The organism is Bradyrhizobium sp. P3_C3, assembly GCF_056402655.1.
In genome coordinates this window covers 1-109479 of the sequence record NZ_JBFUGY010000001.1, presented here as the reverse complement: position 1 = coordinate 109479, position 109479 = coordinate 1, and the positions used below count along the sequence as shown (strand labels likewise).

Below are 109479 nucleotides of genomic sequence, written 5' to 3'. Positions count from 1 at the left end.
TGCCCAAACCCGGCGCGGTCTAAGAGGCCGTTGCCCGTCCTTAAGGCCATGATCGTGCCGCGGCCCGCCGGACGTCGGTTCTCCCAGTTTCCATCGAGTGATCCCGCCCCCTCGAAATGCCGTTTATCGCAACGGTGTCAACGATTTGCGGAAGCGAGCTATAACGCCCTGTCCCCGGTCATCGAGGACGTGCCCGCGCGGTCGATCGCGGCGATCGATACCGCCTCCCGACCTCCCAGCGGCAATTGTCTGGCGAGAACTCGGCTGTCGGATCGCTGCGAACGAGCAAATGCCTCCGCGACGGTTTCGGGTGAACGTCGTGGTAAAAAACCCCGAATGATTTCCAGCGACGGCAAACCTGGCCGCGCGCTTGGAGCGCAAGCCACATGGCGAACATGGGTGAGCGCCGCCTGCGCGGGCTACGCCGGATCATTACGCCGCATCCCGCATGTCGGTAGTCGGCTCAACACGATTGCCGATGCGATCGGGCAGCGCATCGAGTTCCGGCGTGCTGCCGCCGCAACAGCGGATCAGCGCTTCTTTGGTGTGGCAGAAGGATCGCGAGTGCCATTGCTCGCCCTGCCTGCGCTGCACGATCCATGGATGCCAGCGTAACAGACGACCACGCGGGTCTTCCCGTCGCTCAGATGCCGACGACGCGGGGGTAGTCGTTGGATGTCTCGCTGAGCCCGGCTTTTCGCCCGCCGTGGCCTATCACGTGGGATTTCTCGGGCGGGGGTTGTTCGGGGAGCCCAGCCGCTTCCGATTGATCACCAGCGTCCGTAGGGGCGGGAATAGCCATCATCAACTCCGCTTCGTTCAGGGGCGGGCGACGTAGCCCCGACCTATGGCCACGTCGCCCGACGTGACGGTCTCGACACCCGGTGCCGCCGTCGCGTTGGTTGGGCGGAGCAGAAGGAGCCACCGCTCCGCCCGGACAAGACAGCAAGCGCCAGCGAGCCGCCCTGTCTGCGCCGTGCATGCCGGTGAGGAAGCAGGCAGCGAGCCCACCGGCTGCACGATTGGTGTTCATCGGCGCAACAGCCACGAAAGCCCCGGCGATGTTTCCGGCGATGCGTCTGGGCGTGGTGCCGTGATCAGCCGCAGACCAAGCAGCGCGAGCGGTCTGATGTCGCCGCGATGCTCGATCGGCAGACATTGCGCCTGCGCCGTCCAGACCAGCGCACACTCATCACGCTCGACCGCAAGCAGATCGGCCATCACCTCTGCTTCGGCCTTCTGACGCGCTTCGTGCGTCAATGCGGCCTTGTCGTCGGCTTCGGTACTGATCTCGCGGTCGAGCGCGGCGATCAGCGCATCCCGATGCAGCCACGCGACCAGCGCGAGCGCGTCGGCTGTTTCGGTGAAGGCCAGTGAACGACGCTCCGCGTGAACCTCCGATGTGAGGCTCTGCGTCTGGAAATCCACCGACCCATCAAGCTCGACCAACCGGCTGACCGATGGCGTTCCACGCTGCGCCAATGCCTCGATCTGTTCGCGCATGCGCTGCTTGCAGAAGGCGCTCGGGTAAGGCGCGGACGCGATCCGATGCAGGTCGGCGCGCAACTCGCGAACGCGCCGGCGCAAGCGTTCGATGCCCGACAAAACATCCTCGCCCTTGTTCAGCTTCGGCGTCTCAGTCTCGATCTCCTCGAGCGTGGTGCCGTGCGGCTTCCCATCTCGCAGCCAGCTCTCGCAGGCAGCCAGCGCGGCGGATGCTGCATGCCATGCCGCCGTCCGCACCTCCCGCAATTCTGTCAGTCGCTTCAAATCGGCAGTCATCTTTTCGAGATGCTTGATTGCGGATTTGACGCGCGGATCATCCGGCTTGAGGTTGAAGCCAAAATCTTGCGGGTGATCGGTCAGCCGCTTCAATTCATTCGCGGCTTCGATCTTCCTCGTGCTCGCTTCGCGAATAGTCTCGAACTCTGGAATGAGCCGATGCGCATCGGCGGCACGCTGGCGCAGCAGCCGCAGCCGTTCGGCAGCAGCGGGCGGCAGCCACTCGATCACGTCGAGTTGCGACGGGAGGTACACCCCAGCAGAAAACGGTTGCGGGTTTGCGGGTCCGGGTTCGAAGCTCATGTGTCGCCTCCATGATGATGATCGGAGACACGGTGGCGCAGGCCGTTGGCAAAAAATACCGGGGTCGGCTCGATGGCGGGATCAAGTTGCTCTGGCGTGCCGAGCCGCTTCAGCCCCGCTCTCGCTCGCTCGCCCGCAACACCTCGCGGACGAGCCTCTCGCCCGGCAGACGATCCCTGGACTTCAAGATCATCCAGAAAAATTCCCTGATGGCGCCTCGATGTCGATGGGGACAAAGCGCCTCATCGCAATCGCGATCACGTTGCCAAGCGGTTGCGCGATACAGACTGAGCTTGGTGACCAGATCGGCTGCTGCTGAATTGTCGCTCACGCCAATGTAAAACCGATCCGCAGCCGCGATCAGATATCGATCGCGCTCGTCTCGGGACAGCATTTCGGCGGGTGTGGGATGCCCGCGACCAACCGGAAACGCGCCTGCCAATGTTGATGGTCGAACCGGCTTCATCGTCGCGTGTCCAACGGTTCGAAGCGTCCTCCCGGCACCGCTGTCTGCAATGCCGTCGTCGCCGCTCGTTCCAGTGCTTGAAGCGGAAGGTCCGCGCACTCGCAGCAGATACCGCACACGGATGCGGCTGGCGGCTTCGGCGGCACGACTGGCACGCTCAATAACAGCCAGCCGACACGCTGCCGCTCCCAGATCAGCCCACTGCACGCGATGCAGGACCGCATCCGGCGCGGCAGAGCATCCAGCCAAGAGCGGGCGGCGTTCTTTAGGATCGGCACGTCGAGCGGCTGATCGACATCGACGAGATAGGTCAGCAGCGCGCCGGATGTTTCCCGGCGGTAGCGGGCCAGCTCCGATCTGCGAGCGTGACGGTTCACGGCGATGCCCTCCAGGCGATAGGCGATCTGTTTCATCCAGTTGTTCTCAAATCAAAGCTCGCCAGCCTATCGGGCGGCAGCGTTGCGATTTGCGCCCGCTGTTCAGCGAACCGTTTACGCGCGTCCGCATCGGGATGGGTCTGAATGTGATGATCGAGGCATTCGACAATCAGTGCGACAGTCATGGTGATGTCGATCTTTCGCGGCGGAATGACGCCAAGATAGACGTACCATTGCGTAAGCGCAGTTTGCGTCAGGCACGCGGGATCGACCAGCGGCGCACCGCCATCCCGCAAAAAATCCCGGTACTTCACCAGCCGCTTTTGAGGCTCCAGCCGCACCGTCAAACGGGCTTTGCCGCCGAAAATCAGATCGCCATCCTTCCTGTTGAGATCACCGACCTCCATCCTGTGCATGTGCGCCACATCGGCGGCTGTCATGACGTTCGACTGCTGCCGCGTCAGCCAAACCACCGGCAGACCGCCCGACATGAAATCGTCGTCGTTCGGCTTCAGTCCCTCCGCCGCAATCCGGAGAACGGTGCCGGGATGGGTGAAATGGTACAGGTTCATGTTCGCGCTCCTCTCGCTGTTGTCATTGCCTGCTGATCCCGCGCGCCTGACTATCGAGGGTCGGTGGTTCTGAACACCTCCTCCCCTAGGGAGGAGGAGGTGTGTTCAGACCTCCCTCCGAACACCCTTTTGAACAGTTCTGAACAGGCGGTCTGAACATGTTCAGAGGCATTAGCATCTCGATTTGATGGAGTTTTCTCATTGCACCGCCTCCCGTGTTCAGATGTGTTCAGGGTCTGAACATCGGGTGTTCAGATTGGGGGTGTTCTGAAGAAGGGTGTTCAGAGCCTTTTCCCCCTTCTTGGTGAGGTCGATACGGCCCGGCTCCCCAGTGACCAGCTTGTCCTTTTCCAGCTCCTTGAAGGCTCGTTTGACCGCGACGTGATGCGGCTTGCCGTCGCGCAGCTTCCAGCCAAGGTGCCGCGCCAGATCAATCTGTGACGCCTTCCGGTTGGCCGCGTCGCGCAGCGCGACCAGGAGTTCGTCCTGACGGCTCCGCGCCGCTTGGACAATGTCGGCGTGGCCCCGTTCGCTCAGCGGCGATGCTACGACGGTCGGGATCAGCCGCCCTTTGCTGTCCTTCAACTGCTCGTGGGTGACGGTGCGCGTCGTGAAGTGCATCGGCGCGAAGTCAGGCCCTCGGTACTTGCCCTGCCAATGCAGCTCGACCACGCCTGACGCGGTGCGGGCTGCCGTCAAATTGCCGTCCACCTCGTTGAGGAAGGCACCGCCACCGCGCGGGATAAGGTTTTCGTCGCTGGCGTTCTTGACAGGATGGCAGGCTACGATGACGCACGGCTCGCCGAGCATCGTGGTGAGCGGACGCAAGGTGCGCCTCGCATAGTCACCGAACTGCGTGTTGGAGTTTTCATCGTCGCCCTCGAAGTACGCGGCGGCGGTGTCCACGATGATCAGGTTGACGGGGCCGATCTGCTTGATCTCGGTCCGGATACGGTCCTGCATCTCCGAAATCTTGAACACGCCGGGGATGAAGTGAACGTCGAGGGTCTCCAGATCGAAGCCCATCTGCTGCGCTAAGGCGATCCAGCGCATCCGCACGTCGTCGGCGTTCTCGCCAGCGAGGTACACCACGCGGCCCTTCTCAACGTCGCGGTCAACGATCTTTTTGCCCTCCGCAACGTGCGCAGCGATCAACAACAGGATCGCGGTCTTGCCTGCTCCGGTTTTGCCGGTGATGCTGTAGAGAAAGCGCCGCTGCAACAGACCGAAGATGACGTAGTCGGGCGGCACGAAGCCCTGGACAAATCCCGCACTCGACAAGATCAGCCGCCGGTCGCTCCAGCTTGCGGGCCTCGACGGCGCGGCGCGCACCTCATTGCTGCGTACTTGCTCGCGCAGAATATCATTGGCGTCGCGCGGCTTCATGTGAACGCTCCCGCTGACGGCAGAACCTCGGCGAAGATGCCGTGAGCTGTGAGCCGTCCGGCAGACGACCTGAAGGTTCATGTTGCCGCTCGGCCGACGCCATCTGTAATTTCGTCAAATGGGAGCTTGACAGCGTTTACCTCCATTTGCAATGGTTACCGATGGGTACTCGTCATGGCGACACTTAGTCAGTTGGTGGCAGGCATAGCCGCTGTGGAAGGGATCGATGCGGAGCGCGTCGGCGCTATCGCACGAGCTATTCGTGAACACGGCCTCATCAGGACTTCAGGGCGAGGAACCTCGGCCGCGCAAATGTCGGCACCAGACGCGGCGAACTTGTTGATCGCCGCTAACATGGCCGATACGGCGCGCACCGCGCCTGCCGCTGTTACACAATACCGAGCGCTTAGAGCGAAGCGAAATAAGCAAACGAGCGAGTTCGGCAGCGAACTCGAGGAGATGATTTCAGCGGCCAAGCAGGACTGCTTGGCCGACTATATTACGAAGATGGTCGGACTTCTGGGCACACGCGGCCACGTTCTCGGTAGAAAGCGTTTCCTCAACGAGACGTACGGGATCTCGATTGAATTCGAGAAGCCTATTCCTAGCGTGATTGTCGGAATTTCGGTTTTGAACTTCATCCACTCGGACGCCATCTCGTTCGGTGAACATCCGGGGCAGTCATCCGCCGAGGCGCGTGGTGATCGCAGGGAAAGAACAAGGATCACCCAGCGAACAATTCAAGCTGTCGCCAATGTTCTTCGCATGTAGGAGTGAGGCATGAAGGTGCAGGATAACGATTGCATCGCTGACGACTTGCTCGAAGGGGCAGAAGAAATCGCACGCTTTATATTTGGCTCCCCGAGCAAACGACGGCGCGTCTACCATCTTGCTGCACATTCAGGCATGCCGCTATTTCGGCTGGGTGAAGTTATCTGTGGCCGCCGGAGTACGTTGCTCGCCTGGATAGCCGAACAAGAGAAGGCGACGCGACCGAGGAGTTCGCGATGACCGCAGCGAAGCAAGCCGAACGCGCGAAGGCTGCCGCTGCCGCTGAGGGGCCGGGAAACGGCCCACCAGGGCGGCCCCAGAGGCGGGGGCGGGGTGATTTGCCCAGCGAGGGCGCGGCCCAGGCGGGGGCCTGAGGTCGCCGGGTCCAAGGGTCTGAAATGGTTGCGGTTTTTCGAGTTTTTTAAGCGTCGTCCTGGGCGGGGTTCCCGCGTAAATTGGGGGTGCGTTCGTGGGCAGGAAATTGGCGGATGGTCTGTCATACCCACCGCGCGCCATGCGGGCCGAACAGGCTGCGGCCTATCTGTCGATTTCGACCCGGTTTTTCTATGAACTGGTCGATGCCGAGAAGATGCCGCCCCCAGTGAAGCTGGGAACGGCTTCACTCTGGGATCGTCGTGAACTGGATGCTGCCTTCGATAATTTGAAGGACGAGCCGGGGAGCGAGAGTTCTTTGCTGCGACGCCTGCGCGAACTGGAGCAAGCACATGTTGCAAAGGGTCGAAGTCCAAAGGACTGACTATCTCTACCGAAAGGTCGCCAAGGGGCGGCCTTATTTGTATTTCCGTTTCCCGAAGGAGTTTGGTGTCAAGCTGGTCTCGCTGCCGGTCGATGAAGCCAGCAAGGCGTTTCAGCACCAGTACGACCTCTGCCGCGCCAAGCTGCGCAAGTTGGAAGCCGACCGGGACAAGGTGAAGCCCGCGCCGCGCGTGAAGCTCGCCCGTTCGCTGCCCGGCACCATCGGCAAGGCGATTGAGACCTATCGCGTGTCGGACAGCTTCACGGGGCTCAAGCCGGGCACGCAGACGATCTACATCGGGCGGCTGGACAAGCTGAAAGCGCAATTCGGCAATGAGCCGCTGCGGGAGGTGAACCGCGATGCCGCCGAGCGGATGGCCAGCGAGATGGACTACCTTGCGCGTCTCGACCGGGTTAAGGCGAAGTACGGCAGTGAGATTGACGGCGACGCCGCCCAGCGGCTCATGAACAAGGCGAGCCCGCAGATGTGGGACCTGTACATCACGCTGCTCTCCAACATCTGGAAGGCGGCGCGCGCGGCCGACCCGGACAACGTGATCTTCGGTATCCGCAAGCTGCCTAGCCCCACCTTGGAGATTGATCAGAAGCACAAGGACACTCACTGCCAGCCGCACCTGCGCTGGCCCGACGATCTGATCGAGCGCTTTGACGAGACGGCCCCCGATTACCTCGTGCTGGCCCGGATGGTGCTGCACTTCACCAGCCAGCGCGGCGGCGACGCCGTGCGGATGAAGTGGGAGCATTACGACGGCAAGGGCGTCAAGGTGTGGCCGGAAAAGACCACCAGGAAGGGCATGGTGCTGGAGCCCGCCTACCACCTGCTACCGGACGTGCTGATCGAGGCGCTCGACAAGGCGAAGGAGGAGACCGCCACGTCGGACTACATCCTCGTCAGCTCCGAGGGTCGGAAGTGGGCGACCCGGCGGTCGATGAGCCAAGCGATCAAGGCGCATCTGGTCATGATTGGGGCCCGCATGCCGAAGCAGAAGAAGGGCTATACCGCCCATGGCCTGCGCCACACCGGGGCCTCTGAGGTCGCCGCGCTTCCGGGCGCTAACTCCAAGGGCGTGCAGACCATCACCGGCCACAAGTCCCTACGCCAGCCGGAACGCTACATGGAGCAAGCCGACAAGGCCCGGATCAATGAGGCGATGGTCGAGGCGTGGAACGCCGACATCGCGCGCCGTCAGGCCGAGCGTGCTGCTCGCCGCAAGGCCGCCATCAAGCTGGTGAAGCGCTGAGAACAGACCAAAAACAGGCCGAGAACGACCCCGTGGGAAACCGCCCCCAAGAAGTGGGAAACCCAGTGGGAAATCATTCAATACATTCGATTAGTCCTTTACGAGAGGTTTACGACGGGGCCTTAGGGTGGGGCCAGCGTTCCCAGGGCCCCTTCAGATGCCGACCCCGATAAGCTCGATCGTTCCCGTCAGTGCCGCCAGCCCTGTGGCTGATGCGGCGACGCCCGATCTTGTGCTCCAGGCCGGCAGCGTCGTGGACGCAAGGGTCGTCAGCGTGATGGCCGACAATCTGGTGCGGATCGCGATCGCCAATCTGTCGATGGATGTGATGTCCGAGGTGTCGCTGACACCGGGGCAAAATCTCCAGCTCGCAGTGTCGCAGAACGACGGCAACATCAGGCTCGCCATCATGAACGAGGCAGGCGAGGCGACGGCCGATCAGATCACGCTGACGCCGCGGGCGGTGTCACTCGTGGACAGCCCGTCGCTGGCGCCATCTGCGACCACCGCACGCAACACGCTGACGCCGTTGGAGCAGGTCGCCGTCACCGTGGCTTCGGCCGAGGCGGCGACAAAACAGGGCAGTCAGGCGCCGCTGTTCGCCAATCTCGCCTCCGTCGTCACCGGCAGCGATCTGCCGGCGGGACTGAAGCAGGCGGTGCTGGACGTGCTGGCGCAGCAGACGCCGCTCAACACCGCCCTCGACGGCGGTGATATCGAATCCGCCTTCCAGAAGTCCGGTCTGTTTCTCGAGGCGTCATTGGCCGCAGGCGCAACGCCGTCCTCCGGCACAATGCCGGACCTGAAGGCCGCGCTGCTGGTGCTGCGCCAGACATTGGCCACGCTCGAGACCGCCGCGCCACAGGCGCAAGGCGCCGCGATCGCTACGGCGGGGACACCGCAGGTCGCCGCCGTGCCGGGTCAGGCTGCATCGCCGTCGACCGAGCTCGATATGGCCCAACAGCCGCAGATGCCGCGCAGCGCCAATCTCGCAGCCGCCGTGCTCGCCGATATCGCCGGCGGCGCTCCGCAGGCCGCGATGCCGCGAACCATGTCCGCCGGCCTTGCCGCGGCCCTCCTTCAAGAGGTCACGCAAAACCTGCCGCGCCTGATCGGCAACGTGCCGGGCTCCAACAAGGCCGTGCCCGACGGCCATCTCTTCGAGGCCGCGGCGCGCGCGACACCGCCGCCGTTCCGCGGCGCGCTGCCGGCGCCGCAGGCGATCGCCTCGCCATCGCTCGCGCCGGATACGCCGCTCTCCGCAACGGTGCACCGTCTGCTCAACGACACCGATGCCGCGATCGCGCGGCAGACCTTGCTGCAAGTCGCTTCGCTGCCCGATCGCACAGATGCCTCCGGCCATCGCATCGACCCGGCCGTGCCGCAATGGAATTTCGAGATTCCCTTTGCGACCCCGCAGGGCACCGCGATGGCGCAGTTCGAGATCTCGCGCGACGGCGGCAACGAGTCCTCTGATCCCGCCAAGCGCGCCTGGCGCGCGCGCTTCACGCTCAATGTCGAGCCGGCCGGCCCCGTGCATGCGCTGATCACGCTCAACGGCGACAAGACTTTTGTGCGGATGTGGGCGGAGCGGCCCGCGACCGCGCAGCAGCTCCGCGCCGGCATCGGCGAGCTGAATCAAGCCCTGACGAGAGCCGAGCTCAAGCCCGGTGACATCCTGGTGCGCGACGGCGCGCCGCCGCAGCCGGCGCCGGCCCGCGCCGGCCACTTCCTGGATCGCGCCACATGAGCGATCCATCCAAGCTCGCAATTGCGCTGCACTACGAGAAGGGCAGCAACGCGCCCGTCGTCGTTGCCAAGGGCAAGGGCACGATCGGCGAAAAGATCGTCGAGATCGCCAAGGCCAACGACATCCCGATCGAGGAGAACGAGATCTTGGCCGGCGCGCTGTCCAAGGTCGAGCTCGGCGAGGAGATTCCGCCAGATCTCTACAAGGCCGTCGCCGAAGTGCTGGTGTTCGTGCTGCGGCTGTCGGGCCGGGGGCGGTAGAGCATGATCCGGAAAAGTGTGCAGCGGTTTTCCGACAAGATCATGCTCAAGAAATAACCTGTCATCGTTTCACCACGATAGCGGCTGCATGGTCGCGGCCATCTTCATTGCTCAACGGATACTGCTCGTGCTCACCCGCCGTTCCACCCTCGGCCTTCTCGCCGCAGCTGCCACCATGCCGCAGCGCGCGTTCAGCCACGTCGCGCCGCCGCGCAACGAGATTCGCGACAGCCTCGCAAAGCGCTTCACCGATCTTGGCACGGCAGGCACCTTCGTCGGCTACAAGGTCGAGGACTATCTGATCGTCGCGAGCGACAAGGACCGTTCGGGCGAAGCGACGCTGCCGGCCTCGACCTTCAAGATTCCGAACTCGCTGATTGCGCTCGAGACCGGCGTCGTCACCGATCCCGACAAGGACGTGTTCCCCTGGGACGGCGTGAAGCGGCCGATCGAGGCCTGGAACAAGGACCACACGATGCGCAGCGCTATCGCGGTCAGCGCCGTGCCGGTCTATCAGGAGATCGCGCGCCGGATCGGGCAAGAGCGGATGCAAAAGTATGTCGACATGTTCGACTACGGCAATCGCGATATCGGCGGCGGCATCGACCAGTTCTGGCTCACCGGGAATTTGCGCATCGACCCGGTCGAGCAGATCGATTTCGTCGACCGGCTGCGCCGCCGCGCGCTGCCGATCAGCAAGCGCAGCCAGGATCTCGTCGCCGATATCCTGCCGGTGACCAAGGTCGGCGACAGCGTCATCCGCGCCAAATCCGGCTTGCTCGGCGCCGAGCGCGGCGAGCCGTCGCTCGGCTGGATGGTCGGCTGGACCGAGAAGGGTGAGGCGCACACCGTGTTCGCGCTCAACATGGATTGCAAGGAGCCGCGTCTCGTCGGCGAGCGTATGCCGTTGACGCAAGCCTGCCTTGCCGAGATCGGCGCGATCTAGCTGGCGCGTACGAACCTGCTAGCATCCTTCCGACCAAACAAAAGAAAAGGTCGGGAGGATAAAATGAATTCAACGCCACTCTGGCTGTCGTCGCTCACGTTGGCCGCCGCCGGCGGATGGCTTGCCGCGACGATGTTTGCCGCACCCGCCACCAGCAAGGAGCCGCGCTTTCCGCAGCTCACCATGGACCAGCTCGACGCCAAGCAGAAGCCGCTCGGCGAGCAGATCATGAAGGTGTCGAGCGTCGGCATCGGCGGGCCCTACAATCCGATGATCCGCAGCCCGGTGCTCGGCCAGCGACTGTTCGACCTGTTCTACTATCTGCGCTGGGAAACCTCGGTCCCGACCAAGCTGAATGAGTTCGCGATCCTGATCATCGGGCGGCAGTGGCGCTCGCAGGTGGAATGGTTCGCGCACGCGCCGCTGGCGGCCAAGGCGGGCCTGTCGGCGGATATCATCGCGGAGCTGAAGGCCAACAAGCGGCCGTCGAAAATGGCCGATGACGAGGCCGTGGTCTACGACTTCGTCACCGAGATCACCACGACCAAGAAAGTTTCCGACGAGACCTACACGCGGGCGAAGAAGGTGTTTAGCGATCAGCAGATCGTCGATCTCACCGCGGTTGCCGGCAATTACGTGATGGTCGCGATGCTGCTGGCGATGGCCGAAGAGACGGTGCCGCCGGACAAGCAGGAGCCGTTCAAGCCGGGCGAGCCGTAGCGGTTTTTGTTGCGGCCATCCTTCGAGACGCCCGCTGCGCGGGCTCCTCAGAGCCTGACCGAAAAAGGTGAGCGGTTTTGGCGGGCTTGTGATTCCTTCGGATTTGCAAAGATTCGAGGGAGGACACCATGCCGTGGACCAAAGCCGCTCGTATCCAGTATCAGCGCAGTGGACTGCGTTACACAAGTGATCTGACCGATGCAGAGTGGGCGTTGATCGCCCGGAAGATGCCGCCGCGACGGCGATTGGGCCGGCCGCGGGAGGTCAATCTGCGCGAGATCGTGCAGGCGATCTTCTATATTCTGTCGAGCGGCTGCCAATGGCGCGCCTTGCCGAAGGAGTTCCCGCCATACTCGACGGTGCAGGGCTATTTTTACGCCTGGCGCGACACGGGTAGATGGCAGGAGATCGTCGAAGCTATGGTTCGGAAGGCGCGCCGGAAATTGGGACGAAAGCCCAAACCGACAGCTGCCGTCATCGATAGCCAGACCGCCTCAACGACAGAGGCCGGCGGGCCACGCGGATTCGACGCCGGCAAACGCCTCTATGGACGCAAGCGCCATATCGTGACCGACACCAACGGTCTCTTGCTGGCTGCGTATGTTCATCCCGCCAACATTCAGGATGTCCATGGGGCCGTTCCCCTGTTGGAGGGCTTGCGAGGCCGCTTCCCGAGACTTGAACATGTCTTTGCCGATCGGATTTATCGCGGCAAACAGCTCGTCAACGCACTCTCAGACTGCGGGCCGTGGACGATCGAGATCGTCGAGCGACCGCTCGGGGTCAAAGGCTTCCAGCTCCTTCCCAGGCGTTGGGTCGTCGAGCGTACCTTTGCATGGTTCGGCCGATGTCGGCGCCTCGCCAAAGACTTCGAAGGTTCTGCCGCCACTGAACTTGCCTGGCTGCTCGCCGCCCACCTGAGGCTCCTAACTCGCCGCCTGGCTAGATCCTGAAGACGCGTACCCTTTTTGAGTCAGGCTCTCAGGATGAGGACCTGTATCGTGGCGAGATATCAGACCCTCATGGTGAGGAGCCCGCGAAAGCGGGCGTCTCGAACCATGAAGGCCCGCCTGCTTCTCACCCCAACTTGAACAGCGCTTGCAAAAATTCCTCCACCGCCTTGCGCGACTCGGCGGCGGTCGTGGGGTTGCCGCCGACATGTGGGTTGAGCTCGACGCAGGAATCCTTGTAGGTGAACGGCGCGTTGGTATCGCCGTTCATCAGCACGCCGCCGTCGCTTTCCTTGATACGGCAGTTGCGCACGGTCTGCGCGTTGGCCGACACCGCAACGGCGCTGACGCCGAGCAGGCCGCTGTCGAAGCCGTGCGCGCTGTCGGGGTATTCGGTCAGCACCACATCGCGCCCGGCCGTCTTGAGCCGTCCGACGAACGCCTTGCAGCTCGTCACGGGATTGTAGTCGTCGGGCGTGCCATGGAAGATGCGGATCGGGCGTGCGGCGACGTCGCCGTCGCTTTGATACGTCGTCGAGCAATCCGGATAGAAGGGAATGTAAGCCGCGAACTGCACGCCGGACTTGTTCCAGAGCTTGTTGAAGCGATCGAGGCTCGCATAGAGCGTCGCCTGTCCGCCGCGCGAGAAGCCCATCAGCACGATGCGGTCAGGATCGACGCGGGGATGCTTCGCAAGAATCTCCAGTGAGCGGTAGATGTCGACGATCAGGTTGAGCCGGCCGAGCAGGGCCTGGTTCGGCCCCACCACCGTCAGCCCGCGGCCGGTAAAACCGTCGATCACGAAGGTCGAGATGCCCATGGCGTTGAAAGCGTGCACCCAGGCCTCGGTCGTGGCGCCGACGCCGCTCGAGCCGTGCATCAGCACCACGACGGGAAGCTTGCCGGTGCCCTGGGCGACGCGGAATTCGCCAGCGACCGTCACCGGCTTGCCGGCCGCCGCATCGCCGCTGAGGAATTGCTGGTCGGAGAGGGTGAGCGAGGGGATCGGGTAGATCTCGGCGCGGGTGGCGACTTCCTTCGGCAGGGATTGCGCGTTGGCGCCAATGCCGGCGAGCAGTGTTGAAATGCAGAGCGCCATAGCGACGCGGAATGCCGTCGGCATCGTGATCCTCCCCCATGATTTTCATGGAGTAGAACAACCGGTCTGCGCACTGTCAATTTGATGCGCGACGACCTCAGGCCTTATCCGCCTTCTTCGCCATCAGCGCCTGGTCGATCGCAAAGCCGCCGATCTCGCTCATCGCTTCCGAGATCACGTCGCCCTTGCGGGCAAAACCCGCGGAGAGGACATCGAACTGCGTCCGTGCCAGACGCAGCACCTCGAGCGGCACCGAGACCGCGGTCTCGTTGAAGCTGTCGACGGAGGCGCGCAAGCCGTCGAGCTCGGTGGTGAGCTTGCCGATATGGCTTTCCGCATCCTGCATCAGGCCGAGCAGCTTGCCGCGTTCGGCGTCGAACGCGGCGCGCTCGGCCGCCGCGGCCGCGGTCACCTCGGCGAGCTGGGTCCCCAGCGCCGCGATCTGGCTGACCATGGCGCTTGAGCCGAGCGCGGTCGCCTCGCGCAGGTCTACAAGGCGCTTGTTCTCTTCCTGTTGCTCGTGAAACAGCCGTTCGGCCGACATCGCCCGTTGCTTGAGCGATTCGATCAGCGCGGCCGCGCGCAGCAGCATATCGCCGTTGCGCCCCGACACCATGCTGGCCATCCGCCGCAGGAAGTCGGTGGTTTCGGACGATGAGTTCGGCGGCAGAGGGACGACCGTGGCGGACATGAGGGATGCTTGCAGCCAGACGTGGTGACCGCCGCCGTACCGACTGGGCTCACGCAACATTCGGCGCCTGATCGTAAAGGGGAGCAAGCCTGAATCGGCCGGCCCGGTCAACCGGTGGGGGCCGACAAAAAGGCGGCAATCCCCTCAGGCGTCTTTCTGGCGGCCGATCCGCCCGAGATGGGTGAAGCCGAACCCGGCCGAATATTTCAGCCCATAGCCGAGCGCCCGATCGATGCCGATATGGGCGAGCCAGATCAAGGCGATGGACAGCGTGAGCGGCGAGGCGAAGCCGAAGCCCAGCGTCAGCAGCGTCACCGGCGCCATGTAGCTGTGGGCGGCATTGTAGACCAGCGCCCCGAATCTGGCGTCGGCCAGGTACGCCAGGAAGCTCAGATCGGGGACGAAGAAGAGCAGGGCGAACACCAGCCACGAGCCGCCCCAGGAGGCGTAGAGCATCACCATGCCCGTGAACAGGGTCAGGCCTTCCAGCCGCAGCAGGATCTTGACGCCGCCGGTCGCCGCGCCGGTCTCGGCCGTTGCTTCATTCATCGTCGTCTCCCAGGCAAAACTCTGTAATTCCTTGCGCTTTCCCGCTGCGGCAAGGCAGCCCTGCGGCGCCGAAAGCGTCTTCCCGGCCCGCAAAATGCCGTGTTAGAACCCCCGGCAATCGCATTTAGGCTAAGAACTGGCGGGAGCAAATGAAGAATATCCTGGACGCCCTTGAAGATCGTCGCGCCGGCGCAAAGCTCGGCGGCGGGGAGAAGCGCATCGAGGCGCAGCACGCCCGCGGCAAGCTGACCGCGCGCGAGCGCATCGAGCTCCTGCTCGACAAGGGATCGTTCGAGGAGTTCGACATGTTCGTCGAGCACCGCTCCACCGAGTTCGGCATGGAGAAGAACAAGATCCCCGGCGACGGCGTCGTCACCGGTTGGGGCACCGTCAACGGCCGCAAGACGTTTGTGTTCGCCAAGGACTTTACGGTGTTCGGCGGCTCGCTGTCGGAGACCCACGCGCTGAAGATCACCAAGTTGCAGGACATGGCGATGAAGGCGAGGGCGCCCATCATCGGCCTCTATGACGCGGGCGGCGCCCGCATCCAGGAAGGTGTTGCGGCGCTCGCCGGCTATTCCTATGTGTTCCGCCGCAACGTGCTCGCCTCGGGCGTGATACCGCAGATCTCCGTCATCATGGGCCCCTGCGCCGGCGGCGACGTCTATTCGCCGGCGATGACCGACTTCATCTTCATGGTGAAGAACACGAGCTACATGTTCGTCACCGGCCCCGACGTGGTGAAGACCGTCACCAACGAGGTCGTCACGGCCGAAGAGCTCGGCGGCGCCTCGGTGCACGCCACGCGCTCCTCGATCGCCGACGGCGCCTTCGAGAACGACGTCGAGACGCTCTTGCAGATGCGTCGCCTGATCGACTTCCTGCCGTCCAACAACACCGACGGTGTGCCGGAATGGCCGAGCTTTGACGACATCGGCCGGGTCGACATGTCCTTGGACACGCTGATCCCCGACAATCCGAACAAGCCCTACGACATGAAGGAGCTGATCCTGAAGGTCGTGGACGAGGGCGATTTCTTCGAGATCGCGGATGCCTTCGCCAAGAACATCGTCACGGGCTTTGGCCGCATCGCGGGCCGCACCGTCGGCTTCGTCGCCAACCAGCCGATGGTGCTGGCCGGCGTGCTCGACTCCGACGCCTCGCGCAAGGCCGCGCGCTTCGTCCGTTTCTGCGATGCCTTCAACATCCCGATCGTCACCTTCGTCGACGTGCCGGGCTTCCTGCCGGGCACCGCGCAGGAATATGGCGGCCTGATCAAGCACGGCGCAAAACTGCTGTTCGCCTATTCGCAGTGCACCGTGCCGCTGGTCACCATCATCACCCGCAAGGCCTACGGCGGCGCCTTCGACGTCATGGCTTCCAAGGAGATCGGCGCCGACATGAACTACGCCTGGCCGACCGCCCAGATCGCGGTGATGGGCGCCAAGGGCGCGGTCGAGATCATCTTCCGCAGTGACATCGGCGACCCCGACAAGATCGCCGCGCGCACCAAGGAATACGAAGACCGCTTCCTGTCCCCCTTCATCGCGGCCGAGCGCGGCTACATCGACGACGTCATCATGCCGCACTCGACGCGCAAGCGGATCACCCGTGCGCTGGCAATGCTGAAGGACAAGAAGGTGGAAACGCCGGCGAAGAAGCACGACAATTTGCCGTTGTGAGGCCTCGTAGCCCGGATGGAGCGTAGCGAAATCCGGGTCTTGCCTTAGTCCCGCATGTCGCTGCGCTCGTGCGGACGACTGGTTTCTTCTGATTTGGCATCTCGATCCAAATGACCGAAGACGATCTGACCGACGAGATTTCCGACATCGAAGACCGGATCGAGGCGTTGGCCGAGATCGCCGAGCGATGCCGGAAGTACATTCTGGCATCCAAGATCGCGATTGGCGGCGGCGGCGCGCTGTTGTTGATCACGATCCTTGGGTTGTTCGGGACAGGTCTGACCGCGGCGCTCGGATCGATCGCCCTGGTGCTGGGCGGCATCGTGTCGCTCGGTTCGAACATCAGCACGTTGCAGCAAACCGAGAGCGCCATCGGTGCTGCCGAGGCGCTTCGCGCGCAACTGATCGGCAGGATCGATCTTCGCGTGGTTGAGGACACGCCGCTGAAGTTGGTGTGAGGCGAAATTCGTAGGGTGGGTTAGCCCCGCGACTGCGCGAAGCGCAGTTCGCGCGGCGTAGCCCACCATCTTTGTTGAAACATGCGCTAGCGGATTACGCCTGCGCTAATCCGCCCTGCGTTTGACATCCGCCGCAGCGAAATGCGCCATCTGGTCGGCGTGGGCTTTTGCGAACGCTGGACGGCCTGTGGCGCGCGCAACGTAGGCGCGGCAAGCCGGGTGTTCCGACAGGCCGTCGAACTTATCGACGACGCGCAGCACGTCCGACATCAGGATGTCGGCGACGGAGAAGGAGCCTGCTAGCCATTCGCGGCCGGCCAGCACCGTCTCCATGTGCTTGAGGCGGAGCTTGAGGAAGTCGTCGACGAACTTCACGGCACGTGAGCCATCGTCACTGCCGGTGAATTTGAACATCGTCCAGGGGAGGGCCGGCATCTCCACCGAATTGAGCGCCGCGAACACCCATTCGACCGTATCGCTGCGGCCGCACGGATCGGTAGGCATCAGCTTCGCACTTAGTTCACCCAGATGCAGCAGGATTGCGCCGCTCTCGAAGATCGAGAGGTTGCCGTCGGTCAGCCACGGCACCTGGCCGAACGGCTGGTGCGCGAAATGCGTAGCGTCCCGCGGGCCGAACGGCTCGCTCGCGACGCGATAGGGCAATGCGGCCTCTTCGAGCGCCCAGCGCACGCGAAGGTCGCGCACGAAACCGCGCGGCATCTCGGGAACCCAGTCGAAGGTGGTGAGGGTGAGGTTGGCCATGCGGTGTCTCCGTGCTGTCTGGGCATAGGACGGATGAGGGGCGGGCGTTCCGACAGCGTGAGACTTTTTTTCTCCGCGGGCAGCGACCGTAGGGTGGGCAAAGGCGCGCTTGCGCCGTGCCCACCATCTTTTGGCCGACGATAGAAGTGGTGGGCATGCTCCGCTTTGGCCACCCTACGGGGCCACTGGGCTTCGCTCACTGCCCAAGCTTCGCCAGCTTGCCTTGCTTCGCGGCCTCAACCGCGCGCTCCGCATCCTCCGGCAACAGAATCCGCTCCGCCACCTGCCGCGCCGCCTCGCGCCGCACCGCGGCCACATACGCCCCGTCATCCGCATATCGTTCCGCGATCGACAGCCTGGGATCGTGCACTTCCTTCCGCGCGGCTTCCGTCGGTGCGAACGGCACGACCGCGCCTTGCAGCGGATAGAGCGCCGTCGGCCCAAAGCCCTGCGCGCGCGGATTCCATGCGGTGTAGGTCGCGCGCGGCACCGCGAGCGCAAGCTGGCGGATACCTGCGATGGCCATGCCGTCATTGTCCGCCTTCGGCACGAACACGGGATAGCGGCCGATCTCCTTGGGCGGCAGCACGCTCTGGTCGGAGAAGGCGGCCAGCGTATGGATGCCGGCATAGGGCAGGCCGGGGATATCCATCGGCACCGCGCCCTGTGCTGATACAAGTGTGCCGTGAGCGCGCATGGGGACGCGACTTGCGGGCGGTTTGATGCCGTCGCTGATCCAGGCGTTGAGGTCTGTGAGGAGGGCGCGCATAGGCCCGCCCGCATGCATAGGGTTTTGCGGCAGCGACATCGCCGGCACGCCCTTGCGCATCACGTCGGCGGCTTCCGCGAAATGTGGCGTGCCTGCGATCATGTAGGCGCGGACGTTGTCGGGGAGGTCGAGGTGGTTGCCGGCGAGGCCGGTGACGAGCAGCGATGCGTGCGAGGCCCACCATTCGTGCTCGCTGTCGGTCTGCATCACCTTCGGGCACGTCGCCGAGAGCGAACAGCGGCGCAGCAGGCCGTCGGTCTTGCCGGAATAGGGATCGCTCAGGCTCGCATAGGTGAAGGGGAAGAGATCAGCCTGCCACGCCGGATCCTGCGGATGGCGCGGGTTGCGGCCGGGCTGGCCGAAGCGGACGTTCGTCGCCATCCGCCGCGTGCCCGCGACATGCGGCATCAGGCCGTCGAACACCGTGCGGCCCTGGAGGTCCTCGTTGAAGCCGAGATAGAGGAAGTCGCGCAGGAAGCGGCCGGATTGCGACACGCCGAAGCCGATGGCGCGGCTGACGGAGGGATGCAGGCCGTTCAGCAGTGGGTTCGCCTGCGTCTCGTCGTGGCGGAGGAAGCTGACGACGTCGCGCACGGCGGCATAGCCCATGCCGAGCGGCACAGGATCGCGCGCGGTGTAGGTGATCTCGTAGAGCGCGCCGGCATCAAAACCATCGGGCCGGGTGATCTCCACCGTCACGGGATCGACGAGCTTTGCGAGGAGGCCGGAAGGCGCCTGCCGCGCATCGGCCCAGGCGGCGCGCACGGAGACCTTGAGGTCGGCGGCGTCGGTCGCCGGCCAGGTCAGCGTCGCACGCGCGGGATTGGTCGTGTTGTCGAAGACCACCTCTTCGCGCGCAGGCCCGGTGACGGTCTTCAGCACCGGCGCCGTCATCGCCATCTGGCCGGGCTTGGAGGGGATGTCGCCCTGCCAGCCGACCCAGACCATCGTAAAGCCCTGGCGATGCAGGAAGCCGATGCCGGCGTCCTCGGCCTTGTCGGCATTGTTGGCGCCGGGCTGCGCGGAATCGTCGAACAATTGCGGCGCCAGCTTGCGGCCGCGATTGGGCACCTCGAGCAGCAGCGTGCCGTTGCCGTGAGTGGGATCGGTGGGCCGCAGGATGACGACGTCGGCGGTGGCTGCCACCTTGCCGTCGGAGCTACGCGGCGCGAGCGCGAGGTCAGTGATGACGGCGTTGCGATCGTCGGACGGGTTGAGCGCGAAGGTCGCGCGCGCGGTGATGCGCTCATAGGTGCCGACATCGCCAAAGCTGCGCCCGGCAAAGGCGGGCTCGCGCGCGAGGATGTCGAAGCGGACGATTTCGGCGAGCGAGGCCGTGGGCCACAGGCAGGTGATCGCAACGAGGCCCGTGATGATCCTGCGCATGGCCATTCCTTCCCCCATCGGCGCGATCCGAATGTTCCGTCGCGCGGGCTTTTTGTTGCCGCGACTATAACCGTCTATGCTGCGGCCAAACAACAGGAGGAAACACATGCCTGCTGCCTACTTCGTCGTTCGCGCGACCGTCACCGACGCCAGCAAGCGCGCCGCCTTCGACACATGGTACGAGACCGCGCATGTGCCCGACGCGGTGAAGGCGTTCGGCGTAGCTAAGGCCTGGCGGTTCTGGAGCCTGGACGATCCCTCGCTGCATCAGGCCATGTATCAGTTCGATGACGAGGCCAAGCTGGCTGCGATGCTGAGGGGCGATGCGTTGAAGCTGCTCGTCGCCGATTTCAATCGCGGCTGGCCCGACGTGAAGCGCACGCGCGAGACGCTGGTGCTCGCGCAGGAGTTTGGAGCGTAGCCGTAGCCCGCTTGTCCCTGACACCCATGTCATGAACCTGAAGATGCGATTCAGCTTTCGTTCATGTCGTGACCGCGACACTCCCTCTGCATCACTTGCTCGATAGCCTAGAGGACATGTCATGGAGCGTCGGAACTTTTTGAAACTTGCATTCGGCGTCGCGGCTGGAGCCGCGACGTTGACCGCGAGCGCACAAGCTGCGCCGTTGGCGCCGCAGCCGCTCGGCGATCCCGCGCGCGCGCCGCAAGGCAATCCCGACGCTCGTCCCGCCGTCACCACCAGTGAGGAGACCGCGCAGCTCAAGCCCGAGCAGGTGCATTGGCATGGTCACCACCGCCATTGGGGCTGGCGCCGCCGCCACTGGGGTTGGCATCGCCGGCGCTGGCACCGCCATCACTGGTAAGCTCGGCACACGCCAGGCCTTGAACGGGGATCGCGATTGCGGTCCCCGTTTTGATTCGGAGCCGGCGGATGCGACGCCAGGCGTTCAAAACGAAAATGGCCGCGCAGGCTTTCGCCGCGCGGCCACTTCGTAACGCGAAAAGACGAGATCAGATCGGGCGGCAGCGGCCACCCCACCAACGGAAGCCGTACGGGCAGACGCGGGCGCGGGGCACGACGACGACCGGCGGGGCAACCACCACCGGGCCGGGCCGCACAACGACCGCACCGCGCATCGGGCGGCAGCCGCCATAGGCGCCGCGGTACCAGCCGGGGCCGCAGCCGCCGGCGGCGCTGGCCGCTTCGCTGAAACCGACGACCGCGCTGGCGAGCATGACGGCGGCAAACAGGTATTTCATGAGATCTTCCTCTTGTCCTTGGGCAGGTTTTTGGAGCGCTTGCGGCGCACAATGAATCAAAAGACACGATTCGACACGTTAAATTTGGGGACGTGCCGACACGTCGCGATCCAAACCTGCCAATCATGACCTGAATGCGGCATGAACATTCTCCGCATACGGCTTCTGGCGACAGCAATTGCGCTGGAGCGCCGTCCCGATGGAATCGGAACGGGGCTCCAGGTTCTTAATGCTGATGCGTTTTCTTGACGCGAACCGCTATCCACTTCGCTCGAAAGCGCTCTAGCGGCCAAGAAAGCCCAGCACCAATTCCTTGTACTTCTCCGGCGCCTCCAGGAAGACGAGGTGGCCAGTGTCCGGGATCACCTCGGCCCGTGCGTTCGGCATCTTGGCCGCAAGCGCTTTCGCGAGCTCGGCGTTCTGGCCCATTTTCGCGCGCAATGCCTCCGGCGCGTTCGGTCGGCCCGGCGCGTTGTGATCGTCGGCGCCCATGATGAACAGCGTCGGCTCGGTGATCAACGCGACCTCGTGCGCGACCGGCTCGCGATAGATCATCTGGCCGGAGCTGACGTAGGCGCGCAGCCAGCGCGGATAGTCCGGGCTGCCCTTGATGTTGTAGCGGGCGTCGACGAACGGCGTGATCGCGTCGGGCGGCAGCTTGATCGCGTAATTGGTCTGGAGCTGCTTGCGATAGCCGTCGGGTGTGAGCTTGTCCTCGCTCTCGATGATCTTCTCGGTCGGCGTTGGCGGCACATAGAGACGGTAGTCTTCCAGCCCGATCGGTGCGGTCAGCACGAGATGGGCGACGCGGTCCGGATAGGCGCGGGCGATGCGCACGCCCAGCATGCCGCCGAGCGAATGCGCGACGACCTCGGCTTTGTCGATCTTGAGATGATCGAGCAGCGCAATGGTGTTGCGCGCCAGCGTGTCGAAGTGCAATTCGCCGGTCGGCTTCGAAGATTTGCCGAAGCCGATCTGGTCCGGCACCACGACGCGGAAGCCTGCCTCGCTCAGCATCTTGATGACGGGCGCCCAGTAGCTCGACGGAAAATTGCGCCCGTGCAGCAGCACGACGGTGCGGCCGTTCGGCCGCTCGGGCGCAACGTCCATATAGGCCATGCTGAGCTGCTCGCCGTCATTGATGACAGGCAGCAGATGCACGGGATACGGATAGGCAAAGCCTTCGAGCGCGATGCCGTAGGGCTCGCGCGGGGTAGTGTCGGCGGCGTGGGCGGACGTGAACGGGGAAGCGAGGAGGGCTGCGGCAAGCGCGGCCGGGAGGATGCGGTTCATGAAGATCTCGTAATTGGAGCCGTCATTCCGGGGCGCGTCGAAGATGCGAACCCGGAATCTGGAAGTTCCAGGTTCGATGCTTTGCATCGCCCTGGAACGACACTGCGCTTAAAGCGATGGATGGCCCGGTCAAGCCCGGCCATGACGGAAGCCGTGGTTCACACGCAAACGTGCGATCTCACGCACCTGGCGTGATCAATCCTTCCCGGTCCCGAACAGCGTCGCAAACTGCTTCTCGCCGGTGCGGGTGAAGTTCACCACGCGGCTGCCGGGCGTGGCGTCGCGCGCGGCCCATTTCAGCTCGGCGAACCGCTGCATCATGGCGGCGCCCAGCGTGCCGGCGAGATGATGGCGCCGCTCGCTCCAGTCCAGGCAGGCCTTGCACACCGGACGGCGCGGATGGGTGAGCATGTCGGGCGAGATCTGCAAATGCTTTGCGAGGAAGCGCTCGCCCTCGGCCGTCAGCTCGATGTCCTGCTTCTTCTGCCTGACCAGGTTTCGCGTGCGTAGACTGTCGAGCATCTGCACGCCGAGATCGCCGGCGAGGTGGTCGTAGCAGATCCGAGCGCGCCGCAGCGCCGGATCCTTCGGCCCCGTGCGCACGCGCATGTGGCCGGTCCGCGCGGCAAGTCCCGCAAGGCCTTCGAGCACGCCGGCGACGTCGTCGTCGGTGAGGCGGTAGTAGCGGTGGCGGCCCTGCTTCTCCGGCTCGATCAGCCCGCCGGCCTCGAGCTTGGCCAGATGCGAGCTCGCGGTCTGCGGCGTGATGCCTGCCTCCTGCGCGAGCTCGCTCGCAGTGAGCGCGCGGCCGTTCATCAGCGCGGTGAGCATGTTGGCGCGGGCGGGGTCGCCGACCAGCGAGGCAATCATGGCGATGTCAGGACCTGATTTCATGCTTCGATGGTAGCCGAAGCATTGAAGTGGAGCAAGGACGTAGTCTGTCTTTGCGAACACGTCATTGCCAGCGAAGCGAAGCAATCCAGTTGCTTCAGCGGCGACGGTGTTGCTTGCGCTTGCCGCAATGAAAAATCAGGGAGCCCACCATGTCCGTCACCGTCTTCATCCGCTACCAGCTCGATCCCTTTAAGCGCGCGCAGTTCGAGGAGTACTCAAAGCACTGGCTCACCATCATCCCGAAATGCGGCGGCGACCTGATCGGCTATTTCATGCCGCATGAGGGCACCAACAACATCGCGTTTGCGCTGATTACCTTCGAGAGTCTGGCCGCCTATGAGGCCTATCGCGCCCGGCTGCGGCAGGACGCAGACGGCATGGCCAACTTCCATTTCGCCGAGGAGAACAAATTCATCCTCGCGGAAGAGCGCACCTTCCTGCGCAAGGTGGTATTGTAGACCGCCAACGCAAAGGAGACGCCCATGATTGCCGTGATTTTCGAAGTCTGGCCCAAGCCGGAACATCGCCAGGACTACTTCGACCTCGCGGCCGACCTGAAGCCGATCCTGCAAACCATCGATGGCTTCATCTCGGTCGAGCGCTTTGAAAGCCTGACCGAGAAGGGCAAGATCCTGTCGGTGTCGTTCTGGCGGGACGAGGCAGCAGTCCAGGCCTGGCGCAATACGATGGAGCACCGGCGCACGCAGGCGAAGGGCAGGGCGAAGATCTTTGCTGATTATCACCTGCGCATCGCCAGCGTCATCCGCGACTACGGCATGAATGATCGCGAGCAGGCGCCGAAGGACAGCCGCGCCGTGCACGACGCGCACTAGCATTTGCGGGCGCGCACTGGCGCTGCCCAGTGCGCGCGCTTATGTCTGCGCGGCCAACAAGGGAGAGAAACATGCATGTGACAACCGCTGACAAGCGCACGACGTTCAAGACGATGCACGAGAGCGGCTGCTTCATCCTGCCCAATCCGGTCGACGTCGGCAGCGCCAAGGCGTTGCAGCATCTCGGTTTCAAGGCACTGGCCTCATCGAGCGCGGGCTTTGCCTGGACCATCGGCAAGGCCGACAACCACGTCACGGTCGATGACGTCTGTCAGCATCTGGCAGCATTGTGCTCGGCCGTCGACATCCCCGTGAATGCGGATTTCGAGGGCGGCTTTGCCGTCGAGCCGGACAAGGTGGCGGACAACGTCGAGCGCGGTGTGCGCACCGGCGTCGCCGGCCTATCGATCGAGGATTCCACCGGCGACAAGGACAAGCCGCTCTACGAGCGCGCGCTGGCGGTCGAGCGCATCAAGGCCTCGCGCAAGGCGATCGGCGACAGCGGCACGCTGCTGGTCGGCCGCTGCGAGGCGTATTTGTGGGGCGTGACCGACCTCAAGCTCGTCATCGACCGGCTCACGGCCTATGCGGACGCAGGCGCCGATTGCCTCTACGCGCCGGGCCTGAAGACGCGCGAGGACATCGCCGCCGTGGTGAAGGCTGTCGCACCAAAGCCGTTCAACCTGCTGATCGGCGCGTCCGGCCTGTCCTTGCAGGAGGCCGCCGACCTCGGCGTGCGCCGCATCAGCGTCGGCGGCTCGCTCGCCCGCGCTGCCTGGGGCGGCTTCATGCGCGCCGCGAAGGAGATGGCGGAGAAGGGGACCTTTACGGAGCTCGGCACCGGCTATTCCGGCGGCGAACTCAACAAGATGTTCAGCTAAACGAAAAGCGGCGGGATGTGAGGTCCCGCCGCTTTTTCATCCTCTCGGTGTCATGCCCCGCGCAAGCGGGGCATCCAGTACGCCGCGGCCTCTCGATTCAATCTCCGCCGCTGGTGGAATACTGGGTCGCCCGGTCAAGCCGGGCGACGACAGCTGTTGTCGTTACTTCGCGCCCTCGGACGGGGCGGCCGGATCAGGCGCCGCCGGCTTGCTCGGGGCAGCACCCGTGGTCACGCCGGGTCCCGTGTTGTTGCGCGGCGTCACATCGCGCATGCCGGGAGGCGCGGCCGGATTCGCAGGCGGAGCCTGCTGGGCGGTCTGCGTTGCCGGCGTGTTGCTGGCCTGGTTGCCGGTGCTCGTGTTGTTCAGTCCGTAGAACACGGCACCCAGTACCAAGGCGATCGCCACTGCGAACAAGGCTACCTTGCCGCTGGAGGCGGGGCCTTCGCCAAGCTCGGGATCGACCTGAAGCTCGGCATCCCGTCGCGCCGCACGGACATACTCATCATCGGCGAGATTCGGGCGATACGGATCGTTGGGAAAACGGTCGTCAGCCATCGATTTTGTCTCCTCGATTATTGCGGCTGGACAACCCCTAGATGCGAGATTCTGTTCCGCCCTCCTTAGTGCTTTCGTCGCATGTTGCCCTTGCGCGAGGAATCGGGAACCTGTTCATTTTGGAACCGTGCGCGTCGGTTCCATGGATGGGGAAGGGAACAAGGCGATGTGGAGCTTGCCGCCGAGCGATAGCGTGCTGCATCTGTTGTCGCTGGTCGCGGTCGCAGCGCAAGGCATGACCGCCGCGCTCGCCGCCGGCCGCCGGAGCATGGACTGGCTCGGCGTCTGCTTCCTCGGCTGTATCACCGCGCTCGGCGGCGGCACCTTGCGCGATCTCTTCCTCGGGCACTATCCGCTCGCCTGGGTCGCTCATCCCATCTATCTCGCGCTGGCCGGCGGCGCGGCCTTCCTCACCATCCTGATCGCGCGGCTCGTGCACCGGCTGAAGGTGGCCTTCATCGTGCTCGATGCCATCGGTCTCGTCGTCTTCACCATGGCCGGCTGCGACATCGCCTGGCAGACGAATGCCGCGCTGCCGATCGTCATCGTCTCCGGCATGGTGACCGGCTGCGCGGGCGGGGTGCTGCGCGATGTGCTCTGCAACGACGTGCCGCTGCTGTTCCGCTCCGAGCTCTACGCGACCGTTTCGGTGGCGACCGGCCTGTTCTACGCCACCGCCTTCGGCCTCAATCTCAATGCGGAGCTCTGGACGATCTTGACGTTTGTCCTCGGCGTCAGCTTCCGCCTGCTCGCGGTGCGCTACAAATGGGAGATGCCGAAATTCGTGTTCACGGAAGGCGAGGAGCGGTAGGCGCTCTTTCGTTCACTGTTCCATCTACGTCGTCATTGCGAGCGCAGCGAAGCAATCCAGCATCTTTCCGCGGAGGGACTCTGGATTGCTTCGCTGCGCTCGCAATGACGGAGAGGAGGCAGCAAGAACTACGGCTTTCCCTTCCGCGCCTTCGCCACCTGCGCCGTGGTCACCAGCGGCGCGGCGTTGCCCCAGGAATTGCGGATGTAGTTCGTCACTGCGGCGATCTCTTCGTCGGACAATTGCTTGGCATAGCCCGGCATCTCGCCGCTGTTGGGCGCGCGTGGCGTCGTCACGGTGTGGGCGCCGTCGAGGATGATGCGCAAGCTGGAGGACGGATTGACCGATTGCAGAAGCGCGTTGCCGGGCAGCGGCGGATAGATGCGCGGCGCGCCGGAGCCGTCGGCTTCATGGCAGGCGATGCAAAGTTTTGCGTAGACGGCCTGACCGGCCTTCATCTCGGCCTCGTCGGGCGGCGTCACGATCGTCTCGCGCCGCGACTGCGGCAGGCTCTTCAGATATTCCGCGATGGCGCGCACATCGGCATCGCTCATCTTCGAGGTCGAGCCGACGACCACCTCGGCCATCAGCCCGCCAGCATGGCTTTTGGCGTTGCGGCCGCTCTGGAGATATTCCGTGATGTCCTCGACGCTCCACGACTTCAGCCCGGTGCGCGCGGCGCCATCGAGCCTTGGTGCGTACCAGCCGCCGACCTCGTTGCCCGACAGCGCCTGCGCAGTTTTGTCCGCGCCGAAATAGTTCTTCGGCGTGTGGCAGGCGCCGCAATGGCCGAGCCCGGTGACGAGATAGCCGCCCCTGTTCCACGCCGCGCTCTGGCTCTGGTCCGGCTCGAACAGGGCGGGCTTGAAATACATCGCGTTCCAGACCCGCATCAAGCCGCGATGGCCGAACGGCCAGCGCAGCTCCGGCGGCTTGTTGCGGCTTGCGACGGGCGCCAGCGTTCCGAGATAGGCCCGGATCGCCAGCGTGTCGTCCTTCGTCATCTTCGTGAAATAGGGATAGGGGAAGGCCGGGTAATAGTTCGAGCCGTCGGGCGCGACGCCGGTGCGCACCGCGCGGGTGAAATCGGCGTCGGTCCAGGCGCCGATCCCGGCGTCGCGGTCCGGCGTCAGGTTCGGCGCGTAGATCGCGCCGAAGGGCGTATCGATGCGCTTTCCGCCCGCGAATGGCTTTGCCGGATCGGTGGTGTGGCAGCCCGCGCAGTCGCCGGCCTCGACCAGCGCCTTGCCATAGGCGATCAGCTCCGGCGATGGCTCGGCGGCGCGGGCCGCGCTCGCAACTGCACTGCACAATGCGACAACAGCCAGAATCATTCGCATCGAAAGCTTCCCCTGCGACCAATCGCCCGGATAGGAGCCTCACGTCGTTTCGCGTCGGTGGGGGTATGGTGACACAAATTGAAAATGCTTGATGCCTTTGCAGCCACGAAATTGCGATTATTACCCGGCGCTTCCTTTGGTCCAGATTTGTGATGCGGAGCGTTAAATATCCGACATAGAGTGGCGGAGTTGGTCGGCGCGCCCTAGCTAAAAACAACGGGCAGGCAACGGCTTAAGTGGCCAAACGCTCAAAAGGGGCGGAAGAGGACAAGAATGGGTATCAACCAGGGTCCGATCAGTCTCGACCAGAAATACACCCAGGAAACCGGACACGTCTTCACCACGGGCATCCAGGCCCTGGTCCGGTTGCCGATGGCCCAGATCCGGCGCGACCGCGCCAACGGCCTCAACACTGCGGGCTTCATCTCAGGCTACCGCGGCTCGCCGCTCGGCGGCTATGACCAGCAGCTCTTTGCGGCGCGAAAACATCTCGAGCAGTACAACATCAAGTTCCAGCCCGGCGTGAACGAGGATCTGGCGGCGACCGCGGTGTGGGGCTCGCAGCAGCTCAACCTCTCGCCCGGAGCCAAATATGATGGCGTCGTCGGCATCTGGTACGGCAAGGGCCCCGGCGTCGATCGCTGCGGCGACGTGTTCCGCCACGGCAATGCCGCCGGCTCGGCCAAGAACGGCGGCGTGCTGTGTCTGGCCGGCGACGACCACGGTGCAAAATCCTCGACCGTTCCGCATCAGTCAGACCACGCCTTCATGTCGGCGCTGATGCCTTATCTCTATCCGTCCAGCATCCACGAGATGATCGAGATGGGCCTGCTCGGCATCGCGATGTCGCGCTATTCGGGCTGCTGGGTCGGCATGAAGGTGATCACGGAGACGGTGGAGACCACCGCCGAGATCGACCTCACCGACGAGATGAAGCCGTTCATCATCCCGCCCGATTTCGAGCTGCCGCCCGGTGGCCTCAATCTGCGCTGGCCCGACGACCGCTTCGAGCAGGACCGCCGCCTCCAGGACTACAAGGGCTTTGCCGCGATCGCCTTTGCGCGCGCCAACAAGGTCAACCGCGTCACCATGGATTCGCCGAACGCCCGCTTCGGCATCATGGCGTCGGGCAAGAGCTACGAGGACGTCCGCCAGGCGCTGCGCGAGCTCGGGATCACCGAGGAGGTCGCCGCCAAGATCGGGCTTCGCCTCTACAAGATCGGCATGCCCTGGCCGCTGGAGCCGGAAGGCGTACGCCAGTTCGCGGTCGGGCTCGAAGAGATCTTCATCATCGAGGAACGGCGCGAGATCGTTGAGAACCAGGTCAAGCAGGAGCTGTTCAACTGGCGCGACGATGTCCGCCCCCGCATCGTCGGCAAGATGGACGAGCACGACAAGCGCTTCCTGACCTTCGCCGCCGAACTCAGCGTCGCCTCGCTTGCGACCTCGCTCACCGAGCGGCTTCTCCGACTCAATCTCAACCCTGAAATCGCGGAGATGCTCCGCGCCAAGGCCGACTGGTTCAACGGCCGCCAGGCGAGCCAGATGCAGGCGACAGCGCCTGTTTCTCGCGTCCCGTATTTCTGCTCCGGCTGTCCCCACAACACGTCCACCAAGGTCCCCGAAGGCAGCCGTGCGCTCGCCGGCATCGGCTGTCACTTCATGGCGCTGTGGATGGATCGCTCGACTGAGACGTTCACGCATATGGGCGGCGAGGGCGTGCCGTGGGTCGGCATCGCGCCCTTCACCAACGAGAACCACATCTTCGCCAATCTCGGCGACGGCACCTACTTCCACTCCGGCCTTCTCGCCATCCGGCAGGCGGTCGCCTCCAAGACCAACATCACCTACAAGATCCTCTACAACGATGCCGTCGCGATGACGGGTGGCCAGCGCCATGACGGCGATCTCTCGCCGCAGCAGATCACGTTCCAGCTCCACGCCGAAGGCATCCGCGAGATCTACCTGGTCTCGGAGGCGCCCGACACCTATCCTGCCGACACCATCGCGCCCGGCGTGAAGCTGTATCACCGCGACGAACTCGACAACGTCATGAAGATGTGCCGCGAGTACAAGGGCACCTCGGCGATCGTCTTCGTGCAGACCTGCGCGGCCGAAAAGCGGCGCCGCCGCAAGCGCGGCCTGATGGAGGATCCGGCGCGCCGCGTCATGATCAACCCGGCGGTCTGCGAAGGCTGCGGCGATTGCTCGGTGCAGTCGAACTGCATCTCGGTCGAGCCCCTGGAGACCGAGTTCGGCCGCAAGCGCGCCATCAACCAGTCGTCCTGCAACAAGGACTATTCCTGTGTGAAGGGCTTCTGCCCGTCCTTCGTCACCGTCGACGGCGGCAAGCCGCGCCATCGTGCGCCGGCCGATCTCGGTGACATCGGCGAGCTGCCGGAGCCCGCGTCTCGGCCGACGGTGGACAAGCCCTATAACATCGCCGTCGGCGGTGTCGGCGGCACCGGTGTCCTCACGATCGGTGCGCTGCTCGGCATGGCCGCTCATATCGAGGGCAAGGCCTCGATGATCCTCGACATGTCGGGCCTGGCGCAGAAGGGCGGGGCGGTGCTCAGCCACGTCCGCCTGTCCGATCATCCGGCCGAGGTGACCTGCTCGCGCATCGTCACTGGTACGGCAGATCTCGTGCTCGCCGCCGACGAGGTGGTCGCAGTCGCCAAGGACACGATCTCGCTTTGCGACACCAGCCGGACCCGCGGCATCATCAACAGCCACGTCATTCCGACCGCCGACTTCGTCCTCAACCGCGATTTCAACTTCCAGACCCGCAAGCTGAATGGCTTGCTGGAGACGGCGCTGCACAAGGACTCGGTGTTCTTCGATTTCACCAAGCCGGCCGAGCAGCTGCTTGGCGACAGCATCGCCACCAACATGATGATGATGGGATATGCCTATCAGAAAGGCCTGTTCCCGCTGTCAGCAGAATCGATCGAGCAGGCGATCGAGGTCAACGGCGTCGCGATCAAGATGAACAAGGAGGCCTTCCGCCTCGGCCGCCTCGCGGTCGCCGATCCCCAGCGCCTCGCCGACATGTTGAAGGGGACGGACGAGGTGGTTGCGCCGAAGACGCTCGATGCAATGACGCTGGATGAGGTCGTCGCGCATCGCGCCAAGCACCTGACCGCCTACCAGAGCGGCCGCCTCGCAAGACGCTATCGCAAGCTGGTCGATCAGGTTCGCGATGCCGCCAAGCAGGGCGGTTATGACGATGCGCTGCCGCGCGTGGTCGCGGTGAACTACGCCAAGCTGCTGGCCTACAAGGACGAATACGAGGTTGCGCGGCTCTACACCGACGGCGCTTTCGAGCAGCAGCTCCGCGACCAGTTCGAGGGCGACTTCAAGTTCAACTTCAATCTGGCCCCGCCGATCCTCAGCAGTGGTGTCGACGCGCTGGGACGCCCGAAGAAGCGCGCCTTCGGCCCGTGGATGCTGAAGGCATTCAGGGTGCTCGCGAAATTCAAGTTCCTGCGCGGCACCCCGCTCGACATTTTCGGCCGCAGCGCAGACCGCAAGCTCGAGCGCGATCTGATCGTGGGCTACGAGAAGGACGTCGCCACCGTGATCGGCCTGCTGTCGCCGGTCACGGTCGACACCGCGGTCGAGCTGCTATCGCTGCCCGACCGCATCCGCGGCTACGGCCTGGTCAAGGAGAAGGCCGTCGCGGACGCGAAAGCCCGCTACGCCCAGCTCGCGGCCGACCTCGCGAGCCCGCCGCCCGCGCCGAGGCAGATCGCAGCGGAGTAGGGCGGTCTCGACGCGAACGCAATGCGTAGGGTGGGGCAGCCCTGCAGATGCGCGAAGCGCATCTGCTCGGCGTAACCCACCACTTCTCCGTCCACGTGGAAAGCAAAGAGGTGGGTTACGCCTTCGGCTAACCCACCCTACGATTTCCTCTTTGAAATCAACCAGCGTCCTACTGTGTATGGGGTTGTTTTCGTAAAAAAAGAAAATCCCTTGCGCCGTCGGGCAAAACACCTTTAGGATTTTGGTCGTCGCGTTCGTCATTGCGAGCGCAGCGAAGCAATCCAGAAGTGCATCCGCGGAAAGACTCCTGGATTGCTTCGCTGCGCTCGCAATTCCGACTTGGAGGCAGACGAGGTTAGCCCCCACTTGCGCCAACGCGCTGCCCTCTCGCCCGACGGAATATTTCCGCGCTTGCCAAGCTGGCCCCCGCGGTTCAGAAAAACGGAGCAAGAAGAAACGCGAGCGCGGAGACCTGACGTTTTGACCATCAAGGGCAAGGCCTACATTGCCGGGATCTACGAACACCCGACCCGGCATGCGCCGGACAAATCCACCGCCCAGCTCCATGCCGAGGTCGCCAAGGGCGCGATCGAGGATGCCGGGATCAGCAAGGACGACGTCGACGGCTATTTCTGCGCGGGCGACGCCCCCGGCGGCGCATGGCCGATGGTCGATTATCTCGGCCTGAACACCAAAAAACTCCGCCACGTCGATTCCACCGAGACCGGCGGCTGTTCCTACATCATCCATCTCGGCCACGCCGCTGAAGCCATCGCGGCCGGCAAGTGCTCGATCGCGCTGATCACGCTCGCGGGCAAACCGCGCACCGGTGTGATGCCGCCGCGCGCAGCCGGCGCGGAAGCCGATTTCGAGTCCGCTTACGGTGCGACCACGCACAATGCCTATGGCATGTGTGCCATGCGCCACATGCACGACTATGGCACCACCAGCGAGCAGCTCGCCTGGATCAAGGTCGCGGCCTCGCATCACGCGCAATACAATCCGCATGCAATGCTCAAGGATGTCGTCACCGTCGAGGACGTCCTGAACTCGCCGATGATCTCCGATCCGCTGCATCGCATGGATTGCTGCGTCGTCTCCGACGGCGGCGGCGCGCTGATTGTCACGACGCCCGAGATCGCCAAGAGCCTGAAGAAGCCGTTGGTCAAGCTGATCGGCCACGGCGAGGCGATGAAGGGCCCGCGCGGCGGCAAGGATCTCGACCTCACTTACTCCGCCGGAATCTGGTCCGGCCCGCGTGCGTTCGAGGAAGCCGGCATCACGCCGAAGGACATCAAATACGCCTCGATCTATGACAGCTTCACCATCACCGTCTTGATGCAGCTCGAAGACCTCGGCTTCTGCAAGAAGGGCGAGGGCGGCAAGTTCGTCGCCGACGGCAATCTGATCTCGGGTGTCGGCAAGCTGCCGTTCAACACCGACGGCGGCGGCCTGTGCAGCAACCATCCCGTCAATCGCGGCGGCATGACCAAGATCATCGAGGCCGTCAGGCAGCTGCGCGGCGAGGCGCATCCGAAGGTGCAGGTCAAGAATTGCGATCTCGCCATCGCCCACGGCACCGGCGGCCTTCTGGGCGTTCGCCACGCCGCTTCGACTGCCATTCTGGAGCGCGTGTGATGAGCGAAGCGAAAAAGTATCCGGCACCGGTGACCAATCCGGAGACCGCGGCGTTCTGGGACGCGGCCAAGCAGGGCAAGTTCATGATCAAGCGCTGCACCGCCTGCGGCGAAGCGCATTACTTCCCGCGCTCGATCTGCCCGTTCTGCTATTCGGACAAGACGGTGTGGGAGGAGAGTTCGGGTGAGGCCACGATCTACACCTGGAGCCTGATGCGCAAATCGCCGACCGGCCCCTATGCCATCGCCTATGTCACGCTGAAGGAAGGGCCGTCGCTTCAGACCAACATCGTCGATTGCGATCTCGAGAAGCTGAAGATCGGCCAAAAGGTGAAAGTGGTGTTCAAGCCGACGGATGGCGCGCCATTGCCGTTCTTCACGCCGGCGTAGTTGCTTTCTTCCTTCTCCCCTTGTGGGAGAAGGTGGCGCGAAGCGCCGGATGAGGGGTATCGCTCCGCAGAAAGACTTTCGATGCGGAGCTAACCCCTCACCCGAACGAGTTTGCCGCACGGCTCTCGCGGCCCTCTCCCACAAGGGGAGAGGGCACATTAACGAGCGCCGTTGCTCGCTGAGACGAATGCCGGGAGGAAACCAGAAAAATGTCCGCCAGATACGAAGAACTCAAAGGCCTGAAAAACATCGGCCAGAAATACGCCTATGGCGATCGCGAGGTCATGCTCTACGCCTATGGCATCGGCCTCGGCGCCGATCCGATGGATGAGAAGGAGCTCGCCTTCGTCAACGAGGGCACGCTGACGCCGCGGCCGCTCAAGGTGGTGCCGACCTTTGCGTCCGTCGCGGCCTGGGGTTCGGGGCCCGGCGAGATGAACCTCAACCGCGTCATGGTGGTCGACGGCGAGCGCGACATCACCTTCCACCAGCCGCTGCCGGTCGCTGCGAACATCACCGCCGATTCCTCCGTTGTCGAGGTCTACGACAAAGGCAAGGACAAGGGCGTCGTCATCGCGCACCAGACCGTGCTCAAGAACGAGAAGGGCGAGAAGCTGGCAACGCTGGTCGCCTCGCGCTTCGCCCGCGGTGACGGCGGCTTTGGCGGGCCGAACCTGACCCAGCCCGATCCGCACAAGATTCCGTCGCGCGCACCCGATAAGACCATCGACATCGTCACGCGCCCCGACCAGGCGCTGGTCTATCGCCTCTGCGGCGACCGCAACCCGCTGCACTCGGATCCCGAGTTCGCCAAGAAGGCCGGCTTCCCGCGCCCGATCCTGCACGGCATGTGCACCTACGGCATCACCTGCCGCGGCGTGCTCCAGACCTATGCCGACTACGACGCGTCGGCCTTCCGTCAGCACGTCGCGCGGTTCTCATCGCCGGTTTATCCCGGCGAGACCGTGACCATGGACCTCTGGAAGGACGGCAACACGATCTCGTTCGAGGCCAAAGTGAAGTCGCGCGGCGTCACCGTGATCAAGAACGGCAAGACGGTGCTGGGTTAGGGCGGTCTCGTGCCCCGGACTCAGCGCAGCGCTCCTTAGCGGTGCGCTGCAGAGCCGGGGCCCAGAGCGAACCCAACAAAGAGCTGGGTCCCGGCTCTGCGACGCAGCGTTTCACGCTGCATCGAGTCCGGGACACGAAAAACAAAAACAGGGAGAGGCCACCATGGGACTACTCGACGGCAAGGTTGCGCTGATCACCGGCGCGGGCGGGGGGCTCGGTGAGGCCTACGCAAAACTGTTCGCGCGGGAAGGGGCGTCCGTCGTCGTCAACGATCTCGGCGGTCCCCGTGACGGCTCCGGGGCCGACAAGTCGATGGCGCAGCTCGTGGTGGATGCGATCAAGGCCGAGGGCGGCAAGGCGGTCGCCAACGGCGCCGACATCTCCACCATGGAGGGCGGCCAGTCGGTGTTCGACGACGCCATCAAGCATTTCGGCCGCGCCGATATCCTCGTCAACAATGCCGGCATCCTGCGAGACCAGACCTTTTCCAAGGCCTCCGAGTCCGACTGGGACAAGGTGATCAAGGTGCATCTGAAGGGCACCTTTTGTTGCACCATGCCGGTGTTTCGCTGGATGCGGGAAAACGGCGGCGGCGTCATCGTCAACACCTCCTCGACATCAGGGCTGATCGGCAATTTCGGTCAGACCAACTACGGCGCGGCCAAGGGCGGCATCTGGGGCCTGTCCAACGTGCTGGCGATCGAGGGCCGGAAGTACAACATCCGGATCTGGACGCTGGCGCCGGGCGCGCTGACCCGCATGACCGCAGACCTGCCCCGCTATAAGGAGAACCCCGGTGCGGCGCTGGGGCCGGACGGCATCGCGCCGGCCGTGCTATACATGGTCAGCGACTTGTCCGGCGACCAGACCGGCAAGGTGCTGGGTGTGTCCGGGCCCCGCGGCGTGCGCGAAATGCGGATGATGGAAATGGAAGGCTGGAAACCGCCGCACTCGGGCTGGAACGCCCAGGACATCGCCGATCACGCCAAGGAGATCTTCTTCTCCGAGGAGCAGATCAAGATGGGGGCGCGGAGGTTTTAGCCACACTGTCATTCCGGGCGCGACGAGGTCGCGATCCCGGAATGACGACAGACGATAGGACAAGAGACCCGATGAAACTCACCGCCGACGCCAAGGGCACCTTCGCAATCGCGCCGACACCGTTCCACGATGACGGCCGGATCGACGAGCGCTCGATCGACCGCCTGACCGATTTCTACGAGGAGGTCGGCTGCGACGGCGTCACGGTGCTGGGCATCCTCGGCGAGGCGCCGAAGCTCGATGCCGCGGAGGCCGAGCAGGTGGCGGTGCGCTTCGTCAAGCGCGCCAAGAAGATGCAGGTGATCGTCGGCGTCTCCGCGCCGGGCTTTGCCACCATGCGCTCGCTGGCGAAGGCCTCGATGGATGCCGGCGCGGCTGGCGTGATGATCGCGCCGCCGCCGTCGCTCCGTACCGACGACCAGATCGTCGGCTACTATAAGCAGGCGGCGGAGGCGATCGGGCCCGATGTGCCCTGGGTGCTGCAGGACTATCCGCTGACGCTCTCGGTGATCTTCACCCCCGCCGTGATCCGCAAGATCGTCACCGACAATCCGAATTGCGTGATGCTCAAGCACGAGGACTGGCCGGGCCTCGAAAAGATCTCGACGCTGCGCAGCTTCCAGAAGGACGGCTCGCTCCGTTCGCTCTCGATCCTCTGCGGCAATGGCGGACTCTTTTTGGACTTCGAGATGGAGCGCGGCGCCGACGGCGCCATGACCGGCTATGCTTTCCCGGAGCTCCTGATCGACGTCGTGCGCCTCTCGAAGGAGGGCAAGCGCGACGCTGCGCATGATCTGTTCGATGCGCATCTGCCGCTGATCCGCTACGAGCAGCAGCCGGGCGCAGGTCTGGCGGTGCGCAAGCACGTGCTGCAGAAGCGCGGCATCATCGCTTCCAGCGCCCAGCGCAAGCCGGGCGCGACCATCACGCCGGCGGCGAAGGCGGAGGTCGATTACCTCCTGTCGCGCGTCGCCCGCGTCGACAAGCGCGCCAATCTTGGCCCGCAATCCAGCGCCGCAGGTTAGTTGAATGCCCGAGACATCAGCATCACGCCCGGCTTCGACCATCCTTCTGCTCCGTGACGGCGCAAAGGTCGACGGCAAGAGCCGCGACGAAATCGAAGTGTTCATGATGGTCCGCCATCATCAGATCGAGTTCAACTCGGGCGCGCTGGTGTTTCCCGGCGGCAGTGTCGATGCCGGCGACAACGAGATCGTCGCCCGTGCTGACCTCTATTCGGGCGGCGAAGCCTTAAGTGAATCGGATCGCGGTTTTCGGATCGCCGCGATCCGCGAGACCTTTGAGGAGAGCGGTATCCTGCTGGCGCGGGCGAAGGATTCGGGGACGCCGATCGATGCCATGCGCGCCGGCGAGATCGCCGACAAGCATCGCGTCGCCCTCAACGAGCACAAGATCAGCTTCCTGAGTATCCTCGCCGACAACGGCCTCCAGCTCGCGCTGGATACGCTCGTGCCCTACGCGCACTGGATCACGCCAGAGGGCATGCCGAAGCGGTTCGACACCTGGTTCTTCCTCGCGGCCGCACCGCCCGATCAGCTCGGCGCCCATGACGGCCGGGAGTCCACCGACTCGATCTGGGTGTCGCCGCGCGAGGCGGTGGAGGGCGGCGAGAGCGGCCGCTTCAAGCTGCCGTTCCCGACCACGCGCAACCTGATCCGGCTCGCCAAGCAGGGTAGCGTGGGCGCCGCGCTGGAGCATGCCCGCGGCATGTCGGTCGTCACGGTGATGCCGGTCATGACCAAGACCGAAACCGGCCGCCAACTTCGCATTCCCCGCGAAGCCGGCTATGACGGCGAGGTGTTCGAGGTCGGGGCGGTCGGCTAGGATACTTCGATACCAAACGAAGTATTGGCGGCCACGGACGCGCTAGGTTCTGTCCATCGCGAATGGACGGACGTTCAAAATGGATCAGGGACAGGACACCAACATCGCCGTCGAGCTGGCGCTGCTGGTCGCGCTCGCAACGCTCTGGGGCGGCTCCTACACCTTCATCAAGCTCGGCGTCGCCACCATTCTGCCGCTCACGCTGATCGCGGCGCGCACCACGATCGCCGGTCTGCTGCTGCTCGTCGTCATGTGGGCACGCGGCATCAGGATGCCCATGGATGCCGCGACCTGGCAGCGCTTCGCGTTCCAGGCCGTGCTCAACAGCGTCATCCCCTGGACGCTGATCGCCTGGGGCGAGCGTCATGTCGACGCGTCGCTCGCGACCATCCTCAACTCGGCCGGGCCGATCTTCACCTTCCTGCTCACGGCCGTCGTCACGCGCCACGAGGTGACGACGCCGCGAAAACTGTTCGGCGTGGTCGCCGGCATGGCGGGCATCCTGCTGATCGTCGGCGTCGACGCCTTCCACGACGTCGGCAGCGGCCTCGTCGCGGAGGCCGCCATCGTCGCCGCCACCATCTGCTACGCTTGCGCCGCGATCTTCGGCCGCAGCTTTAAAGGTCTCGATCCGATGGCACCGGCCGCCGGCTCGCTGCTGGCGGGCGCGGCGGCGCTGATCCCGGCCTCGCTGATCGTCGAACAGCCCTGGACGCTGTCGCCCTCGCTGAGTTCCGTGCTGGCGCTGCTCGCGCTGGCGACCTTCTCGACCGCGGCGGCGTTCGCGATCTACTTCCGCCTGATCCAGACGCTGGGCTCGGTCGGCACCACCGCGCAGGCCTATCTGCGCGTGCCCATCGGGGTCGCCATCAGCGTCGCCTTCCTCGGCGAAACCCTGAGCCGGACCGTCTGGATCGGGCTTGCCTGCGTCGTCTTCGGCGTCGCCGCCATGACGATCCCGGCCCGGCGGCCGGTCAGCGTCAAAACGTCATAATCAGGTGGGGAGAAGGGCGGCGGACTCGCGATATTAAGGATATTCGGCAGCGCGAGGCATGTTCCCCCGGGGCCGCAAACCATCGTATATTGGGCCTCCAATAGCCCGGTCCTCAAAAGCCCCAATGTCCGCCGAATTGACGCCGACCCCTGAGAAAAAGCGAACATTCTCGCTCTCCATCGGCCAGCTCACCTTCGGCAGCTTCCTCCTGGTGCTGGCGGTGATCATCGTCACCTCGACCGCGAGCGTGATCGCGATCCGGCACATCGATACGACCTTCGCCGAGTTGCAGCGGCTCCAGAGCGTCGGCGACCTCGCCGAGGACATCGACCGCCGCATGAACGAGCTGCGGCTCGCCGCGCGCGACTTCGTCACCGATCCCGGCGCCGGCACCCAGTTCAAGCAGGTCGGCGAGGCGGCCTCGACACTGAACGACATCCTGAGGAAGACCCGCATCGAGCTCGCGCCCGAGCAGCAGGACATGATCGACGGGGTCACCGAGCGCCTTGCGACCTATCGCAATGGCCTCGAGCGGATCTCGACCCTGATCGACCGCCGCGCCCAGCTGCTCGCCGGGCTGCCGCCGCTGCGCGACCGGTTCGACGTGGCCGTCGGAGCCGCGGCGGACCGCGAGCTCGCCTCCCGCCTGTCGGAATCGCAGAGCCGGATCGCACTCGGGCTGCTCGCGCGCAACCCGTCCGCCGCCGAGCAGGCCGCACAGGGGATGCGGGCGATGGACATCGCGGACGCCAGGCTGAAGACGGCCGTGAACGACTATGCCGAGGCCATCATCGCGGTGGCGGTCCGGGAGCGGCAGATCGCCGATATCGACCGCGAGGTGCTGGGCACCGAGGGCCGCCTGATCGGCCGCGTCACGGAACTCCTGCGCGAGGTCAGCGCCCGGCGCGGCCACGTGCTGTCGCGCGATTTCGCCCGCACGCTGACGGAGGCGCGGTGGCAGAGCATCGTGTTCGGCACCATCGGCGTCTTGATCGGCATTCTCGCGGCCGGCTTCGTGGTGCGGCGGACCGTCCGGCCGCTTGCGAAGATCGCGAGATCCATCCGCGCGCTCGCAGCGGGCGAGAAGGACACCTCGATCCCGTCGGCCGACCTCGACAACGAGATCGGCGACATCGCGCGCGCGGCCGAAGTGTTCCGCCGCGCACTGGAGGAGGCCGACACGGCGCGCGAGGCGGCGGTGCGGGCGCTCACCGAGCAGCGCCTCGCCGAAGAGAGCTACCGTAAACTGTTCGAGGGCTCGGTCGACGGCATCTATGTCACGACGCCGGCCGGCGATCTCCTCAACGCCAATCCGGCGCTGGCGCGGATGATGGGCTATGACAGCCCGCAGCAGCTCATCGACAGCATCAACGACATCGCCCACACCATCTACGTCCACCCCGAGGCGCGCGCCGAATATCAGCGGCTGATGGCGCGCGACGGCATCGTGCGCGAGTTCGAGTACCAGGTGCGCCAGCGCAGCGGCAACATCCTGTGGCTGTCCGACAGCGCCACGGGCGTGCGGGACGAGGCGGGCAACATCGTCCGCTACGAGGGCACGCTGCGCGACATCACCGACCAGAAGCGGGCGGAAGACGCCATCGCCGAAGGACGGCGCCTGCTCCAGCAGGTCATCGACACCGTGCCCGCGGTCATCAACGTCAAGGACCGCGAGCTGCGCTACGTGCTGATGAACCGCTACATGGCCGGCATCTTCGGCATCGAGCCCGCCGATGCGCTCGGCCGCACCACCGCGGATCTGATGTCGCGCTACGGCGCAGCCAAGACCGACGAGAACGACAAGCGGGTGCTCAGGCTTCGAAAAGGTCTCGGCTTCTACGAAGAGGAATACAAGGATTCCTCCGGCAACATGCGGCAATGGCTGGTCAACAAGTTGCCGCTGCTCGATGCCGACGGCGAGATCGAGCGGATCGTTACCGTGGCGCTCGACATCGGCGAGCGCAAGCGCGGCGAGCAGGAGATGCGCAAAGCCAAGGAATCCGCCGAGACCGCGTTGCGAAACCTGCGCGAGACCCAGGCCTCGCTGATCGAGGCGGAGAAGCTCGCCGCGCTCGGACGGCTCGTCGCCGGCGTCGCCCACGAGGTCAACAATCCCGTCGGTATCAGCCTCACGGTCGCATCCGCGCTGGAGCGCAAGACCGCGATGTTCACCTCCGAAGTCGAGCGCGGCGAGCTCCGTCGCTCCACGCTCAACGACTTCCTCAACACCAGCCGCGATGCGTCCTCGCAGCTCGTCTCCAACCTGAACCGCGCGGCCGAGCTGATCCAGTCGTTCAAGCAGGTCGCGGCCGACCGCAACTACTCGGACCAGCGCAGCTTCGATCTCGGCGACCTCACCGAGCAGGTGGTGATGAGCCTGCGGCCGGGCTTGCGCAAACACAATCTGACGCTCAACGTCGAGTGCCAGCCGAGCCTGACCATGAACAGCTATCCCGGCCCGTATGGCCAGGTGCTGACCAATCTGTTTCTCAATTCGGTGGCGCACGCCTTCCCGGACGGCCGGCCGGGGATCATCGACATCCAGGTGCGCGAGTCCGGCAAGGACAATGTCGAGATCATTTTCTCGGACAATGGCTGCGGCATGTCGCTCGACGTCCGCCGGCGCGCCTTCGATCCGTTCTTCACCACGCGGCGCGACCAGGGCGGCACCGGCCTCGGACTGCACATCGTCTACAGCATCGTCACCAATCGCCTCGGCGGGCGGCTCGATCTTGATTCCGAGCCGGGCGAGGGGACACGCATCCAGATCATCCTGCCGCGCACCGCGCCGCTCGAGCAGGCTGCGGAATAGTCCCGCGCCTAATCAGCTTCCGCGAGCTTGTGCAGCGTGGCGCCGAAAATCAGGCTGGCCTTGCCGACGAGCGCTGTGCCCGTCATCTCGGCGCGGGTGTCCGTGTAGGTCCCGCTGACGCCGATGCCGACCGGGGCAGGGCCGCCGAACAGCGGATTGTCATCGCCCCGCGGCGAAGTGTGCCGTTGCACCAGCACCTCGCCTTTGAAGGTGTGGTCGTCCTTCACGACGTAGCTGCCGGTGTAATAGAGGTACGCATCGCCGCCAAGAATCTTGCCGTCGCGAAAAAGAATCACGCCGCTGCCCTTGCCGACTCGACCATCGAGCAGGTTCACGTGAATCGAATAGAGGCCGTTCTTCATCACGTCCCACAGGCCGGCCGCCATCGCCCAACGGCGTAACCGGTAGAGCTTTTATGCCAAAGCGCGTTCCCGCGCGCAACGCGGCAGTTTGCCGGGCTGCGGTGCGATCTTGCCGCCGCCAGCCGTAGTTGTCCCGGCTTGTCTATGACACCACCATGACTGTCTGATCATGACGCGAGGCCAGTCGTTGCGAATCAAGTTGGCCCGCGAAATGCATAACCATTGTTGCACTGGCCGCGGGGTGCTGGAGCAAGACAAACGTGAGCAACTGGATCGATTCCGGCGGCGATGAGCCGCGTCTGTACAGTGTGCGTCCCACGATTTGCGAAACACAACGGCCGACTGGCGGCGCGCCACGCTGGCGAAGCATGGTGAGCCTCACTTGCACCCTGGCCTTGATCGCGCTCGCAGTCCCCTCGGGGCATGCGCGCGACCGCGGCCAGTTCGTCAACACCAATGCCGAATTGAAGGCGTGGTTCGACGGCCTGCGCAGCGGCAAGGGGCCTTGCTGTTCCGATGCCGACGGCTCGGCGCTCTCGGACACTGACTGGGAGAGCAAGGACGGACATTATCGTGTCCGCATCCCGCGCCTGGGCCACGTGCTCGACGGCCAGCAGCAGGAGCTCGTCTGGGTTGACGTGCCCGAGGAGGCCGTCATCTCGGAGCCGAACCGGGTCGGCCGCACCATGGTGTGGCCGATCTACGGCTACATGGGCGTCGCCATCCGCTGCTTTATGCCTGGCAGCATGAGTTAGCCGGGCGAGCGCACGCCCGGCCTCTCGTCGACCTCAGATGCGGCGCCGCGTCAGGTGTATTTCTTGTCGCGCTCGAGCAGCTCGATGGAGATGCCTTCCGGGCCGCGGATGAAGCAGATGCGCACGCCGGGCCGGATCGTGGTCGGCTCGCGCGTGAAGGTGACGCCCTTGGCCTTGATCTCGGCCGCGACGGCGTCGATGTCCTTCACGGTGAGACCGAAATGGTCGAGGCCCTGATGCGGGTGCGGCGGCGGCGGGTTGACGGCGTTGTCGCCCTCGAGTGATGCGATGAAGATCTTTGCGCCGCCGAGATTCACGTCGATCCGTCCCGGTGCGCGCACGACCTCGCCGCCGAGGATGTCCCGCAGCCAGGCCGCTGTGGCCTCCGGGTCGGGACTGCGCAGATGGACGTGATCCCAAGTGACGACGACTGGCATTTCATGTTCTCCCAACGGGGTCTTCGATGTTGCAGCGCATGTTAGCGGCCCCGGCTGGTGATCGCCACCGTCCTTGCCGACTCGGCCTGAGCGCGGGAACCTTAGTTCGTCTCCCGGATTAAGGTAAACAGTGGCCGAGTCCGTCGTCGAACGAACTCCGGCCGCGGTCGGTGATACAGCCATGAACGCCAGGTTTGACCGGATCGGGTGGGGACGTTTCGCCGGGAGCGGCGAGCGCCTGGCGCGAGCCGTGACGATCGCGAGCGTCTCGTTCGGGCGAAGCCTGCTCTGGCTACTGGCGGCGATCATCGTCGGCTGCGGGGTGTGGATGCTGCTGCCGCTCTCCAGGGGCAACAGCACCGAGCCGGTGAAGTCTGACGTGGCAACGGTCGAACCGGCACCTCCGGGCAGTACGGCGGCGGCGGTCTCGCCGATTTCCGAAGCTCAGGCGTCAGCCGCGGCAGAACTCGATCGCCTCAAAATCTCATCGCAGACCTGGCGCCGTGGCGGGCTCGGCTCGAAGGCGTTGGTAACGTTCACGCTGCGAAACGACAATGACTATGCCGTTAAGGATCTGGAGATCGTCTGCGCGTTCACGCGGCGCGATGGCAGTCATCTCACCGACCGCAGCCGCGTGCTTGCCGACACGGTAACGATGAAGAGCCGCAAGACCTTTGCGCGTATCGCTGTCGGCTTCATCAACGTTAACGCCGATCAGGCGAAGTGTTCGCTGGTCGCAGCACGGCGCGCGTAACGCCCGGCAGTTCCCGGTAGCGGAAAAGTTACTGTCCGCAGCCCTTGGCCAAAAAACTTGGCGTTGCCATTTGAACCAAGGGCCGGGTGCAGGAACCAATTAGAGTATCGCCGGTTTAAGGCGAAGAGCCCACGCGGGGATGCGGGGGGCGGAGCGTGGCCGATGCCCATTTTCAGGTACTTCGTTTTCGTCGGTGGAGCGTTGCTCGCACTGTTGTTCGCGGCGGATTACGTTCTGCCATCGCAACCGGTCGCACGGGCCATCGTCACCGCAAGCAACGATCAGCCCTTGATCCGGATCCGGTCGGATCGCCACTTGCCTGAGCGTGTCGTGCTCGACACCAGCCAGCCGACGATTGCCGCACCCGCAGTGAAGACCGCTGCGGTCGTTGCGCCTCAGCCGCCGGTGCAGGAGGCCGCTTCGCCGGAGCTGGCCGAGATGTCGGCCAAGGCCCGGGTGCGCGAGACCTTCGCCCAGTTTACGCCGGCCCCGAAGGCCAATGCCGCTGCGGCCAGGAAGACCGAGGCCAAGCCGCAAGTTCAGGCGCAGGCTCAGCTCCCTCAGGTCCAGGCTCAGCCCAAGCGCAAGGTCGCCAGGGCGCACCCGGCGCCGTATCAGGGCCGGCCGATGATGCTGGTCGCCCAGCAGCCCCATTTCGGTCTCTTCAATACGACTTGGTGAGGGCGCCTCCGACCCGTCTCGAAACGAGACGGGGAGGGCTTTTTATTGGTCAATCTCTCTGCTAATTCGAACCCATCCGAACGCCGTCCGGTGCGCTGGCTTGCCAGCCGCGGTCAGGCGCTTCTCGGTTGCGGCCCAATACCCGGGCCGGGGCGCTCGTAGCTCAGCTGGATAGAGCATCGGATTTCGATTCCGAGGGTCGGGAGTTCGAATCTCTCCGAGCGCGCCACTTGCCAGGCCGGAGCCTTGAGGCCCGGCCGGCCCAATTCGCGGGTCCCCTTACTTGCCCTGGATCTTCAGCCCATTGGGGCCGACATTGATCTGCAGGCCGTCGGGCTGCTTTTTCGCCTGGTAGAGGTTGTAGCCGAGCACGGCTGCCGTGACGACCAGTGCGCCGATGATCAGAAACAACAGATTGCGGCTGATGGACATTCATTTCCCTGAACCACTTGGTTGACGGTGAGAAAAACCCCGCGTGTGGGTTGCGCGGGGTGTTTCAGTGCGCCCCGGGGCGGGCCGCGGCACATTGCTCGGACTTGCTAACGTGGTTCGAAGGAGCAGGTTCCCTGGCGGCCCGGCGCCGTGGGCCCAAGCAACATCACCACCGCTAAACCCGTGATCTCAGCTTGCGGAACGGCAGGTGTGGCGGGCCCGTGCCAGCGTGTCGGAGGGCGCCTCGTGGAAGGTCGCGCGGTAGGCCGCGGCAAACTCGCCGAGGTGATGAAATCCCTGGGCGCGTGCGCACGTGGCGACCGTCGCGCCGCCGCCCTTGAGCAGCCGCGAGCGTGTGGCCCACAGCCGCTTCAGGCGGATGTATTGATGCAGGCTCATGCCGCGCACCTTGCTCACCGCGCCGCCGAGCGTTCGGACCGAAACGCCCAACTCGCCGGCGAGATTGGCCGTATAGATCGGAGCGGTCGGATAGGCCGAGACGTAATCGTCGATCTGTTGCACGAGCCTGGCCGATCGCGCGCCTGCATTCGGGGCGGTGCGATCAGACGACTGGTCGATTTGAAACAGGTCGTCGAGGGCGAGCAACAGGCCCTCCTGGAGATGCGCGGCGACCTCGGTGGTTTCGAACATGTGCGGCTCTACGGACGCGGTCCGCAGGATGTCGAGAACAAGCTGACGCGCGTAGAGATGCGCCACGGGGTCCGCGATGCGAACCCACAATGTATCGGCGCGATCGAACCAGCCGCGATCCCTGAGCGCGGGGGAAAACATGATCAGCGCGTGGTAGTTGGTCTGATGCTCGACGAAATGACAATGATGATTGCCGCGCAAGGCGATGAAAACGCGCGAGTCGAGTTCGATCCCGCTCGAGCTGGCGCGCAGATCGTCGGTCATCGGCAGGATCACCATGCCGCCCGGTGCGCGATAGGCGGTATCGAGAATCCGCGCAAACGACCTCGCCACGATGATCCGGCACCCCGGCAGGTTCACGATCGCACGCGCCGCAGCGAAGTTGGCGACGTCGAGCGGAATGCTGCGGGCGTCTTCCATCGACTCGGCCGGTCGAAACGCGTCGACATCGGAAAACCGGATCAACTGGAGCGCGGAGGAGGGGGCGAGAGCGTCGAAGAACATGCTTCTGGCCGAATGCTGAAATGTGACAATTAAATGAAAATCGATACATCGCAATCAATGGCGAAACAGGATGATTCAGTAAACCGGATTCCGGGCCGTAGTATTGCGGACATCATGCCACGCGGCGCGGCGGGTCGATGTCACCGTCAACGGTCCCGGTTCATCGGTTGGCCTGAGGCGAGGTCGATGAAATGGAGACGCGTGCAGGCGGGACAGGCGAAGGACTCGAAGCTCCGCCCCTCGAGCCGCCGCCCCTCAAGCCTCCGCTCGTCAAGGCTCCGCTCGTCAGGCCTTGGCTGCCTCTCGAGATGCGTCTGCACATTCATGCCCGTCTGAGGGCATCGGAAAACAATGAAATCCGCCATCGACGCAGAATGACGGCACATCGAATTTCATCTTTGATCTAGATCAGTTTTGGAATCGCTCCACGCAAGCCGCGAGCACGCGAATGGACACAACGCGCGATCTCGCAAAAGCGAAGGGGCCCGAGAGGGCCCCTTTGGAAATCACCAGCGGCGATAGCGTGGTCCGTAATAGCGAGGCCCATAGGCGCGCGGCCCATACCCATAATATCGGGGCCCGTAATACGGCCGCGGGCCGTAATACCCATCATAGTTCGGGCGCCAGAAACAGCGTCCCCAGGCGTCGCAGACCATGCGGACCTGCTCGACGTCGGAGACCTGCGGCGTCGCAGGTGCGGGCGCGATGGGCATGGCGGACGCCGCCGGTGATGCCATGATGGCACCGAACAGGGATGCGGCGACGAGGCCAGTCTTGAGATTCATGATGTCTTCCTCTGCTTACGCAATACAGGATATCGAAGTTGTTCTGATCAAATTGTGGCGGAACCGAAATGTAATGCTGATGAACAAATCTTCAGCAAAGCTCGCCGCAGACCTGACCTTTCGCTTCGCAAGACTATCCCAGGTTCGCGCGCGTGACCAATGCTGCGCTTGCACTGGCGCTGCCTGGCAGGACATTGCGTTCATCTTTGATCCTGCGCAATTCGCCGGCACGACTTCATCCCTAGTCTTGCCGTAGCCAGCGCTTCGAGGAATTCGAAGAGCAGGCTCGCGAGATTGCCTGGAGCTGTGCAATGGACAAGATGAGAATAGACAAGGGTGACTGGCTGATCGTGTGCGACGGGCGCAAGGCGCTCATTTTGGAAAACCTCGGCGACGAGATGTTTCCGAACCTCCACACCCGGGAGGTGCACGAGCAGCCCAATCCCTCGACCAGTGCGCAAGGGACCGATGCGCCGGGCCGGCTGAACGCCGCCGTCGGCGGCGCGCGCAGCTCGGTCGAGCAGACCGATTGGCACGATGAGGCGGAGCGTGCCTTCCTGCGGAGCCTGGCCGGCCGGCTCGATGCCGCCGTCAGCGCGGGCGAGACCTCGGCCCTGACCATGGTGGCCTCACCACGCGCGCTCGGTATGATCCGCGCCGATTATTCGGTCGTGGTGCGCAAGGCGCTTCAGGGCGAGGTCGGCAAGGACCTCGTCAAGCTGCCGGTCTACGAGATCGAGAAGCAATTGCTGCTGTCGGGCGCCGCCAAATAGCGGCCCCCGCAGAGGACGCGCCAGCGCCCCTCAGAAGCAGGGGTGCCGGCGGCCGTCCTGGCCGATATAGGTGGCCGAGCTCTGGTAGCAGCGGTTGTTCGACGGGCCGTCGTAGAAGGCGAAGGTGCCGGGGGTAACGCCGGGCCCGTAATTGTGCAGATAGCTGATCGGGTAGGGCAGCGGGTTGGTGTAGTGGCGGTGGTACCGGTGATGTCCCCGCGCCTCGGCAAGGCTGGGGGCGAGGATTGCGGCCGACAGGGCAGCAACCGCGGCTACAAGCTTCAACGTGCTCATCTCGATTCTCCGGAACCCGCGCGAATAGGTCAGGTGTTTATAGCCATTTCGAGCCGCCGGGACACCCGTCCGGCACCCCGAAATCGGGGCCAATCCCGCCGATTCCCGGGTGGGTGTGACAGAATTGCCCGGAGCAGGGTCGAAGGCTGCCCATTTTTGGCCTTTTCGGGATGCTTAACGAATTCCCCACACAAGTATGGCCAAAGAGAATTCGCTTAAGAATCCTGTTGCCGGCCCTTTGGGGGTCCTTCGAGGCCGGTCCATTCCTGAAGGCTTTCGCCGTCACGCACCATGCGCATCACGCTTTTGAGCCTGCTGTTGCTCTCCGTCGCCGCCGCCACGCCGGCGCGCGCCGAGCTGCACATCACCCGTGACCACGGCGGCTACGTCGAGGAGTACAAGGCCAAGTACAAGCGCGTCCGCGAGAAGGGCGAGCGCGTCATCATCGACGGCATCTGCAACTCGGCCTGCACCCTGGTGCTCGGCATGGTGCCGATGAACAAGATCTGCGTGACGCCGCGCGCCAGCCTCGGCTTCCATCAGGCCTATTACGACAAGGCCTTCACCTTCGGCATCAAGGTCACCAGCGCGGAGGGGACGTCCGACCTGATGTCCTATTACCCCAACACGGTGAAGGACTGGATCCGCCGCAATGGCGGGCTCACCACCGACATGAAGAAGATCAAGAACGGTGTCGAGCTCTGGAAGATCATCGACCCCTGTCCGGAAGAATGGTGAGCGGCTGAGCTGCGCTCCCGCTGTCCGTCGCAGCGCAGCATCGCTCGTTCGGAAATTCGCGTTGCCGCATAGGCCCCGGTCGGGCAATGAGGGCGGCAATGAACCATAATCAAGAAGCCCCGACCGCCCGCGCCGCACCGATCCTGTTCGTCGTGCTCTGGAGCACCGGATTCATCGGCACCAAATACATCATCAACAACGCCGATCCCTTGACCTATCTCGCCATTCGCATGGCGATCGTGGTCGGCCTGATGGCGATCATCGCAGCAATCGCACGACCGAAATGGCCGGACCGTGTCGACGTCGCGCATAGCGCCGTTGCCGGCATTCTCGTCCACGGCTTCTATCTCGGCGGCACGGCCATTGCGATCGCGCATTCGATCCCGGCCGGACTCTCGGCGTTGATTCCGGGCCTTCAGCCGATCCTGACCTCGACCATCGCCAACCGCTGGCTCGGCGAACGCGTGACGCCGGTGCAATGGGCGGGGCTGGTGCTTGGCCTCGGCGGTGTAGCGCTGATCCTGCACGGCCGTCCGATGACCGGCGAGGCGGGGCTCGGCTGGCTCGCCTCGGTGGTGTCGCTGATCAGCATCACGCTCGGCACGCTCTATCAGCGCCGCTACTGCAACCACATCGACTGGCGCGCCGGCAATCTCGTGCAATATATCGCCGTCACCGTCTTCTTCACGGTCGGCGCCTTCCTGTTCGAGGACCGCGTGGTGCACTGGACGCGGGAGTTCGTGCTCGCGCTTGCCTGGCTCGCCGTGGCGCTCTCGATCGGATCGATCGGGCTGTTGTACTGGCTGATCCGCCACGCAGCTGCGACCTCGGTTGCGAGCCTGTTCTACCTGGTGCCCGCCGTCACGGCGCTGATGGCCTATCTGCTGTTCGGGGAGAAGCTCGATGCGCTGGCGATTGCCGGCATGGCGATGTGCGCAGCAGCGGTGTTCGTGGTCAATCGGCGTTTCTAGGCAGGCAGGCCAGTACGTCGGAATACATCCCTGACGTGCGGCGCGCGCTCGTGCTAGGCTGGACTGATTTCAGCTTCCCTTTGGCAAGGTGATTTCCATGAAAAAAGCACGGCGTGCACTGCTCGGCAGGTCCTTGAGGCCGGTCCGGATTGCCTGCATCAACTACGCCGAGGAGATGATGAGCGAGCGGATGATGGGGAGGCTCACGGCGGCGCTCCAGAAATGCTACGACGAGCATTTCCTGCCGGTCTGGGGCTATCCCATCGATCTCGACGTCACCCGCAACCCGAAGCCGACGGACTGGCAGCTGCTCTATTTTGACGACGCCACCCACAAGAACTTCCTCGGGCGGCACGAGCTGACGCACCGCGGCCAGCCGATCTCAAAGATCTTTCTGAAGGCACTCGGCGAGGACGATCCGGTCAGCCTGGCGGCCTCGCACGAACTGTTCGAGATGGTGCTCGATCCCATGGCCAATCTGTGGGCCGACAAGACTCGGCACACCCAATATGCCTACGAGGTCTGCGACGCCGTGGAAGAGGAGTCTTTTCTCGTCAACGGCTTTCCGATGTCGAACTTCGTCTATCCGTCCTGGTTCGAACCGTTCGAGCATCCCCGCGGTACCAAGTTCGACCATATGGGGTCGCTCAAGGCGCCGTTCTCGATGACGGAAGGCGGCTATGTCATCAAGAAGGTCAACGGCCGGAAGGTGATCAAGCAGTTCGGCTCATCCGAGAAGCGGAGGCGCTTCGCCAAGGAGGACCGGCGCGGCCATCGCAGCGAATTTCGTGATCCGCAAGGCGAGCATCACCCGGGCCGGCGCGCAGCCAAGCGGCGAGGGTAGGGGCGGGAGAAGTCTCCGGGCGCGCCCGTACCCGGAGACCTGCTCGAGCCCAGCGATCAGCGCTTGGCCTTCTTTTTCGACTTGGCTGCCTTCTTCGCGGACTTCCTGGTGGCCTTCTTTGCAGCCTTCTTGGCCGCTTTCTTCGACGACTTCTTTGCAGCCTTCTTCGAAGCTTTCTTCGCAGATTTCTTGGATGCCTTCTTGGTCGCCTTCTTGGCTTTCTTCTTGGAAGCCTTCTTCGGCGCTACTTTCTTCGCGACCTTCTTGGCGGCTTTCCTGACCTTCTTGACGGCGGTGACTGCGGCTTCGCTGGTTGCTTCCACGGCGGTGGTGATCGTGTCCAGCGCCTGTTCGGTGATCGGCTTCTCGTCGTCCATATCGTCCCCCACGGTTTGTATGGAGCGATGACGATAGCGGGTTTCAAAATCGAGTCAAAGCAGCGCTCAACCTTTGCGGATCTTTGCGTAGGCTGCGAGCGCGCGCTCACGCCCCTTCGCGTGATCGACGATCGGCTGCGGATAGGTCTTGCCGAGCGTGACGCCCGCGCTCGCAAGCTCGATCGGTGATGCCTGCCAGGGCTGGTGGATCAGCTTGGCCGGCACGTCTTTCAGCTCGGGCACCCAGCGCCGGACATAGGCTCCATCAGGGTCGAACTTCTCGCCCTGGAGAGTTGGATTGAACACGCGGAAATAGGGTGCGGCGTCGGCGCCGCAGCCGGCGACCCATTGCCAGTTGGCGGGATTGCTGCCGGCATCCGCATCGACCAGCGTGTCCCAGAACCAGCTCTCGCCGTCGCGCCAGTCGATCAGGAGATGCTTGACCAGGAAGGACGCCACCACCATCCGCACCCGGTTGTGCATCACGCCGGTGTGCCAGAGCTCGCGCAGGCCGGCATCGACGATGGGATAGCCGGTGCGTCCGCGCTGCCAGGCGGCGAGCGCTTTCTTGTCTCCCTTCCAGGGAAAGCCATCGAAATTCGTTTGCAGGCTTTCGGTGGCAAGGCTCGGGTGATCGTGGAGGAGGTGGCGGCAGAATTCGCGCCAGCCGAGCTCGCTCAGGAACTTTTCGACGCCGGGCCCGATCGCGGGATTCTCCGCTGCGGCAAAGCGCGCGGCGTGCCAGACTTGGCGCGGGCTGAGCTCGCCGAACCTCAAATGAGGCGACAGGCTTGAAGTCCCCTCGCGATCCGGGCGGTCGCGATCGCCGACATAGACGCGCGCGGCGTGCTTGAGGAAGTCGCGGAGGCGCACGCGGGCCGAGGCTTCACCCGGGGTCCAGGTCTGGCGCAGGCCGCCAGCCCAGTCGGGCTTTGTCGGCTCGAGCGTCCAGCTCTCCAGCGCGTCGCTGGCGAGCTGCGGCGCAGGGCGTAGCTCCCGCGGTGCGGGCAGAGGCTTGGGCGGATCGCCCAGCGACAGCACCCGTCGCCAGAACGGCGTGAAGACGCGAAGGCCGCGGCCCTCCTTGTTGCGGATCGCCGAGGGTGGCACCAGCAAGTCGCCAGGGAAGCTCTGCGAGTCCACGCCGCGCTTTGCCAGCGCCGCTTCGAGCTGTTTCTCGACGGCCTGATGCGATGCCTGCGCGATCCCGTTCCAGTAGACCGCTCCTGCTCCGCTCTCGCGCGCCACTTCGGGGATCACCTTGGCCGCCGGCCCCTTGCGCAGGATCAGCGATCCGCCGCGCGTGGCGATCTCGGCGCCGAGCGCCCGCAGCGACTGCGCCAGCCACCAGCGCGTCGCACCGCCCGGTGCCCGTCCGGCCATCTCATCCATCACATAGAGGCAGATCACCGGCGCGCCTGTCTTCGCGGCAGCATGGAGGGCGGGATGGTCGGACAGGCGGAGGTCATCGCGGAACCAGACGATGACAGGCGGCGCGCTTGGCGTGGTCAGGGCAGGCCTCGTTTACAATTTGGCAAGCATGCCGCGTGCGGCGGTGTGAACCGTCGTTAATTCGGTCGTAAGCCGATTGCATGAATATGCAGGAATTCCGGGGGTAGTTCCATTCATGTCCAACCGTGCGACGGCAAAGTTCTTGCCGCAATTCAAGCTGGGTACCAAGGCCGTCCTGTGCGCCGTGCTGCTGATCGCCGTGAACACGGCGCTCGTGGTCGGCGCCGGCTACTGGTCGCTGACCTCCGCCTTCAACGATCGTGCACTGCGCGACATCGAGGTCAATTTGCGCACGCTGGCCCTGGCTTTTGCCGAGGTCGTTCCCGACGCGAAGATCACGATGCGGGATGGCGGGGTCGCGCGCGCCGAGATTCCCAAAATGCCGGAGTTCAGGGATCACGCCATCGTCGATCGCGCGGTGTCCTATGTCGGCGGCAACGCGACCCTGTTCGTGTTCGATGATGCGAGCGGGCAGTTCGTCCGCCGCTCGACCAATGTGAAGAAGGAGAACGGCGACCGCGCTGTCGGGACCCAGCTTGCCGCCGATCATCCCGGGCAGGCCGTCCTGCGCCGCGGCGAGGCGTACAAGGGCCCGGCCACGCTGTTCGGCAAAACCTTCATGACCGCCTATTTCCCGGTCGCGGATGCCACCGGCAAGGTCGTCGGCATTCTCTATGTCGGCATCCCCATGGCGCAGTTCGAGAGCATGCTGACCCAGGCCATCGAGAGCATGGCGATCGCGGCCGGTATCGCCGCGCTCCTGGTCCTGGTCCTCACCTTGCTGGTCGTCCGCCGTATCACCAGGCCGCTGACCTCGGTCACGCGCTCGCTGACGGCGCTGGCCGAAGGCAAGAGCGACGTCGAGATCGATTGCGAGGATCGCGCCGACGAGATCGGCGAGATCGCCCGCACGGTCGCCGTCTTCAAGAGCAACTCGCTGGAGCGGGCGCGCCTGCGCAGCGAGCAGACCGCGGCCACGGCTGCCGCGGCAGAGCAGCGCAAGGCGGAGCTGCGCAATTTCGTCGAGCAGTTCCGCGGCAGCGTCGGCGGCATCCTCGACAAGGTGCTGAGCTCCTCCGGTGAGTTCGAGCGGGTGGCGCGGCAACTCACCGACACTGCACGCTCCACCGCCGACCTGTCGGCGCAGTCGGCCGGCGCATCCGAGAACGCCTCCGAGCACGTGCGCACGGCGGCCTCAGCCTCCGACGAACTGTCCCAGTCGATCTCCGAGATCACCCGCCGGGTGCAGGAATCGAACGAGATCTCCGCCGAGGCGGTACGGCAGGCCGAAGCCACCGACCAGCGCATGGCGCAGCTCTCGGAAGCGGGGGCGCGCATCGGCGACGTCGTCAGGTTGATCACCTCGATCGCCGAGCAGACCAATCTTCTGGCGCTGAACGCCACCATCGAGGCCGCGCGCGCCGGTGACGCCGGTCGCGGCTTCGCGGTGGTGGCCCAGGAGGTCAAGACGCTCGCCGGCCAGACCGCCAAGGCGACAGACGAGATATCGAACCAGATCGCCAGCATGCAGCTTGCAACGGAGGAATCGGTCACCGCCATCAAGGCGATCGGCCAGACCATCGAGCGCATCAGCGGCATCGCGGGCTCGATCTCGGCCGCCGTCGAGCAGCAGAGGAGCGCTACCCACAACATCGCGGCCAGCGTTCGCGCTGCGGCCTCCGGTACTGCCGATGTCGCGGTCAATGTCCGTCACGCTGCCAAGGGCGCGAGCGAGACGGGAGAGACCTCCAGCCGGATGTTTGCCTCTGCCCAGGCGCTGTCAGGCGAGAGCCTGCATCTGAAGGCCGAGGTCGACAGCTTCCTCGACCGCGTGCACGCGGCCTAATCCAACTCGGTCATTTCCGGGGCGGTCCGAAGGACCGAACCCTGGTGCGCATTGCGCACCAGGGAATCTCTAGATCCCGGGTTCTGACGCATCACCCCGGGATGACTTCTTGCGGTCGCTATCCGCGATCGCCAGAAGTCACTTCGGCTGCGGCACGATCCGGATGTAGGGCTTCGGTTCCTTCCAGCCCTGCGGATAGATCGTCTTCGCCTCGTCGTTGGAAACCGAGCCGGCGATGATGACGTCCTCGCCCTGCGTCCAGTCGGCCGGCGTGGCGACGCGATGCTTGGCGGTGAGCTGAAGCGAGTCGATGACGCGCAGGATCTCCTGAAAATTCCGGCCTGTGGTCATCGGATAGACCAGCACCAGCTTGATCTTCTTGTCCGGCCCGATGATGAAGACGTTGCGGACGGTCTGGTTGTCGGCCGGCGTGCGGGTGAGGGGATCGCCCGAGGTCGAGGCCGGCAGCATCTCGTAGAGCTTGGAGACGTTGAAGTCGGTGTCGCCGATCATCGGGTAGTTGGGGGCGGCGCCTTGGGTCTCCTTGATGTCCTCCGACCATTTGGAATGGCGGTCGACCGGATCGACCGAGAGGCCCATCAGCTTGACGCCACGCTTGTCGAATTCCGGCTTCAGCTTGGCAAGCGCGCCGAGCTCGGTCGTACAAACCGGCGTGAAGTCCTTGGGGTGGGAGAACAGGAGAGCCCAGCTATTGCCGATCCAATCGTGGAACTTGATCTTCCCTTCGGTGGTCTCGGCTTCGAAGTCGGGCGCGGTGGTGCCGATCGGGAGTGTCATGGTTCTACCTCATCTCATTGAATTTACTTGGTAATTTATCTTCGGCCGTCGCGGTCAGTATAGGGTCTTCGCGGCCCTAAGTGAACCGCTTCAAGTAAAATGTGAATTTCTTCTCTGAAGGGCCGATTTCCTAGCACCTTTCTGTTACAGCCGCGCCTGCGACGAAACATCTCGACCGGAGCCGTACGGTCTCGATTGCCCCCATAAAGCCTTTTATGACCCGCATCACGCTCGCCCCGACGCCTCCGGAACCGAAATGGTCCTCGTAGCGACTAATCGGCAACCATTGAGAAAAGTCGCGATCCCCATATCGAATCATTAACCACCCCTTTACGCCCGCATGAAAATGCTGGTCGATCAGAAGAAATCTGGAAGTGAACTATGTCTGCCGCTGCGCATAAGTCTGTTGAGTCGCCGTCCCTCGAACCGTCCTGCCGCGATACCGCGGCTCATGCATTGACCGTCGTGCGCGACGGCGTGATCACGGGCGAAGGCCCGACCACCAAGGGCCGGGTCCACTTTTCCCGCTCGCTCGATGCAGATGACACCGCCTGGTGCGCGCGCATCCTGACCGCTACGGCCGTCAACGACCAGCCGGTCAGCCGCGCCGAAGCCGAGGCACTATTCGAGATCAATGAAGCCGCAACCGAGCGCACCGATGGCGGCCGGTTCGACGACCTGCTCGCCAAGGCCGTTGCCCATTACGCCGCGAGCGCCTCGGGCCTGAAGGTGCCGCCGCGCAGCGTTGCGCTGTCGGCAGAGTCTGAGATCGAGAGCTGGGCTCCGTCCTACGCCGCCAAGGTCAACAGCGAGATGCTGGAGTGGATCGCCGGACAGATGCGCGGCAAGCGCCAGAACAACCGTCGCCTGATGGCGATGGTGGCGACCTTCCTGGGCGCCACTGCGCTGCCTTTGGCGGGCCAATTGCCGAACGTATTCGACATCGGCATGTAAGAGTTAGACAGGACTATCGCGCCCCTTGCGAGGCGCGACAGACAGCGGCGGGGTTATTTCCCCGCCGTTTTTTGTTTGCCGGCGTCCGGCTCGAGCCCGAGCGTGCGGCCCGGGAAACCGGCGGCGTCGAAATAGCGCTGGCTGCCGACGCGCTGGAAGTTCAGCACGGTCACCAGGCCGCCCTCGGCGGGCTTGGACTTCAGCGTGCCGGTATAGGCCTTCGGCACGATGCCGTTGGGCAGGGCCTCTGACATCACGCGGCCGACAAGGCCGCCGTTCTGCGGGCCGCGCAGGCCCATGAGCTGGGCGGCCGTCATGCCGACGTCGGCATTGCTGACCGGGATCTGGCTGACATAGCCGGCTTTGAAGTCCGGACCGATCGCGGCCATGAAGTTCATCGTGTCGCCGCGGCTGAAGCTGCCATGCATGCCCTGGCCCTGGCGCAGCACGGTGTCGGCGACCTGCACCGAGCAGTTGGTCGGCGCCTCACCGCAATCGCTGGCATAGGAGCGGAAATTGACGACGATCGCCGGCGTTGGCGTCGCCGACTTGCCGCGCAGATTGATGCTCGACAGCGGCAGGGTACCGGGGATGCGGCCGAGCGAGTCGTCCACGAACAGGCCGGAGACGTAATCCTGCTCGAGCAGCGCCTTGACGGTCTTGACCGCCAGCTTCTTGTCCTTGTTCGGCAGGTAGATCAGGTCCGAGCCGCCATTGGTGGCGATGACGAGGTCAGGCTTGGTCGGATCCTTGCCGAGCACGCCGTTGCCGGCCTTCGGATGGGCGTTGCCGGTGACGGCGGCGTTCTTGTCGTTGGGGTCGAACAGCGGCAGGTCGAGCGCCTTGGCGAGGTCGATCGCCAAAAAGCCCATCGGCAAAAAGTCCTTCGGCGTGTCGTCATAGCTGACCTTGGCCGAGGGGCTGGTCTTGCTCTCCTTGGAGATGGTCGAGAAGCCGTGGTCGGCCTGGATCATGATGTTGGTATTCGCGGCCAGCCCGAGCTCGTCGAGCGCCTTGCGGAGCTGGGCGAGGTTGTTGTCGGCGTTCTTGATGCTCGCCATCGTGCTCGGGCCGTTGATGCCCGGCTTGATCTGGTTGAGGCTGTCGCCCTGGTTGTGCTGGGTGCCGTCAGGGTCGCGCGACCAGAACACCAGCACGAACGGCTTGTTGCGCGCCTTGAACATCGGCAGCACGGCCTTGGCGGCGACGTCGGCGAAATAAGCCTGCTGCGCGACGTTGGCGACGACGGTGCCGGGCGTCTTGGCATCGCCCGCCTTGGAATTGTCGCCGCGCGGTGGCGTGGCGAGGGGCAGACCGGCCTTGGTCAGCGCGTCCTTCACCTCGTCCGACAGCGCCACGCCGTTCTTGCCGCCGGTGGAGTCGTCGAACACGACCGAATGCAGGCCGGCCTTTTCGGGCTTGTCAGTGTGGTCGAACTGGTAGGTTGGACCGACCTTGCCGATCGCCGCGGTGCTGAAGCCCTTGTCGCGGGCCATCTTCAGAATCGTCTCTTCGTTGAGATAGTCGCCCTTGAAATGCTCGTCGATGTCGCCGAGCACGGCGTCGTTCTCGATGAAGGGGACCACGGTGTCGCCGGCGGGGACGGACGTATAGTTGGTCCAGATCGTGTTGGAGAACACGCCGGTGTCGCCGAGATAGTGACCGGTCGACATCGCCGAGCCGTTGGCCATGGTGAAGGTCGGGAAGAGCGAATGCGGGTTCTTGAAATTGACGCCCTTGTCACGGACCTCGGCCATCGCCGGCGCGGTCTCAGGCGTCACCTTCAGCGCGCGCAGACCATCGGGGATGAAGAGGATCAGGTTGCGGGGCGTGTTGTTCTGGGCGGAGGCAAGTCCTGTGGACAAGACTGTGAGCCCGGCGGACAGCAACACCAGTGAACGGCGCATCGAAATCTCCTGCGGTGAGGCGGCAATGGCCGCGACCGCGGCCCCCGGCCATCGTTTAGTTTTGCTGCATGACAGTTTTGTTACAAGACCCAAGGAGCAAGCAGAAGTGACGGGGAGGTGACCAGGCACCCACGGATGGGGCGTTGTCACGAGATCACAGTTATTGCGCCGTCATTGCGAGCGCCGCGAAGCAATCCAGAATTCCTCCGTGGCAAAACCCTGGATTGCTTCGCTGCGTTCGCAATGACGGAGGAGGCGACTTCAAGCAAAATTGCCGCCGCCAATTCGGCGAGCGCGATCAACTCCGATCAACGGGTCATGAGGACTACCCCGGAACGAAGTGTCTGAAATCAGCACAGAATCCCGGGCGACTTGCCGCACCAGGTACCCCGTTAATTCCGTGCCTTAACCAACAATTAATTATACGTTTGCGGGTGGGTGACGGCCCGGCCTAGCGTGCGGTGGGGAGCCGCCGAAGCCAAACGAGTTGGTGCGTATCATGATGTCCAGATCATATGGGGCGCTCTTCGCCTCGCTCAGCGCAGCCGCGCTGCTCCTTTCTGCCAATGACGGTTTTGCCAGGCCCGGCGCCACCGCCACCGCCGCGCACGGGATGGCCGCGCCTTCCGGCGCGATCGCGCGTCCGCAGATCGGTCCTGGCGCCCGGTTCCGCGGCCGCAACACGCCTTGGGTCTATTGGCCGGGCGGCGGCGGGTTCTACGACAACGCAGGCTATAACCAGCCTTTCGTCGATGCCGGGCAGCCGGCCTCCACCGACGTGCGTTACACCTATACGTACGACGTTCCCTGGGACTGGACCCATCGCTTCCCGCCGAATGTGGTGCCGTCCGACCGGCCCTATGTGCCAAGCTGCCCGACGGAGCAGGTGACGGTGCCCGGCCGCGGCGGCGGCGAGCACACGGTCAACATCATGCGCTGCTACTGAGCGGCGTCGTCCGCCCAGCTAGCCCAGCTCAAAACTGGTCACGCCGAAGACGCGGTCGATCCGCAGCGGCGGGATCGGCCCTGTGTACATCCGCGCCGTCTCGAACACCGGCTTGAGCCCGAGCGATTCCGCGAGCGCGATGGCCGCGCGATTGATCGCGGGGACGTCGAGGAAGACTTCGCCGCCGCCTGCGCTCGCCAGCAGCGCCTGCACGATCGCTTCCGCCGCTCCGCGGTCGTCGGCGACGAGCGGGCCGATCTTGTGGCCGGTCCGGCAGGGCCGGATCACCCCCCATGCCGCGAGCTCGCCGTCGCGCAGCAGCGCGCCGCCGAGATGGCCTGATGTGTTGATCCAGGCGCGCAGGAAGGTGCTGCGCGCGGCCGGGAAGACGGTCGCGTCGTCGGCTTCAACGAGCGCGAACGGGACATTGTCGAGCGCGACGATTTCGGCGGGTGGATTCGGCGGCGCGGCGACGATGCCGCCATAGCGGATATTGGCGTAGGCAAGCTGGAAGCCGGACTTCTTGTAATTATCCTGCTGCGCGACGACGCCATCGAGCCCGATCACGCGGGCGCCTGCATGTGCGATCGCCGCGTTCCAGATGCGCAGTCCGTGGCCGGCGCCGCGAAAGCCTGAGCGCACGATGTAGAAGCCGAGGAAGGCGAAGCGATCATCGAAATTGACGCAGGAGATTGTTGCGACCGGCTCGCCGTCGATCTCGCCGACGAAGAAGCCCTTCGCGTCCGGGATCGCGAAACAGGCGGCGTCGCCGAGGCCCGGATTCCAGCCCTCGGCCGCGGCCCAGTCGACGGCGATGGCGATCTCCTCGGGGCGAAAATTGCGGATCTGCAGATCGCTCATGACGGATGCCTTCGGCGGTGGACCTGGCGGCAGGTCCGGCGGTAGAAGGCCTCATGATAGGCCGGGCCCGGGGCTCGCCTCAACACAGGGATGATCGGTCATGGCAGCAGAGAAGGTCGCACTTGTCACGGCTGGCGGCAGCGGCATGGGGGCAGGGGCTGCGCGGCGGCTCGCGGCCGACGGCTTTCGCGTCGCGATCCTGTCGTCCTCCGGCAAGGGCGAGGCGCTGGCAGTCGAGCTCGGCGGCCTCGGCGTCACCGGCTCCAACAAGTCGAACGATGATCTGAAGCGGCTCGTCGACGGGGCGATAGCCAAATGGGGACGCATCGATGTGCTCGTCAACAGCGCCGGCCACGGGCCGCGCGCGGCGATCACGGAGATCACCGACGAGCAGTGGCACACCGGCCTCGACACCTATCTCCTCAACGTGATCCGGCCGACCCGGCTGGTGACGCCGGTGATGCAGGCGCAGAAGAGCGGCGCCATCATCAACATCTCGACCGCCTGGGCATTCGAGCCGAGCGCGATGTTTCCGACCTCTGCGGTGTTCCGCGCAGGCCTTGCCGCCTTCACGAAGATCTTCACCGACACTCATGCCGCCGACAACATCCGCATGAACAACGTGCTGCCGGGCTGGATCGACAGCCTGCCGCAGACCGATGCGCGGCGCGAGAGCGTGCCGATGAAGCGCTACGGCAAGGTCGAGGAGGTCGCGGCGACGGTGTCGTTCCTGGCGTCCGAGGGTGCCGCCTACATCACCGGCCAGAATATCCGCGTCGACGGCGGACTGACACGCTCGGTGTGAGTCGGCGCGCGGCTTCGCTCCGCCATTCTGGTGCACTTGTCGTAACGCGACGCGCGGCCTGCGCGGTGCGCCGCTGCGGCGGGGCGACGCGTGGCGTTCGGGTCACACTCGTCACTGGTCTTGCGCGATAAGTCACGGACTACGTCACAGTCCATACGAACTGCGCCGCAGACCGAGACGGCGAGCGGTCCACTCCCTATCCCCAATCTGCGCCGGATGGCTCCCACCGGTGCGCAATTGAAACGCGAGCGTCGATCGCGTGGGGCATGGAGACTCGGAATGAACAAGTTTTTGCTGGCGGTCGCTTCAATTGTGCTCGGCACCGCATCCGCGCAGGCGGCCGACCTCGCGGCGCAATACACCAAGGCGCCGGTGATGGCGCCGGCCTACAACTGGACCGGCTTTTACGTCGGCGGCAATGTCGGCGGGCAGTGGGGCAACGCCGATCTGAACACCTCGACCATCTGGACGCCGGCCGGCTATTTCGCCGCCAGCAGCGTCCCCGCCATCAACACGGTCGGCGCCCAAGGCGTCAACAGCTCCAGCGTGACCGGCGGCTTCACCGCGGGCTATAACTGGCAGGTGAACCACGCCGTGCTCGGCCTCGAAGGCGACATCAACTATTTCGGTTTCAAGGGCAGCGCGACGGGCTCTGCGCTCTATCCCTGCTGCGCGCCGACAGGCTTTACCGTGTCGTCGCAGGTCTCGGCCGATTGGCTCGCCACCATCCGCGGTCGCATCGGCTTCCTCGCGGCTCCGACCTGGCTGCTGTACGCGACGGGCGGCGCGGCGATCTCCGAGGTGAAGGGCAATTTCAATTTCACCGACACGTTCTCAGCCGCGACCGAGTCGGCCGCGATCCGCGACACGCGCCTCGGCTGGACCGCGGGCGTCGGCACCGAATATGCCTTCGGCGGCGGCTGGTCGCTCAAGGCCGAATATCTCTACGTCGATCTCGGCCGCGCCAGCGCGACCAGTACCAATCTGGTCGGCGGCGTAACGCAATATCCGAGCAACGTTTATACCCACTCGGTCGATCTCAAGTCGAACATCGTGCGCGTCGGCGTGAACTACAAGTTCGGCGGACCGGTCGTCGCCAGGTACTGAGCTCATCCCGTTCCTGATCTGGCGCGGAAAGCCCCGGCTCTGCCGGGGCTTTCTGTTGCGAGGGACGGTTCAGTGCGAGGCCATGAGCTTCGTCAGCGCGGGCAGGATCTTGTAGCGAACGATCTCGTGCGGGTATTCGCCGCGATTGGCGAGCAGGACGAAGCCGATCTGCCTGATAGGGACGAGGCCGAGATAGCCGGAGGCATTGTTGAGGCCGCCGGGCTTGTCGACGATGGTGGCGTCGGGGAGGTGGACCGTCTCCCAGGCCATGCCTTGTCCGAATTTGTCGTCGACGCGGAAGGTCTCGCGCTGCGTCATCCGCAGCGCCTCGCGCAAATGCGGTTCGACCGAGCGGTCGTCGACGCAGGCCGCAACGAAGGTCGCGAGATCCCGCGCGGACGAAAACATCTGGCCGGCGCCGGGAAAGTCGAAATAGCTCTGCTGGTTGCCGGGTGGGCCGATCGCCATGCCCTGATCCGAATAGCCTTGCACGACGCGCTGCATCCACGCCGCGTCCATCACGGCGCGGTTGTCCTCGCCGCGCTCCGGCAGGGAGGTCGCATCCATGCCGATCGGCCCAAGGATGCGCTGTTCGAACAGGGTTGCGATCGGAGCGCCGTAGCAGCGCTCGAGCACGAGCTGAAGCAGCACGTAACAGGCATGGCTGTAGATGCGCTGCTTGCCGGGCGCCTCGCCGGCCTGCGGCTCGAAGGCGTTGAACATGTCGATGAACTGCGCCCGCGAGAACGAGTCGTTCGGCCAGGGTGGATGGTCGGTCGACAGCAGCATGCCCGACGTGTGCGTGGCGAGCTGGCCGACGGTGACGCGGCGGACATAGTCTCCGGTGAGCTCGGGCAGATATTTCGGCAGGCGGTCGTCGAGCCGCAATTCACTCCGGAGCGAGCCCAGCGCCACCAGCGTCGCCTCGAACGGTTTGCGCAGCGAACCAAGGTTGAACAGCGTGTCCGGTGTGACCGGTCTTCGCGTGGCGTCGTCGGCGAAGCCGTAGTTGAAGAACTCGACATGGCGGCCGGCATAGAGCGCGGCGGCGAGGCCGCCCGGCTGGTCCGGCGTCGCGGTCGGCGCCAGCTCGTTGGCGACGATGTCGCGCATCTGCGCGATCATGTCGGAATCCGCGGATGCGCGGCGCGGCCAAGCCAACGCGAGGGGAACCAACGCAGCCCGCGCGAGGGCCCGCCGGGTGAGGTGTGATGAGGTGACAACAGACGGCACGGCTCTGACGCATGATGCGATGCGCCCCCTCTCTCTTCTAACGGGGAGGGCCGGGTGTCCCAATTCACGATTGCGCGTTGTGGGTTCCGCCGGTGGGGGCCTTGCGGAAAATTACTTAGCTTGTGAGCTAACAATTATTGACGCAGGGCGGTGGCGGGCCTATAGTTAGCTTCATGGCTAACCAATTATCCCAGCTCGACCAGATCTTCGCAGCCCTCGCTGATCCCACAAGGCGGGCGATCGTGATGCGGCTCTGCGCCGGCGAGGCGTCGGTCGGCGAGCTCGCCGATCCGTTCGAGATGGCGCTGCCGAGCTTCATGAAACACATCCATGTGCTGGAGACGAGCGGGCTCGTTCAGTCGGAGAAATCCGGCCGCGTACGCACCTGCCGTCTCAGCCCAGACGCGCTCGTCGGCGCGGAGGACTGGTTCCAGCAGCAGCGCGCGATCTGGGAGGCGCGGCTCGATCGGTTCGAGGCTTACGTCATGCAACTGAAGAAAGAGAAGGAGAGGGCGGCCGCCAAGCGGCCGTCCCGCACAACCAAACGGAAAGGTTCTGAGTGATGACGAATTCTGCCAATCCCGCTCTGTCGCAATGGTCGATGGACCGCGAGATCGTGATGTCGCGCGTGATCGACGCGCCGCGCGATCTGGTGTTCGAGGCGTGGTCCGATCCAAAACATCTCCCGCAATGGTTCGGGCCGAAGGGTTTCAAGATCGAGACCTTCGAGATCGACGTGCGCGTCGGCGGCGTCTGGCGCTTCAACATGATCGGTCCTGACGGCACCGTCTATCCGAACCGCATGCGCTTCCGCCGCATCGAGCGGCCGTCGCTGATGGAGATGGATCACGGCGTCGACCAGGACGATGATCCCGGCATGTTCCGCTTCACCCTCACCTTTGCCGAGCAGAGCAACGGCAAGACCGTGCTGATGATGCGGCAACTGGCCTCGAGCACCGAGCAGCGCGATGGCATGATCGGCTTCGGTGCCGTCGAGTATGGCTACCAGACGATGGACAAGCTCGCGGCGTATGTTGGTGGGATGAAGAAATAGAGTTCCCGCGTTATTCCGGGGGCCTCGAAGAGGCGCCCCGGAATAAGCTCGGAAACGCATGGGGAGAGCAGTCGCCTTCGCGAATATGACAGCGCGCAGGTCAATTATGACAGCGCCATAACGTAGATTTTTGTCGCGTCGTGCCGCCGATTTATGACAGAATTGCTACCACTAAATGTCATATCGGTTACGGCGGAGCGATACATGTTGCAGTGGCAGGCGCGGTCAAATCCCCTCGCGTGGTGGTGGGGGTCCCTGACGCTTGTCAGCAGTGCCAACATTCTCGTCTGGTTCATGCTGTACCGCGAGTTCTATCCGACGCCTGCCGGCAGCGCCGGCGGCGGTTCGGATATCGGGCTGATGTTCCTGCTTTGCGCCGGCTATGTGTTCGGCTGCGCCTTCCGCTCGTTCCTGCCGCGCGCCGACGTGCAGCGCATCTGCCTGTTCGATACCTGGCTCTCCAGCGTCTTCGTCGGCCGCACCGTCGCGACCGTGGCCGAACTGTGCTTCGTCGCGCAATGGGCGATCATCCTGCATCAGCTCGGTCACATGACGGGGGCGGAGACCGCGGTGAACATCGCGCTGGTGATCGTGCCCATCATCATCATCGCGGAGTGCTTCTCCTGGTACGCGGTCGTCACCACGAACTTCCTCTACAACGCGATCGAGAATTCGCTGTGGGCGGTGACGTTTTTCCTCGCCGGCATCGCGCTGTGCCGCCTCATGCCGGAATTCCAGGGACCGGTGCGCTGGGCGCTGATCGCCGGCATCATCGGCATCGCCTGCTTCCTCGCCTTCCTCGTCACCGTCGACGTGCCGATGTATCTCAGCCGCTGGCGGGCAGGGCATGAAGAGGGCAACAAGCTCCTCGGCTTCCTCGAAGGCCTGCATGACGTCGCGACGCGCTGGGTGGTGACCCACGACATCGCGCACTGGAAGGGCGAGCTGACCTGGATGTTCCTGTATTTCACCGCGGCGGTGTGGTCGAGCCTCGCGCTCTGCGCGCTCTACGCTATGGAAGGCTATCTCACGCGTTATCTGGCCTGAGCGACCGGGCTTCGCCGAGATCGGCCTGCGTCAGCAGGCCTTGCCGCAGCGCCAGCCGGACCAGCTCGATGTCGGAGCCGACGCCGAGCTTGTCCTTGATCAGCGAATGCAGGTTCGCCACCGTCTTCGGGCTGACGTGGAGCGTCTCGGCGATCTCCTCCGTCGTGTTCTCGGCGAGCAGGAGCCGCAGCACCTCGAACTCGCGCGGAGTGAGCACGTCGGCGGCCGAGCTCTCGCCGCTGATACGGCTGAGCGCGAGCTCGTGATCGATGTCGGGGCTGATGGCTATCTTGCCGGCGAGCACGTCCATCACGGCGCGCACCAGCGTCTCCGGCGGGCTGGTCTTGGTGACATAGCCCCGTGCGCCGGCGCGGATCGCCTGCACGGCGAAGCCGGCATTCTCGTGCATGGTGAAGACCAGGATCCGTGCGGCCTTGTCCCATTGCCTGATGCGCCTGACGGCCTCGATGCCGCCGATGCCGGGCATGCTCAGATCCATAATGACGAGGTCGGGCGCCTCGGATTTGAAGAGACGGTAGGCCTCGGCGCCGTCGGCCGCTTCGGCGACAACGCGAAGCCCCGGCTGCTTCTGGAGCACGGAGCGATAGCCCTCGCGGACGACGGAATGGTCGTCGACCAGCAGAATGGTCGCATCGGCCGCGCTCATGCCGCGCGCTCCAGTGGCTGCCGGTCGACACCTGCAAGCGGAATGACCACGCGCAGCGCGGAGCCGCCGTTCGGCGCGGCCTCGAAGCTCAACTGGCCGCGCAGGGCCGCTACGCGCTCGCGCATGCCGAGCAGGCCCATTCCGGATTTTGCGACGGGATCGTTCGACCGTCCGTCGTCGTCGATCGCAAGTGCGATCTCGTCGGCACGCATCGCAAGCTCCAGGCTTACCCGCGTGGCGCCGGCATGCTTGGCGGCGTTGGTGAGCGCCTCCTGCACGATACGGTACAGGCTCGCGCTGATCGTGGCGGGCAGGGTCGCGAACGCACCGTCGAAACGGATCGAAAACCGTGTCTGGCCGCGGCTACGCCCGTTCCAGCCCGCGACGAGGCCTTCGAGGCTCGCCACGAGCCCGAGCTCCTCGACATCAGGCGGGCGCAGCCGGAACAGCGCGCCGCGCAACGTCTCCATCATGCCGGTTGCGGTCCGCGCGATGCCGTCGCACTCGCCAAGCAGGGAGGGGCAGTCCTGTACGGCGGTCTGGCGGGCAGAGGAGGCGAGCGCGCGGATGGCGGCCAGCGACTGGCCGAACTCGTCATGCAGCTCGCGCGCGAGATGGCGGCGCTCCTCGTCCTGGAGTGCGATCAGTTTCCGCGTCAGCTCGCTGCGCTCGGCCAGCGCGGTGTCGAGGCTTTCGGCGAGATGGTTGAAGACGTCGCGGATCGCCGACAGCTCGGCGAGATCGAACGGCGGCAGCCGCGTCGACAGGTCATTGGCGGCGATCCGCTCGAGGCCGGAGCGGATCATGCGGGTGGGGCGCAGCGCACGCGCCAGTGCGGCGTAGACCAGGACGCACAACAGTGGCAGTGCGATCGCAAGTGCGAGCATCAGGCGGCCGGCCTCGTGCCAGGCGTCGGCCGTCTGCACGGCCGGGTCGACCGAGACCACGGTCTCGCCGAGTTTCGTTCCGCGCACGATCACGGGCCGTGCCGCCTCGCGGCCGGGGTCGAACAGGCTGCGATAGAAAGCCACGAAGACTTGCGGCGGCGGGTTCGCCGGGATCGGCGCGCCACTGCAGAATCGCTGGATGATGTCGCCGCTCACGCCGCGGAACGCCAGGCACAGGCCGGGCGTCATCACATAGGCCGAAACGGGGTCGAGGTTGGGAAAGTCCGAGCGCGGGCTAGCCACCCACTGGATCTTGCCCTGTTGCAGCTCCAGCGTCTTGGCCACGATGGCGGCGATGTCGTCGAGGCGCGCATGGGCCGCGCGGTCGGCGGTGATGAGGAAATAGGCGGAGATCGCGGCGAAGCACGCGGCCGATATGGCGGCCACGCGCAACGTCAGACGGACCTTGAGATCGAACCTCGGGCGGTTCCACATCGGCGGGCACCTGGCGCGAACGGAATTGTCGCCGGCGCATTAAACGGCAGAACGCGAGCGGCGCAAAGCACTGCGCATACCGCGGTGCAACGTCGTGAAATTTTCCCGGCCTTGGTCGGGACCAGCGCAGCTGCATGACCTGAGGCTGCCGTCCAGATTGCGCCGCCGCTCCATCACACGAGGCCCGCATGCGCCGTATCAGCTTGATCCTCTCTGCTTTCCTCCTCTTCGTCCTCCCGGCGGCCTCTTCGCCTGCCGGCGCCGAGGATGCCATCGGCGTTGCCATGGACGATTTCAGCTACACCGATACGTCGGCCGAACCGGCCAACCAGACCGCCGCCCACGAGCGGCGGCTGTCGGCGTTCATGGCCGCGCTCAGGCGGGATATCAGTGCGGACGGCCGCTACCGGCCGGTGCCGTCTGCCCAGGACGGCGCGGCATTCAAGGTCATCGGCGGCATCCAGAAGACCAGCACGCTGGTGCAATGGGCCAAGGTCGCCGTGATCGACGTCGGCGCCAAGAAGCTCGTGATGGACAAGCTCTACACCTTCCGCGGCGACAATGATGAATCATGGGAGCGCGCCGAGATTTTCGTGTCTCGCGAGGTCATGGCCGCGCTCGCCACGCCCGCGCCGGTCGCGTTGGCCGTGTTCGATTTCGAGCTCGAGGATACGACCGCCGCCTCGGCTGGCGCTTCAGCCACGTCGGATACGTCATACTTGGCCGAAGTTACCGCCAGCGTGCGCGAGGCGCTGGGCCAATCCGGCCGCTACCGCATCGTTGATGCCGGCGGCGAGGCGGTCAAGGCGCGCGCCTTGCGGGATTGTGGTGGCTGCGAGGCGGCGATCGCGCAAAAGCTCGGCGCGGATCAGTCGCTGATCGGCGTGGTGCGGCGGGTCAGCCGCACCGAATACACGCTCGGCTTCCAGGTCCGCGATGCCAGGACCGGTGCGGTGCTGTCACGTGGCGACAGCGGCTTGCGCATGGGCGCCGACTATTCGTGGAAACGGGGCGCGGTCCGGCTGGTCAGCGATAAGCTGATCGGGAGCCAGTAACCGCGATACTCGCCCTAGAACGTCAGCTGCACCTTCATCGATTGCGAGCGGTCGCTGGCGAGTTCGAACGCGGCGACCGCGTTCTCGAACGGCATGGTGGCCGTGATCAGCGGTTTCACGTCGATCAGCCCTTCGCCCATCAGCCGCACCGCGAGCTCGAATTCGGGGTCGAAGCGGAAGGTGCCGCGGAGCTGCAATTCCTTGGCGACGATGGAGTTGATCGGCAGCGTCATCTCGCCGCCGAGACCGAGCTGCACCAGCGTCGCGCCGGGCCTGAGCACGTCGAGCGCGGTGCGAAGCGCGGCCTGGTTGCCGGAGGCCTCGAACAGGGTGTCGAACACGCCCTTGCCGGCGCGCCAGGGATCGAGCGCTGCGGCATCGGTCGCGACATTGATGACGTGGGTGGCGCCGAGCTTTCTTGCGACCGCGAGCGGTGCGTCGGCGACATCGGTCACTACGATCTCGGACGCGCCGCCGAAGCGCGAGACCAGGATCATCAGCGCACCGATCGGCCCGCAACCCGTGATCAGCACGCGCTTGCCGAGGAGGGGGCCGGCCTGCTTGCCGGCATGCAGGCACACCGCGAGCGGCTCGGCCACCGCAGCTTCCGCCAGTGTCAGCTTGTCCGCGATCGGCACCGCCTGCGCGGCATCGACCGTGATGAATTCACGGAAACCGCCTTGGACATGGGGAAAACGCATCGCGCTGCCGAGGAAGCGCATGTCGAGGCACTGGTTGCGCATGCCTTCCTGGCAATGCAGGCACTGGCCGCACGGTCTGCTCGGATTGACGGCGACGCGCGCGCCCGGCTTCACATTGGTGACGCCGTCACCGACGGCAGCGACCACGCCCGCGATCTCATGGCCCAGCGCCATCGGCTGCTGGATGCGCACGACGCCGAAACCGCCGTGATGATAGTAGTGCAGATCGGAGCCGCAGATGCCGCCGTTCGCAATCTTGACGCGGACTTCGCCCGGGGCGGGGGCTGGATCGGGATAGCTGTCGATCCGCAGGTCTTTCGGGGCGTGGATGACGACGGCGCGCATGGTCTCGTTCCCTTGGCTTTCGCGATTACATCGCGGCGATCATGCCGCCATCGACATAGATGATCTGTCCGTTGACGTAGGTCGAAGCGTCCGACGCCAGGAAGATCGCCGCGCCCACCAGCTCGTCCGGCCTGCCCCAGCGCTTGGAGGGGATGCGGCCCATCAGCCAGTTGTTGAAGTCGGTGTTGTTGACCAGCGCCTCGTTCATGTCGGTCAGCATGTAGCCGGGGCCGATCGCATTGGCCTGGATGCCGTGCTGGGCCCATTCCACCGCCATCGAGCGGGTCAGGTTCTTGATGCCGCCCTTGGCCGCGGTGTAGGGCGCGATGGTGGGACGCGCGAGCTCGCTGCCGAGCGAGCCGATATTGATGATCTTGCCGTGCTTGCGCGGGATCATGCGCTTGCCGGCCTCGCGGCCGATCACGAAGGCGCTGGTGAGGTCAGTCTCGATCACCTTGCGCCATTCGTCGGTGGTGAACTCGACCAGCGGCTTGCGGTGCTGGATGCCGGCATTGTTCACGAGAATGTCGACCGCGAGCCCTTCGCGGTCGAAGCGCTCGAAGGCCGCGACGATCGCGGGCTCATCGGTGACGTTGAACGCGGCGCCCTCGGCCTGATGACCGGCGGCGCGAAACTCGGCGACGGCCTGCTCGACGCGCTTGGGGTCGACGCCGTTGATGATGATCTTGGCGCCGGCCTTGGCCATGCCCTCGGCAATGGCGCGGCCGAGCCCGCGGGAGGAGCCGGTCACGAGCGCGGTGCGACCGGAAAGGTCGAAGAGGGCGGTGCTCATCTCAAGAAATCCTCAGACGTTGGAGCGACGCACGGTCAGATCGGAGCGGTCGAATACGGCGGGCAGAAGGTCGACGCCGAGGCCGGGTCCTTCCATCGGATAGACAAAGCCGTCCTTGATCGTCGGCATCGTGGTGACGAGCTCATTGTACCAGCCCCTGTAGAAGGCGCGTACCGATTCCTGGATCAGCGTGTTGGGCTGGCTGAACGACATGTGGATGGCGGCGATGAAGCCGATCGGGCCGATGCAGTCATGCGGCGCAAACGGGCGGTGATAGGTCTCGGCCATCGCCGCGATCTTGCGGCCTTCGGTCAAGCCACCGGTCCAGCACAGATCCGCCATCACCACATGCATGGCGTCGCGGTCGAGCATGTCCTTGTAGGGAAAGCGCGAGCCCAGCGTCTCGCTGGCGCAGACCCAGACGTCGGTCGAGCGGGCATATTCGGCCAGCGCCTGCGGCGAGTTCATCCGGATCGGGTCTTCGTACCAGGTCGGCTTGTAGGGCTCGAGCGCGCGCGCGATCTGCTTGGCGGTCGGCAGGTTCCAGAGCGAGTGGAGCTCGACCATGATCTCCATCTTGTCGCCGACGGCCTTGCGGATCTTCTCGAACGGTTCGATCGCCCGCTTCATCTGGGCTGCGGTGATGTAGAGCCCCTTGTTCTCCTGTGCCGCCGGGTCGAACGGCCAGATCTTCATCGCGGAGATGCCGCTCTCCAGCAGGCTTTCGGCCAGCGCGTCGGCGTGGTGCATGAAGCCGTCGAGGTCTTCGTAGGGGCCTTTGGAGGCGCCGAGATTCCAGTTGGCGACGGGGCTGATATTGGTGGAGCGGACATATTGAGTGCCGGCGCAGGTGTTGTAGATGCGCTGCTTGTCGCGGCAGAGGCCGCCGAGCATCTGGTGCACAGGCTGATTGCAGACCTTGCCGAACAAATCCCATAGCGCGATGTCGATTGCGGACGCCGCGCGGTATTCGACGCCGGTCGAGGATTGCGCCATCGGCAGGTTCAGCATGTCGCGGTGGATCGCCTCGATGTGCAGCGGATTGCGGCCGAGCAGGCGGCCGGCAAAGGTGTCGTGGATCTGCGCTTCGACCGCGCCCGCGCCATAGAAGGTTTCGCCGAGACCGATCATGCCCGTGTCGGTGTGAACGCGCACCCAGATGACGTTGGAAAATTCCTCGGTGCGCAGCGTCTCGATTGACGTGATCTTCACGGCAACAATCCTCCCATCACAGACGCCTCGCGCCTGACGTCTCATTTCGCACTGCAACATGTTGCAGGTCGCGCGAACGTCTTACGCCTGCTTGTAATATATCACAACATGTTTTAAGGGTCCCACAACTAAGGCGCCACCCAGCAATGAGAGCGCGGTTGACAGGAGGACGACATGGCACGGCGCAAGCGCGCGCTCGAGGTGGTGAGAAACGAGGACGACGGCGAGGGCAAGCCCTCCCGGCGCAACCGGCTCAACTTCTTCGAGCTGGCTTACCAGAGGATCGAAGAGCTGCTCGTCCACTGCGAGCTTAAGCCCGGACAATTCATGACGATGCTGGAATTGCAGCACATCACCGGGTTCGGGCGCACACCAGTGCATCACGCCGTCAATCGTCTCTCCGCCGACACGCTCATCATCATCCGTCCGCGCCACGGCCTGCACATCGCGCCGATCGATCTTGCGCGCGAGCGGATGCTGCTGGCCTTGCGCCGCGACATGGAGCGCTTTGTCGTGCGGCTCGCGGCCGATCGCGCCAGCCTGTCGCATCGCAATCAGGCGCTGCACATCGAGCGTCTGCTGCGCGAACGCCGCGCCACCCTGACCCTCGACGAATTCAACAGCATCGATCGCCGCATCGACGCGCTGGTGCTGGAAGCCGCCGGCGAGCCCTTCCTGGTGCACACGCTGCGGCCGTTGCACACGCTGTACCGCCGCATCGGCTACATCCACCATCGCTTCATGCCGGGACAGGCCGAACTGTCGGGCACGATCGATCGCCACCTCGCCATTCTCGTTGCGGTCGCCGGCCGCCATGTCGAGGACGCCGTGAAGGCGAGCGATGCGTTGATCGACTACATGGACCACATGTTCACGGGCATGGAGGCGGGGATCGATCCGCGCCTGCTCGATTGCAGTATCGAGCCGCTGCTCGGCGCGTAGAGAGTTTTGAAGAGAGGACCAAACATGCAGACAATGGCCATGCCACAACCGACCGCGAGCGAAGCCGCGGTCCGCTACCTCATCACGAACTACAGTCCCAAGGGCAACAAGGTCGGCTGGCTGATGATGGCCTCGATCCTGGTCGAAGCCTGGGATCTCTATTCGATCGCCTTCGTGCTGATCTTCATCAAGGAGCAGTACAATCCCGATCCGCTGATGCTCGGTCTCGCTGCAGCCGGCACGCAGGGCGGCGCCTTGATCGGCGCGCTGCTCGGCGGCTGGCTCTCCGACAAGATCGGCCGCCGCGTCATGTTCCTGGTGACGATGGTGCTGTTCATCGTGCTCGCGCTGGCGCAGGCCTTCGTGCCGAACGTGACCTGGCTCATCGTGATCCGCTTCCTGCTCGGCATTCCGCTCGGCTCGGATATTTCGACCGGCTACACCTACATCATGGAATCCATGGCCAAGGGTGAGCGCGAGGTCATGGGCAATCGCTGGCAATTCATGTTCGCCGTCGGTGAAGTTCTCACCATCGGTGTCATCGTGATCTTCCTGCTGATCGACATGCAGCACGAGATGCTGTGGCGCGTGACGCTCGGTCTCGGCGCGGTGCCGGCGCTGATCATCCTGATCATGCGTCACGACGTGCCGGAGACGGCGGTGTGGCTGGTGCAGAAGGGACGTTACCGCGAGGCCAAGAAGGTCGCGCGCGAGATGTTCAACGACAATCTCGACATGTTGCCGGACCAGGACGTGAAGGTGCCGAAGGTCAGCACACGTGCCTTCATCGCCGACCTCAGGAAGGACCCGATCCGCTGGCGCGCCACGATCTACGGCTGGATCGCCTGTTTCGCGCAAGGCAGCGAGTTCTCGACCTTCGCATTCTATCTGCCGGTGCTGTTCGTGATGGTCGGCGTGTCGAGCGTGCTCGGCATCAACCTGGTGACGATGGCGCTCTTCTCCTTCGCGGCCCTGTCCGGCTGGGTCGGTCCGCTGCTGACGCCGAAGATCGGCCACCGCGGCATCTCGATCGCCGGCTTCAGCATCGTGCTGGCTTCGCTGCTGGTCGCTGCCTTCGCGCTCTACACCGACAACAAGATCCTGCTGCCGTTCGCAGCGGCCGCCATGTTGTGGGGCCATTATTGGGACGCGTCGAACTGCATGACGATCCCGACCATGGTTGCGAAGCCCAAGTATCGCGGCACGGCCAGCGGCTTCGCCTACATGTTCGTGAAGTTGCCGTCGTTCCTGGCGATCTTCCTGTTCCCGACGGTGTTCGCCGCGATCGGCCAGGCGAATGCCACGCTGATGGTCGCGATCTTCCCGCTGATCGGATTGCTCGCCGCAATCTTCATCCTGCCGGAAGTCTACGGCTACGAGAACGACTAACGCGTTGCCCGGTCGCGGCCTTGTGGCCGCGATCGGGCTTTTCCCGCTACGGGCTCAGGAAGACGGGATTGATCCCGGACCCATGGCCGAGCAGGCCGATCGCCTGAAGCTGGGCGCTGTGGAGGTCGATCTCCACGATCGCGAACAGGGTCAGCAGCACCACGACCGAGACGACGAGCAGGGGGTGGAATGTCCCGCCTCCTTGTTCCGGCGCGGTGAAGCTCCGAAACGACCGACGCAGGGAAAAACTCTGCGGCAATGCCTTTGACTGAATCTGCATGATGGACCTCCGTGCCGCGCCGTATGAGACTGCGCGACGCGAAGAAGCATAGGTCCGGCTTTGGCGGCGACATTGATGCGCCGCAAATTGCGCGCGATTACCAGATCGCAGCCGCAAGCGCTGCGATCAAGGCGGGGGGCGTCACCAGCAGGCCCAGCTTGAGGAACGGCCAGGCGCCGACCTCGATTTTTTCGCGGCGAAGCGCAACCAGCCACAGGATGGTCGCGAGCGAACCGGTGATCGAGAAATTCGGTCCCAGGTCGACGCCGATCAGGATGGCGCTGACGACCGAGGTGGGCAGGTGATCGGCGGCCACGATCGACCCGGCGACGAGGCCGACCGGCAGGTTATTGGCAATATTGGTGGCGATGGCGGTGGCGATCCCAACGCTCCAGCCGGCCCCGGGTACGGACTGCGCGACGGCCTCGTGCAGAAGTGCGCTGAGATGGCCGATCACGCCAGTCTTCACCAGTGCTTCCACCATCACAAAAAGCCCGCCGACCAGCGGCAGCACGCTCCAGGACACGTGCTTCAGTACCGGCATGGGCGACTGACGGCTGAGCAGCAGGACGAGGCCGGTCGTCACGGCGCCGCAGATGAAGGTCGGCAGGCCAAGCTGCTTGTCGAGCGCGGAGGCCGTGATCAGCACCACGCCGATCGCAGCAATGCCGATCGCGGTCAGCTTGCCGCCACGGCTGAGCACCTTGTGCGGCACGCGGCGCTCGATGATCTCCTGTTTCAGCGCGCGATGCTGGGTGATGCGCAGTACGACAAAGGTCAGCACGATCGAGGCGAGCGAGGGCAGGGCGAACTGACGCAGCCATTCGGTCAGATGCGGCATGCGCGAGCCGAACACCACGAGATTGGCGGGGTTCGATATCGGCAGCACGAAGCTTGCGGCGTTCGCGATGAAGGCGCAGACGAAGAGATAGGGCAGCGGCTTGGCGCCGGCCGCGCGCGTCGCGGCGTAGACGGCGGGTGTCAGCACGATCGCGGTGGCGTCGTTGGAGAGCAGCACGGTGACGACCGTGCCGACGAGATAGATCAGCAGAAACAGCCGCTGCGGCGAGCCGGCTGCATATTCGACGGCGAGCGCTGCGAGATAGTCGAACAGGCCTTCGAGCCGGGCAAGCTCGGCGATCAGCATCATGCCGATCAGGAAGAGATAGACGTCGACGCCTTTCTCGATGCCCGTGAGCGCGTCCTGCCACGGCAGGAGGCCGAGCAGCACCAGGGCGCCGGCGCCGATCACGGCCCAGATCGCCTCGGGCAGGCGAAAAGGCCGGATGATGACGCCTGCGGTCGCGGCGACGATGATGCTCCAGGCCCAGATGGCGTCAGACGGCACGTTCAGTCCTTGAGGTTGGGTCGGTTCATTCGGCAGCGATAACCGATGCTGGAGCCGCTGTCTTCCCCTGTGCCTGCAAGGTGCCACGCCGGGTCTCGGGCAAGGCGAGGAGGCAGACGACGGCGCCGATCGCGGCGACCGCGCCAAGCGTGATGAACGCCGCGCTGTAGCCGGCGCCGACCACGACGAGGCCCGCAAGCGTCGTCGACAGCGCCGCGCCGATGCTCTGGGCGGTGATGACGGCGCCTTGCGCGACGTTGAAGCGGCCGGTGTTGCGCATGAGGTCGGCGACGATGACGGGAAAGATCGCGCCAAAGATGCCGGCGCCGACACCGTCCAGAAGCTGCACGCCGACCAGCCAGAACGGATTGTCGGAGAGCGTATAGAGCGCGCCGCGAATGGGCAGGATCAACAATGCGGCGAGGAAGAAGCGCTTGTGGCCCCATCGGTCGGCCTTCGCACCGACCAGCATCGCGAACGGCACCATGACAACTTGAGCTGCGACGATGCAGGCCGACATCAGGCTGGTGCCCATGTTCTTGTCCTGCAGCGCGAGTTTCTGCCCGACCAGCGGCAGCATGGCCGCGTTGGACAGATGAAACAGCACGACGCAGACCGCGAAGACGAGGAGGGGGCGACAGGTCAGGAGCACCGCGAGACCTGAGGGCTGTTCCGGCCGGTCACCGGTATCGGCGTCGTGCAGCCCGCGCGCGAGGTCGTGGTCGATGGCGCGGGCGGGGATTGCGAGAATGCTCACGAGGCTTGCGACCGCCATGGCAGCGAGAAGGTAGAACACCACGGTCGGACCGAACCAATAAGCGCTGAGCCCCGCGAGCCCGGCCGCGACCGCATTGCCGGCGTGATTAAAGGTCTCGTTGCGGCCGATCCGCCGGGTGAAGGCGGCATGACCGAAGATGCCCAGCGAGACGGCGGCGATCGCCGGCGGAAAGATCACTGCCGCGGCCTGCGCGATGCCTTGCGAGACCGCGACCGGCAGGAAGCTGGGAAACAGCGGCAGCGACAGTGACGCCAGCGTCACCATGATGGCGGCGATGACCATCGCCAGCCGCTTCGCCCGCGTCGCATCGACCAGTGCGCCGGCCGGCGTCTGCGCCACGATGCCGGCAATGGTCGCGATCGACATGACGAGGCCGATGCGCGCCTCGTCCCAGTGCTGCTCGGTGAGGAGATAGACGGCGAGATAGGGCCCAAGCCCGTCGCGGACGTCGGCGAGGAAGAAATTGGCCGCATCCAGAGCGCGGCCGGCGCGTCTCGTCTGGTCGGTGGGGTGATGGGAGGCCTGGCTCGACATCGGTCTCTCGATCGAGGCTGGGAAGCGACCGGCCAGAAACCGATCTCACGCCACCTTTGTTCCACTCTTCAAAACTTCACGGCCAGCAGCACCGCACCGGCGCCGATCATGGCGATGCCGAGCCAGCCCTGTGGGGTCGGACGCTCGCCGAGAAAGGTGAAGGCGAAAAGAGCCACCAGCACGACGCTGAGCTTGTCGATCGGCGCCACCAGCGTCGCCGGGCCAAGCTTCAGCGCACGGAAATAGCACAGCCAGGACGCGCCGGTCGCAAGCCCGGACAACACCAGGAACAGCCAGGTCTTCGACGAGACCGCCGACGGCACCGCGAACTGGCCGGTGAAGAACAGCAGCACCGAGAAGGCGAGCAGCACCACGATGGTGCGGATGAACGTCGCCAGATCCGGATTGATGTTCTCGACGCCGACCTTGGCGAAGATCGCGGTGAGTGCCGCAAAGCAGGCCGAGAGCAGCGCCCAGGTCTGCCAGGCCGAGAGGAGGGCGGGTTTCATCGGTTATCTCTCACCTTGCCGCCGCCAACTTTTCGGTGATCGCCTTGCGCAGGATACGCGACAGCGATTCCACGGAGTACGGCTTCTGGATCAACTCGAACCCGCGATGCGCGTTCTCGGCGAGGACGTTGCTGTAGCCGCTGGTGAGCACGACGGGCAGGCCCGGATAGCGCTCGCGGATGACGCCGGCGAGCTCGACGCCGTTCATGCCGGGCATGATGACGTCGGAGAAGACGAGGTCGACGGCGAATTCGTTCTCGCCGAGAATGCCGAGCGCCGCATTGGCGTTGGCGACCCGGCGGACGACATAGCCGAGATCTTCCAGCAGCTCGGTCGAGAACTGGCCGACGTCGTCATTGTCCTCGACCACGAGCACGCGATAGCCGCGCCCGGTGGTGGCGGCCTCGCTGGTCAGTGCCGCAGCGTCCTTCTCCGCGGCGGGACTGTGCGCCTGCGGCAGGTAGATGGTGAAGGTCGCACCTTCGCCGTGCGTGCTCGTCACTGCGATGTCGCCCTCGGACTGCTTTGCGAAGCCGAAGGCCTGGCTGAGGCCGAGGCCGGTGCCCTTGCCGACCTCCTTGGTGGTGAAGAACGGCTCGAAGATGGCGTCGATGTTTTCAGGGGCGATGCCGCTGCCGGTGTCCGCGACCGAGATCGCGACATAGTCGCCGCCGCGCGCCGACTGCGCACGCAGGCTCGGGATGCCCGCGACCTTGCGCACGGCGATGGTGAGTCGGCCTTCGCCATCCATGGCGTCGCGGGCGTTGATGGCGAGGTTGATCAGCGCGGTCTCGAACTGCGCGATGTCGGCCACCGTGAAGCAGTCGGCATCGTTCACCTCGACGGCGATCGCGATGCGGCCGCCGACCAGTGGCCGGACCAGTTGCGCCACGGCCTCGACCTGGCTGCCGACGTTGAAGATCTGCGGCTTCAGCGGCTGCCTGCGCGCAAAGGCCAAAAGCTGCGCGGTGAGCTTGGAGGCGCGCTCCACGGTGTCGGAGATGGCGTCGACATAGCGGCGGCGGCGTTCTTCCGGCAGTTCGCGGCGGCGCAGGAAGTCGGTCGCGGAGCGGATGATGGTGAGGAGATTGTTGAAGTCGTGGGCGACGCCGCCGGTGAGCTGGCCGATCGCCTCCATCTTCTGCGACTGCCGCAGCGCTTCCTCGCCGCGGCGGCGCTCGGTGATGTCGACGGCCTCGGGCACCGCACCGGTGATGTTGCCGTGGCGGTCGAGCACGGGACGCATGCCGAAGTCGAAATCGCGCTCTCCGATGGGCAGGCGCAGGCGCATCTCCAGCCGCACCGCTTCGCCTCTGAGCACGGTGTCGAAGGCCTCGCGCACGACGGCGCTCATGCCCTGGGTCTGGTTGAACCAGGGCGTGTCCCAGAACGGTTTGCCGATGACGTCGCGGGCCTCCACGCGAATGCCATCGAGCGCAGTCCGGTTCGCGTAGAGCAGCTCGCCCCTGAGATTGACCAGCCCCTGATACTGGTTGCTTGTCTCCAGGATCGCGCGCAGCCGCGCCTCGTTGGATTCGAGCTCGGCGGTGCGCTCGGTGATGCGCTCCTCCAGCGTCTCGTTGAGTCGCCTCAGCTCGATCTCGGCCTGCTTGGCGGCGGTGATGTCGTGGGCGACGCCGATGAAGCCGATGTGCTTGCCGGTCGGGTCCCAGCGCGGCTGCGATTCCGAGCGCAGCCACCGCCATTCACCGCTGGCGTTCTTGTAGCGCGCTTCCAGCACGAACGGCTTCAGCGACGCTTCGCCCTGGACGGATTGCTGCAGCACATGCGGCAGGTCGTCCGGATGCAATATCTTGCGCCAGTCGAAATCGATGGCCTGGTCGTAGGGCAGGCCGATGAAGTCGACATAGGCCTGGTTGGCGAAGGAGCGCGTGCGGTCGAGCTTCGTGACCCAGATCGGCACCGGCGCGCTGTCGGCGATCAGCCGGAAGCGCTCCTCGCTCTCGCGCAGCGTCTCGCGCGCGAGTGCCTGGGCGGTGATGTCGATATGGGCGCCGACGAGGCGAATGGCGCGGCCGTCACTGTCGCGCTCGAACTTGGCGACGACGCGGATCCAGCGGGTCTCGCCGTCGTTGGGGCGGATGATGCGGTATTCGGCGGTGTAGTCTTCGTTCGTCCCGGCCAGCGCATCGAGGAAGTGCTTGACCGCGGCGTCGCGATCCTCGGGATGGATGCGGTTGACCCAATCCTCATGCGACTCGTCGGTGGCATCCGCCGGCAGCCCGTGGAGCATCAGATATTCCGGCGAGCGGCGGTTCTTGAAGCCTTCGCGGAAGTCGACCTCGAGGCCGCCGACCTTGCCGATGCGCTGGATACGCGCCAACTCTGCCTCGCGCTCCTGGAGCGCGTGATAGGCGTCGTCGCGCTCGCGCGCGATCTCTTCGAGGTGCTGGCGCAGCCTTTCGGCGGCGGTGGTATCGGGCAAGGGATCGTTCAAGGTGTCGGCCGTTGTGATGCAAGAGCGCACGTGCCGGGCCGATATTCCCACAGACAAAGCGTGATAGCCATTACTCAAAAGGGGATAAGGACGGAAAGGCGCCACCGATCGCAGGGGCGGGTATGAACGAACGCCCGGTCTGGCTATTTGTTCCCGAATGTTGGAACGATGAGCCCCCCGCGCGCGTATTTGCGAGGCGTCGCAACTCTTAATCATAAAACTCTCTTCCCGAAGAGGCTAAATCTTGAAGCTCTTTGTCTGCCAGGACTGCGGCAACGTCCTCTATTTCGAGAACCGCGCCTGCGAACGCTGCGGCCACCGCGTCGCGTTCCTGCCGGAGAAGGAGACGATGTCGGCGATCGAGCCGGACGGCGAGGCCTGGATGACGCTCGCCGACAAGGGCAAGGGGCGGATGCTCTGCCGTAACGCCGAATACGACGCGTGCAACTGGCTGACGGATGCGGGCGACACCACCGGCTATTGCCGCGCCTGCCGCCACAACGGCATCGTGCCCGATCTGTCCGATCCGGTTCAGCTCGCCGGCTGGCGCGAGTTGGAGGTGGCGAAACACCGGCTGTTCTATTCCCTGATCCGCTGGAAGCTGCCGCTCCAGACGCGGCAGGAAAATCCCGAACATGGGCTGATCTTCAATTTCCTCGCCGACGATCCGAACAGCGGGCAGAAGATCATGACCGGCCACGATAACGGCCTGATCACGATCGCGCTGACCGAGACCGACGAGATCGAGCGCGAGCGGCGCAGGCTCGAGATGGGCGAGCCCTACCGCACGCTGCTCGGGCATTTCCGCCACGAGGTCGGCCACTATTTCTGGGAGGTGCTGGTGCGCGAGGGCGGCAGGCTGGAGCAATGCCGCGCCGTGTTCGGCGACGATTCCGCCGATTACGGCCAGGCCTTGCAGCTCCATTATGCCGAAGGCGCGCCGCCGGACTGGCAGCAGACCTACGTCTCGGCCTACGCCACCACGCATCCCTGGGAGGATTTCGCCGAGACCTGGGCGCACTACCTCCACATCGTCGATACCCTGGAGATGGCCTCGGAGTTCGGCATGGAGGTACGCCCCCGGGTCGATCGCGACGGGGAGTTGACGGCGCGCATCCGTTTCAACCCCTATGAGACGAGGGACGTCGAGGCGCTCGTCAATGCATGGCTGCCCTTCACCTTCGCCATCAACAGCGTCAACCGCGCCATGGGGCTGCGCGATCTCTATCCGTTCATCCTGTCGCCGGCGGTGGTCGGCAAGCTGGGCTTCATTCACGACTTGGTCAGGGACGTGGCCAAGGCCGCGAAGCCGTAGGTCCGCTCATGGGCTCACCGGGCCGATTTCGGTCTTGCGCTGGTACGCCAGAGGGCCGCGGATTTAGACCGTTGCCTCCGGCTGATTTTGATGTACCACGGGAGCCACAACGGCCCATCCGATAGGCCCCAACGGCCAGGGAAGGGTCCCGCCCAAGGTCGAGACTCAAGAAAAGCATGTTCAAACGCATCCTGATCGCCAATCGCGGCGAAATCGCCTGCCGGGTCATCAAGACCGCTCGCCGCATGGGAATTCAGACGGTTGCGGTCTATTCCGAGGCCGACCGCGATGCCCTCCATGTCGAGATGGCCGACGAGGCCGTTCTGATCGGCCCGCCCGCAGCCGCCGAGAGCTATCTGGTGATCGAGAAGATCGTGGAGGCCTGCCGCAAGACGGGCGCCGAGGCCGTGCATCCCGGCTACGGCTTCCTGTCCGAGCGCGAGGCGTTTCCGCGCGCGCTGGAGGCCGCCGGCATCGTCTTCATCGGCCCGAACCCGGGCGCGATCGCGGCGATGGGCGACAAGATCGAATCCAAGAAAGCCGCCGCGAAGGCCAAGGTCTCGACCGTGCCGGGCTATCTCGGCGTCATCGAGGACGACAAGCACGCGGTGAAGATCGCCGACGAGATCGGCTATCCCGTGATGATCAAGGCCTCCGCCGGCGGTGGCGGCAAGGGCATGCGCATCGCGCATTCGAAGAGCGAGGTTGCCGAGGGCTTCAACCTTGCCAAGGCCGAGGCGAAAGCCTCGTTCGGCGACGACCGCGTCTTCGTCGAAAAGTTCATCGTCGATCCCCGCCACATCGAGATCCAGGTACTGGGCGACAAGCACGGCAACGTCATCTATCTCGGCGAGCGCGAATGCTCGATCCAGCGCCGCAACCAGAAGGTCATCGAGGAGGCGCCGTCGCCGCTGCTCGATGAGGCCACCCGCCGCAGGATGGGCGAGCAGGCCGTCGCGCTGGCCAAGGCGGTGAATTACGACTCCGCCGGCACCGTCGAATTCGTCGCAGGGCAGGACAAGAGCTTTTTCTTCCTGGAGATGAACACGCGCCTTCAGGTCGAGCATCCCGTCACCGAGCTCGTCACCGGCATCGACCTCGTCGAGCAGATGCTCCGCGTCGCCGCCGGCGAGAAGCTCGCGATCACCCAGAAGGACGTTACGCTCACCGGCTGGGCGGTGGAATCCCGCCTCTACGCCGAGGACCCGTTCCGTAACTTCCTGCCCTCGATCGGGCGCCTCGTGAAGTATCGGCCGCCGGCCGAAGCCAGCCAGGACGGCATCACCGTGCGCAACGACACCGGCGTGCAGGAGGGCGGCGAGATCTCGATCTATTACGATCCGATGATCGCCAAGCTCGTCACGCATGCGCCGTCGCGCGCGGCCGCGATCGAGGCGCAGGCCACCGCGCTGGATTCGTTCTATGTCGAGGGTATCAGGCACAACATCCCGTTCCTGTCGGCGCTGATGCACCATCCGCGCTGGCGTGAGGGACGGCTCTCGACCGGTTTCATCGCCGAGGAATTCCCCAAGGGCTTTGCCGTGCGCGTGCCCGAAGGCGAGGTCGCGCGGCGGATCGCGGCGGTCGGCGCCGCCATCGACCACGTGCTCGGCGAGCGCAAGCGGCAGATCTCGGGCCAGATGGGCGGCCGCGTCGTGCAGCGCGAGCGTCGCCGCGCGGTCTGGCTCGACCGCCAGGAGATTCTGCTCGAGGTCGGACGCGAGGGCGAGGCGATCGCGATCCGGTTCGTCGATGCCGAAGGCAAGGCCGGCAACGCGCATCTGCTGCAGTCGCCGTGGAAGCCGGGCGATCCGGTCTGGCAGGGCACCATCGACGGCCATTTCGTCGCGGTGCAGGCGCGCCCGATCGCCAACGGCATCCGCCTTGCGCACCAGGGCGTCGAGGTGCCGGTCTATGTCTGGACCGAGGCGGAAGCAGCCTCGGCACGGCTGATGCCGGTGACCACGGCCTCCGACACCGGCAAGAAGCTGCTCTGTCCGATGCCCGGCCTTGTGGTCTCGATCGCGGTGACCGAAGGGCAGGAGATCAAGGCCGGCGAGACGCTCGCGGTGATCGAAGCCATGAAGATGCAGAATGTGCTCCGTGCCGAGCAGGACGGTACGGTGAAGAAGATCCACGCCAGCGCGGGCGCGACGCTCGCGGTGGACGCGCTGATTCTGGAGTTTGCGTAAAGCAAGTGAGTGGGGCCCTCACTGGCCCCACCAACACCGTCATTGCGAGCGCAGCGAAGCAATCCAGACTGCCTCTGCGGAAAGATTCTGGATTGCTTCGCTGCGCTCGCAATGACGGAGTATGTTGCGGCTGCGTCGCAACAGTTGAGAGGGCACCATGGCCTTTCGTTCCCGCCGCGAAAAACTGCGTTCGATCCTGACGGGCTCGGCCTGCGTTCATCCCGGCTCGGTCTATGACGCGATCTCCATCCGCATCACCGAGGATCTCGGCTTTCCGCTCGGCATGTTCGGCGGCTCGGTGGCCTCGCTCGCGGTGCTCGGCGACCCCGATGTCACGCTGATCACACTCACCGAACTTGCCGAGCAGATGCGGCGGATGTCGCGCGCGGCGACGCTGCCGGTGCTGGTCGATGCCGATCACGGCTATGGCAATGCGCTCAACGTGCGCCGCACGGTGCAAGAGCTGGAGACCGCTGGCGCCGCCGGCCTCACCATCGAGGACACGCTGCTGCCGGCCGCCTTTGGCGAGGCCAAGACACAGCTGATCTCGCTGGAAGAAGGCGTCGGCAAAATGACGGCGGCGCTGGATGGCCGCGGCGATCCCTCGCTCGTCATCATGGGCCGCACTGGAGCTGCCTCGGTCACCTCGATCGAGGATGCGATCCGCCGGGCCAGGGCCTATGAGGCGACCGGCGTGGACGCGCTTTTCTTCACCGGCATCAAGTCGCGCGCCGAGCTCGAGGCGATTGTCGCCGCTACGCGCCTGCCGATCGTGCTCGGCGGTGCGCCGGACGAGTTGAACGCGATTGACTATCTCGCCAGCCAGCGCGTCCGCATCGCGCTTCAGGGCCACGCGCCGATCGCGGCTGCCACGCAGGCCGTCTACGAAACGCAGAAAGCGTTGCGCGAGGGCACGCCGCCGAAGAACCTCACAGGACTTCCGTCGCCGGACCTGACCAGCCGCGTGATGCGCGAGGCCGACGTCAAGGCACGCAGCGCCGGCTTTCTCGGGCTGAAAAAATGAGCCGGGCGATCCTCCAGGTCATGATCCGCGGCCGCGTGCAGGGCGTCGGCTACAGGGCCTGGGTCGAGTACCAGGCAACAACGAGTGGCCTCGAAGGCTGGGTTCGCAACCGCCGCGATGGCAGCGTGGAGGCGCTGTTTGCGGGAACGCCGAAGCATGTCGCCGACATGGTCGCGCTGTGCCGCCACGGCCCGCCATCCTCGCGCGTGGACAGCGTCACCAGCGAGACGGCCGGTGCGGATGAGTTGAACCTGCGGAGGGCAGGGGAAGCGTTTTCGGTGTTGCCGACGGTGTGAGAGCGGATTCTCTTTCCGCGCGGGCGGTGCGCTCCCTCGCCCCGTTCTTACGGAGAGAGGTGAAAAATCACCGCGGCAGCTTCGAGATCGCCTCGCTCAGCTCGTGAATCTCGTAGGGCTTGCGCAGGATCGGGAAGTCGCCGCGGACATCGGCGGCGGCTTCGCTGTAGCCGGTGGCGAGCAGGATCGGCAGGCCAGGGTGGATCTGGCGCAGATGATGGGCGAGACCGAGCCCGTCCATCTTGCCGGGCATCACGATGTCGGTGAACACGAAGTCGACGCCGTTCTTCTCGAGCTCGCGCAAGGCGGACTCGGCGTCGGCAACCCGGTGCACGCGATAGCCGAGCTGCTCCAGCAATCCGATGCTGACGAGCGCGACGTCGGGATTGTCCTCGACCAGCAGCACGGTGCCGCTACCGGGAACCGGCACTGCTTCAGGGATATCGATTGGTGCGGTCGCGGTTTCGCGCGGCAGCAGGATGGTGAAGGTCGTGCCCTTGCCGAGCTCGCTTGCGACCCTGACCGTGCCGCCCGCCTGATGAGCGAAGCCGTGCACCTGCGACAGGCCGAGGCCGGTGCCTTTTCCGACGGGTTTGGTCGTGAAGAACGGTTCGAAGATCTTGTTGACGACGTCGGAGGGGATGCCAAGCCCGGTATCGGCGACGGTGATGGCGACGTACTCGCCGCTGTGGAGCGGATCGTTCAGGACGACGTTGCGTGCGCCGACCGTCACGGTACCGCCGTCGGGCATGGCGTCGCGAGCGTTGATGACGAGATTGAGCAGCGCCGTCTCGAGCTCTGAGACATCGGCCTTGACCGACCAGACCTCGCGGTCGATGTCGAAGGCGAGACGAACGGCGCTCCCGACGCCGGCGTGAAGCACTTCGCGGATCGCCTCGATGCGGTCGCCGAAGCGGATCGCCTGGGGATTGACGCTCTGCCGCCGCGCGAAGGTCAGGAGCTGGGCGGTCAGTGCGGCGCCGCGCTTGGTTGCGGTCTCGATCGCGGACATCGCGCGCTGAATCTTGGCCTCGTCCTCGTCGCGCTTCTTGAGGATGTGAAGGCTGCCGCTGATGATCATCAGGAGGTTGTTGAAGTCGTGCGCGACGCCGCCGGTGAGCTGCCCGAGCGCATCGAACTTCTGCGACTCGGCAAGCTGCCTCTGCATCGCTTCGAGCTTGAGCTGCGAATTGCGCCGCTCGGTGATGTCGCGGGTGATCTTGGCGAAGCCGACCAGGCTGCCGTGCTCGTAGATCGGATCGATGATGACGCTCGCCCAGAAGAACGTGCCATCCTTGCGAACGCGCCAGCCTTCCTCCTCGTAGCGGCCGTGGTCCCGCGCGATGCCGAGGGCACGGGCGGGCTTGCCGTTGGCGCGGTCGGTCTCGGTGTAGAAGCGCGAGAAATGCTGGCCGACGATCTCTTCGGGCGAATAGCCCTTGATCCGCTCGCCGCCGATGTTCCAGCTCGTGATGATCCCGGTGGGATCGAGCATGTAGAGCGCGTAGTCCGCGACTCCTTCCACCAACAGCCGAAAACTGCGCTCGCTTTCGAACAAGTCTCTCTGTTGACTGGACTTTGTCGTCATTCTCAACCCGCCTGGAACCGGGGCAAACGCCCCGAAGGGCGTTTGGTTCCCGTTCTCTGGGCCGTTTTTAGGCAAATACGACGGACGGTATACAGGACGCAAGCCGCCGAGCGCTCTTGACAATCAGTCGCGCTCGTCAGATATTTCTGTCATGACAGAAATAACCGGAAAGAAGAAACTGCCCACCGCCGTCGAGCGCTTCATCCTGCATTGGGGCGACATGGGGGACGGGTGGGGCGTCAACCGCTCGGTCAGCCAGATCCACGGGCTGCTTTATCTCGCCGAGGCGCCGATGACGGCCGAGGACATCGCCGACACGCTCGGCATGGCGCGCTCCAACGTCTCCAACTCGCTGAAGGAGCTGCTCGCCTGGAACCTGATCCGGCGGGTGCCGATCCTCGGTGACCGCCGCGACCATTACGAGGCCGAGACCGACATCTGGGAGGTCGCCGCGAGAATCGCGGCGCGGCGCAAGGAGCGAGAGCTCGATCCGGCGATCACGGCGCTCAGGGCCTGCGTGTCCGATGCCGCAGATGATCCGACCATCAATCCGGTCGCAGCCAAACGGCTGAAGGAGATGCTCGCCTTCACCGAACTCGCCGACCACTGGTTCATGCAGATGCTGAAGGTGCCGCGACCGCGGCTGGTCGCCTTGATGCGGCTTGGCGAGAAGATCGCCAACCTGCTGCCGCTGGGCAAGGCCAAATAGCGTTGAGGAGGGTACGATGACGTCGGCTCGATTATCAGGCTCCAGCGCATCTCCCTCAGCTCACGTCAAACTACTCGACGACCGCCGCTTCCGCGCGTTGCTGTCGGACGAGGATTGGGGCCGGCTGCCGCTCGCGACCTGGCGGCGCTTTTCGAAACGGGTCGCTGACGGCGACAGTGTCGTTTATGTCGGCGTGGTCGACGAGGTCTCCTTCAGCGACATCGGCTGGTGGTTCGCGCAAGCCGCCCGCCTGATCGGCGGACCGCTGCCGACCGGCCGCGACACCGGCGTCCCCATGATCGTGACCGTCACCGAGGACGGCGCGAACGGCGGCCAGACCTGGACCCGCATCTGCGCGCGCAAGCGCGGCTTTCCGCAAGTGATCCATTCCGCCAAGCGTTTCGCCGGTCCGACCGGGCTTGAAGAGTATGTCGGCTTCGGCGTCTCGATGGCGCTCCGCATCGCGGTCGAGGGACAGGCGCTGACCTTCCGTAGTGCCGGTTACGGACTCCAGCTCGGACGCTTGTGGATCCCGCTGCCGCAATCGCTCACGCCCGGCGATCTCACGGTGACGCATAGCGATCTCGGCGAGGGCGCCTTTCGTTTCACCCTCGATGTCACTCACCCGCGTTACGGCGCGCTGATCCACCAGTCCGCCGTCTTCAGGGAGGCCGTATCATGACGCCGCTGTTGTGGACCCTCATCGCCATCCAGATCGTGATGGGCGTGTTCGACACTTTCTATCACCACGAATTCACCGAGCGCCTGGCGTGGCGCCCGTCGCAGCGTTTCGAGCTGAAGCTGCACGGCATCCGCAACATGCTCTATGCGCTGCTGTTCCTGCTGCTCGGCTGGTTGGAGGTTTACGGCGTGCTGGCGATCCTGATCGTGGCAGTCCTGGTCGCCGAGATCGTCATTACGCTGATGGATTTCGTCGAGGAGGATCTGAGCCGCAAACTGCCGCCGAGCGAGCGGATTAACTACACGCTGCTTGCGATCAACTATGGCGCCATCCTGGTGCTGCTGCTGCCGGTGCTGATCGATTGGGCGATGCAGCCGTTCGGCGTGAGTGTCGTGTATCAGGGCCTGCTCAGCATCGCCGCCACTGCCTGCGCAGTCGGTGCAGCGCTCTGCGGCGTCAGGGACTTTGCGGCGATGCGCCGGCTCGGGCGCATGAAAAGCGTGCCTGCGCACGGGCTCGTCGAGAAGGTCCCCGGCCGCAAGACCGTGCTGATCACTGGCGCCACCGGCTTCATCGGCAGCCGCCTTGCCGCGAGCCTCAGCGGGGCAGGGCACGACGTCATCGCGCTGATCCGTAACCCTGCGAAAGCCGAGATGCTGCCGCCGCCGGTCACGCTGATCACCAGCCTCGATCAGCTCGCATCGGACACGCCAATCGACGCCATCGTCAATCTCGCTGGCGAGCCGATCGGCAACGGCCTCTGGACCGAGGCAAAGCGCGCGAAAATTCTCGGCTCCCGCATCGACATGACCGGCGAGGTCGTAAATCTGATCGCGCGGCTCGAGCGCAAGCCGGAGGTCCTCGTCAGCGGCTCTGCGATCGGCTGGTACGGCCTATGGGCCGACCAGGTGCTGACGGAATCGGCGAAGTCACATGCCTGCTTCAGCCACGAGCTGTGCGCGGCGTGGGAAAAGGCGGCGCGGCCGGCCGAGGAGCTCGGCGTCCGAGTGGTCTGTTTGCGCATCGGCCTCGTGCTGGGCACCGAAGGCGGCTTCATCACGCGCATGTTGACGCCGTTCGAGTTCGGCCTCGGCGGTCCGCTCGGCACCGGGCGGCAGTGGATGTCCTGGATCGAGCGCGACGATCTGATCCGGCTGATTGCCTATGTGATGGCGACGCCCGATCTCACTGGGCCCGTCAACGCCACCGCGCCGATCCCCGTCACCAACGCAAAATTCACCGAAGAGCTCGGCCGTCGTCTGCACCGGCCCGCGGTGTTTCGTATCCCCGGCGGGTTGTTGCGCCGGATCGGCGGCGGCTTTGCCGACGAACTCCTGCTCGGTGGCCAGCGTGTGCTGCCCAACAAGGCGCTGAGCCGCGGTTTTGTCTTTCGGCACGAAACGCTGCGCAGCGCGTTCGAGGCGATCCTGTGAGGTGATGTCATGTCTTGCGAGACCTGCCCGCGCGTGGTGAACGGTTGGTTTCGGGGATGCTTGACGGCAGCGACGACATTGGCGGCATTGCCGGTCATCGCGATGATCCTGTCCCTGCCGTACCGGGGTCTTGAGGAGAACCTCGGCGGTATCATCACCTTGGTCTTGTTTGTCTTGCCGCTGATCTTGATCCTGGTCTGCCTGCTTAGTGGGATGCCGGCCGCACTCGTGATCTTGTTCGGGGAAGCGCTCCGCATTCGCTCTGTGTTGTTCTACGTTCCTGCCGGTGCGGCGATCGGTGCATTCATTTGGCGGATCACCGTTGGGGCCAACCATCCGTTGGGGCTGCTCTTTGTACTGGCCGGAGCTCTCGCGGGAATCGCCTATTGGTTCGCCGCGGGCAAGTATGCGGGCGAGGAGGGGCAGCCTGAGCGCTAGGCTGCCACGCTCCGAAACGTCGCCGCCACCGCACGCAGCGCGGCGAGCTTGGCGGGATCGCTGACCTTCGAATGCAGCATTACCTTCGAGCTGCCGAGCTTCGGCAGCTTGTGCGCGGGGCCGATGTCGACCAGCCCGGGAGGCGCGATCCGGCGCGCGAGCGGCGCAATCGCAAGGCCGGCAAGCGCGGCCGCGACCACCGCCGTAACGCCGCCGCCGACAAAGCGTTCGCGCCAGGCGAGGCCGGCCTTGTCGAGCGCGCGCACTGCGATGGCGCGGACGCCGCAGGGCGGGGCGAGGGTTGCGAGCGGCAGCGGCTCACCCTTCGGCAGGGTGAAGCGCCGTGCGGCGAACCAGCCGAACTCGTCTTCGGCCAGCTTCTCGCCGCCGCGGCGACTGCCTTCCTGGCGGACGATCACGGCATCGAGCTGACCTGCGTCGTAAGCGTCCTGCATCTCGCGTGAGAAGCCGATGGTGACGGCGAGGGTGAGACTTGAGGACATCGCGTGCAGGCGTTCGAGCAGCGGCACCAGCTCGGGGCCCGCGGCATGGTCGGAGATGCCAAGCGAGAGCGACTGCGCAGTCGATGTTTCGCCCGACAGTGCACGGTCATGCGCCTCCATCAGCGCGCGGGCGCGATCGAGGAACGCGGCGCCGTCGGCGGTGAGCCGGACCGCGCGCGGCGAGCGCTCGACGAGGCGCTTTCCCAGCAATGTCTCGAGCCGCTGAAGCTTCAGGCTGACGGCGGCCTGCGTCGTGCCGAGTGCTTCGGCGGCGCGCGTAAAACTCTGGAGGTCGGCGACCAGCAGGAAGGCCTTGATGGTGGCGATGTCGAGCGTTGCTGTCATTATGAATGGTTATCACTGGTATCAACAGAGATAAGATACCAAAATGACGGGGCAAGGTCTAGCTTCTCACCAACGCCGCGCAAACTCCGCGCAGCATCTTGAGGAGAACCACCATGCCCCTGATCACCGTGTCCTACACCACCTCCCGCCAGTCGCCGTCGCTGAAGGCCGATATCGCCAACGCCGTGTCCGAGCTGACCGCAAAGATCCTGCACAAGGATCCCAGGGTGACCGCCATCATCGTGAAATCGGTCGACGCAGGCGACTGGTTCGCCGGCGGCAAGTCGCTCGCCGAACAGAAGCTTGCGAGCTACTGGATCGACATCCATGTCAGCGAAGGCACCAACACCAAGGACGAGAAGGCGGCCTATCTCGCCGCGATGTTCAAGCGCATGGCCGAGATTTTGGGCCCGCTGCATCATGAGACCTACCTGCATGTCGACGAGGTCAAGGGCGACGCCTACGGCTTTGGCGGCCTGACCCAGGAGCGGCGCTACATTGCCGGCAAGCTCGAAGTTGCGTTGCAGGCGGCGTAAGGTAGCTGGCCGCGGGTGAAGAATCTCACCCGCGGCCTGAAGCCGTCAGCTCGCCGCTCGGAACTGGACTTCAGCGTTGTTGATGAAGCACGTCTTGTCGAACAGCTTGAGGTCCAGCGGGTTCGGCAGCCTGATATCGTCGAGGTCTGGGCACGGCTTGACCGACGGATCATAGGATCGATCGATCTGCGAGATGAAGACGACGATCAGCCCCGCGTCGCGCGCGAAGGATTTCAGTGCGCGCACCTGAACAGCGAGATCAGGATTTTCCCGCCTCTGGTCGAGCAGTTGCAGATAGTCGATCACCACGACCGTGCCACGAGGCGCCGCGGCCATCTGCTTGACGACGTAGTCGGCGCTGATGGCGTCGGAGCAGTCGATCTCAAACAGTTTGTCGAACTGCGCCGGCTCCACACCGATCGCCCGCAGGCGATCCAGCACATCATTCTGCGTGTACTCGAGCGAGAAGAACGCCGCGCGATGGCCCGACTTCATGGCCTCGACGGCCAATTCGAGGCTCATCAGTGTCTTGCCCTGACCGGGGCGAGCCCCGACCAGCACCAGATCGCCCGGCTGAAATTGCGGGAATAGCTTGTTGGCTGGCGTCAGTGCAGCGGCTTTCGCGGCGAGCATGCTCCAGGCGGAAAAGCCTTCCGTCGCGGCGATGCGGTCAAGCGCGTCGTGGAGCGGAATGCCTTCCTCGCGCGACAGGCGCTTGGCTCGTCGCTTCAGATGATAGATCGGCGCAGAGAGTCTCATCGTCAAAACCTCCCATTGCGAGCAGAAAGCGCAATCCCTCCTTATGCCTGGCGCTCGAACAGTCGGTCCGATGATCATTCGCCCGGCATGATGTCTGCTTTCCCGGCGGAGGGGGGAGGCGTGGGCGGCACCGGAAGCAAGCGTAACCGATTCCGCGACCGGCCGAGAACAGGCGCGGTGGGGCTCAAACAGAAAAAGTGCTAGACGGCCGCTTCCGCCACCAGCGCGCGGGTTGGCCCGAACAGCTCCTCGAACGCCTGCCGGAGCGCGACGTCGACTTCGGCCATGGACACGAGCTGGCCGAGATCGACCAGCGAGGTGACGCCGTAGCGGGGATCGGCGACGCCGCAGGGCACGATGCCGGCGAAATGCGACAGCTCCGGCTCGACATTGATGGCGATGCCGTGGAACGAGACCCAGCGCTTCAGCCGGACGCCGATCGCGGCGATCTTGTCCTCGTGCTCGGGCCCCTTGTCGGGCCGCTTCACCCAGACGCCGACCCGGTCCTCGCGCCGCTCGCCGCGGACGTTGAAGGCGGCGAGCGTCCGCAGGATCAATTCCTCCAGGCTCGCGACATAGGCCCGGACGTCCGGCCGGCGCCGCTTGAGGTCGAGCATGACATAGGCCACCCGCTGGCCGGGCCCGTGATAGGTCAGCTGCCCGCCGCGCCCGGTGGCAAAAGTCGGGAAGCGGGGATCGAGCAGGTCGGTTTCCTTGCCCGAGGTGCCGGAGGTGTAGAGTGGGGGGTGCTCGAGCAGCCAGACCAGCTCGGGCGCCTCGCCGGCGGCGATCTGAGCGACTCGCGCCTCCATGGCGGCCACGGCCTCCGGATAGGGCACCGGCGCGTCCGAGATCCGCCACTCCACGGGCTCGCCGGTGGAGGCGGAAAACGACGTTAAATCGAGGTCTTGGCGGGGGTTTTGAGGCGAATTAACCATTGGCTAACCATAACGTGGTGATCATCTGGGGAGCAAATGCCAAGTCCTTTGGCTTAAGTCCCAAGTTGCGGCGGTCCTGACAGTGCCCACTCTCGATAAAGTCACCGTGGATCTCATGGTCGTCCTCGGGACGACCACCATGCCGATCCATCAAGTATTACGTCTTTCCCGCGGCGCCATCATCGAACTGGACGCAACCGAGGCCGACGAGGTCAAGGTTCTCGCCAACAATCTGCCGGTCGCCTCCGGCGTCGTGCTGGTCGACCGCAACCGGATCGCGGTCGAGGTCAAGCAGATGCTGCCGCGCACGACGGGCACGCGGTAGCGGCCCGGGCACGCAGGAGCGGCCCGGGGGCAGCCGGCAGGGCCGGGGCACTCGAAAGGGCCGATCCGGGCAGGGGTCCGGATTTTTCCTGCCAAGCTTGTGGAATTCTGGGCCTTTGCAGGCTTGTACCCCTCTGATGGATTTGTTAGATCGGCGCCGTTGATCCGGCAGGCCTCAAGCCCTAAGCCGGCACCCCCAAAGCGCTCGTGGCGGAATTGGTAGACGCGCTGCCTTGAGGTGGCAGTGAGTAAAATCGTGGGGGTTCGAGTCCCTCCGAGCGCACCAACCTCGAAAGCCGATCGATGGAGAGACCGGCTCAGGGAACCCAGGTCTTCGCCGTTCGGCCGTCCCCGCCTGACGGTTCGAGTGTAGGGCTGGCGGCTCGGCGTGATCGCCGTTTGCAACAGGGCACGCGTACTGAACATCACGCAGGTTGCTCATCACCGCGGCAACGACACCAGTAGCCAGACGCCGGCGGCCGCACACGCAATGCCGGCGGCGCGCGCGATCCATCGTCCGATCGGCGTAAGTTTCTCCAACAGGACGAGCAGGGCCAAAAGCGCAATCCAAAGCACGTTCATCACCCCGCCTACGAACAAAAGCGCCATCAAGACCCAGCAGCAGCCGACACAATAGCCTCCGTGCCGCAGCCCCAGCAGCAGGCAGCCTCGCAGGTCGCCGCGAAAGCCGCCGTGGCGCATCAGGAACAGAAATGGCGACTGGCATTGGGCGAGACAGACGTCCTTGAGCGGTGTCCATTGATAGACTCCCGCCGCGATCAGCACGATTGCACTGAGCAGATTGCTGGCGATCGTCATCCGGGAATCCAGCAGGACCGCCCGCTCGATCGCCCATTGGAGTAGGGTTGCTGCCAGCGAAAAGCCGCCCCAGGCGAGGAGATAACCGGCCGCAAACCAGCCGGTCGCAGCGAACGGCTTGCCCTGCGCTTTCCCCTGTCGACCCACGCGGGTGTACATGAGGATCATGGGTGCTGCCGAGGGGGCCATCATTCCGACCATCATCACCACCCACATCAGCAACACATACGCGAACTCGATCGCTCGCCATGGCTCGCTCGCCGGCAACATGATTCCGATCCCGGCCGGGATCATGCGGAACCCGGTCATGTCCATGCCGCCCATGTCCATGTCCTTGGCGAGCCAGAGCACATAGGCCCATGCCAGTGCGACAATGATCCCGATCGCGCCGCCGACGATCAAGCGATCGCGCCGCAGCACGGTTTCCAGGGGGCCGTCGGTCATTTGCGATAAGTGTTGCCGATCTTCTCGCAAGACCGGGTCAGGAGTTGCATCACGCCTGGTTCGACCAGCGGATCGGCGCATAGAGGCCGTTCTTGCCGGAATTGTCCCAGCGCATGCCATGATCGCTGAACGTATTACCGGCGGCGCCGACTGCCATGACCATCCTGTCGGGGCTGACTGGATGGCCGATGTTGGCCCACATTTCCCCGCTCGGATGCATGGTCGGCAACGGGTCGACGGACATGTGCAGAATATCAGGGATTTCCGCGGACCGCGTCTTGCCCTCGATTCGGAATGTGATCGGGACCCTGCGAACCCCCAGGTTCTTGCTGATCAGCGGTGTGAACGCGGCCATCGGACCACCGGCGGCGCCGGTGAAGATCGCAGCTAGAGCCTCGGTCTGCTCATCGTTGGCGCGCTGGTCGATATAGGCGGCCACCGACCAATCTCCGTCCGCCATGATCCCCGGCGCGTGGAGGATAACCAGGACATTGAGTCCATCGAGCTCGATGTTGCCGTAGCGGCCGCTCTCGACGTGGAAGATCAGCGGTACGTTACAGAAGCCCTCGGTCGGTCGCGCGGTCAGCGGGGGAGCCGCCGACACGAGGCAGGGACACACGATGCTGCAATTGCAATTCTCGAAGTAGTCACCGGAAAGGTGCCATGGGACATCTGCCATCGCCATCTCCCGCTAGGCCGAACCCGTCAGATTACTTTCGAATGAGCTACGTACAGTTGAAAGTTACGCTGCGTGGCGAAGTCCCGCAAGCTGAAGTCCCGCAAGCTATTGTGAGGTTCGGTCAATCCACGGGAAAAAGCACCTATCAGCTGGAGATCCACCCAAACTCTTTGCCCATTTCCGCAAGCCATTGAAACTTCAATAAATGCGACCACCCCCCGAACGCGCCAAAACGGCGGATCGCGCCGCTTTAGCCGGGGTAGGGGCCTGTTTCTGCCGAAGTGCCCTCTCAGATCAAGTCGATGATCTGATCATAGAACATCAGACGAAAGTGGCTGCATCGGACGAGATGCGTCTGAGCGAATCTATTCAGCCAATCTGATTTGCCGAGATTGACCACGGCAGCGTGGCGCGGCGGCGGTCCCCAATCGATTGTGTCGAAACTGAAATTATAGACTTCCTCCGGCGTGATCATCGAAACCTGTGGCCGATGAATCCGCAGATGCCTCATGTCGCTTTCGATAGAACAGTGCGCGTCCGGTTGGAATGAGTTGGAGCGGGCAAAGCCTGGAACACCGGCCACTCCGCGGGATCCTCCCTGCTCACGCAATTGTTCCTGGGCGTAGTCTGCCAGGGGCGCTGGTCGATCGACACCTTCTTATTGCGTTTCTATGCTATCACATCTTATAATTGATGAACTCCGAGAGACACGAAATATCGGTCGCTGGCTTCCGGGTCCGAACACGGGCGGCTGGAGTCGAGCACCTTTGCAAGGAGGGCAGCATGACGCTCAAGTCGGGATTCCAATTCGCGGAGGCGCAACTTCTGCTTGAGATGGCGCAGCGTGCCTACGCCGGCACGCCATCGCTGACCGAAGCGGTGGCAACCTGCGGCGTGCCCTCCGTGCCCGATCCAAGCTCAAATTGGGCGATCCGCAAGGACCTCACCCCGACGAGTGCCACGCTATTGGATAATTACTGGCAGGTCTGGCAGAACCAGAGTGACACCACCCAATACGCGATCGCAGTGCGCGGCACGGTCGCAAGTGCGGCCAGCGTGTTGGCCGACTTGCTGTTCCCCCTGATCAACGCGCGCTTTGACGTGAAGCTCGGTCCGATCTCGCTGCCGTTCTATCTTGCCCGCGATGAGGGTGACAGTGCGGTGAAAGCCGGTGTGCATTCGGGCTTCGCTCTGAGTTTGCTGCTCATGCTGTTCACCACCGATAGCCCGTTGTTCGTGACCTTGGGGCTGCTCGCGGAGCAGGGCAACGACGTCTACATCACCGGGCACAGCCAGGGTGCCTCGATCGCCACGCTGCTGACCTCGCTGGTCCGGCACTCGACGGATGTTTTTAAGGGGCCGGCCTACAAGACCTATACCTTCGCGCCTGCCAAGGCCGGCAACGACCATTACGCATACGATTACGCGCGGCTTGCCGCCGTCGAGGGATACGGTTGGGCCGCGACGTCGACGCAGGACTGGGTGCCGCAGGCACCGTTTGCCCTGGAGTGGATATCAGACCTCAACACGCCAAATCCGCTGCGTGGGTTCGGCGGCAGTCTCAATCCTGAAGCAATGATCGCGCTCGGCAGCGTGGTCACCGACGGTGAGAGCGCAGTCAATCGCGTTCGCGACGATGCGGTGAGGCGGCTCAAGCAGCGGGTCGAGAGTCTTTCTCGGAGACTGATATCCGAGACGATCCATTTGACCGCCGCCGATCTCGGCGCGGCAACCGCCGCACCGATCACGGGATCAACGATCTCGGATTTGATCCAACAGATCCTCGGCCAGATTCAGGCCTCGCTGAACTATGCTGACGCCGGCGCGCTGCTGCCGCTCTTTGCCAACCCGGGCGGCAACCCGACCGATGGGACGCCGGGATGCCAGAAGCTGGACTATTTCTGGCAGCACCACCTCGGCAACTACCTGAAATACATGAAGCAGCAATATGGCGGCTGAGCCGGGAAGGACTGCGTGCGCCCTCCGAGCGCACCACCTTCATCCTTATCGCTGTTTTGGCTGGATTTCGGCGACTGCCTCGCGCGGTGCTCGTTGGTCCAAGCGATCATCAGCTTGTCCGCCGGTCAAAGTGACCGGCGGGAATATGCTGTCGTAGATCGCACGCGCCTCACGGATGAGGCGCTGCCGCTCGAGCTCGGATTTCGGAACCAATCGAACGACGTTGGTCATTTGCGTTCCGCGGCTTCGTCCGCGCGGCGCCAGACCGGGAAGGGGTCTGCGAGCTTCGCCCATTCCGTGACGTTCATCGCCGGCTTTCCCGGGACGAGGCAGGCATCCAGACGGGCGCGGAGCGAACCTTCATCCATACTGGTGCCGATGAACACGATTTCCTGGCGGCGATCGCCATAGATGTCGTTCCAGTTCGCACGCAGCTGCTTCCGCCAGGACGGATCATCCGGCCATCGTTCCGCGGGTACGGCCGCCCACCAGAAGCCAAGCGCCTGCGTGCGCGTGATCGTGCCAGCCTGGCTGATCTCGCCAAGCCATTGCGGGCGCGTCGCCAGCCAGAAATGTCCCTTGGCGCGAATGACGCCGGGCCAGGGCTGCCTGACGAACTTGTCGAACTTTTCGGGATCGAACGGCCGGCGCGCGCGATAGACGAAGTTCGTCACGCCGTATTCCTCGGTCTCCGGCACGTGATCGGCAAAGCCGTAGAGCTCTTTGAACCAGAGCGGATGCTGCTGCGCCCGCTCGAAGTCGAACCGGCCGGTGTCGAGAATGCGATCGAAGGCGACCCGGCTGTGGTTGGCTTCGATCAGATCCGCGTCCGGATTGAGCGCGCGGATGATTTTCCTGGCCGCCTCGCGCTGCGCTGGCGAGGCATCGTCGACCTTGTTGAGAACGATCACGTCGGCAAATTCGATCTGCTCGACGAGGAGATCGACGAGCGTGCGCTTGTCGTTCGCCAGCGCTTCGCCGCGCTGATCGAGAAAATCCGTCGACGAATAGTCTTTGAGCAGGTTCACGGCGTCGACCACGGTGACCATGGTGTCGAGACGCGCCACATCGGAGAGGCTTTCGCCGTCTTCGGAACGGAAATCGAAGGTCGCCGCAACCGGCAGCGGTTCGGAGATGCCGGTGGATTCGATCAAGAGGTAATCGAAGCGGCCATTTTCTGCGAGGGCGCGCACCTCCTTCAGGAGGTCGTCTCGCAGTGTGCAGCAGATGCAGCCATTCGTCATCTCGACGAGCTTCTCGTCAGTCCGGGACAGGTTCGCATCGCCATCGCGAACCAGATCCGCATCGATGTTCACCTCGCTCATGTCGTTGACGATCACGGCCACCTTCAGGCCGTGCCGGTTGTTCAGGACGTGGTTCAGCAAAGTGGTCTTTCCAGCCCCGAGGAAGCCGGACAAGACGGTGACGGGGAGTTTTTGCATGGAGATCGAAGAGCCTTTTCAAGGGGATAGGGCGGTGACGCGTGGGGAGGGGCATTGGGACCGGATATGTAATGTTATAACATTACATTCGTTGGCGACGCCGACGTCAAGCCGTTTTGCAGCTCAGCTGAAATTCACGCGAACATTGAGGTGGATGATCGTTGTAACGATCGGCTGCCGCTCAGCCCTAGGCAGCAGCGCGCTCGAAGGACCGGCGCGACGGACTTAGCCGTATTCGTCGCCAATCCCGTATTCGCGGTAGATCTCGAGCGGATCCGTGTCCGGAAACAGGCGGCATTTGGCCTGGGCGAGGTGCAGGCTCACCGCCGACGGCTCCTTGCCGTTCGCCAGCATCTTGCGGATGTCGTCCATATGCGCGCTCGGCTGGTGTTTTGGTTCGAGCTGCTCCAGCGCGACGAGCGCAGTCGCCAGGGCCTCGGTCAGCACCCAGTCGTCGTGGCCCGTGATTCCCTTCTTCGGCATCGGCAGACCCCACATGCGGTGGCTGTGCCAATGTACCGTAGCTTCCGGCGAATCTCCATCGCGCAGCTGGCAACCTCGCGCTTACGTGGAACACGCAGGCCCCGGTACTCTCGCTTGCATTATGAACGCGCGTGGCTAAAAGGCGGCCGGCGATCGAATCTTTGTCGAAATAAAGATGACGTAGACGGGTCGCACCGCTCAGGGCTGGAGCCAGCATGGTCTTTCTTAGCTTCGTCTACCGCTTCGTGACGAACTTCGCCTTCATGGCGATGGTCTATTTCAGCCTGAATTTCATGGAGAAATACCAAAACCGGGCGATCCTCGCGATCCTCGTGCTGGTCTATGCCGGCATGCGCGCGGCCTCGACGCTGCGTGCGTTCTATTTCTTCCAGAAGATCGAGAAGCTCGAGGCGGAGACCAAGCGCCTGCAGGCTCCGATCAATGACGGTTCGGGCGCAACGAACGCGCGCAAGCAGGTCGTGGCCGACGTTGCCCGGCTGCGCCGCGACGGCGAGCTCAAGTCCTATATGGACCTGTTCTTCCTGGCGCTGATCGTGCTGCTCTGTGTCGCCAACATCATGCGCCAGTAGAGCTTACTGCGCGCGCTTCTTCAGGCTGGCGACGCGGGTCGGATGCGTCGCGGAACTCCGCGGTGTGGCGCCCTTGGGCGCCGTGCTCTTGGGGGCAATGCTCTTGGGGGCGGTGCCCGTAGCCTGCGCGGTGTGCTTCGCTCCGGCCGGCGCCGTATGTGCGGTCCGATGTCCGCGCGACTTGCCGGCCTTGCCCTTGGCCGCATGGGGCGTCTCGGCCGCCATTGCCAGCCGCATCGCGGCGCGCCGCGACAAGGTCGTCGACAGCAGGACCTCGACCGAGCCCTCGGGGATGGCAAAGAGATCGCGGTCGGGCACGGGCAGGGTGGCTGCGACATTCGCCAGCGCCATTGTCTTGCGCGGCAGCAGCGGCTGATGCTCGGTCTGCGCGTTGAGGTCGGCAAGCGAGGGCGCCGGCAGTGTCTTGGTCTGCGCGAACACGAAGTTCGGCACGGACGGCCAGCGGGCGATCGGCACGGTCTCGGTCGGTGGATGCAGCAGCCATTCCACCGGCGTGGTCGGCGTTGCCGGCCGGTCGGCGGTCGCGGGCACCACATGCACGATGCGATAGCCGCGCGCCTTGAGGTCGCGGATGATCTTCGGCAGCGCCGCCACCGTACGGGGCTGGATGTCGTGCAGCAGCAGGATGCCCTTGCCCTTGGCTTCCAGCCGCTGGATCGCGAGCTGATAGACGCGGTCGGACGACACATGGCGCCAGTCGTCGGCGGGGAAGTCGGCGCTCCAGACCTGGATGCCGCGCGAGATCAGGAGGTTTTCGACGCCTTCGGCGCGCATCAGGCCGGGAATGCGGAAGAACGGCGCGAGCTTGGACGAATCGGTCATCGCGGCCGAGGTCCACTCGATGCCGCCGTTGATCTGCGCCTCGGCCTTGTCGAGCGGCATCCGGTCGAACGTCAGCGGATGGTTCATGCTGTGCGTGCCGACAGTGTGGCCCGCGGCAATCAGCTTGCGCACGCCTTCCGGGTTCGCCTTGGCCTGCTCGCCGATGATGAAGAAGGTCGCCTTGATGCACTCGTCGTCGAGCATCTTGAGGATCTGGTTCGAATATTTCGGCAGCGGACCGTCGTCGAAGGTCAGAACGACTTCATGGTCTTTCAGCGGCAGCGTTTCGCGGTACTGCATGGTGCCGATGCGCGGATGCTCGCGCGGATCGACCACGAGGGTGCGGGAGGTCCCGAGTGCATCCGGATGGCCGGGACAGTCCGCCGCAAGGGCCGCCGGTGAACCGACGACCAACAGCCCCAGACACAGGACGATCCACGATCGCGTCCGAACAACAACGCTACTTCCGATCATGAACCTCGTCTGCCTCCTTACGCGACTGCCGCCTCAATTGGTCGGAGACGCCCAGAAACGGTTCAGGCGCAATACCCTCTACATCCTTGCATGCCGTAGCATGAACAGACTGTTAATAGGGCCCAAATCACCCCATTTTGCACCGCCGTGACATTACGGCATCAATGCGCATCGGCGCTCTTCTGTGATGTGCCCGCCGGCACGACGTGAACGACCCGATAACCGTTGTCCCTGAGGTATCGCAGGAAGGCCGGCATGATCGCGGCCGTGCGTGCCTTGGGGTCGTGGAAGAGGATGATGCCCTTGCCGGCGGCGGCGAGGCGCTCGGTGACGAGCTTCAATTCCTGCTCCGGCGTCATCTCGTTCCAGTCGCTGGCCCAGAGGTCGGCCCCGAACACGACGATGCCGCGTGACTGGAGCAGGTCGAGCTGCGCTGGCGTCCCCTCGAAATAGGGGAAGCGGAAGAACGGCGTCGAGGGCGTCGTCGTCGACGCGCCTTTGAGCGCCGTCTCGTCGGCTGCGATGCCGCGGTCGATCTCGCTCTTCGCCTTCTCGAACGGGATCCGCGCCATGAACGGGTGCGACCAGGTGTGGTGGCCGATGGTGTGGCCCTCGCGCGCGATGCGCTTGACCATGTCAGGATGTTCGGAGGCGTGCAGGCCAATCAGGAAGAAGGTCGCGCGCACGCATTCCTGCGCCAGCGCCGCCAGCACCTTCGACGTCGTCGGCGGATGCGGGCCATCGTCGAAGGTCAGCACGACCTCGTGATCGGCGAGCGGCAGCGTCTGCGGAAAGCTCTTCAGGCCGACGCGCGGCGTGGTCTTGGCGTCGACGCTCAGAACGCGCGAGGTGCCGAGCGCGTCCTTGCGCGGGCAGTCCGCGGCCTCCGAAGCGGCGATGCCGGCGAGGCCCGCGAAGACCGCGCCCACCGAGATCGACATCCATTTCAGCCGAAGCATCTTTGCCATTGCGCTCGCAGTTCGCTTGTGGGTATTGCCTGACCGTCAGCTCAGACCACTCGTTCCAACCTGTCAAACGGCGAGGCGCGCCATGGATGAACATATGGACGGTGCCCCATCCGCCGAGGCCTCGGTACTCGACCACGTTCCGATGCGCAATGAAGACGGCGAAATTCGTCATGAATTCGTCGAGGAGATTGCCCATGCGATCGAGGCCGGCGACAGCGCCGCGCTGCGCGCCTGCGTCGCCGAGCTGCACGAGGCCGATCTCGGCGATCTGATCGGAGCTCTCGCGCCCGACCACCGCGTTCGCCTGGTCGAGCTGACCGGGCGCGACTTCGACTTCTCGGCACTGAACGAGCTCGACGAGGGCGTGCGCGAGGAGATCCTCGAGGAGCTGCCGCCGGAGACCGTCGCGGAAGGCGTCCGCGAGCTCGAATCCGATGACGCGGTCGAGCTGCTGGAAACGCTGGACGAGGCGGAGCAGGAGGAAATCCTCGAGAAGCTGCCGTTGCAGGAGCGCGTCGCGCTCGAGCGCAGCCTGCTTTATCCCGAAAATTCCGCCGGCCGCCGGATGCAGACCGAGTTCATCGCGGTGCCGCAGGATTTCACCGTCGGGCAGGCGATCGACTACATGCGCGAGACGCCGGATCTGCCCGACCGCTTCTACGAGATCTACGTCGTGGACAAGGACCAGCACTGGCAGGGTGCGGTCTCGCTCGACGTCCTGCTCCGCGCCCGCCGCCCGGTCGCGCTTGCCGAGCTGACCGACGAGGATCGCCGTCGCGTCTCCGTCCTGGAGGACCAGGAGGAGGTGGCGCGCATGTTCGGCAAGTACAATCTCGTCGCGGCCCCGGTGCTCGACACCCAGGATCGCCTGGTCGGCGTCATCACCGTCGACGACGTCGTGGACGTGATCGAGGAGGAGGCGGACGAAGACCTCAAGGCGCTCGGCGGCGTCAACAGCGACGAAGAACTCTCCGACACCGTGTTCACCATTGCGCGCGCGCGGTTCAACTGGCTGCTGGTCAATCTCGCCACCGCCTTTCTTGCATCCTCGGTGCTCGGCCTGTTCGAGGGGCAGCTCGAGAAGATGGTCGCGCTTGCCGTGCTGGCGCCGATCGTCGCGAGCCAGGGCGGCAATGCCGCGACCCAGACCATGACGGTCGCGGTGCGCGCGCTTGCGACGCGCGAGCTCGGCTCCTCCAACGCCTGGCGGGTGGTGATGCGCGAAGGCCTGGTCGGGCTCGTGAACGGCCTTGCCTTCGCCTTGATCACGGGCATCGCGGCGGTGGCCTGGTTCAAGATCCCGGGCCTCGGCATCGTCATCGGGCTTGCGATCATCTGCAACCTCGTCGCGGGCGCGCTCGGCGGCATCCTGATCCCGATGGCGCTCGAACGTGTCAGGGCCGATCCGGCGGTCGCGTCAGGCACGTTCGTCACGACGGTGACCGACGTCGTCGGCTTCTTCTCCTTCCTCGGCATCGCGACGCTGTGGTTCGGGTTGAGGTAAGGCGCGCTATGCCCTCGCGTGTTCCGGGCGCGCTGCAACGCCCTTCGCGTTGCTGCGCAGAACCGGGACCCAGAAAGCAGCACGGCACGTGGTGGCGAAATGGGCCCCGGCTCAGCAGCGCACCGCTGCGCGCTGCGCTGCGTCCGGGGCACGAGACCGTCTTCGCCCACCATCATCTTTAATCCGAACTTAAGCGACCTGCCGCATCATTGCCCGTGCTTGGGGGAATGAACATGCGGTTGCGGCTGAAGGCGGACGGACGGGTCGTCGAGTTGCGGGATGGGCAGGAGCTTCCGGTCCAGCCGTTTCCAGTCCAGCCGTTGCCGGTCCAGCCGGCGGCCAATGCCGCCCCTGGCGAAGATGCCAGCTCGCTTGCGGTGCGCGCTCTGCGCCGTCGCGCCTGTCTCACCCAGATGGAGTTCGCCGCCAAGCTCGGCGTTCCCGTCGAGACCATCCGCAACTGGGAGCAGGGCAAGCGCGCCCCGCGAGGACCCGCCCGCGCGCTGCTCGCCGTGATCGCGCATGCGCCGGACACCGTATTCCAGGCGCTCGCCAAAGCCTGACGTCAAGGCCGGGCGCGAACCTCCCGTTAGCATTGCCCTGAATATCCGGCCCGGCGCCGGCGCCGGCGTCGTCCGTTGGCAGTGTCACGGGCCGGGTCCATAATGGCGCCCGGATGATGTTTTGAGGCGATCGCAACAGAGAGGATTCCTCATGCTGTTCGTCGAGGCCAATGGCGCAAGGATACCGGCGATCGGGCTCGGGACCTGGGAGCTGGGCGGGCGCGCTTGCGGCCGCGTGGTCGAGCAGGCGCTGCGGCTCGGCTATCGCCACATCGACACTGCGCAGGTCTACGACAATGAGCGCGAGGTCGGCGACGGCCTGCGCGGCTCAGGCGTGCGCCGCGACGACATCTTCCTCACGACAAAGGTCTGGACCAACCATTTCGCGCCCCATGATCTCGAACGCTCGGTCAAGGAGAGCCTCGCCCGGATGCGGCTCTCCTCCGTCGATCTCCTGTTGCTGCACTGGCCCAATTCGCACGTGCCGCTGGAGGAGACGCTGGGTGCGCTGTCGCATGCCAAGCGCATGGGCCTGACCCGCCACATCGGCGTTTCCAATTTCACCGTGGCGCTGACCGAGCAGGCGGTGGCGCTGTCGCCGGAGCCACTCGTCTGCAACCAGGTCGAATATCATCCTTATCTCGACCAGACGAAGGTGAGGGCAACCTGCGACCAGCATGGCCTCGCACTGGTCGCCTACAGCCCGATCGCCAGGGGGCGCGTCAAGGCCGACCAGACGCTCGCCGGGCTCGGGCGCGCGCATCGCAAGACGCCGGCACAAATCTGCCTGCGCTGGCTGGTGCAACAGAATGTCGCTGCGATCCCGCGCACCTCGCGCGTCGAACGTCTGTCGGAAAACATCGATATTTTCGATTTCGAGCTCTCGGACGACGAGATGGCCCAGATCGCCGCGCTGGCAAATCCCAAGGGCCGCCTGACCGATTTCGGCTTCGCGCCAAAATGGGATTGAGAGGGGGCCGCTGTATGCTAGGACCGGCGTGGCAACCCAAGATCGATCGATGGAACTGCGGAAGATCATACGGACGGACATTGCAGCGTCGGCGGTCGCGCATCTGACGCTGGTGGCGCTGATCATCCTGATCAGCGAAGTCCATCCGTTTCACGCCGCGGTGCCCGAGACTGTTTCGGTGGACATCGTCACGCCGGAGCAGGTGAAGGAGGAGGAGGCCAAGGCCGAGGAGAAGGCTCAGGAGCAGGCTCAGGAGCAGGCGAAGGAGAAGCCGCCGGAGCCGCTGCCGGACCTGAAACTGCCGAAGCTGGATTTCACCGACAAGGACAAGGCGGAACCCGCGCCGAAGCCTGCGACCAAGCAGCAGGCCGCGGCGCCGTCGCCGTCACCGCAGGCCTCGCCTGAACCGCAGCAGAAACAGCCGCAGCCGCAACCCTCGCAGGCACCGAAGCAGCGGGAGGCCAATGTGCAGCCGCAGCCTCAACAGCCGCAGCCGTCACAACAGCCGCCTCCGCAACCCCAGCAACAACCGCCGCCCCAGGTGATGCCGCAGCCGCCGTCGCAACAGCCGCCGCCACAAGCGATGCAGCAGCCGCAAGCGGCGCCGCCGGCCTATCAGGCGCCGGAGCCTGACGTGACGGTCAAGTACGGCGTCATGCTGGGCTTGCCGCCGGAATTGCCGCCGGAGCTGCCGAAAGACGCCCCCAAGGACGATGGCGGCGATGCCAAGGATTCGATCGCAGCCAAGCTGCCACCCGAGGTCATCGCCGCGCTGCGTCGCCACCTGAAGAGCTGCGCCAAACTGCCGGCCGGGGTCGACCCGACCGACAACGTCAACATCAAGCTGCGCACGGTGTTCGCCACCGACGGCACGCTGGCCCGCCCGCCGATCCTGATCGAAGCTCCGCCATCCGCGAAGGGCGTGGCCATCGTGAAATCCGCGACCGCCGCGCTCCAGGCCTGCCAGCCCTACAAGATGCTGCCGCCCGACAAGTATGGTGAATGGAAGATCTTGGACCTGCCGTTCTCGCCGCGGGATTTTGGCGGAGGGTAGGCGGCTCGTACCCATCCTGCGAGCTAAGGCCTCCCGGTTCGCGGCTTCAGCCATGCCATGATCACGGCGTGCGGCGTTCTCCGGCTGCGTGGCAAGCTATGTCTTTCGATGGTGCGCCGTGCAAAGGCGCCGGCCTGCTCGGCGGAGCCTCGCTGCGCCGGCGCGAGAGCCATCCACTCGCGAATGACGGCACGTCGAATTTTCGATTTTGGCATCGGATCAAATCCATGAGTTCGGGTGGATGTTCACGCGGCCTGCCGAAGGGGGATGGCCTCCGAGCGCCGCGCCAGAAGCACGCTGCCACATGGATGCTCGGCGCCTTGCAGGACGACGAAGCCGCGCTTCGTCACTGCGGCACGAAGAGTGTCCTTCGCAGCTGCCTTCTGCGCGTCGAGCCAGATCACCAGCACGGCGCGGGGGCTCAGGAAATCGTCGAGCCAATCCACTGTCGCATCGAGTGCGTGAAGCGTGCGTCGCCGCCAATCCACGAGCGCGACTTCATATTGACCTGCCGGCCGGCCGCAATTACCTGCAGCAGCCGCCAGCAGATATCCGCGACGATGCAGCTCAATCACTAATTCCATGCTCTTCGCGCCGACCACGACGATGCGTTGCCGCGTCGAGCAGTTCGCGATGGCCATCATCGGATCGATGATCCTGTCGCTGACCCCTGAGTTCGACATCATTTCACCAGTTCGCTACGCCGCGCGAGCTTGCGCGACGGAGCGGATATGGTGCCGGAGGCTGTATGATTTCGAGATTGGCGCGATCGCGGTTGCATAGGATCGGCATAGGACCGGCCTCGGCCGCGCGCTGCCGGAAACTTACGCCGCGCTTATAAACAGACGATGCACTCCCCATCGCATTCAAATGCCGTCAGCGCCATTCTTCCGGCCCGCGCGTGCTATCGCGCCTTGCCTGGAGACGAAAATGTCCGCTTACCGTGCATTGATCGTGGGACTACACGATCGTCCCATCAGAATGATTCACATGGATTGCATCGATGATGAAGCCGCGATCAGCTCCGCGGAGAGGCTCGTCGACGGTCGCGACGTGGAGCTCTGGCAGATGGATCGGCCTGTGGCCAGATTCGATTGCCGGTCCGGGACGATGCGCAGGAAGTAGGCCGGGATATCGCCGAGTGGGCGAGCCTCGCGCCTTGGGATGACGGAGTTAGTCGCGTCGTCATTGCGAACGTAGCGAAGCAATCCGGACTGTCACCGTGAAAAGATCCTGGAGTGCTCGCTGCGCTCGCAGTGACGGTGTGGAGAAAACGCGTGCCGCCCTTCGCTCGCGCGCAGCAGATGCCTCAATAGCCGCGCTTCCGCGTCTCCGCACCATCCATCTCCTCCGGCGCCATCGCCGCCCATGCGCTCGATGCGAACTGCCTTCGCCAGGTGACGATCACCACCGCCGCCGTGGTCACGAACAGCACCCAGGGGCTGACGAACCAGCCGAGATAGCCGAGTGCGAAGAAGAAGGCGCGCTGGCCGCGGTTGAAGTGGCGGCCGGCGGATTCGAACAGGCGCGAGGTGCGGATGACGTGGGCCTCGGCCTCGGGCGTGTCGCGCCGGTCAGCCGGCGGCATGCCGCCAAACAGGATCGCGACATAGTTGAACAGGCGATAGGCCCAGGCGAATTTGAAGAAGGCGTAGACGCAGATCAGCACGAGGCCGACGCATTTCAGCTCCCACATTGCGGGCGAGGTGCTGAGGTCGATCGGCAGCTTGCTCAGGATCGTGATGGCGTCGTTGGTGGCATGCAGCAATGCCAGTGCGCCGCCGAGCGCGAACAGGCTGGTGGAAGCGAAGAAGGCGGTGCCATTCTGGAGCGAGGCCATGATCTGCATGTCGACCATACGGGTGTCGCGGTCGAGCAGGCGGCGGACCCAGACCTCGCGATAGCGGTTCATGCGCGCCGACAGGCTGTCGCGGCCATAGGCCGAGTGCTCCAGCGTCAGGGCATAGACCAGCCATTCGATGATGAAGAAGCCGACGGCCGTGATGTCGACCCAATGCCTGCCCATGTCTCACTCCTCACGAAGATCGCAACGATTGCCACGCGCGGCCGGGTGCGGCAACGATTGATTGGCAGCAGGCGATGGCGCTAAAAGCAGCCGCATCCAAAGGACCTAGGGAAGGACCAGCGACATGGCAGCGCTCAAGCTCGCGATCGGAAACAAGAACTACTCGTCATGGTCGATGCGGCCATGGCTCGCACTGCGCGCCAATGACATCCCGTTCGTCGAGACCGTCATTCCGCTCTACACGGATAATCCCGCGGACAAGGATCGGATCCTGTCCTTCAGCCGCGCCGGCAAGGTGCCGGTGCTGGTCGACGGCGACATCACGGTGTGGGATTCGCTCAGCATCATCGAGTACATCGCCGAGCGCTATCCGGACGTGAAGCTGTGGCCCGACGATGTCGCCGCCCGCGCACACGCCCGTTCGGTGTGCGCCGAGATGCATTCCGGCTTCATGGCCTTGCGCAACGAATGCGGCATGAACCTGCACCGCCCCGTGGGCGCCGTGACGCTGTCGGCGGACGCCAGGGCCAACATCGCGCGCGTGCAGGAGATCTGGCGGGAGTGCCGGGCGCGCTACGGTGCCAAGGGACCGTTCCTGTTCGGCCGCTTCGGTGCGGCGGATGCGATGTACGCCCCGGTCGTGCACCGTTTCCGCACCTACGCGATCGAGGTCACGCCGGAGACCAGAGCCTACATGGACACGATGATGGCGCTGCCGGCGTTCCAGGAATGGACCCGTGACGGGATCGCCGAAACGCTCGTCATCGAGAAATTCGAGAACGTCTAACCCGCGAATGTGATCGGGCGCCGCTTGACGATGTGCAGGCTGGCGGCGCTCAATCGCGGCGGAAGGACCGCTTGGGAGAGGGCAGGGGCATGGGAATTCTGGACTCGCTGGAAAACAATCCGGCGCTTCGCAGCGCGCTCGGCCAGCTCGGCGCCGCGGTCCTGCCGGCGGTGTTGAACGAGGTGCTCGGCAGCAACAATCAGGGCGGCCTCAGCGCAATCGTCGCGAAGCTCCAGCAGTCCGGCTTCGGTGACCAGGTCAAATCCTGGCTCGGCAACGGCCAGAACCTGCCGATCTCGGCCGACCAGCTCCGCGCGGTGCTCGGCAGCGACACGGTTCGGCAGCTTGCGGCGCGCTACAACATCCCGGTCGATCAGCTCGGCCAGATTCTGGCCCAGGAACTGCCCAAGGCCGTGGACCAGGCAAGCCCGGAGGGGCATCTGCCCCACACCGCCTGAGGGAGCCGGTTCCAGCGGTATCCTCCACTCACCGGTTCCCGCACTATCGTCCTGAAAATACTGCCGGATCGGCCTATTTGCCATGCCTGTATACCGCTGGCCAAAACGCCGCATTGCGTGCTATATGTCACGCCGGGTTTTCAGCCGGTCCGACGCAGTGGGACCCTGGGCACGGCCGGCGCTGTTTGAGTCATGGAGATGGGCGTTGAAGCATAAATTCCCCGTGGGAACGCGCGTACTGTTCACTGCCAGCAACGTCGCGCGCCCGGCTGCGAGTGGCTCATACGAGATCATCCGCCTGCTGCCGACGGATGGCGACGACTGCCAGTACCGCATCAAGAGTTCGACTGAAGCGTTCGAGCGCGTCGCCAAGGAAAGCCAGCTCGCCCAATCCTGACGGATGACGGTGCCGCGCGTTGACATCGCGAAGGAATTTGCTTCGCTCGCCGTCAAAAGGCCCCCTTCGCCTCGACATGGTGAACCGGGGGCAGTTGCCGACTCGCGGGGGCTCGCTTTGACCATTCGCTCTTTGCTCGCGTGAGGGACGTCGCGCATGAACTGGGCATGGGCCACTTCGTTCGACCAAATCTCGCGCCCACAGGCCTTTCCGATGTGGATGATCCTGGTAGCCGCCGGCCTCCTCGGCCTGATTCTCCTGATTACGCTGGTGCGCGCCGAAAGGTCGGTTGCCAACGGCGCGCTGACCGTCATCACGCTGCTTTCCATTGCCATCGCCGTGGCTGCCACCGTGCGCGTCTATGGTCCGGCGGAGGAGGCGCCGCCCGGCGAGGCGCGCGCGCAGAGCGCGGTCGTCGCCAGCCTGCCGGCGCTGTCCTGTCTCGACGATCTCGCCGGCAATGCCGTGGCGATTGGTTGCGAGAAGGCGCTGTTCGGCTCGCCTGACGCGGCGGCTGCGGCGGTCTCCTACACCGCCGCACGGATCGACCGGCTCACCGCGCTCGGCGATGCCGCGACCGCCGAGAAGAGCCTGACGCTGGACGTGAAGGTGCTGCGCAAGGCGCTCGAGCGCGATCGCTACGGCTTCGTCGCGCAGGTGCTGGTTGCGCGCGACGGCTGCACGCAGTTCGACTGCCCCGCCTTCCGCTCGCTGACCGATCAGCAGCGGGTCGCCGCCAACATGGATTCCCATCTCTACGACACGCTGGTCGCACGCTATGCGCCGGGCTGGAACGCGCCCGCAACGGCCCCGGCGATGCCGGCCACCGCGGCGCTTGCCGGGATGCCGCCATCGATGCCGACGGGCAGGCCGACCAATGCGGAGTTCCCGAGCGCGTCTTCGACGCCGCCGGTGAGCATCATGAATCCGGAGCCGCCCACGGCGGCGGTGCGACAGGCGGCGCCTGCCGGAGGCGCAGCCTCGGCGCCGCGCGCGTCCGCTCCGACCTCGGCGCAGGCTGCTGCTCCTGCGG

At 64.7% G+C, this 109479-nt stretch carries 118 protein-coding genes and 2 tRNA genes (1 of these 120 only partly in view); 68 read left to right on the top strand and 52 right to left on the bottom strand.

Annotated elements, in window-relative coordinates; all coding sequences use genetic code 11:
• A protein-coding gene (locus AC1DW2_RS00600; RefSeq protein WP_477005045.1) for a hypothetical protein crosses the window boundary here: on the top strand, positions 1–23 show its 3' portion. It extends 1144 nt beyond the left edge of the window; only the last 23 of its 1167 coding nucleotides appear in the window; its start codon lies beyond the left edge, outside the window; its stop codon occupies positions 21–23.
• Between the two features lie 313 nt (positions 24–336).
• The gene (locus AC1DW2_RS00595; protein WP_477005044.1) at positions 337–615 is read left to right on the top strand and encodes a hypothetical protein; all 279 of its coding nucleotides are present in this window, start codon (positions 337–339) and stop codon (positions 613–615) included.
• Positions 616–1029: 414 nt separating this feature from the next.
• Here the strand turns inward: AC1DW2_RS00595 and AC1DW2_RS00590 are convergent, their stop codons facing one another.
• From AC1DW2_RS00590 to AC1DW2_RS00570, 5 genes are all read right to left on the bottom strand, one after another.
• Positions 1030–2085: a hypothetical protein gene (locus AC1DW2_RS00590; RefSeq protein ID WP_477005043.1), complete on the bottom strand. Its 1056-nt coding sequence runs from the start codon at positions 2083–2085 to the stop codon at positions 1030–1032.
• 109 nt (positions 2086–2194) lie between these two features.
• Positions 2195–2551 carry a hypothetical protein gene (locus AC1DW2_RS00585; RefSeq protein ID WP_477005042.1) on the bottom strand — a complete coding sequence of 119 codons (357 nt, stop codon included), beginning with the start codon at positions 2549–2551 and terminating at the stop codon, positions 2195–2197.
• Positions 2548–2964: a hypothetical protein gene (locus tag AC1DW2_RS00580; protein WP_477005041.1), complete on the bottom strand. Its 417-nt coding sequence runs from the start codon at positions 2962–2964 to the stop codon at positions 2548–2550. The genes AC1DW2_RS00585 and AC1DW2_RS00580 overlap by 4 nt, the downstream gene beginning before the upstream one ends.
• Positions 2961–3500 carry a hypothetical protein gene (locus AC1DW2_RS00575; protein ID WP_477005040.1) on the bottom strand — a complete coding sequence of 180 codons (540 nt, stop codon included), beginning with the start codon at positions 3498–3500 and terminating at the stop codon, positions 2961–2963. The genes AC1DW2_RS00580 and AC1DW2_RS00575 overlap by 4 nt, the downstream gene beginning before the upstream one ends.
• Positions 3501–3719: 219 nt before the next feature.
• Positions 3720–4886, bottom strand: coding sequence for an AAA family ATPase (locus AC1DW2_RS00570; protein WP_063982612.1), 1167 nt, complete (start codon positions 4884–4886; stop codon positions 3720–3722).
• A 174-nt stretch (positions 4887–5060) separates the two neighbouring features.
• Here AC1DW2_RS00570 and AC1DW2_RS00565 point away from each other — a divergent pair, with 174 nt between their 5' ends.
• The 8 genes from AC1DW2_RS00565 to AC1DW2_RS00530 all read left to right on the top strand — a co-directional run bounded on the left by AC1DW2_RS00565 (position 5061) and on the right by AC1DW2_RS00530 (position 12304).
• Positions 5061–5657, top strand: a complete 597-nt coding sequence (locus AC1DW2_RS00565; RefSeq protein ID WP_063982613.1) for a hypothetical protein — start codon at positions 5061–5063, stop codon at positions 5655–5657.
• Positions 5658–6126: 469 nt separating this feature from the next.
• The gene (locus AC1DW2_RS00560; protein ID WP_187388023.1) at positions 6127–6414 is read left to right on the top strand and encodes a helix-turn-helix transcriptional regulator; all 288 of its coding nucleotides are present in this window, start codon (positions 6127–6129) and stop codon (positions 6412–6414) included.
• Entirely contained in the window at positions 6383–7675 is a 1293-nt protein-coding gene (locus AC1DW2_RS00555) for a tyrosine-type recombinase/integrase (protein ID WP_477005039.1), read from the top strand. The genes AC1DW2_RS00560 and AC1DW2_RS00555 overlap by 32 nt, the downstream gene beginning before the upstream one ends.
• 157 nt (positions 7676–7832) lie before the next feature.
• Positions 7833–9425: a flagellar hook-length control protein FliK gene (fliK, locus tag AC1DW2_RS00550; protein ID WP_477005038.1), complete on the top strand. Its 1593-nt coding sequence runs from the start codon at positions 7833–7835 to the stop codon at positions 9423–9425.
• Positions 9422–9685, top strand: coding sequence for an EscU/YscU/HrcU family type III secretion system export apparatus switch protein (locus AC1DW2_RS00545; RefSeq protein ID WP_028151179.1), 264 nt, complete (start codon positions 9422–9424; stop codon positions 9683–9685). The genes fliK and AC1DW2_RS00545 overlap by 4 nt, the downstream gene beginning before the upstream one ends.
• 88 nt (positions 9686–9773) lie before the next feature.
• Positions 9774–10631: a class D beta-lactamase gene (gene blaOXA / locus AC1DW2_RS00540; protein WP_477005037.1), complete on the top strand. Its 858-nt coding sequence runs from the start codon at positions 9774–9776 to the stop codon at positions 10629–10631.
• Positions 10632–10694: 63 nt separating this feature from the next.
• The gene (locus tag AC1DW2_RS00535) at positions 10695–11351 is read left to right on the top strand and encodes a carboxymuconolactone decarboxylase family protein (protein WP_166342271.1); all 657 of its coding nucleotides are present in this window, start codon (positions 10695–10697) and stop codon (positions 11349–11351) included.
• 128 nt (positions 11352–11479) lie between these two features.
• Complete coding sequence (locus AC1DW2_RS00530; RefSeq protein WP_477005036.1) at positions 11480–12304, top strand: IS5 family transposase; 825 nt, start codon at positions 11480–11482, stop codon at positions 12302–12304.
• Between the two features lie 124 nt (positions 12305–12428).
• Here the strand turns inward: AC1DW2_RS00530 and AC1DW2_RS00525 are convergent, their stop codons facing one another.
• The 3 genes from AC1DW2_RS00525 to AC1DW2_RS00515 form a co-directional block, all read right to left on the bottom strand.
• A complete protein-coding gene (locus tag AC1DW2_RS00525; RefSeq protein WP_477005035.1) occupies positions 12429–13424 on the bottom strand; it encodes a dienelactone hydrolase family protein in 996 nt (331 codons plus the stop codon).
• 73 nt (positions 13425–13497) lie between these two features.
• Positions 13498–14091 carry a hypothetical protein gene (locus tag AC1DW2_RS00520; protein ID WP_477005034.1) on the bottom strand — a complete coding sequence of 198 codons (594 nt, stop codon included), beginning with the start codon at positions 14089–14091 and terminating at the stop codon, positions 13498–13500.
• Between the two features lie 144 nt (positions 14092–14235).
• Positions 14236–14640, bottom strand: coding sequence for a DUF4260 domain-containing protein (locus tag AC1DW2_RS00515; RefSeq protein ID WP_259257193.1), 405 nt, complete (start codon positions 14638–14640; stop codon positions 14236–14238).
• A gap of 149 nt (positions 14641–14789) precedes the next feature.
• Between AC1DW2_RS00515 and AC1DW2_RS00510 the strand changes: the two genes are divergently transcribed.
• Both AC1DW2_RS00510 and AC1DW2_RS00505 read left to right on the top strand, forming a co-directional pair.
• Complete coding sequence (locus tag AC1DW2_RS00510; protein ID WP_477005033.1) at positions 14790–16322, top strand: acyl-CoA carboxylase subunit beta; 1533 nt, start codon at positions 14790–14792, stop codon at positions 16320–16322.
• 110 nt (positions 16323–16432) lie between these two features.
• On the top strand, positions 16433–16780 hold the full coding sequence (locus tag AC1DW2_RS00505) for a hypothetical protein (RefSeq protein ID WP_166097197.1): 348 nt from the start codon (positions 16433–16435) through the stop codon (positions 16778–16780).
• A gap of 105 nt (positions 16781–16885) precedes the next feature.
• On the opposite strand, the gene AC1DW2_RS00500 is transcribed toward AC1DW2_RS00505, so the two are convergent.
• Entirely contained in the window at positions 16886–17542 is a 657-nt protein-coding gene (locus AC1DW2_RS00500; RefSeq protein WP_477005032.1) for a glutathione S-transferase family protein, read from the bottom strand.
• 196 nt (positions 17543–17738) lie between these two features.
• Positions 17739–19697 (bottom strand): alpha/beta hydrolase domain-containing protein, encoded by a 1959-nt coding sequence (locus AC1DW2_RS00495; RefSeq protein WP_477005031.1) that lies wholly within the window; start codon positions 19695–19697, stop codon positions 17739–17741.
• Positions 19698–19803: 106 nt separating this feature from the next.
• Here AC1DW2_RS00495 and AC1DW2_RS00490 point away from each other — a divergent pair, with 106 nt between their 5' ends.
• On the top strand, positions 19804–20118 hold the full coding sequence (locus tag AC1DW2_RS00490) for a hypothetical protein (RefSeq protein ID WP_283016837.1): 315 nt from the start codon (positions 19804–19806) through the stop codon (positions 20116–20118).
• Positions 20119–20239: 121 nt separating this feature from the next.
• A complete protein-coding gene (locus tag AC1DW2_RS00485; protein ID WP_063982625.1) occupies positions 20240–20521 on the top strand; it encodes a twin-arginine translocation signal domain-containing protein in 282 nt (93 codons plus the stop codon).
• A 148-nt stretch (positions 20522–20669) separates the two neighbouring features.
• Here AC1DW2_RS00485 and AC1DW2_RS00480 read toward each other — a convergent pair whose 3' ends face one another.
• The 3 genes from AC1DW2_RS00480 to AC1DW2_RS00470 all read right to left on the bottom strand — a co-directional run bounded on the left by AC1DW2_RS00480 (position 20670) and on the right by AC1DW2_RS00470 (position 23105).
• On the bottom strand, positions 20670–20918 hold the full coding sequence (locus tag AC1DW2_RS00480) for a GCG_CRPN prefix-to-repeats domain-containing protein (protein WP_063982626.1): 249 nt from the start codon (positions 20916–20918) through the stop codon (positions 20670–20672).
• Between the two features lie 282 nt (positions 20919–21200).
• A complete protein-coding gene (locus AC1DW2_RS00475; RefSeq protein ID WP_283016836.1) occupies positions 21201–22211 on the bottom strand; it encodes an alpha/beta fold hydrolase in 1011 nt (336 codons plus the stop codon).
• Positions 22212–22406: 195 nt separating this feature from the next.
• Positions 22407–23105: a winged helix-turn-helix domain-containing protein gene (locus AC1DW2_RS00470; RefSeq protein WP_028154913.1), complete on the bottom strand. Its 699-nt coding sequence runs from the start codon at positions 23103–23105 to the stop codon at positions 22407–22409.
• 149 nt (positions 23106–23254) lie between these two features.
• On the opposite strand from AC1DW2_RS00470, the gene AC1DW2_RS00465 reads away from it, so the two are divergent.
• The 3 genes from AC1DW2_RS00465 (at position 23255) to AC1DW2_RS00455 (ending at position 24819) form a co-directional block, all read left to right on the top strand.
• Positions 23255–23563, top strand: coding sequence for an NIPSNAP family protein (locus AC1DW2_RS00465; protein ID WP_283016835.1), 309 nt, complete (start codon positions 23255–23257; stop codon positions 23561–23563).
• A 24-nt stretch (positions 23564–23587) separates the two neighbouring features.
• Entirely contained in the window at positions 23588–23938 is a 351-nt protein-coding gene (locus tag AC1DW2_RS00460) for an antibiotic biosynthesis monooxygenase family protein (protein ID WP_028151163.1), read from the top strand.
• A 71-nt stretch (positions 23939–24009) separates the two neighbouring features.
• Complete coding sequence (locus tag AC1DW2_RS00455) at positions 24010–24819, top strand: isocitrate lyase/PEP mutase family protein (protein WP_283016834.1); 810 nt, start codon at positions 24010–24012, stop codon at positions 24817–24819.
• A gap of 162 nt (positions 24820–24981) precedes the next feature.
• Here the strand turns inward: AC1DW2_RS00455 and AC1DW2_RS00450 are convergent, their stop codons facing one another.
• Positions 24982–25377: a hypothetical protein gene (locus AC1DW2_RS00450; protein WP_063982629.1), complete on the bottom strand. Its 396-nt coding sequence runs from the start codon at positions 25375–25377 to the stop codon at positions 24982–24984.
• Between the two features lie 166 nt (positions 25378–25543).
• Here AC1DW2_RS00450 and AC1DW2_RS00445 point away from each other — a divergent pair, with 166 nt between their 5' ends.
• Positions 25544–26188 carry a trimeric intracellular cation channel family protein gene (locus tag AC1DW2_RS00445; protein WP_283016833.1) on the top strand — a complete coding sequence of 215 codons (645 nt, stop codon included), beginning with the start codon at positions 25544–25546 and terminating at the stop codon, positions 26186–26188.
• Between the two features lie 128 nt (positions 26189–26316).
• Here the strand turns inward: AC1DW2_RS00445 and AC1DW2_RS00440 are convergent, their stop codons facing one another.
• Positions 26317–27528, bottom strand: a complete 1212-nt coding sequence (locus AC1DW2_RS00440) for a c-type cytochrome (RefSeq protein ID WP_283016832.1) — start codon at positions 27526–27528, stop codon at positions 26317–26319.
• Between the two features lie 273 nt (positions 27529–27801).
• Between AC1DW2_RS00440 and AC1DW2_RS00435 the strand changes: the two genes are divergently transcribed.
• The 9 genes from AC1DW2_RS00435 to AC1DW2_RS00395 all read left to right on the top strand — a co-directional run bounded on the left by AC1DW2_RS00435 (position 27802) and on the right by AC1DW2_RS00395 (position 41083).
• Positions 27802–31293: an indolepyruvate ferredoxin oxidoreductase family protein gene (locus tag AC1DW2_RS00435; RefSeq protein WP_283016831.1), complete on the top strand. Its 3492-nt coding sequence runs from the start codon at positions 27802–27804 to the stop codon at positions 31291–31293.
• Positions 31294–31773: 480 nt separating this feature from the next.
• The gene (locus AC1DW2_RS00430) at positions 31774–32931 is read left to right on the top strand and encodes a thiolase domain-containing protein (RefSeq protein ID WP_039147548.1); all 1158 of its coding nucleotides are present in this window, start codon (positions 31774–31776) and stop codon (positions 32929–32931) included.
• Positions 32931–33320: a Zn-ribbon domain-containing OB-fold protein gene (locus tag AC1DW2_RS00425; RefSeq protein ID WP_085405481.1), complete on the top strand. Its 390-nt coding sequence runs from the start codon at positions 32931–32933 to the stop codon at positions 33318–33320. Before AC1DW2_RS00430 ends, AC1DW2_RS00425 begins: the two co-directional genes overlap by 1 nt.
• Before the next feature lie 209 nt (positions 33321–33529).
• Positions 33530–34390 carry a MaoC family dehydratase gene (locus tag AC1DW2_RS00420; RefSeq protein ID WP_283016830.1) on the top strand — a complete coding sequence of 287 codons (861 nt, stop codon included), beginning with the start codon at positions 33530–33532 and terminating at the stop codon, positions 34388–34390.
• 163 nt (positions 34391–34553) lie between these two features.
• The gene (locus AC1DW2_RS00415) at positions 34554–35432 is read left to right on the top strand and encodes an SDR family oxidoreductase (protein WP_283016829.1); all 879 of its coding nucleotides are present in this window, start codon (positions 34554–34556) and stop codon (positions 35430–35432) included.
• 71 nt (positions 35433–35503) lie between these two features.
• Positions 35504–36457: a dihydrodipicolinate synthase family protein gene (locus AC1DW2_RS00410; protein WP_283016828.1), complete on the top strand. Its 954-nt coding sequence runs from the start codon at positions 35504–35506 to the stop codon at positions 36455–36457.
• A 4-nt stretch (positions 36458–36461) separates the two neighbouring features.
• Complete coding sequence (locus AC1DW2_RS00405) at positions 36462–37277, top strand: NUDIX hydrolase (protein WP_283016827.1); 816 nt, start codon at positions 36462–36464, stop codon at positions 37275–37277.
• Between the two features lie 79 nt (positions 37278–37356).
• On the top strand, positions 37357–38271 hold the full coding sequence (locus AC1DW2_RS00400) for a DMT family transporter (RefSeq protein ID WP_283016826.1): 915 nt from the start codon (positions 37357–37359) through the stop codon (positions 38269–38271).
• Positions 38272–38395: 124 nt separating this feature from the next.
• Complete coding sequence (locus AC1DW2_RS00395; protein ID WP_283016825.1) at positions 38396–41083, top strand: PAS domain S-box protein; 2688 nt, start codon at positions 38396–38398, stop codon at positions 41081–41083.
• An 8-nt stretch (positions 41084–41091) separates the two neighbouring features.
• Here the strand turns inward: AC1DW2_RS00395 and AC1DW2_RS00390 are convergent, their stop codons facing one another.
• Positions 41092–41445 (bottom strand): GrlR family regulatory protein, encoded by a 354-nt coding sequence (locus AC1DW2_RS00390; protein ID WP_063986297.1) that lies wholly within the window; start codon positions 41443–41445, stop codon positions 41092–41094.
• A gap of 260 nt (positions 41446–41705) precedes the next feature.
• Here AC1DW2_RS00390 and AC1DW2_RS00385 point away from each other — a divergent pair, with 260 nt between their 5' ends.
• Positions 41706–42200 (top strand): hypothetical protein, encoded by a 495-nt coding sequence (locus AC1DW2_RS00385; protein WP_283016824.1) that lies wholly within the window; start codon positions 41706–41708, stop codon positions 42198–42200.
• 50 nt (positions 42201–42250) lie between these two features.
• Here AC1DW2_RS00385 and AC1DW2_RS00380 read toward each other — a convergent pair whose 3' ends face one another.
• Positions 42251–42637, bottom strand: coding sequence for a VOC family protein (locus AC1DW2_RS00380; RefSeq protein WP_283016823.1), 387 nt, complete (start codon positions 42635–42637; stop codon positions 42251–42253).
• Between the two features lie 181 nt (positions 42638–42818).
• Between AC1DW2_RS00380 and AC1DW2_RS00375 the strand changes: the two genes are divergently transcribed.
• From AC1DW2_RS00375 to AC1DW2_RS00365, 3 genes are all read left to right on the top strand, one after another.
• Positions 42819–43391, top strand: coding sequence for a hypothetical protein (locus AC1DW2_RS00375; RefSeq protein ID WP_283016822.1), 573 nt, complete (start codon positions 42819–42821; stop codon positions 43389–43391).
• 162 nt (positions 43392–43553) lie between these two features.
• Positions 43554–44072 carry a hypothetical protein gene (locus tag AC1DW2_RS00370; protein WP_283016821.1) on the top strand — a complete coding sequence of 173 codons (519 nt, stop codon included), beginning with the start codon at positions 43554–43556 and terminating at the stop codon, positions 44070–44072.
• A gap of 152 nt (positions 44073–44224) precedes the next feature.
• A tRNA-Arg gene (locus tag AC1DW2_RS00365) sits at positions 44225–44301 on the top strand.
• A gap of 50 nt (positions 44302–44351) precedes the next feature.
• On the opposite strand, the gene AC1DW2_RS00360 is transcribed toward AC1DW2_RS00365, so the two are convergent.
• The 4 genes from AC1DW2_RS00360 to AC1DW2_RS00345 all read right to left on the bottom strand — a co-directional run bounded on the left by AC1DW2_RS00360 (position 44352) and on the right by AC1DW2_RS00345 (position 46444).
• On the bottom strand, positions 44352–44504 hold the full coding sequence (locus tag AC1DW2_RS00360) for a hypothetical protein (RefSeq protein ID WP_167768065.1): 153 nt from the start codon (positions 44502–44504) through the stop codon (positions 44352–44354).
• A gap of 189 nt (positions 44505–44693) precedes the next feature.
• Positions 44694–45659, bottom strand: a complete 966-nt coding sequence (locus AC1DW2_RS00355; protein ID WP_283016820.1) for an AraC family transcriptional regulator — start codon at positions 45657–45659, stop codon at positions 44694–44696.
• A 146-nt stretch (positions 45660–45805) separates the two neighbouring features.
• Positions 45806–46024, bottom strand: coding sequence for a hypothetical protein (locus AC1DW2_RS00350; RefSeq protein WP_225048974.1), 219 nt, complete (start codon positions 46022–46024; stop codon positions 45806–45808).
• A gap of 141 nt (positions 46025–46165) precedes the next feature.
• A complete protein-coding gene (locus tag AC1DW2_RS00345; protein WP_071912916.1) occupies positions 46166–46444 on the bottom strand; it encodes a hypothetical protein in 279 nt (92 codons plus the stop codon).
• Between the two features lie 311 nt (positions 46445–46755).
• Between AC1DW2_RS00345 and AC1DW2_RS00340 the strand changes: the two genes are divergently transcribed.
• The gene (locus AC1DW2_RS00340; protein ID WP_283016819.1) at positions 46756–47217 is read left to right on the top strand and encodes a host attachment protein; all 462 of its coding nucleotides are present in this window, start codon (positions 46756–46758) and stop codon (positions 47215–47217) included.
• Positions 47218–47247: 30 nt separating this feature from the next.
• On the opposite strand, the gene AC1DW2_RS00335 is transcribed toward AC1DW2_RS00340, so the two are convergent.
• The gene (locus AC1DW2_RS00335) at positions 47248–47511 is read right to left on the bottom strand and encodes a hypothetical protein (protein ID WP_063982649.1); all 264 of its coding nucleotides are present in this window, start codon (positions 47509–47511) and stop codon (positions 47248–47250) included.
• 291 nt (positions 47512–47802) lie between these two features.
• Here AC1DW2_RS00335 and AC1DW2_RS00330 point away from each other — a divergent pair, with 291 nt between their 5' ends.
• The 3 genes from AC1DW2_RS00330 (at position 47803) to AC1DW2_RS00320 (ending at position 50064) form a co-directional block, all read left to right on the top strand.
• The gene (locus tag AC1DW2_RS00330) at positions 47803–48249 is read left to right on the top strand and encodes a hypothetical protein (RefSeq protein WP_063982650.1); all 447 of its coding nucleotides are present in this window, start codon (positions 47803–47805) and stop codon (positions 48247–48249) included.
• Between the two features lie 98 nt (positions 48250–48347).
• Positions 48348–49220, top strand: coding sequence for a DMT family transporter (locus AC1DW2_RS00325; protein WP_283016817.1), 873 nt, complete (start codon positions 48348–48350; stop codon positions 49218–49220).
• A 97-nt stretch (positions 49221–49317) separates the two neighbouring features.
• Entirely contained in the window at positions 49318–50064 is a 747-nt protein-coding gene (locus AC1DW2_RS00320) for a hypothetical protein (RefSeq protein ID WP_063982651.1), read from the top strand.
• 56 nt (positions 50065–50120) lie between these two features.
• On the opposite strand, the gene AC1DW2_RS00315 is transcribed toward AC1DW2_RS00320, so the two are convergent.
• Together AC1DW2_RS00315 and AC1DW2_RS00310 are read right to left on the bottom strand one after the other, a co-directional pair.
• Positions 50121–50441 (bottom strand): histone, encoded by a 321-nt coding sequence (locus AC1DW2_RS00315; RefSeq protein ID WP_071912924.1) that lies wholly within the window; start codon positions 50439–50441, stop codon positions 50121–50123.
• 66 nt (positions 50442–50507) lie between these two features.
• On the bottom strand, positions 50508–51899 hold the full coding sequence (locus AC1DW2_RS00310; RefSeq protein ID WP_283018886.1) for a cryptochrome/photolyase family protein: 1392 nt from the start codon (positions 51897–51899) through the stop codon (positions 50508–50510).
• 169 nt (positions 51900–52068) lie between these two features.
• Here AC1DW2_RS00310 and AC1DW2_RS00305 point away from each other — a divergent pair, with 169 nt between their 5' ends.
• A complete protein-coding gene (locus AC1DW2_RS00305; protein ID WP_283016816.1) occupies positions 52069–53799 on the top strand; it encodes a methyl-accepting chemotaxis protein in 1731 nt (576 codons plus the stop codon).
• Positions 53800–53937: 138 nt separating this feature from the next.
• Here the strand turns inward: AC1DW2_RS00305 and AC1DW2_RS00300 are convergent, their stop codons facing one another.
• On the bottom strand, positions 53938–54597 hold the full coding sequence (locus tag AC1DW2_RS00300) for a peroxiredoxin (RefSeq protein ID WP_014494579.1): 660 nt from the start codon (positions 54595–54597) through the stop codon (positions 53938–53940).
• A 381-nt stretch (positions 54598–54978) separates the two neighbouring features.
• On the opposite strand from AC1DW2_RS00300, the gene AC1DW2_RS00295 reads away from it, so the two are divergent.
• Positions 54979–55551, top strand: a complete 573-nt coding sequence (locus AC1DW2_RS00295) for a hypothetical protein (protein ID WP_028154483.1) — start codon at positions 54979–54981, stop codon at positions 55549–55551.
• A gap of 53 nt (positions 55552–55604) precedes the next feature.
• Here the strand turns inward: AC1DW2_RS00295 and AC1DW2_RS00290 are convergent, their stop codons facing one another.
• Positions 55605–57458, bottom strand: a complete 1854-nt coding sequence (locus AC1DW2_RS00290) for an alkaline phosphatase family protein (RefSeq protein WP_166342244.1) — start codon at positions 57456–57458, stop codon at positions 55605–55607.
• Between the two features lie 499 nt (positions 57459–57957).
• On the opposite strand from AC1DW2_RS00290, the gene AC1DW2_RS00285 reads away from it, so the two are divergent.
• Entirely contained in the window at positions 57958–58404 is a 447-nt protein-coding gene (locus tag AC1DW2_RS00285; RefSeq protein WP_283016815.1) for a hypothetical protein, read from the top strand.
• A gap of 18 nt (positions 58405–58422) precedes the next feature.
• Here AC1DW2_RS00285 and AC1DW2_RS00280 read toward each other — a convergent pair whose 3' ends face one another.
• Entirely contained in the window at positions 58423–59265 is an 843-nt protein-coding gene (locus AC1DW2_RS00280) for a GNAT family N-acetyltransferase (RefSeq protein ID WP_283016814.1), read from the bottom strand.
• A 100-nt stretch (positions 59266–59365) separates the two neighbouring features.
• Between AC1DW2_RS00280 and AC1DW2_RS00275 the strand changes: the two genes are divergently transcribed.
• Both AC1DW2_RS00275 and AC1DW2_RS00270 read left to right on the top strand, forming a co-directional pair.
• Positions 59366–60070 (top strand): SDR family oxidoreductase, encoded by a 705-nt coding sequence (locus AC1DW2_RS00275; protein ID WP_283016813.1) that lies wholly within the window; start codon positions 59366–59368, stop codon positions 60068–60070.
• A 279-nt stretch (positions 60071–60349) separates the two neighbouring features.
• Positions 60350–61177 carry an outer membrane protein gene (locus AC1DW2_RS00270; protein ID WP_208087391.1) on the top strand — a complete coding sequence of 276 codons (828 nt, stop codon included), beginning with the start codon at positions 60350–60352 and terminating at the stop codon, positions 61175–61177.
• A 69-nt stretch (positions 61178–61246) separates the two neighbouring features.
• Here AC1DW2_RS00270 and AC1DW2_RS00265 read toward each other — a convergent pair whose 3' ends face one another.
• Entirely contained in the window at positions 61247–62302 is a 1056-nt protein-coding gene (locus AC1DW2_RS00265) for a serine hydrolase (RefSeq protein WP_283016812.1), read from the bottom strand.
• Positions 62303–62583: 281 nt separating this feature from the next.
• On the opposite strand from AC1DW2_RS00265, the gene AC1DW2_RS00260 reads away from it, so the two are divergent.
• The 3 genes from AC1DW2_RS00260 to AC1DW2_RS00250 all read left to right on the top strand — a co-directional run bounded on the left by AC1DW2_RS00260 (position 62584) and on the right by AC1DW2_RS00250 (position 64511).
• A complete protein-coding gene (locus tag AC1DW2_RS00260) occupies positions 62584–62973 on the top strand; it encodes an ArsR/SmtB family transcription factor (protein ID WP_166097165.1) in 390 nt (129 codons plus the stop codon).
• On the top strand, positions 62973–63464 hold the full coding sequence (locus AC1DW2_RS00255; protein ID WP_283016811.1) for an SRPBCC family protein: 492 nt from the start codon (positions 62973–62975) through the stop codon (positions 63462–63464). The genes AC1DW2_RS00260 and AC1DW2_RS00255 overlap by 1 nt, the downstream gene beginning before the upstream one ends.
• A gap of 204 nt (positions 63465–63668) precedes the next feature.
• Positions 63669–64511: a hypothetical protein gene (locus tag AC1DW2_RS00250; RefSeq protein WP_283016810.1), complete on the top strand. Its 843-nt coding sequence runs from the start codon at positions 63669–63671 to the stop codon at positions 64509–64511.
• Here AC1DW2_RS00250 and AC1DW2_RS00245 read toward each other — a convergent pair.
• Together AC1DW2_RS00245 and AC1DW2_RS00240 are read right to left on the bottom strand one after the other, a co-directional pair.
• The gene (locus tag AC1DW2_RS00245; protein WP_063982664.1) at positions 64492–65178 is read right to left on the bottom strand and encodes a response regulator; all 687 of its coding nucleotides are present in this window, start codon (positions 65176–65178) and stop codon (positions 64492–64494) included. The genes AC1DW2_RS00250 and AC1DW2_RS00245 overlap by 20 nt on opposite strands.
• Positions 65175–66560 carry a HAMP domain-containing sensor histidine kinase gene (locus tag AC1DW2_RS00240; protein ID WP_283016809.1) on the bottom strand — a complete coding sequence of 462 codons (1386 nt, stop codon included), beginning with the start codon at positions 66558–66560 and terminating at the stop codon, positions 65175–65177. The genes AC1DW2_RS00245 and AC1DW2_RS00240 overlap by 4 nt, the downstream gene beginning before the upstream one ends.
• A gap of 188 nt (positions 66561–66748) precedes the next feature.
• Here AC1DW2_RS00240 and AC1DW2_RS00235 point away from each other — a divergent pair, with 188 nt between their 5' ends.
• Positions 66749–67615, top strand: a complete 867-nt coding sequence (locus AC1DW2_RS00235; RefSeq protein ID WP_283016808.1) for a DUF3280 domain-containing protein — start codon at positions 66749–66751, stop codon at positions 67613–67615.
• A 14-nt stretch (positions 67616–67629) separates the two neighbouring features.
• On the opposite strand, the gene AC1DW2_RS00230 is transcribed toward AC1DW2_RS00235, so the two are convergent.
• From AC1DW2_RS00230 to AC1DW2_RS00220, 3 genes are read right to left on the bottom strand one after another with little or no spacing between them, the layout of a single operon-like run.
• Positions 67630–68661: an L-idonate 5-dehydrogenase gene (locus tag AC1DW2_RS00230; RefSeq protein WP_283016807.1), complete on the bottom strand. Its 1032-nt coding sequence runs from the start codon at positions 68659–68661 to the stop codon at positions 67630–67632.
• A gap of 25 nt (positions 68662–68686) precedes the next feature.
• Entirely contained in the window at positions 68687–69454 is a 768-nt protein-coding gene (locus AC1DW2_RS00225; RefSeq protein WP_063982668.1) for an SDR family oxidoreductase, read from the bottom strand.
• A gap of 12 nt (positions 69455–69466) precedes the next feature.
• Entirely contained in the window at positions 69467–70666 is a 1200-nt protein-coding gene (locus tag AC1DW2_RS00220; protein ID WP_167768060.1) for a mandelate racemase/muconate lactonizing enzyme family protein, read from the bottom strand.
• Positions 70667–70840: 174 nt separating this feature from the next.
• On the opposite strand from AC1DW2_RS00220, the gene AC1DW2_RS00215 reads away from it, so the two are divergent.
• Both AC1DW2_RS00215 and AC1DW2_RS00210 read left to right on the top strand, forming a co-directional pair.
• Positions 70841–71608 (top strand): GntR family transcriptional regulator, encoded by a 768-nt coding sequence (locus AC1DW2_RS00215; protein ID WP_283016806.1) that lies wholly within the window; start codon positions 70841–70843, stop codon positions 71606–71608.
• A gap of 24 nt (positions 71609–71632) precedes the next feature.
• Entirely contained in the window at positions 71633–72997 is a 1365-nt protein-coding gene (locus AC1DW2_RS00210) for an MFS transporter (RefSeq protein WP_071912958.1), read from the top strand.
• 46 nt (positions 72998–73043) lie between these two features.
• Here AC1DW2_RS00210 and AC1DW2_RS00205 read toward each other — a convergent pair whose 3' ends face one another.
• The 5 genes from AC1DW2_RS00205 to AC1DW2_RS00185 form a co-directional block, all read right to left on the bottom strand.
• Positions 73044–73277 (bottom strand): hypothetical protein, encoded by a 234-nt coding sequence (locus tag AC1DW2_RS00205; protein ID WP_071912960.1) that lies wholly within the window; start codon positions 73275–73277, stop codon positions 73044–73046.
• Between the two features lie 97 nt (positions 73278–73374).
• A complete protein-coding gene (locus tag AC1DW2_RS00200; RefSeq protein WP_354113683.1) occupies positions 73375–74625 on the bottom strand; it encodes an arsenic transporter in 1251 nt (416 codons plus the stop codon).
• Positions 74626–74650: 25 nt separating this feature from the next.
• A complete protein-coding gene (locus tag AC1DW2_RS00195; protein ID WP_354113682.1) occupies positions 74651–75937 on the bottom strand; it encodes an MFS transporter in 1287 nt (428 codons plus the stop codon).
• A gap of 68 nt (positions 75938–76005) precedes the next feature.
• A complete protein-coding gene (locus AC1DW2_RS00190; protein WP_208087381.1) occupies positions 76006–76446 on the bottom strand; it encodes an EamA family transporter in 441 nt (146 codons plus the stop codon).
• A gap of 10 nt (positions 76447–76456) precedes the next feature.
• Complete coding sequence (locus AC1DW2_RS00185; protein WP_354113681.1) at positions 76457–78934, bottom strand: hybrid sensor histidine kinase/response regulator; 2478 nt, start codon at positions 78932–78934, stop codon at positions 76457–76459.
• A 214-nt stretch (positions 78935–79148) separates the two neighbouring features.
• Between AC1DW2_RS00185 and AC1DW2_RS00180 the strand changes: the two genes are divergently transcribed.
• From AC1DW2_RS00180 to AC1DW2_RS00165, 4 genes are all read left to right on the top strand, one after another.
• Entirely contained in the window at positions 79149–80219 is a 1071-nt protein-coding gene (locus tag AC1DW2_RS00180) for a zinc-binding metallopeptidase family protein (protein WP_354113680.1), read from the top strand.
• Between the two features lie 176 nt (positions 80220–80395).
• Positions 80396–82411, top strand: coding sequence for an acetyl-CoA carboxylase biotin carboxylase subunit (locus AC1DW2_RS00175; RefSeq protein ID WP_477005030.1), 2016 nt, complete (start codon positions 80396–80398; stop codon positions 82409–82411).
• Positions 82412–82568: 157 nt separating this feature from the next.
• Positions 82569–83435, top strand: coding sequence for an isocitrate lyase/PEP mutase family protein (locus AC1DW2_RS00170; protein ID WP_354113678.1), 867 nt, complete (start codon positions 82569–82571; stop codon positions 83433–83435).
• Positions 83432–83731: an acylphosphatase gene (locus tag AC1DW2_RS00165; protein ID WP_014494616.1), complete on the top strand. Its 300-nt coding sequence runs from the start codon at positions 83432–83434 to the stop codon at positions 83729–83731. Before AC1DW2_RS00170 ends, AC1DW2_RS00165 begins: the two co-directional genes overlap by 4 nt.
• A 67-nt stretch (positions 83732–83798) precedes the next feature.
• Here AC1DW2_RS00165 and AC1DW2_RS00160 read toward each other — a convergent pair whose 3' ends face one another.
• Positions 83799–85319 (bottom strand): PAS domain-containing sensor histidine kinase, encoded by a 1521-nt coding sequence (locus tag AC1DW2_RS00160; protein ID WP_354113677.1) that lies wholly within the window; start codon positions 85317–85319, stop codon positions 83799–83801.
• Positions 85320–85470: 151 nt separating this feature from the next.
• On the opposite strand from AC1DW2_RS00160, the gene AC1DW2_RS00155 reads away from it, so the two are divergent.
• Genes AC1DW2_RS00155 through AC1DW2_RS00140 form a run of 4 tightly spaced genes read left to right on the top strand, consistent with a single transcriptional unit; the run spans position 85471 to position 88581 of the window.
• On the top strand, positions 85471–86028 hold the full coding sequence (locus AC1DW2_RS00155; RefSeq protein ID WP_071912979.1) for a GbsR/MarR family transcriptional regulator: 558 nt from the start codon (positions 85471–85473) through the stop codon (positions 86026–86028).
• Between the two features lie 16 nt (positions 86029–86044).
• The gene (locus tag AC1DW2_RS00150) at positions 86045–86710 is read left to right on the top strand and encodes a DUF4166 domain-containing protein (RefSeq protein ID WP_354113676.1); all 666 of its coding nucleotides are present in this window, start codon (positions 86045–86047) and stop codon (positions 86708–86710) included.
• The gene (locus AC1DW2_RS00145; RefSeq protein ID WP_354131467.1) at positions 86707–88143 is read left to right on the top strand and encodes a TIGR01777 family oxidoreductase; all 1437 of its coding nucleotides are present in this window, start codon (positions 86707–86709) and stop codon (positions 88141–88143) included. Before AC1DW2_RS00150 ends, AC1DW2_RS00145 begins: the two co-directional genes overlap by 4 nt.
• Positions 88144–88152: 9 nt before the next feature.
• A complete protein-coding gene (locus AC1DW2_RS00140; protein WP_166342223.1) occupies positions 88153–88581 on the top strand; it encodes a hypothetical protein in 429 nt (142 codons plus the stop codon).
• On the opposite strand, the gene AC1DW2_RS00135 is transcribed toward AC1DW2_RS00140, so the two are convergent.
• Positions 88578–89429, bottom strand: a complete 852-nt coding sequence (locus AC1DW2_RS00135; protein WP_283016793.1) for a LysR family transcriptional regulator — start codon at positions 89427–89429, stop codon at positions 88578–88580. The genes AC1DW2_RS00140 and AC1DW2_RS00135 overlap by 4 nt on opposite strands.
• 113 nt (positions 89430–89542) lie before the next feature.
• On the opposite strand from AC1DW2_RS00135, the gene AC1DW2_RS00130 reads away from it, so the two are divergent.
• Complete coding sequence (locus AC1DW2_RS00130) at positions 89543–89965, top strand: tautomerase family protein (protein WP_208070100.1); 423 nt, start codon at positions 89543–89545, stop codon at positions 89963–89965.
• 45 nt (positions 89966–90010) lie between these two features.
• On the opposite strand, the gene AC1DW2_RS00125 is transcribed toward AC1DW2_RS00130, so the two are convergent.
• Both AC1DW2_RS00125 and lipB read right to left on the bottom strand, forming a co-directional pair.
• Positions 90011–90724, bottom strand: a complete 714-nt coding sequence (locus tag AC1DW2_RS00125) for a DNA helicase (protein ID WP_477005029.1) — start codon at positions 90722–90724, stop codon at positions 90011–90013.
• A 200-nt stretch (positions 90725–90924) separates the two neighbouring features.
• On the bottom strand, positions 90925–91662 hold the full coding sequence (gene lipB, locus AC1DW2_RS00120; protein ID WP_063982685.1) for a lipoyl(octanoyl) transferase LipB: 738 nt from the start codon (positions 91660–91662) through the stop codon (positions 90925–90927).
• 82 nt (positions 91663–91744) lie between these two features.
• Here lipB and AC1DW2_RS00115 point away from each other — a divergent pair, with 82 nt between their 5' ends.
• Together AC1DW2_RS00115 and AC1DW2_RS00110 are read left to right on the top strand one after the other, a co-directional pair.
• Positions 91745–91987: a FliM/FliN family flagellar motor switch protein gene (locus AC1DW2_RS00115; protein ID WP_015685538.1), complete on the top strand. Its 243-nt coding sequence runs from the start codon at positions 91745–91747 to the stop codon at positions 91985–91987.
• A gap of 200 nt (positions 91988–92187) precedes the next feature.
• A tRNA-Leu gene (locus tag AC1DW2_RS00110) sits at positions 92188–92272 on the top strand.
• A gap of 155 nt (positions 92273–92427) precedes the next feature.
• Here AC1DW2_RS00110 and AC1DW2_RS00105 read toward each other — a convergent pair.
• The 3 genes from AC1DW2_RS00105 to AC1DW2_RS00095 all read right to left on the bottom strand — a co-directional run bounded on the left by AC1DW2_RS00105 (position 92428) and on the right by AC1DW2_RS00095 (position 94511).
• The gene (locus AC1DW2_RS00105; RefSeq protein ID WP_477005154.1) at positions 92428–93249 is read right to left on the bottom strand and encodes a DUF2182 domain-containing protein; all 822 of its coding nucleotides are present in this window, start codon (positions 93247–93249) and stop codon (positions 92428–92430) included.
• Between the two features lie 49 nt (positions 93250–93298).
• Entirely contained in the window at positions 93299–93928 is a 630-nt protein-coding gene (locus AC1DW2_RS00100; protein WP_477005153.1) for a DUF1326 domain-containing protein, read from the bottom strand.
• Between the two features lie 289 nt (positions 93929–94217).
• The gene (locus tag AC1DW2_RS00095) at positions 94218–94511 is read right to left on the bottom strand and encodes a hypothetical protein (RefSeq protein ID WP_477005028.1); all 294 of its coding nucleotides are present in this window, start codon (positions 94509–94511) and stop codon (positions 94218–94220) included.
• A gap of 200 nt (positions 94512–94711) precedes the next feature.
• Here AC1DW2_RS00095 and AC1DW2_RS00090 point away from each other — a divergent pair, with 200 nt between their 5' ends.
• The gene (locus tag AC1DW2_RS00090) at positions 94712–95887 is read left to right on the top strand and encodes a lipase family protein (protein WP_477005027.1); all 1176 of its coding nucleotides are present in this window, start codon (positions 94712–94714) and stop codon (positions 95885–95887) included.
• Between the two features lie 45 nt (positions 95888–95932).
• On the opposite strand, the gene AC1DW2_RS00085 is transcribed toward AC1DW2_RS00090, so the two are convergent.
• From AC1DW2_RS00085 to AC1DW2_RS00075, 3 genes are all read right to left on the bottom strand, one after another.
• Positions 95933–96118, bottom strand: a complete 186-nt coding sequence (locus tag AC1DW2_RS00085) for a hypothetical protein (protein WP_071913000.1) — start codon at positions 96116–96118, stop codon at positions 95933–95935.
• Positions 96115–97329, bottom strand: coding sequence for a zinc metallochaperone GTPase ZigA (gene zigA, locus AC1DW2_RS00080; RefSeq protein WP_283016787.1), 1215 nt, complete (start codon positions 97327–97329; stop codon positions 96115–96117). The genes AC1DW2_RS00085 and zigA overlap by 4 nt, the downstream gene beginning before the upstream one ends.
• 225 nt (positions 97330–97554) lie before the next feature.
• Positions 97555–97812 (bottom strand): hypothetical protein, encoded by a 258-nt coding sequence (locus tag AC1DW2_RS00075; RefSeq protein WP_174770120.1) that lies wholly within the window; start codon positions 97810–97812, stop codon positions 97555–97557.
• A 215-nt stretch (positions 97813–98027) separates the two neighbouring features.
• Here AC1DW2_RS00075 and AC1DW2_RS00070 point away from each other — a divergent pair, with 215 nt between their 5' ends.
• A complete protein-coding gene (locus AC1DW2_RS00070; RefSeq protein WP_014494631.1) occupies positions 98028–98402 on the top strand; it encodes a hypothetical protein in 375 nt (124 codons plus the stop codon).
• A 3-nt stretch (positions 98403–98405) separates the two neighbouring features.
• On the opposite strand, the gene AC1DW2_RS00065 is transcribed toward AC1DW2_RS00070, so the two are convergent.
• Positions 98406–99719: a polysaccharide deacetylase family protein gene (locus AC1DW2_RS00065; protein ID WP_283016786.1), complete on the bottom strand. Its 1314-nt coding sequence runs from the start codon at positions 99717–99719 to the stop codon at positions 98406–98408.
• A gap of 161 nt (positions 99720–99880) precedes the next feature.
• On the bottom strand, positions 99881–100687 hold the full coding sequence (locus AC1DW2_RS00060; protein WP_283016785.1) for a polysaccharide deacetylase family protein: 807 nt from the start codon (positions 100685–100687) through the stop codon (positions 99881–99883).
• Positions 100688–100769: 82 nt separating this feature from the next.
• Here AC1DW2_RS00060 and mgtE point away from each other — a divergent pair, with 82 nt between their 5' ends.
• The 4 genes from mgtE (at position 100770) to AC1DW2_RS00040 (ending at position 104778) form a co-directional block, all read left to right on the top strand.
• Entirely contained in the window at positions 100770–102191 is a 1422-nt protein-coding gene (mgtE, locus tag AC1DW2_RS00055) for a magnesium transporter (protein WP_028150524.1), read from the top strand.
• Between the two features lie 227 nt (positions 102192–102418).
• Positions 102419–102754, top strand: coding sequence for a helix-turn-helix domain-containing protein (locus AC1DW2_RS00050; protein ID WP_063982751.1), 336 nt, complete (start codon positions 102419–102421; stop codon positions 102752–102754).
• Between the two features lie 151 nt (positions 102755–102905).
• On the top strand, positions 102906–103724 hold the full coding sequence (locus AC1DW2_RS00045) for an aldo/keto reductase (protein WP_231142135.1): 819 nt from the start codon (positions 102906–102908) through the stop codon (positions 103722–103724).
• A gap of 49 nt (positions 103725–103773) precedes the next feature.
• Positions 103774–104778: a hypothetical protein gene (locus tag AC1DW2_RS00040; protein WP_063982753.1), complete on the top strand. Its 1005-nt coding sequence runs from the start codon at positions 103774–103776 to the stop codon at positions 104776–104778.
• 245 nt (positions 104779–105023) lie between these two features.
• Here AC1DW2_RS00040 and AC1DW2_RS00035 read toward each other — a convergent pair whose 3' ends face one another.
• On the bottom strand, positions 105024–105422 hold the full coding sequence (locus tag AC1DW2_RS00035) for a hypothetical protein (RefSeq protein WP_135214881.1): 399 nt from the start codon (positions 105420–105422) through the stop codon (positions 105024–105026).
• Here AC1DW2_RS00035 and AC1DW2_RS00030 point away from each other — a divergent pair.
• Positions 105412–105561, top strand: a complete 150-nt coding sequence (locus tag AC1DW2_RS00030) for a PIN domain-containing protein (protein ID WP_187388028.1) — start codon at positions 105412–105414, stop codon at positions 105559–105561. The genes AC1DW2_RS00035 and AC1DW2_RS00030 overlap by 11 nt on opposite strands.
• Positions 105562–106087: 526 nt before the next feature.
• Here the strand turns inward: AC1DW2_RS00030 and AC1DW2_RS00025 are convergent.
• A complete protein-coding gene (locus AC1DW2_RS00025) occupies positions 106088–106804 on the bottom strand; it encodes a DUF599 domain-containing protein (RefSeq protein WP_063982755.1) in 717 nt (238 codons plus the stop codon).
• A 124-nt stretch (positions 106805–106928) separates the two neighbouring features.
• Here AC1DW2_RS00025 and AC1DW2_RS00020 point away from each other — a divergent pair, with 124 nt between their 5' ends.
• From AC1DW2_RS00020 to AC1DW2_RS00005, 4 genes are all read left to right on the top strand, one after another.
• Positions 106929–107591, top strand: a complete 663-nt coding sequence (locus AC1DW2_RS00020; RefSeq protein WP_063982756.1) for a glutathione S-transferase family protein — start codon at positions 106929–106931, stop codon at positions 107589–107591.
• 89 nt (positions 107592–107680) lie between these two features.
• A complete protein-coding gene (locus tag AC1DW2_RS00015; RefSeq protein WP_166342151.1) occupies positions 107681–108049 on the top strand; it encodes a YidB family protein in 369 nt (122 codons plus the stop codon).
• A 205-nt stretch (positions 108050–108254) separates the two neighbouring features.
• Positions 108255–108446 (top strand): hypothetical protein, encoded by a 192-nt coding sequence (locus AC1DW2_RS00010; RefSeq protein ID WP_014494643.1) that lies wholly within the window; start codon positions 108255–108257, stop codon positions 108444–108446.
• Between the two features lie 156 nt (positions 108447–108602).
• Positions 108603–109479, top strand: an 877-nt coding sequence (locus tag AC1DW2_RS00005; RefSeq protein ID WP_477005026.1) for a hypothetical protein, incomplete at its 3' end; no start/stop codon positions are given.

Coding starts and splice junctions, on each gene's coding strand:
- AC1DW2_RS00595 (WP_477005044.1), top strand. CDS start 337: ATGATTTCCAGCGACGGCAAACCTGGCCGCGCGCTTGGAGCGCAAGCC.
- AC1DW2_RS00590 (WP_477005043.1), bottom strand. CDS start 2,085: ATGAGCTTCGAACCCGGACCCGCAAACCCGCAACCGTTTTCTGCTGGG.
- AC1DW2_RS00585 (WP_477005042.1), bottom strand. CDS start 2,551: ATGAAGCCGGTTCGACCATCAACATTGGCAGGCGCGTTTCCGGTTGGT.
- AC1DW2_RS00580 (WP_477005041.1), bottom strand. CDS start 2,964: ATGAAACAGATCGCCTATCGCCTGGAGGGCATCGCCGTGAACCGTCAC.
- AC1DW2_RS00575 (WP_477005040.1), bottom strand. CDS start 3,500: ATGAACCTGTACCATTTCACCCATCCCGGCACCGTTCTCCGGATTGCG.
- AC1DW2_RS00570 (WP_063982612.1), bottom strand. CDS start 4,886: ATGAAGCCGCGCGACGCCAATGATATTCTGCGCGAGCAAGTACGCAGC.
- AC1DW2_RS00565 (WP_063982613.1), top strand. CDS start 5,061: ATGGCGACACTTAGTCAGTTGGTGGCAGGCATAGCCGCTGTGGAAGGG.
- AC1DW2_RS00555 (WP_477005039.1), top strand. CDS start 6,383: ATGTTGCAAAGGGTCGAAGTCCAAAGGACTGACTATCTCTACCGAAAG.
- fliK (WP_477005038.1), top strand. CDS start 7,833: ATGCCGACCCCGATAAGCTCGATCGTTCCCGTCAGTGCCGCCAGCCCT.
- AC1DW2_RS00545 (WP_028151179.1), top strand. CDS start 9,422: ATGAGCGATCCATCCAAGCTCGCAATTGCGCTGCACTACGAGAAGGGC.
- blaOXA (WP_477005037.1), top strand. CDS start 9,774: ATGGTCGCGGCCATCTTCATTGCTCAACGGATACTGCTCGTGCTCACC.
- AC1DW2_RS00535 (WP_166342271.1), top strand. CDS start 10,695: ATGAATTCAACGCCACTCTGGCTGTCGTCGCTCACGTTGGCCGCCGCC.
- AC1DW2_RS00530 (WP_477005036.1), top strand. CDS start 11,480: ATGCCGTGGACCAAAGCCGCTCGTATCCAGTATCAGCGCAGTGGACTG.
- AC1DW2_RS00525 (WP_477005035.1), bottom strand. CDS start 13,424: ATGCCGACGGCATTCCGCGTCGCTATGGCGCTCTGCATTTCAACACTG.
- AC1DW2_RS00520 (WP_477005034.1), bottom strand. CDS start 14,091: ATGTCCGCCACGGTCGTCCCTCTGCCGCCGAACTCATCGTCCGAAACC.
- AC1DW2_RS00515 (WP_259257193.1), bottom strand. CDS start 14,640: ATGAATGAAGCAACGGCCGAGACCGGCGCGGCGACCGGCGGCGTCAAG.
- AC1DW2_RS00510 (WP_477005033.1), top strand. CDS start 14,790: ATGAAGAATATCCTGGACGCCCTTGAAGATCGTCGCGCCGGCGCAAAG.
- AC1DW2_RS00505 (WP_166097197.1), top strand. CDS start 16,433: ATGACCGAAGACGATCTGACCGACGAGATTTCCGACATCGAAGACCGG.
- AC1DW2_RS00500 (WP_477005032.1), bottom strand. CDS start 17,542: ATGGCCAACCTCACCCTCACCACCTTCGACTGGGTTCCCGAGATGCCG.
- AC1DW2_RS00495 (WP_477005031.1), bottom strand. CDS start 19,697: ATGCGCAGGATCATCACGGGCCTCGTTGCGATCACCTGCCTGTGGCCC.
- AC1DW2_RS00490 (WP_283016837.1), top strand. CDS start 19,804: ATGCCTGCTGCCTACTTCGTCGTTCGCGCGACCGTCACCGACGCCAGC.
- AC1DW2_RS00485 (WP_063982625.1), top strand. CDS start 20,240: ATGGAGCGTCGGAACTTTTTGAAACTTGCATTCGGCGTCGCGGCTGGA.
- AC1DW2_RS00480 (WP_063982626.1), bottom strand. CDS start 20,918: ATGAAATACCTGTTTGCCGCCGTCATGCTCGCCAGCGCGGTCGTCGGT.
- AC1DW2_RS00475 (WP_283016836.1), bottom strand. CDS start 22,211: ATGAACCGCATCCTCCCGGCCGCGCTTGCCGCAGCCCTCCTCGCTTCC.
- AC1DW2_RS00470 (WP_028154913.1), bottom strand. CDS start 23,105: ATGAAATCAGGTCCTGACATCGCCATGATTGCCTCGCTGGTCGGCGAC.
- AC1DW2_RS00465 (WP_283016835.1), top strand. CDS start 23,255: ATGTCCGTCACCGTCTTCATCCGCTACCAGCTCGATCCCTTTAAGCGC.
- AC1DW2_RS00460 (WP_028151163.1), top strand. CDS start 23,588: ATGATTGCCGTGATTTTCGAAGTCTGGCCCAAGCCGGAACATCGCCAG.
- AC1DW2_RS00455 (WP_283016834.1), top strand. CDS start 24,010: ATGCATGTGACAACCGCTGACAAGCGCACGACGTTCAAGACGATGCAC.
- AC1DW2_RS00450 (WP_063982629.1), bottom strand. CDS start 25,377: ATGGCTGACGACCGTTTTCCCAACGATCCGTATCGCCCGAATCTCGCC.
- AC1DW2_RS00445 (WP_283016833.1), top strand. CDS start 25,544: ATGTGGAGCTTGCCGCCGAGCGATAGCGTGCTGCATCTGTTGTCGCTG.
- AC1DW2_RS00440 (WP_283016832.1), bottom strand. CDS start 27,528: ATGCGAATGATTCTGGCTGTTGTCGCATTGTGCAGTGCAGTTGCGAGC.
- AC1DW2_RS00435 (WP_283016831.1), top strand. CDS start 27,802: ATGGGTATCAACCAGGGTCCGATCAGTCTCGACCAGAAATACACCCAG.
- AC1DW2_RS00425 (WP_085405481.1), top strand. CDS start 32,931: ATGAGCGAAGCGAAAAAGTATCCGGCACCGGTGACCAATCCGGAGACC.
- AC1DW2_RS00420 (WP_283016830.1), top strand. CDS start 33,530: ATGTCCGCCAGATACGAAGAACTCAAAGGCCTGAAAAACATCGGCCAG.
- AC1DW2_RS00415 (WP_283016829.1), top strand. CDS start 34,554: ATGGGACTACTCGACGGCAAGGTTGCGCTGATCACCGGCGCGGGCGGG.
- AC1DW2_RS00410 (WP_283016828.1), top strand. CDS start 35,504: ATGAAACTCACCGCCGACGCCAAGGGCACCTTCGCAATCGCGCCGACA.
- AC1DW2_RS00405 (WP_283016827.1), top strand. CDS start 36,462: ATGCCCGAGACATCAGCATCACGCCCGGCTTCGACCATCCTTCTGCTC.
- AC1DW2_RS00400 (WP_283016826.1), top strand. CDS start 37,357: ATGGATCAGGGACAGGACACCAACATCGCCGTCGAGCTGGCGCTGCTG.
- AC1DW2_RS00395 (WP_283016825.1), top strand. CDS start 38,396: ATGTCCGCCGAATTGACGCCGACCCCTGAGAAAAAGCGAACATTCTCG.
- AC1DW2_RS00390 (WP_063986297.1), bottom strand. CDS start 41,445: ATGAAGAACGGCCTCTATTCGATTCACGTGAACCTGCTCGATGGTCGA.
- AC1DW2_RS00380 (WP_283016823.1), bottom strand. CDS start 42,637: ATGCCAGTCGTCGTCACTTGGGATCACGTCCATCTGCGCAGTCCCGAC.
- AC1DW2_RS00375 (WP_283016822.1), top strand. CDS start 42,819: ATGAACGCCAGGTTTGACCGGATCGGGTGGGGACGTTTCGCCGGGAGC.
- AC1DW2_RS00370 (WP_283016821.1), top strand. CDS start 43,554: ATGCCCATTTTCAGGTACTTCGTTTTCGTCGGTGGAGCGTTGCTCGCA.
- AC1DW2_RS00360 (WP_167768065.1), bottom strand. CDS start 44,504: ATGTCCATCAGCCGCAATCTGTTGTTTCTGATCATCGGCGCACTGGTC.
- AC1DW2_RS00355 (WP_283016820.1), bottom strand. CDS start 45,659: ATGTTCTTCGACGCTCTCGCCCCCTCCTCCGCGCTCCAGTTGATCCGG.
- AC1DW2_RS00350 (WP_225048974.1), bottom strand. CDS start 46,024: ATGGCGGATTTCATTGTTTTCCGATGCCCTCAGACGGGCATGAATGTG.
- AC1DW2_RS00345 (WP_071912916.1), bottom strand. CDS start 46,444: ATGAATCTCAAGACTGGCCTCGTCGCCGCATCCCTGTTCGGTGCCATC.
- AC1DW2_RS00340 (WP_283016819.1), top strand. CDS start 46,756: ATGGACAAGATGAGAATAGACAAGGGTGACTGGCTGATCGTGTGCGAC.
- AC1DW2_RS00335 (WP_063982649.1), bottom strand. CDS start 47,511: ATGAGCACGTTGAAGCTTGTAGCCGCGGTTGCTGCCCTGTCGGCCGCA.
- AC1DW2_RS00330 (WP_063982650.1), top strand. CDS start 47,803: ATGCGCATCACGCTTTTGAGCCTGCTGTTGCTCTCCGTCGCCGCCGCC.
- AC1DW2_RS00325 (WP_283016817.1), top strand. CDS start 48,348: ATGAACCATAATCAAGAAGCCCCGACCGCCCGCGCCGCACCGATCCTG.
- AC1DW2_RS00320 (WP_063982651.1), top strand. CDS start 49,318: ATGAAAAAAGCACGGCGTGCACTGCTCGGCAGGTCCTTGAGGCCGGTC.
- AC1DW2_RS00315 (WP_071912924.1), bottom strand. CDS start 50,441: ATGGACGACGAGAAGCCGATCACCGAACAGGCGCTGGACACGATCACC.
- AC1DW2_RS00305 (WP_283016816.1), top strand. CDS start 52,069: ATGTCCAACCGTGCGACGGCAAAGTTCTTGCCGCAATTCAAGCTGGGT.
- AC1DW2_RS00300 (WP_014494579.1), bottom strand. CDS start 54,597: ATGACACTCCCGATCGGCACCACCGCGCCCGACTTCGAAGCCGAGACC.
- AC1DW2_RS00295 (WP_028154483.1), top strand. CDS start 54,979: ATGTCTGCCGCTGCGCATAAGTCTGTTGAGTCGCCGTCCCTCGAACCG.
- AC1DW2_RS00290 (WP_166342244.1), bottom strand. CDS start 57,458: ATGCGCCGTTCACTGGTGTTGCTGTCCGCCGGGCTCACAGTCTTGTCC.
- AC1DW2_RS00285 (WP_283016815.1), top strand. CDS start 57,958: ATGATGTCCAGATCATATGGGGCGCTCTTCGCCTCGCTCAGCGCAGCC.
- AC1DW2_RS00280 (WP_283016814.1), bottom strand. CDS start 59,265: ATGAGCGATCTGCAGATCCGCAATTTTCGCCCCGAGGAGATCGCCATC.
- AC1DW2_RS00275 (WP_283016813.1), top strand. CDS start 59,366: ATGGCAGCAGAGAAGGTCGCACTTGTCACGGCTGGCGGCAGCGGCATG.
- AC1DW2_RS00270 (WP_208087391.1), top strand. CDS start 60,350: ATGAACAAGTTTTTGCTGGCGGTCGCTTCAATTGTGCTCGGCACCGCA.
- AC1DW2_RS00265 (WP_283016812.1), bottom strand. CDS start 62,302: ATGATCGCGCAGATGCGCGACATCGTCGCCAACGAGCTGGCGCCGACC.
- AC1DW2_RS00260 (WP_166097165.1), top strand. CDS start 62,584: ATGGCTAACCAATTATCCCAGCTCGACCAGATCTTCGCAGCCCTCGCT.
- AC1DW2_RS00255 (WP_283016811.1), top strand. CDS start 62,973: ATGACGAATTCTGCCAATCCCGCTCTGTCGCAATGGTCGATGGACCGC.
- AC1DW2_RS00250 (WP_283016810.1), top strand. CDS start 63,669: ATGTTGCAGTGGCAGGCGCGGTCAAATCCCCTCGCGTGGTGGTGGGGG.
- AC1DW2_RS00245 (WP_063982664.1), bottom strand. CDS start 65,178: ATGAGCGCGGCCGATGCGACCATTCTGCTGGTCGACGACCATTCCGTC.
- AC1DW2_RS00240 (WP_283016809.1), bottom strand. CDS start 66,560: ATGTGGAACCGCCCGAGGTTCGATCTCAAGGTCCGTCTGACGTTGCGC.
- AC1DW2_RS00235 (WP_283016808.1), top strand. CDS start 66,749: ATGCGCCGTATCAGCTTGATCCTCTCTGCTTTCCTCCTCTTCGTCCTC.
- AC1DW2_RS00230 (WP_283016807.1), bottom strand. CDS start 68,661: ATGCGCGCCGTCGTCATCCACGCCCCGAAAGACCTGCGGATCGACAGC.
- AC1DW2_RS00225 (WP_063982668.1), bottom strand. CDS start 69,454: ATGAGCACCGCCCTCTTCGACCTTTCCGGTCGCACCGCGCTCGTGACC.
- AC1DW2_RS00215 (WP_283016806.1), top strand. CDS start 70,841: ATGGCACGGCGCAAGCGCGCGCTCGAGGTGGTGAGAAACGAGGACGAC.
- AC1DW2_RS00210 (WP_071912958.1), top strand. CDS start 71,633: ATGCAGACAATGGCCATGCCACAACCGACCGCGAGCGAAGCCGCGGTC.
- AC1DW2_RS00205 (WP_071912960.1), bottom strand. CDS start 73,277: ATGCAGATTCAGTCAAAGGCATTGCCGCAGAGTTTTTCCCTGCGTCGG.
- AC1DW2_RS00195 (WP_354113682.1), bottom strand. CDS start 75,937: ATGTCGAGCCAGGCCTCCCATCACCCCACCGACCAGACGAGACGCGCC.
- AC1DW2_RS00190 (WP_208087381.1), bottom strand. CDS start 76,446: ATGAAACCCGCCCTCCTCTCGGCCTGGCAGACCTGGGCGCTGCTCTCG.
- AC1DW2_RS00175 (WP_477005030.1), top strand. CDS start 80,396: ATGTTCAAACGCATCCTGATCGCCAATCGCGGCGAAATCGCCTGCCGG.
- AC1DW2_RS00170 (WP_354113678.1), top strand. CDS start 82,569: ATGGCCTTTCGTTCCCGCCGCGAAAAACTGCGTTCGATCCTGACGGGC.
- AC1DW2_RS00165 (WP_014494616.1), top strand. CDS start 83,432: ATGAGCCGGGCGATCCTCCAGGTCATGATCCGCGGCCGCGTGCAGGGC.
- AC1DW2_RS00160 (WP_354113677.1), bottom strand. CDS start 85,319: ATGACGACAAAGTCCAGTCAACAGAGAGACTTGTTCGAAAGCGAGCGC.
- AC1DW2_RS00155 (WP_071912979.1), top strand. CDS start 85,471: ATGACAGAAATAACCGGAAAGAAGAAACTGCCCACCGCCGTCGAGCGC.
- AC1DW2_RS00150 (WP_354113676.1), top strand. CDS start 86,045: ATGACGTCGGCTCGATTATCAGGCTCCAGCGCATCTCCCTCAGCTCAC.
- AC1DW2_RS00145 (WP_354131467.1), top strand. CDS start 86,707: ATGACGCCGCTGTTGTGGACCCTCATCGCCATCCAGATCGTGATGGGC.
- AC1DW2_RS00140 (WP_166342223.1), top strand. CDS start 88,153: ATGTCTTGCGAGACCTGCCCGCGCGTGGTGAACGGTTGGTTTCGGGGA.
- AC1DW2_RS00135 (WP_283016793.1), bottom strand. CDS start 89,429: ATGACAGCAACGCTCGACATCGCCACCATCAAGGCCTTCCTGCTGGTC.
- AC1DW2_RS00130 (WP_208070100.1), top strand. CDS start 89,543: ATGCCCCTGATCACCGTGTCCTACACCACCTCCCGCCAGTCGCCGTCG.
- AC1DW2_RS00125 (WP_477005029.1), bottom strand. CDS start 90,724: ATGAGACTCTCTGCGCCGATCTATCATCTGAAGCGACGAGCCAAGCGC.
- lipB (WP_063982685.1), bottom strand. CDS start 91,662: ATGGTTAATTCGCCTCAAAACCCCCGCCAAGACCTCGATTTAACGTCG.
- AC1DW2_RS00105 (WP_477005154.1), bottom strand. CDS start 93,249: ATGACCGACGGCCCCCTGGAAACCGTGCTGCGGCGCGATCGCTTGATC.
- AC1DW2_RS00100 (WP_477005153.1), bottom strand. CDS start 93,928: ATGGCAGATGTCCCATGGCACCTTTCCGGTGACTACTTCGAGAATTGC.
- AC1DW2_RS00090 (WP_477005027.1), top strand. CDS start 94,712: ATGACGCTCAAGTCGGGATTCCAATTCGCGGAGGCGCAACTTCTGCTT.
- AC1DW2_RS00085 (WP_071913000.1), bottom strand. CDS start 96,118: ATGACCAACGTCGTTCGATTGGTTCCGAAATCCGAGCTCGAGCGGCAG.
- zigA (WP_283016787.1), bottom strand. CDS start 97,329: ATGCAAAAACTCCCCGTCACCGTCTTGTCCGGCTTCCTCGGGGCTGGA.
- AC1DW2_RS00075 (WP_174770120.1), bottom strand. CDS start 97,812: ATGCCGAAGAAGGGAATCACGGGCCACGACGACTGGGTGCTGACCGAG.
- AC1DW2_RS00070 (WP_014494631.1), top strand. CDS start 98,028: ATGGTCTTTCTTAGCTTCGTCTACCGCTTCGTGACGAACTTCGCCTTC.
- AC1DW2_RS00065 (WP_283016786.1), bottom strand. CDS start 99,719: ATGATCGGAAGTAGCGTTGTTGTTCGGACGCGATCGTGGATCGTCCTG.
- AC1DW2_RS00060 (WP_283016785.1), bottom strand. CDS start 100,687: ATGGCAAAGATGCTTCGGCTGAAATGGATGTCGATCTCGGTGGGCGCG.
- mgtE (WP_028150524.1), top strand. CDS start 100,770: ATGGATGAACATATGGACGGTGCCCCATCCGCCGAGGCCTCGGTACTC.
- AC1DW2_RS00050 (WP_063982751.1), top strand. CDS start 102,419: ATGAACATGCGGTTGCGGCTGAAGGCGGACGGACGGGTCGTCGAGTTG.
- AC1DW2_RS00045 (WP_231142135.1), top strand. CDS start 102,906: ATGCTGTTCGTCGAGGCCAATGGCGCAAGGATACCGGCGATCGGGCTC.
- AC1DW2_RS00040 (WP_063982753.1), top strand. CDS start 103,774: ATGGAACTGCGGAAGATCATACGGACGGACATTGCAGCGTCGGCGGTC.
- AC1DW2_RS00030 (WP_187388028.1), top strand. CDS start 105,412: ATGGCCATCATCGGATCGATGATCCTGTCGCTGACCCCTGAGTTCGAC.
- AC1DW2_RS00035 (WP_135214881.1), bottom strand. CDS start 105,422: ATGATGGCCATCGCGAACTGCTCGACGCGGCAACGCATCGTCGTGGTC.
- AC1DW2_RS00025 (WP_063982755.1), bottom strand. CDS start 106,804: ATGGGCAGGCATTGGGTCGACATCACGGCCGTCGGCTTCTTCATCATC.
- AC1DW2_RS00020 (WP_063982756.1), top strand. CDS start 106,929: ATGGCAGCGCTCAAGCTCGCGATCGGAAACAAGAACTACTCGTCATGG.
- AC1DW2_RS00015 (WP_166342151.1), top strand. CDS start 107,681: ATGGGAATTCTGGACTCGCTGGAAAACAATCCGGCGCTTCGCAGCGCG.